This window comes from Streptomyces sp. JLBG701 (genome assembly GCF_058544905.1).
Genome location: NZ_CM178588.1, coordinates 9,182,413 through 9,296,848, shown reverse-complemented (window position 1 = coordinate 9,296,848; position 114,436 = coordinate 9,182,413). Strand labels below are relative to the sequence as shown.

General features: G+C 71.1%; 99 protein-coding genes (2 of these 99 running past the window's edge). 34 read left to right on the top strand and 65 right to left on the bottom strand.

Translation table 11 applies throughout. The features are described 5' to 3' along the window. Positions 1–723 carry the 3' portion of an alpha/beta hydrolase gene (locus AC5DRG_RS42605; RefSeq protein WP_491805219.1) on the top strand. Its footprint begins 861 nt before the window's first position, so 723 of the gene's 1,584 nt are visible here — the last part of the coding sequence; its start codon lies beyond the left edge, outside the window; its stop codon occupies positions 721–723. A gap of 245 nt (positions 724–968) precedes the next feature. Here the strand turns inward: AC5DRG_RS42605 and AC5DRG_RS42600 are convergent, their stop codons facing one another. Beyond that, positions 969–1,544: an adenylosuccinate lyase gene (locus AC5DRG_RS42600; RefSeq protein ID WP_491805218.1), complete on the bottom strand. Its 576-nt coding sequence runs from the start codon at positions 1,542–1,544 to the stop codon at positions 969–971. Positions 1,545–1,938: 394 nt separating this feature from the next. On the opposite strand from AC5DRG_RS42600, the gene AC5DRG_RS42595 reads away from it, so the two are divergent. The 9 genes from AC5DRG_RS42595 to pssA all read left to right on the top strand — a co-directional run bounded on the left by AC5DRG_RS42595 (position 1,939) and on the right by pssA (position 13,033). Then, a complete protein-coding gene (locus AC5DRG_RS42595; RefSeq protein ID WP_491805217.1) occupies positions 1,939–3,744 on the top strand; it encodes a 3-hydroxyacyl-CoA dehydrogenase family protein in 1,806 nt (601 codons plus the stop codon). Between the two features lie 184 nt (positions 3,745–3,928). After that, positions 3,929–4,741, top strand: a complete 813-nt coding sequence (locus tag AC5DRG_RS42590) for a TetR family transcriptional regulator (RefSeq protein ID WP_491805216.1) — start codon at positions 3,929–3,931, stop codon at positions 4,739–4,741. A 421-nt stretch (positions 4,742–5,162) separates the two neighbouring features. Then, positions 5,163–6,506 (top strand): crotonyl-CoA carboxylase/reductase, encoded by a 1,344-nt coding sequence (ccrA, locus tag AC5DRG_RS42585; RefSeq protein ID WP_491805215.1) that lies wholly within the window; start codon positions 5,163–5,165, stop codon positions 6,504–6,506. A gap of 101 nt (positions 6,507–6,607) precedes the next feature. Then, a complete protein-coding gene (locus AC5DRG_RS42580) occupies positions 6,608–8,674 on the top strand; it encodes a protein meaA (protein WP_491813306.1) in 2,067 nt (688 codons plus the stop codon). After that, the gene (locus AC5DRG_RS42575) at positions 8,671–9,642 is read left to right on the top strand and encodes an HpcH/HpaI aldolase/citrate lyase family protein (RefSeq protein WP_491805214.1); all 972 of its coding nucleotides are present in this window, start codon (positions 8,671–8,673) and stop codon (positions 9,640–9,642) included. The genes AC5DRG_RS42580 and AC5DRG_RS42575 overlap by 4 nt, the downstream gene beginning before the upstream one ends. 2 nt (positions 9,643–9,644) lie before the next feature. Beyond that, the gene (locus tag AC5DRG_RS42570) at positions 9,645–10,157 is read left to right on the top strand and encodes a MaoC family dehydratase (RefSeq protein WP_491813305.1); all 513 of its coding nucleotides are present in this window, start codon (positions 9,645–9,647) and stop codon (positions 10,155–10,157) included. Positions 10,158–10,159: 2 nt separating this feature from the next. Next, the gene (locus AC5DRG_RS42565) at positions 10,160–11,365 is read left to right on the top strand and encodes an acyl-CoA dehydrogenase family protein (protein ID WP_491805213.1); all 1,206 of its coding nucleotides are present in this window, start codon (positions 10,160–10,162) and stop codon (positions 11,363–11,365) included. Between the two features lie 170 nt (positions 11,366–11,535). Further along, positions 11,536–12,192: a phosphatidylserine decarboxylase gene (locus AC5DRG_RS42560; RefSeq protein ID WP_491805212.1), complete on the top strand. Its 657-nt coding sequence runs from the start codon at positions 11,536–11,538 to the stop codon at positions 12,190–12,192. A 22-nt stretch (positions 12,193–12,214) separates the two neighbouring features. Continuing rightward, entirely contained in the window at positions 12,215–13,033 is an 819-nt protein-coding gene (gene pssA, locus AC5DRG_RS42555) for a CDP-diacylglycerol--serine O-phosphatidyltransferase (RefSeq protein ID WP_491813304.1), read from the top strand. Positions 13,034–13,096: 63 nt separating this feature from the next. Here pssA and AC5DRG_RS42550 read toward each other — a convergent pair whose 3' ends face one another. Genes AC5DRG_RS42550 through AC5DRG_RS42530 form a run of 5 tightly spaced genes read right to left on the bottom strand, consistent with a single transcriptional unit; the run spans position 13,097 to position 17,933 of the window. Next, entirely contained in the window at positions 13,097–14,359 is a 1,263-nt protein-coding gene (locus AC5DRG_RS42550) for an ABC transporter substrate-binding protein (RefSeq protein ID WP_491805211.1), read from the bottom strand. Continuing rightward, positions 14,356–15,447 carry a branched-chain amino acid ABC transporter permease gene (locus tag AC5DRG_RS42545; RefSeq protein WP_491805210.1) on the bottom strand — a complete coding sequence of 364 codons (1,092 nt, stop codon included), beginning with the start codon at positions 15,445–15,447 and terminating at the stop codon, positions 14,356–14,358. The genes AC5DRG_RS42550 and AC5DRG_RS42545 overlap by 4 nt, the downstream gene beginning before the upstream one ends. Then, positions 15,440–16,330, bottom strand: coding sequence for a branched-chain amino acid ABC transporter permease (locus AC5DRG_RS42540; protein WP_491805209.1), 891 nt, complete (start codon positions 16,328–16,330; stop codon positions 15,440–15,442). The genes AC5DRG_RS42545 and AC5DRG_RS42540 overlap by 8 nt, the downstream gene beginning before the upstream one ends. After that, a complete protein-coding gene (locus AC5DRG_RS42535; protein WP_491805208.1) occupies positions 16,327–17,139 on the bottom strand; it encodes an ABC transporter ATP-binding protein in 813 nt (270 codons plus the stop codon). Before AC5DRG_RS42535 ends, AC5DRG_RS42540 begins: the two co-directional genes overlap by 4 nt. Beyond that, positions 17,127–17,933, bottom strand: a complete 807-nt coding sequence (locus tag AC5DRG_RS42530) for an ABC transporter ATP-binding protein (RefSeq protein WP_491805207.1) — start codon at positions 17,931–17,933, stop codon at positions 17,127–17,129. The genes AC5DRG_RS42535 and AC5DRG_RS42530 overlap by 13 nt, the downstream gene beginning before the upstream one ends. 187 nt (positions 17,934–18,120) lie before the next feature. Between AC5DRG_RS42530 and AC5DRG_RS42525 the strand changes: the two genes are divergently transcribed. Further along, the gene (locus AC5DRG_RS42525) at positions 18,121–19,368 is read left to right on the top strand and encodes a PucR family transcriptional regulator (RefSeq protein ID WP_491805206.1); all 1,248 of its coding nucleotides are present in this window, start codon (positions 18,121–18,123) and stop codon (positions 19,366–19,368) included. 29 nt (positions 19,369–19,397) lie between these two features. On the opposite strand, the gene AC5DRG_RS42520 is transcribed toward AC5DRG_RS42525, so the two are convergent. Further along, complete coding sequence (locus AC5DRG_RS42520; protein ID WP_491813303.1) at positions 19,398–20,516, bottom strand: glycerate kinase; 1,119 nt, start codon at positions 20,514–20,516, stop codon at positions 19,398–19,400. 149 nt (positions 20,517–20,665) lie between these two features. On the opposite strand from AC5DRG_RS42520, the gene AC5DRG_RS42515 reads away from it, so the two are divergent. Together AC5DRG_RS42515 and AC5DRG_RS42510 are read left to right on the top strand one after the other, a co-directional pair. Beyond that, positions 20,666–21,736, top strand: coding sequence for an ADP-ribosylglycohydrolase family protein (locus AC5DRG_RS42515; RefSeq protein WP_491805205.1), 1,071 nt, complete (start codon positions 20,666–20,668; stop codon positions 21,734–21,736). 76 nt (positions 21,737–21,812) lie between these two features. Further along, positions 21,813–22,304 carry an NUDIX domain-containing protein gene (locus tag AC5DRG_RS42510; RefSeq protein WP_491805204.1) on the top strand — a complete coding sequence of 164 codons (492 nt, stop codon included), beginning with the start codon at positions 21,813–21,815 and terminating at the stop codon, positions 22,302–22,304. 12 nt (positions 22,305–22,316) lie between these two features. Here the strand turns inward: AC5DRG_RS42510 and AC5DRG_RS42505 are convergent, their stop codons facing one another. Continuing rightward, positions 22,317–22,517: a type II toxin-antitoxin system VapB family antitoxin gene (locus AC5DRG_RS42505; RefSeq protein ID WP_491805203.1), complete on the bottom strand. Its 201-nt coding sequence runs from the start codon at positions 22,515–22,517 to the stop codon at positions 22,317–22,319. Positions 22,518–22,526: 9 nt separating this feature from the next. After that, entirely contained in the window at positions 22,527–23,300 is a 774-nt protein-coding gene (locus tag AC5DRG_RS42500) for a DeoR/GlpR family DNA-binding transcription regulator (RefSeq protein ID WP_491805202.1), read from the bottom strand. Between the two features lie 133 nt (positions 23,301–23,433). On the opposite strand from AC5DRG_RS42500, the gene AC5DRG_RS42495 reads away from it, so the two are divergent. Further along, the gene (locus AC5DRG_RS42495; RefSeq protein WP_491805201.1) at positions 23,434–24,168 is read left to right on the top strand and encodes an SIR2 family NAD-dependent protein deacylase; all 735 of its coding nucleotides are present in this window, start codon (positions 23,434–23,436) and stop codon (positions 24,166–24,168) included. Here AC5DRG_RS42495 and AC5DRG_RS42490 read toward each other — a convergent pair. The 4 genes from AC5DRG_RS42490 to AC5DRG_RS42475 all read right to left on the bottom strand — a co-directional run bounded on the left by AC5DRG_RS42490 (position 24,165) and on the right by AC5DRG_RS42475 (position 27,780). Continuing rightward, positions 24,165–25,400, bottom strand: a complete 1,236-nt coding sequence (locus AC5DRG_RS42490; protein ID WP_491805200.1) for a cytochrome P450 — start codon at positions 25,398–25,400, stop codon at positions 24,165–24,167. The two genes, AC5DRG_RS42495 and AC5DRG_RS42490, sit on opposite strands and share 4 nt — an antisense overlap. A gap of 24 nt (positions 25,401–25,424) precedes the next feature. Continuing rightward, positions 25,425–26,849, bottom strand: coding sequence for an NAD(P)/FAD-dependent oxidoreductase (locus AC5DRG_RS42485; protein ID WP_491805199.1), 1,425 nt, complete (start codon positions 26,847–26,849; stop codon positions 25,425–25,427). Beyond that, complete coding sequence (locus AC5DRG_RS42480; RefSeq protein WP_491805198.1) at positions 26,806–27,033, bottom strand: ferredoxin; 228 nt, start codon at positions 27,031–27,033, stop codon at positions 26,806–26,808. Before AC5DRG_RS42480 ends, AC5DRG_RS42485 begins: the two co-directional genes overlap by 44 nt. Positions 27,034–27,141: 108 nt before the next feature. Beyond that, positions 27,142–27,780: a hypothetical protein gene (locus AC5DRG_RS42475; protein WP_491805197.1), complete on the bottom strand. Its 639-nt coding sequence runs from the start codon at positions 27,778–27,780 to the stop codon at positions 27,142–27,144. A 140-nt stretch (positions 27,781–27,920) separates the two neighbouring features. Between AC5DRG_RS42475 and AC5DRG_RS42470 the strand changes: the two genes are divergently transcribed. After that, on the top strand, positions 27,921–28,619 hold the full coding sequence (locus AC5DRG_RS42470; RefSeq protein WP_491805196.1) for a Sir2 family NAD-dependent protein deacetylase: 699 nt from the start codon (positions 27,921–27,923) through the stop codon (positions 28,617–28,619). Here the strand turns inward: AC5DRG_RS42470 and AC5DRG_RS42465 are convergent. From AC5DRG_RS42465 to AC5DRG_RS42445, 5 genes are all read right to left on the bottom strand, one after another. Then, complete coding sequence (locus tag AC5DRG_RS42465) at positions 28,616–29,836, bottom strand: 4-hydroxybenzoate 3-monooxygenase (protein ID WP_491805195.1); 1,221 nt, start codon at positions 29,834–29,836, stop codon at positions 28,616–28,618. The genes AC5DRG_RS42470 and AC5DRG_RS42465 overlap by 4 nt on opposite strands. A 49-nt stretch (positions 29,837–29,885) precedes the next feature. Beyond that, a complete protein-coding gene (locus AC5DRG_RS42460; protein WP_491805194.1) occupies positions 29,886–30,371 on the bottom strand; it encodes a methylated-DNA--[protein]-cysteine S-methyltransferase in 486 nt (161 codons plus the stop codon). A 19-nt stretch (positions 30,372–30,390) separates the two neighbouring features. After that, the gene (locus AC5DRG_RS42455; protein ID WP_491805193.1) at positions 30,391–31,872 is read right to left on the bottom strand and encodes an AlkA N-terminal domain-containing protein; all 1,482 of its coding nucleotides are present in this window, start codon (positions 31,870–31,872) and stop codon (positions 30,391–30,393) included. 134 nt (positions 31,873–32,006) lie between these two features. Beyond that, a complete protein-coding gene (locus AC5DRG_RS42450) occupies positions 32,007–33,482 on the bottom strand; it encodes a sensor histidine kinase (RefSeq protein WP_491805192.1) in 1,476 nt (491 codons plus the stop codon). Further along, a complete protein-coding gene (locus AC5DRG_RS42445) occupies positions 33,479–34,189 on the bottom strand; it encodes a response regulator transcription factor (protein ID WP_491805191.1) in 711 nt (236 codons plus the stop codon). The genes AC5DRG_RS42450 and AC5DRG_RS42445 overlap by 4 nt, the downstream gene beginning before the upstream one ends. Positions 34,190–34,367: 178 nt before the next feature. On the opposite strand from AC5DRG_RS42445, the gene AC5DRG_RS42440 reads away from it, so the two are divergent. The 3 genes from AC5DRG_RS42440 to AC5DRG_RS42430 are packed head-to-tail and all read left to right on the top strand — an operon-like array spanning position 34,368 to position 37,582. After that, a complete protein-coding gene (locus AC5DRG_RS42440) occupies positions 34,368–35,564 on the top strand; it encodes a DUF3500 domain-containing protein (RefSeq protein ID WP_491805190.1) in 1,197 nt (398 codons plus the stop codon). 16 nt (positions 35,565–35,580) lie between these two features. Continuing rightward, a complete protein-coding gene (locus tag AC5DRG_RS42435) occupies positions 35,581–36,876 on the top strand; it encodes a HupE/UreJ family protein (protein WP_491805189.1) in 1,296 nt (431 codons plus the stop codon). Positions 36,877–36,916: 40 nt separating this feature from the next. Next, positions 36,917–37,582: a Rossmann-fold NAD(P)-binding domain-containing protein gene (locus AC5DRG_RS42430; protein WP_491805188.1), complete on the top strand. Its 666-nt coding sequence runs from the start codon at positions 36,917–36,919 to the stop codon at positions 37,580–37,582. A 50-nt stretch (positions 37,583–37,632) separates the two neighbouring features. On the opposite strand, the gene AC5DRG_RS42425 is transcribed toward AC5DRG_RS42430, so the two are convergent. From AC5DRG_RS42425 to AC5DRG_RS42390, 8 genes are all read right to left on the bottom strand, one after another. After that, entirely contained in the window at positions 37,633–38,523 is an 891-nt protein-coding gene (locus tag AC5DRG_RS42425; RefSeq protein ID WP_491805187.1) for an NAD(P)-dependent oxidoreductase, read from the bottom strand. Positions 38,524–38,631: 108 nt separating this feature from the next. Continuing rightward, entirely contained in the window at positions 38,632–39,141 is a 510-nt protein-coding gene (locus AC5DRG_RS42420) for an O-acetyl-ADP-ribose deacetylase (RefSeq protein ID WP_491805186.1), read from the bottom strand. After that, positions 39,138–40,547: a phytoene desaturase family protein gene (locus AC5DRG_RS42415; RefSeq protein ID WP_491813302.1), complete on the bottom strand. Its 1,410-nt coding sequence runs from the start codon at positions 40,545–40,547 to the stop codon at positions 39,138–39,140. Before AC5DRG_RS42415 ends, AC5DRG_RS42420 begins: the two co-directional genes overlap by 4 nt. A gap of 86 nt (positions 40,548–40,633) precedes the next feature. Beyond that, the gene (locus tag AC5DRG_RS42410; protein WP_491805185.1) at positions 40,634–41,491 is read right to left on the bottom strand and encodes an inositol monophosphatase family protein; all 858 of its coding nucleotides are present in this window, start codon (positions 41,489–41,491) and stop codon (positions 40,634–40,636) included. Positions 41,492–41,593: 102 nt separating this feature from the next. Further along, positions 41,594–43,378, bottom strand: a complete 1,785-nt coding sequence (locus tag AC5DRG_RS42405; RefSeq protein ID WP_491805184.1) for a gamma-glutamyltransferase family protein — start codon at positions 43,376–43,378, stop codon at positions 41,594–41,596. A 74-nt stretch (positions 43,379–43,452) separates the two neighbouring features. Further along, positions 43,453–44,271 carry a class I SAM-dependent methyltransferase gene (locus AC5DRG_RS42400; protein ID WP_491805183.1) on the bottom strand — a complete coding sequence of 273 codons (819 nt, stop codon included), beginning with the start codon at positions 44,269–44,271 and terminating at the stop codon, positions 43,453–43,455. Positions 44,272–44,318: 47 nt separating this feature from the next. Further along, positions 44,319–44,981 carry a response regulator gene (locus tag AC5DRG_RS42395; RefSeq protein WP_491805182.1) on the bottom strand — a complete coding sequence of 221 codons (663 nt, stop codon included), beginning with the start codon at positions 44,979–44,981 and terminating at the stop codon, positions 44,319–44,321. Continuing rightward, a complete protein-coding gene (locus tag AC5DRG_RS42390; protein ID WP_491805181.1) occupies positions 44,978–46,081 on the bottom strand; it encodes a sensor histidine kinase in 1,104 nt (367 codons plus the stop codon). Before AC5DRG_RS42390 ends, AC5DRG_RS42395 begins: the two co-directional genes overlap by 4 nt. Before the next feature lie 166 nt (positions 46,082–46,247). Between AC5DRG_RS42390 and AC5DRG_RS42385 the strand changes: the two genes are divergently transcribed. Together AC5DRG_RS42385 and AC5DRG_RS42380 are read left to right on the top strand one after the other, a co-directional pair. Continuing rightward, positions 46,248–47,252, top strand: a complete 1,005-nt coding sequence (locus tag AC5DRG_RS42385) for a carboxymuconolactone decarboxylase family protein (protein ID WP_491805180.1) — start codon at positions 46,248–46,250, stop codon at positions 47,250–47,252. 151 nt (positions 47,253–47,403) lie between these two features. Next, entirely contained in the window at positions 47,404–48,075 is a 672-nt protein-coding gene (locus AC5DRG_RS42380; RefSeq protein WP_491805179.1) for a hypothetical protein, read from the top strand. Positions 48,076–48,117: 42 nt separating this feature from the next. Here the strand turns inward: AC5DRG_RS42380 and AC5DRG_RS42375 are convergent, their stop codons facing one another. From AC5DRG_RS42375 to AC5DRG_RS42325, 11 genes are all read right to left on the bottom strand, one after another. Then, positions 48,118–49,644 carry an NCS1 family nucleobase:cation symporter-1 gene (locus AC5DRG_RS42375; RefSeq protein WP_491805178.1) on the bottom strand — a complete coding sequence of 509 codons (1,527 nt, stop codon included), beginning with the start codon at positions 49,642–49,644 and terminating at the stop codon, positions 48,118–48,120. Between the two features lie 144 nt (positions 49,645–49,788). Then, positions 49,789–50,808: a TIGR03842 family LLM class F420-dependent oxidoreductase gene (locus tag AC5DRG_RS42370; protein WP_491805177.1), complete on the bottom strand. Its 1,020-nt coding sequence runs from the start codon at positions 50,806–50,808 to the stop codon at positions 49,789–49,791. An 11-nt stretch (positions 50,809–50,819) separates the two neighbouring features. Next, positions 50,820–52,223, bottom strand: coding sequence for a dihydropyrimidinase (gene hydA / locus AC5DRG_RS42365; protein WP_491805176.1), 1,404 nt, complete (start codon positions 52,221–52,223; stop codon positions 50,820–50,822). A 97-nt stretch (positions 52,224–52,320) separates the two neighbouring features. Beyond that, positions 52,321–53,163 (bottom strand): nitrilase-related carbon-nitrogen hydrolase, encoded by an 843-nt coding sequence (locus AC5DRG_RS42360; RefSeq protein WP_491805175.1) that lies wholly within the window; start codon positions 53,161–53,163, stop codon positions 52,321–52,323. A 155-nt stretch (positions 53,164–53,318) separates the two neighbouring features. Further along, complete coding sequence (locus tag AC5DRG_RS42355; protein WP_491805174.1) at positions 53,319–54,890, bottom strand: PucR family transcriptional regulator; 1,572 nt, start codon at positions 54,888–54,890, stop codon at positions 53,319–53,321. Positions 54,891–54,918: 28 nt separating this feature from the next. After that, positions 54,919–56,202 (bottom strand): aspartate aminotransferase family protein, encoded by a 1,284-nt coding sequence (locus AC5DRG_RS42350; protein WP_491805173.1) that lies wholly within the window; start codon positions 56,200–56,202, stop codon positions 54,919–54,921. After that, on the bottom strand, positions 56,199–57,041 hold the full coding sequence (locus tag AC5DRG_RS42345; RefSeq protein WP_491805172.1) for a nitrilase-related carbon-nitrogen hydrolase: 843 nt from the start codon (positions 57,039–57,041) through the stop codon (positions 56,199–56,201). Before AC5DRG_RS42345 ends, AC5DRG_RS42350 begins: the two co-directional genes overlap by 4 nt. Before the next feature lie 161 nt (positions 57,042–57,202). Then, positions 57,203–58,957 carry a hypothetical protein gene (locus tag AC5DRG_RS42340; RefSeq protein WP_491805171.1) on the bottom strand — a complete coding sequence of 585 codons (1,755 nt, stop codon included), beginning with the start codon at positions 58,955–58,957 and terminating at the stop codon, positions 57,203–57,205. Between the two features lie 137 nt (positions 58,958–59,094). Then, entirely contained in the window at positions 59,095–59,628 is a 534-nt protein-coding gene (locus AC5DRG_RS42335) for a hypothetical protein (RefSeq protein WP_491805170.1), read from the bottom strand. A gap of 443 nt (positions 59,629–60,071) precedes the next feature. After that, positions 60,072–60,944, bottom strand: coding sequence for an HAD family hydrolase (locus AC5DRG_RS42330; protein ID WP_491805169.1), 873 nt, complete (start codon positions 60,942–60,944; stop codon positions 60,072–60,074). 92 nt (positions 60,945–61,036) lie between these two features. Next, positions 61,037–61,288: a helix-turn-helix domain-containing protein gene (locus AC5DRG_RS42325; RefSeq protein WP_491805168.1), complete on the bottom strand. Its 252-nt coding sequence runs from the start codon at positions 61,286–61,288 to the stop codon at positions 61,037–61,039. A gap of 32 nt (positions 61,289–61,320) precedes the next feature. Here AC5DRG_RS42325 and map point away from each other — a divergent pair, with 32 nt between their 5' ends. Both map and AC5DRG_RS42315 read left to right on the top strand, forming a co-directional pair. Next, positions 61,321–62,088 carry a type I methionyl aminopeptidase gene (map, locus tag AC5DRG_RS42320; RefSeq protein WP_491805167.1) on the top strand — a complete coding sequence of 256 codons (768 nt, stop codon included), beginning with the start codon at positions 61,321–61,323 and terminating at the stop codon, positions 62,086–62,088. Between the two features lie 170 nt (positions 62,089–62,258). Next, a complete protein-coding gene (locus AC5DRG_RS42315) occupies positions 62,259–64,805 on the top strand; it encodes an ATP-dependent Clp protease ATP-binding subunit (protein ID WP_491805166.1) in 2,547 nt (848 codons plus the stop codon). A 6-nt stretch (positions 64,806–64,811) separates the two neighbouring features. Here the strand turns inward: AC5DRG_RS42315 and ggt are convergent, their stop codons facing one another. Next, positions 64,812–66,611: a gamma-glutamyltransferase gene (ggt, locus tag AC5DRG_RS42310; protein WP_491805165.1), complete on the bottom strand. Its 1,800-nt coding sequence runs from the start codon at positions 66,609–66,611 to the stop codon at positions 64,812–64,814. A 127-nt stretch (positions 66,612–66,738) separates the two neighbouring features. Here ggt and AC5DRG_RS42305 point away from each other — a divergent pair, with 127 nt between their 5' ends. Beyond that, positions 66,739–67,497 (top strand): hypothetical protein, encoded by a 759-nt coding sequence (locus AC5DRG_RS42305; RefSeq protein WP_491805164.1) that lies wholly within the window; start codon positions 66,739–66,741, stop codon positions 67,495–67,497. Positions 67,498–67,653: 156 nt separating this feature from the next. Further along, positions 67,654–69,222, top strand: coding sequence for a CocE/NonD family hydrolase (locus AC5DRG_RS42300; RefSeq protein WP_491805163.1), 1,569 nt, complete (start codon positions 67,654–67,656; stop codon positions 69,220–69,222). A 59-nt stretch (positions 69,223–69,281) separates the two neighbouring features. Here AC5DRG_RS42300 and AC5DRG_RS42295 read toward each other — a convergent pair whose 3' ends face one another. The 6 genes from AC5DRG_RS42295 to AC5DRG_RS42270 all read right to left on the bottom strand — a co-directional run bounded on the left by AC5DRG_RS42295 (position 69,282) and on the right by AC5DRG_RS42270 (position 75,222). After that, positions 69,282–70,025, bottom strand: a complete 744-nt coding sequence (locus tag AC5DRG_RS42295; protein WP_491805162.1) for an amino acid ABC transporter ATP-binding protein — start codon at positions 70,023–70,025, stop codon at positions 69,282–69,284. A 135-nt stretch (positions 70,026–70,160) separates the two neighbouring features. Continuing rightward, positions 70,161–70,601 (bottom strand): DUF6278 family protein, encoded by a 441-nt coding sequence (locus AC5DRG_RS42290; protein ID WP_491805161.1) that lies wholly within the window; start codon positions 70,599–70,601, stop codon positions 70,161–70,163. 94 nt (positions 70,602–70,695) lie between these two features. Further along, positions 70,696–71,475 carry an exodeoxyribonuclease III gene (locus AC5DRG_RS42285; protein ID WP_491805160.1) on the bottom strand — a complete coding sequence of 260 codons (780 nt, stop codon included), beginning with the start codon at positions 71,473–71,475 and terminating at the stop codon, positions 70,696–70,698. Positions 71,476–71,505: 30 nt separating this feature from the next. Then, positions 71,506–72,141, bottom strand: coding sequence for an MBL fold metallo-hydrolase (locus AC5DRG_RS42280; protein WP_491805159.1), 636 nt, complete (start codon positions 72,139–72,141; stop codon positions 71,506–71,508). A 70-nt stretch (positions 72,142–72,211) separates the two neighbouring features. Continuing rightward, positions 72,212–73,510, bottom strand: a complete 1,299-nt coding sequence (pcaDC, locus tag AC5DRG_RS42275) for a bifunctional 3-oxoadipate enol-lactonase/4-carboxymuconolactone decarboxylase PcaDC (RefSeq protein ID WP_491805158.1) — start codon at positions 73,508–73,510, stop codon at positions 72,212–72,214. 158 nt (positions 73,511–73,668) lie between these two features. Continuing rightward, positions 73,669–75,222: a hypothetical protein gene (locus tag AC5DRG_RS42270; protein WP_491805157.1), complete on the bottom strand. Its 1,554-nt coding sequence runs from the start codon at positions 75,220–75,222 to the stop codon at positions 73,669–73,671. Between the two features lie 154 nt (positions 75,223–75,376). Here AC5DRG_RS42270 and AC5DRG_RS42265 point away from each other — a divergent pair, with 154 nt between their 5' ends. The 3 genes from AC5DRG_RS42265 to AC5DRG_RS42255 all read left to right on the top strand — a co-directional run bounded on the left by AC5DRG_RS42265 (position 75,377) and on the right by AC5DRG_RS42255 (position 85,430). After that, entirely contained in the window at positions 75,377–80,524 is a 5,148-nt protein-coding gene (locus AC5DRG_RS42265; protein ID WP_491805156.1) for a hypothetical protein, read from the top strand. Positions 80,525–80,569: 45 nt separating this feature from the next. Next, a complete protein-coding gene (locus AC5DRG_RS42260) occupies positions 80,570–80,866 on the top strand; it encodes a WXG100 family type VII secretion target (RefSeq protein WP_491805155.1) in 297 nt (98 codons plus the stop codon). 91 nt (positions 80,867–80,957) lie between these two features. After that, positions 80,958–85,430, top strand: a complete 4,473-nt coding sequence (locus AC5DRG_RS42255; protein WP_491805154.1) for an FtsK/SpoIIIE domain-containing protein — start codon at positions 80,958–80,960, stop codon at positions 85,428–85,430. A 66-nt stretch (positions 85,431–85,496) separates the two neighbouring features. Here the strand turns inward: AC5DRG_RS42255 and AC5DRG_RS42250 are convergent, their stop codons facing one another. The 7 genes from AC5DRG_RS42250 to AC5DRG_RS42220 form a co-directional block, all read right to left on the bottom strand. After that, complete coding sequence (locus tag AC5DRG_RS42250; RefSeq protein ID WP_491805153.1) at positions 85,497–86,108, bottom strand: hypothetical protein; 612 nt, start codon at positions 86,106–86,108, stop codon at positions 85,497–85,499. A gap of 25 nt (positions 86,109–86,133) precedes the next feature. Continuing rightward, positions 86,134–86,412, bottom strand: coding sequence for a hypothetical protein (locus tag AC5DRG_RS42245; RefSeq protein WP_491805152.1), 279 nt, complete (start codon positions 86,410–86,412; stop codon positions 86,134–86,136). 154 nt (positions 86,413–86,566) lie between these two features. After that, positions 86,567–88,489 (bottom strand): SWIM zinc finger family protein, encoded by a 1,923-nt coding sequence (locus AC5DRG_RS42240; RefSeq protein WP_491813301.1) that lies wholly within the window; start codon positions 88,487–88,489, stop codon positions 86,567–86,569. 5 nt (positions 88,490–88,494) lie between these two features. Further along, on the bottom strand, positions 88,495–91,335 hold the full coding sequence (locus AC5DRG_RS42235) for an SCO1167/SCO6262 family helicase (protein ID WP_491805151.1): 2,841 nt from the start codon (positions 91,333–91,335) through the stop codon (positions 88,495–88,497). A gap of 106 nt (positions 91,336–91,441) precedes the next feature. Further along, the gene (locus AC5DRG_RS42230; protein WP_491805150.1) at positions 91,442–92,023 is read right to left on the bottom strand and encodes a sugar kinase; all 582 of its coding nucleotides are present in this window, start codon (positions 92,021–92,023) and stop codon (positions 91,442–91,444) included. Then, positions 92,020–93,204, bottom strand: a complete 1,185-nt coding sequence (locus AC5DRG_RS42225) for an ROK family glucokinase (RefSeq protein ID WP_491805149.1) — start codon at positions 93,202–93,204, stop codon at positions 92,020–92,022. Before AC5DRG_RS42225 ends, AC5DRG_RS42230 begins: the two co-directional genes overlap by 4 nt. Before the next feature lie 157 nt (positions 93,205–93,361). Beyond that, entirely contained in the window at positions 93,362–94,099 is a 738-nt protein-coding gene (locus AC5DRG_RS42220; RefSeq protein WP_491805148.1) for a GntR family transcriptional regulator, read from the bottom strand. A 130-nt stretch (positions 94,100–94,229) separates the two neighbouring features. On the opposite strand from AC5DRG_RS42220, the gene AC5DRG_RS42215 reads away from it, so the two are divergent. Next, complete coding sequence (locus tag AC5DRG_RS42215) at positions 94,230–95,249, top strand: Gfo/Idh/MocA family protein (protein ID WP_491805147.1); 1,020 nt, start codon at positions 94,230–94,232, stop codon at positions 95,247–95,249. 4 nt (positions 95,250–95,253) lie between these two features. Here the strand turns inward: AC5DRG_RS42215 and AC5DRG_RS42210 are convergent, their stop codons facing one another. Genes AC5DRG_RS42210 through AC5DRG_RS42200 form a run of 3 tightly spaced genes read right to left on the bottom strand, consistent with a single transcriptional unit; the run spans position 95,254 to position 98,508 of the window. Continuing rightward, a complete protein-coding gene (locus AC5DRG_RS42210) occupies positions 95,254–96,462 on the bottom strand; it encodes a cytochrome P450 family protein (protein WP_491805146.1) in 1,209 nt (402 codons plus the stop codon). A gap of 52 nt (positions 96,463–96,514) precedes the next feature. Continuing rightward, on the bottom strand, positions 96,515–97,195 hold the full coding sequence (locus AC5DRG_RS42205; RefSeq protein ID WP_491805145.1) for a response regulator transcription factor: 681 nt from the start codon (positions 97,193–97,195) through the stop codon (positions 96,515–96,517). 47 nt (positions 97,196–97,242) lie between these two features. Then, positions 97,243–98,508, bottom strand: coding sequence for a sensor histidine kinase (locus AC5DRG_RS42200; RefSeq protein ID WP_491805144.1), 1,266 nt, complete (start codon positions 98,506–98,508; stop codon positions 97,243–97,245). A gap of 170 nt (positions 98,509–98,678) precedes the next feature. On the opposite strand from AC5DRG_RS42200, the gene AC5DRG_RS42195 reads away from it, so the two are divergent. Next, positions 98,679–98,879, top strand: a complete 201-nt coding sequence (locus tag AC5DRG_RS42195) for a hypothetical protein (protein WP_491805143.1) — start codon at positions 98,679–98,681, stop codon at positions 98,877–98,879. Between the two features lie 78 nt (positions 98,880–98,957). Here the strand turns inward: AC5DRG_RS42195 and AC5DRG_RS42190 are convergent, their stop codons facing one another. From AC5DRG_RS42190 to allB, 7 genes are all read right to left on the bottom strand, one after another. Beyond that, a complete protein-coding gene (locus AC5DRG_RS42190; RefSeq protein WP_491805142.1) occupies positions 98,958–99,347 on the bottom strand; it encodes a guanyl-specific ribonuclease in 390 nt (129 codons plus the stop codon). 198 nt (positions 99,348–99,545) lie between these two features. Then, positions 99,546–100,172: a dihydrofolate reductase family protein gene (locus tag AC5DRG_RS42185; RefSeq protein ID WP_491805141.1), complete on the bottom strand. Its 627-nt coding sequence runs from the start codon at positions 100,170–100,172 to the stop codon at positions 99,546–99,548. Between the two features lie 89 nt (positions 100,173–100,261). After that, positions 100,262–101,086: an AIM24 family protein gene (locus AC5DRG_RS42180; RefSeq protein ID WP_491805140.1), complete on the bottom strand. Its 825-nt coding sequence runs from the start codon at positions 101,084–101,086 to the stop codon at positions 100,262–100,264. Between the two features lie 57 nt (positions 101,087–101,143). Further along, entirely contained in the window at positions 101,144–101,938 is a 795-nt protein-coding gene (locus AC5DRG_RS42175) for a hypothetical protein (protein ID WP_491805139.1), read from the bottom strand. Between the two features lie 14 nt (positions 101,939–101,952). Continuing rightward, complete coding sequence (locus tag AC5DRG_RS42170; RefSeq protein WP_491805138.1) at positions 101,953–102,978, bottom strand: DUF6236 family protein; 1,026 nt, start codon at positions 102,976–102,978, stop codon at positions 101,953–101,955. An 82-nt stretch (positions 102,979–103,060) separates the two neighbouring features. After that, positions 103,061–104,176, bottom strand: coding sequence for an allantoicase (gene alc, locus AC5DRG_RS42165; protein WP_491805137.1), 1,116 nt, complete (start codon positions 104,174–104,176; stop codon positions 103,061–103,063). A gap of 71 nt (positions 104,177–104,247) precedes the next feature. Continuing rightward, entirely contained in the window at positions 104,248–105,585 is a 1,338-nt protein-coding gene (gene allB / locus AC5DRG_RS42160; protein ID WP_491805136.1) for an allantoinase AllB, read from the bottom strand. A gap of 269 nt (positions 105,586–105,854) precedes the next feature. Between allB and AC5DRG_RS42155 the strand changes: the two genes are divergently transcribed. Beyond that, on the top strand, positions 105,855–106,655 hold the full coding sequence (locus AC5DRG_RS42155; protein WP_491805135.1) for an IclR family transcriptional regulator: 801 nt from the start codon (positions 105,855–105,857) through the stop codon (positions 106,653–106,655). A gap of 13 nt (positions 106,656–106,668) precedes the next feature. Here AC5DRG_RS42155 and AC5DRG_RS42150 read toward each other — a convergent pair whose 3' ends face one another. Then, positions 106,669–106,983 carry a DUF5955 family protein gene (locus tag AC5DRG_RS42150; RefSeq protein ID WP_491805134.1) on the bottom strand — a complete coding sequence of 105 codons (315 nt, stop codon included), beginning with the start codon at positions 106,981–106,983 and terminating at the stop codon, positions 106,669–106,671. A 212-nt stretch (positions 106,984–107,195) separates the two neighbouring features. Here AC5DRG_RS42150 and AC5DRG_RS42145 point away from each other — a divergent pair, with 212 nt between their 5' ends. Together AC5DRG_RS42145 and aceB are read left to right on the top strand one after the other, a co-directional pair. Then, a complete protein-coding gene (locus AC5DRG_RS42145; protein WP_491805133.1) occupies positions 107,196–107,804 on the top strand; it encodes a nucleotidyltransferase family protein in 609 nt (202 codons plus the stop codon). Positions 107,805–107,991: 187 nt separating this feature from the next. Next, positions 107,992–109,614 (top strand): malate synthase A, encoded by a 1,623-nt coding sequence (aceB, locus tag AC5DRG_RS42140; protein ID WP_491805132.1) that lies wholly within the window; start codon positions 107,992–107,994, stop codon positions 109,612–109,614. A 13-nt stretch (positions 109,615–109,627) separates the two neighbouring features. Here the strand turns inward: aceB and AC5DRG_RS42135 are convergent, their stop codons facing one another. Genes AC5DRG_RS42135 through AC5DRG_RS42125 form a run of 3 tightly spaced genes read right to left on the bottom strand, consistent with a single transcriptional unit; the run spans position 109,628 to position 112,337 of the window. Beyond that, positions 109,628–109,903, bottom strand: coding sequence for an Rdx family protein (locus AC5DRG_RS42135; protein ID WP_491805131.1), 276 nt, complete (start codon positions 109,901–109,903; stop codon positions 109,628–109,630). Further along, the gene (locus AC5DRG_RS42130; RefSeq protein WP_491805130.1) at positions 109,900–110,814 is read right to left on the bottom strand and encodes a HipA family kinase; all 915 of its coding nucleotides are present in this window, start codon (positions 110,812–110,814) and stop codon (positions 109,900–109,902) included. Before AC5DRG_RS42130 ends, AC5DRG_RS42135 begins: the two co-directional genes overlap by 4 nt. Positions 110,815–110,834: 20 nt before the next feature. Continuing rightward, complete coding sequence (locus AC5DRG_RS42125; protein WP_491805129.1) at positions 110,835–112,337, bottom strand: IucA/IucC family protein; 1,503 nt, start codon at positions 112,335–112,337, stop codon at positions 110,835–110,837. An 83-nt stretch (positions 112,338–112,420) separates the two neighbouring features. Between AC5DRG_RS42125 and AC5DRG_RS42120 the strand changes: the two genes are divergently transcribed. Further along, entirely contained in the window at positions 112,421–113,914 is a 1,494-nt protein-coding gene (locus AC5DRG_RS42120) for an IucA/IucC family protein (RefSeq protein WP_491805128.1), read from the top strand. Between the two features lie 55 nt (positions 113,915–113,969). Continuing rightward, positions 113,970–114,436: the 5' end (the start) of a VWA domain-containing protein gene (locus AC5DRG_RS42115; protein WP_491805127.1), read on the top strand. 796 nt of this gene lie beyond the right edge of the window; the window shows 467 of its 1,263 coding nt (coding positions 1–467); its start codon is at positions 113,970–113,972; its stop codon lies off the right edge, out of view.

Sequence of the window (114,436 nt, the reverse complement as noted above, 5' to 3'; positions counted from 1 at the left end):
ATGCGCGCGGCCCTCGCCGCGAAGCCGGCCGGGGGCAAGGTGGGCGCCTCGGAGCTGGAGGACACCTTCATGCCCGGCGGCTACTACAACGGCTACTGGCCCTACCTCGCGGGGGCGTTCGCGGCCTACGTGAACGACAAGGACGCCGACCCCCTGGTCGAGGCGTACGAGAACTTCGCCGCGGTCGACGCCTCCGGCGACAACAGCTACAGCATCTATACGTCGGTGCAGTGCCGTGACACCTCATGGCCGCGCGACTGGGACCAGTGGCGCGACGACAACTGGGCGGTGTACGAAAAGGCACCGTTCATGACCTGGAACAACGCCTGGTACAACGCGCCGTGCGCGTTCTGGCCGACGGAGTCCCAGGAACCGGTGGACATCACCAACACCGAGCTGCCTCCGGCCCTGCTGTTCCAGGCCACGAACGACGCCGCCACCCCGTACGAGGGCGGCGTGACAGTCCACCGCCTCCTGCACGACTCCAGCCTGGTGGTCGAACAGGGCGGCGGAAACCACGGCATCACCCTGAGCGGAAACACCTGCCTGGACAAACACCTGGCGAAGTACCTGACCGACGGCACGGTCCCACGCAATAGCGCCGGCGGCGAGGTGGACGCGGCGTGCGACGCCCTGCCCGCCCCGAAGCCCCTGAGCAAGAAGTCAACACCGTCCACATCCCGCGGCTCGACCCTGCACGGCCTGCTCGGCTTCCACAGCTGAGCCCGGCCTGATAACCCGTCGGGGGTGGGGTTCGCGCCACCCCCGACAAGACCGCGCACCGAGGCCTCATCCCGCAGTCGTTCCTCGACACGACGCCGCGCTCGCTTCGAGCAGGGTGACGGCAGCAGCATGACGGGCTGGTGAACGCCGGTGTTGTGCAGCGCCCCGTAAGGGGCGCGGGGAACTGCGCGACCAGCCCCCACCGGACCCGCGGCAAGCGAACCGCCTATCCAGCAGCGCGCTCGTTACCGTTGCTTCGCGATGTCCGCAAGCGCGCGTACCGCCGCCTCCGCAAGTGCCGGGTGGGCGAGCGCCTCGTTCAGTACGGGGCTGGCCCGGTTGTCGCCCAGGGCTCCGAGGCCCTCCACGCAGGCGAGGGCGACCCGGCGGTACGGGTCGTGCGGGCGTAGGCGGCGCTCCAGGGTGGTGATCAGGGCCGGTACCGACTCGGGGGCGCGCAACTCCGTCAGGAGGCGGATCGGGTGCAGGGCGTAGGCGACGCGGAGTTCGTTGGTGGCGAGGGCGGCGGCCGCTCGGGCGGTGCGGGGGTCGCCGAGACGGGCCAGGGCGTACGCCGCTGAAGCGCAGCGTTGCGGTTCGCGGTGGTTGAGGAAGAGGACGAGGGCCTCGAAGGCACGGGGGTCGCCTGCCAGCCCCAGCCGGAACGCGGCCAACTCCCTGGCCCACAGCGGCTGTCCGGGCGCGGTGAGCACACCCGCCAGTTCGTCGTGGTCCCCGGTCGCCGCCAGCCGCTCGTAGGCCGCGGAGGCCGCCGACTCCTGCCGTAAGCGCTCCGTGACTGATCGCAACTCTTCGTCCATGAAGGCGAGAGTAGACGCGCCGCCCGCAACCCGGGACGTACATCACAAACTCGGGGACTAGCGCGCTCGTTACCCGCGGGTTAAGCTCAGACGAGCGAGTTACCCACTCGCTCTCCTCCTCGCGGTGGCCTGGTGACGCAGCCACTGCGAGTGCAGTCGGTTCGGTACCTCGCGTACCGCAGTACGGCACGGCTTGGGACAGAGCCGGTCGGACCTCACCGTTCTCCGGGCGTGTGCACGCCCGCGACTACGACACCGGGCGTGTGCGCTCGCAGCCCGAAACCACCCGCACTCCTTTCAACTCGCCGCATCCGGTGCGCCATTCACGGGGGCTTCCCCTCGGCGCACCGGGCGCGTTCCCAGTCGTCACCACCCTCATTCCTGGAGTCCCGCGATGGCCACTCCCCTGTCCGACACCCCTCTGTCCCCGCTCAAGACCATTGCCGTCGTCGGCCTCGGCACGATGGGCACCGGCATCGCCGAGGTCCTCGCCAAGGCCGGCCGCGAGGTCGTCGGCATCGACATCAGCGAGGCCGCGACCGCCAAGGCCGTCGCCGCCCTGGAGTCCTCGACCGCCCGTGCCGTGCAGCGCGGGCGCCTCACCGAGCAGGAGCGCGCGGACGTCCTCGCCCGGGTCCGCACCTCCACCGACCTCCGGGCCGCGGCCGACGCCGACCTCGTCATCGAGGTGGCCCCGGAGTCGTACGAGATCAAGCACCAGATCTTCCGCGAGCTCGACGGGATCGTGCGCCCCGAGACGATCCTCGCGACCGGCACCAACGCCCTGTCCGTGACGCGCCTGGCCGCCGACTCGGCGCGCCCCGAGCGGGTGCTGGGCCTGCACTTCTTCAACCCGGCACCGGCGATGCGGCTGGTCGAGGTCGTCTCGTCCGTGCTGACCGCGCCCACGGCCGTCACCGCGGTCACCAACCTCGCCCTGGACCTCGGCAAGGAGCCCGTCGCGGTCGGCGACCGCCCCGGATTCGTCGCGGACGGCCTGCTGTTCGGCTACCTCAACCAGGCCGCCGCGATGTACGAGGCCAGGTACGCCTCCCGCGAGGACATCGACGCGGCGATGCGGCTCGGCTGCGGACTGCCCATGGGCCCCCTCGCCCTGTTGGACCTGATCGGCGTCGACACGGCCCGTACGGTCCTGGAGGCCATGTACTCCGAGTCCCACGACCGGCTGCACGCCCCCGCGCCCATCCTCAAGCAGCTCAGCCAGGCGGGCCTGACCGGCCGCAAGTCGGGGCGCGGCTTCTACACCTACGAGGCGCCCGGCAGCGCGACGGTCGTGCCGGACGCGCTGACCCCGTCGGCCGGCGCTCTGGAGACCCCTGGCCGCCCCGTGCGCTCCGTCGGTGTCGCGGGCTCCGGCACCATGGCGTCCGGCATCGCGGAGGTCTTCGCCAAGGCCGGGTACGAGGTCGTCCTCGCCGCCCGCAGCGAGGAGAAGGCGCAGACCGCCAAGGCCCGCATCGGCAAGTCGCTCTCACGCTCCGTCGACAAGGGGCGCCTGACCGCCGAGGCCGCCGCGCAGACCCTCGACCGCATCACCGCGGCCGGCTCCTACGACGCCTTCGCCGACGTCGATCTGGCCGTGGAGGCCGTCGCCGAGGACCTGGAGGTCAAGCAGCAGCTGTTCGCGACGCTGGACAAGGTCTGCAAGCCGGGCGCGGTCCTGGCGACCACCACCTCGTCGCTGCCCGTCGTCGCCTGTGCCCGTGCCACCTCGCGTCCGCAGGACGTGATCGGGATGCACTTCTTCAACCCGGCACCGGCGATGAAGCTGGTCGAGGTCGTCCGTACGGTGTTGACGACCGACGACGTCCACTCAACGGTTCGCGAGGTCTGCGTCAAGATCAAGAAGCATGCCGTTGACTGTGGCGATCGAGCTGGATTCATCGTCAACGCATTGCTTTTCCCGTACCTCAACAACGCGATCAAGATGGTGCAGGAACACTATGCATCTCTTGACGACATTGACGCGGCGATGAAGCTGGGCGGCGGCTACCCGATGGGCCCCTTCGAGCTGCTGGACGTCGTCGGGCTCGACGTCTCGCTGGCCATCGAGAAGGTCCTGCACCGCGAGTTCCGGGACCCCGGCCTCGCCCCGGCCCCGCTCCTGGAGCACCTGGTGGCCGCGGGCTGCCTCGGCCGCAAGACGGGTCGCGGCTTCCGCGAATATGCCCGGCGCTGATCGTCCCGGCGACTGGTTCAGAGCCGGCGAGGACTGGGGCGGGCTGCTGGACCCCGGCAGCTCTCCCCCGCTCTCCCGGCCCAGCTCTCCCCCGCCCTCCCAGCCCTGCGTTCCCCCGCCCGTCGAGGGCGGGGGAAGCCCCCGACATGCGCACCAAGCTGCGCACATGCAGTACGTTCGGGTCATGTCCCAGCCCGCCAAGTCCTCACGTACACCTGCCACGCCCGACGCGCCGGAGAGTGCCGCCGGAAGTCGCGCGGCCGCCCAGCGGCTCAAGATGCGCCGCGAGCTGGCGGCCGCGGCGATGGAGCTGTTCGCGACCAAGGGCTACGAGGCGACCACCGTCGACGAGATCGCGGCCCAGGCCGGGGTGGCCCGCCGTACGTTCTTCCGCCACTTCCGTTCCAAGGAAGAGGCGATCTTCCCCGACCACGACGACACGTTGATCCGTGCCGAGGCGGTACTCAACGCCGCTCCGGCGCACGAGCACCCGCTCGACACGGTGTGCCGTGGCATCAAGGAAGTCATGAAGATGTACGCGGCCCGGCCGGAGATCTCGGTCGCCCGCTACAAGCTCACGCGCGAGGTGCCCACCCTGCGCGAGGCGGAGATCGCGTCGGTCGCCCGCTACGAGCGGCTCTTCACGCGCTATCTCCTGGGTCACTTCGACGAGCACGCGCACGACGACGACGCCAACGACGACCCGCTGCTGGCCGAGGTCGCCGCGTCCGCCGTGGTGACCGCCCACAACCACGTGCTGCGGCGCTGGCTGCGGGCGGGCGGACAGGGCGACGTCGAGACCCAGCTGGACCATGCCTTCGCGATCGTGCGGAAGACGTTCGGTACGGGCATCGGCGCGGGACGGGAGACCGCACCGCGCCCCACGGCCCCGGCCTCCGTCTCCACGCAGGGTGAGGTCCTGGTCACCGTGGCCCGCACGGACGCCCCGCTGGACGAGGTCATGCGCACCATCGAGCAGGCGCTCAAAGAACGCTGAACGCTGAGATCGCTTCACCCATGTGATGACGGCCACCCCACGGGGTGGCCGTTTTGGCATGTCAGAGCCCCTTTTCGCGCAGATCTCAGAGCCCGTTCGATCGATCATCGCTCATTTGTTACGTAAAGATTTCATCTGAGGGAACGTTCTGGCACTCAGTGCCTTGCGAGGTGACACGCGGTGTCATACCTTGAAGGAGTCCGGGCGGCCGGCGTGCAGAGACCTTTCGTACGCCGGCTGTCCCCGCAGCCACCACTGGCCGCGCGCCCGGACGCCTGCGTCACAGGCAACCTCCCGCGCCACAAAGCGCTGCCGAACAGCACCGCCCGCCGAACCGACGGCAACCCTCACCCACCCTCAGCAGCACCGACGTAACCGTCAGCGCCCCTCCCTCAGGGCGCTCACCGCCGGAGGCAACACCGTGACCGTGAAGGACATCCTCGACGCGATCCAGTCGCCGGACTCGACTCCGGCCGACTTCGCCGCCCTGCCGCTCCCCGAGTCGTACCGCGCGATCACCGTGCACAAGGACGAGACCGAGCTGTTCGCGGGTCTCGAGACCCGCGACAAGGACCCGCGCAAGTCGCTCCACCTCGACGATGTCGCCCTGCCCGAACTGGGCCCGGGCGAGGCCCTGGTGGCCGTGATGGCCTCCTCGGTCAACTACAACTCCGTGTGGACGTCGATCTTCGAGCCGATGGCGACCTTCGGCTTCCTGGAGCGGTACGGCAAGCTCTCCGAGCTCACCAAGCGCCACGACCTGCCGTACCACATCATCGGCTCCGACCTCGCGGGCGTCGTCCTGCGCACCGGCCCCGGCGTCAACGCCTGGAAGCCCGGAGACGAGGTCGTCGCGCACTGCCTGAGCGTGGAGCTGGAGTCGAGCGACGGCCACAACGACACCATGCTCGACCCCGAGCAGCGCATCTGGGGCTTCGAGACCAACTTCGGCGGTCTCGCGGAGATCGCGCTCGTCAAGTCCAACCAGCTGATGCCCAAGCCGGACCACCTGAGCTGGGAGGAGGCCGCCGCACCGGGACTGGTCAACTCCACCGCGTACCGGCAGCTGGTCTCCCGCAACGGCGCCGGCATGAAGCAGGGCGACAACGTCCTCATCTGGGGCGCGAGCGGTGGACTCGGCTCCTACGCCACGCAGTTCGCGCTCGCGGGCGGCGCCAACCCGATCTGTGTCGTGTCCTCACCGCAGAAGGCCGACATCTGCCGGGCCATGGGCGCCGAGGCGATCATCGACCGCAACGCCGAGGGCTACAAGTTCTGGAAGGACGAGCACAACCAGGACCCGAAGGAGTGGAAGCGCTTCGGCAAGCGCATCCGTGAGCTGACCGGCGGCGAGGACGTCGACATCGTCTTCGAGCACCCAGGCCGCGAGACCTTCGGCGCCTCCGTCTACGTCACGCGCAAGGGCGGCACGATCGTCACGTGCGCCTCGACCTCCGGCTACAACCACGAGTACGACAACCGCTACCTGTGGATGTCCCTGAAGAAGATCGTCGGCTCGCACTTCGCCAACTACCGCGAGGCCTGGGAGGCCAACCGGCTCGTCGCCAAGGGCAAGATCCACCCGACGCTCTCCCGGGTGTACTCCCTGGAGGAGACCGGACAGGCCGCCTACGACGTGCACCGCAACCTCCACCAGGGCAAGGTCGGCGTCCTGTGCCTGGCCCCCGAGGAGGGCCTCGGCGTGCGCGACGAGGAACTGCGCGCCAAGCACATCGACGCCATCAACCGCTTCCGGAACATCTGAGGGCCGAGGTCCCGTACATGACTGAGCGTCAGACAGAGCCTGCGGCTGAGGGCGCGCCGGTGTCGAAAGAGACGAAGACAAGGGAGCGCAGCGACCGCGGGCTGAGGAACGTCGACACCGGCACAGAGCGCCCTCAGCCGCAGGCGCAAAAGGAAAGGGACCGGCCGTGGCTCATGCGCACGTACGCCGGTCACTCCACGGCCGAGGCGTCCAACGAGCTGTACCGGCGCAACCTCGCCAAGGGCCAGACGGGCCTGTCGGTGGCGTTCGACCTGCCGACGCAGACCGGCTACGACCCCGACCACATCCTCGCCCGCGGCGAGGTCGGCCGGGTCGGGGTCCCCGTCTCGCACCTCGGTGACATGCGCCGGCTGTTCCAGGACATCCCCCTGGAACAGATGAACACCTCGATGACCATCAACGCCACCGCCATGTGGCTGCTGGCGCTCTATCAGGTCGTCGCCGAGGAGCAGGGCGCCGACATCACCCAGCTCCAGGGGACGACCCAGAACGACATCGTCAAGGAGTACCTGTCGCGGGGCACGCACGTGTTCCCGCCGGGTCCCTCGCTCCGGCTGACGACGGACATGATCGCGTACACGGTCTCCCACATCCCCAAGTGGAACCCGATCAACATCTGCAGCTACCACCTCCAGGAGGCCGGCGCCACGCCGGTCCAGGAGATCGCGTACGCGATGTCGACGGCCATCGCCGTGCTGGACGCCGTCCGTGACTCGGGGCAGGTGCCCGCGGAGCGCATGGGCGATGTGGTCGCCCGTATCTCCTTCTTCGTGAACGCGGGCGTCCGCTTCGTCGAGGAGATGTGCAAGATGCGGGCCTTCGGGCGGATCTGGGACAAGGTCACGCGCGAGCGGTACGGCATCGAGAACCCCAAGCAGCGCCGCTTCCGCTACGGCGTCCAGGTCAACTCGCTCGGTCTGACCGAGGCTCAGCCGGAGAACAACGTCCAGCGGATCGTCCTTGAGATGCTGGCCGTGACCCTCTCCAAGGACGCACGCGCGCGTGCCGTCCAGCTCCCCGCCTGGAACGAGGCGCTGGGTCTGCCCCGGCCCTGGGACCAGCAGTGGTCGCTGCGGATGCAGCAGGTGCTCGCCTACGAGAGCGACCTGCTGGAGTACGCGGACATCTTCGAGGGCTCGCACGTCGTCGAAGCGAAGGTCGCCGCGCTCGTCGAGGACTCCCTCGCGGAGATCGACCGCATCCAGGAGATGGGCGGCGCGATGGCCGCCGTCGAGTCGGGTTACCTCAAGTCGCAGCTCGTCTCGTCCCACGCCGAGCGCCGCGCTCGTATCGAGTCCGGTCAGGAGAAGATCGTCGGCGTCAACATCTTCGAGACGACCGAGCCCAACCCGCTGACCGCCGACCTGGACACCGCGATCCAGACGGTCGACCCCGCCGTCGAGGCCCGGGTCGTGTCGGCGCTGACCCACTGGCGCGACACGCGCTACCAGCCGCCCTTCAACCACCCCCGCCCGTGCAAGGCGCTGGAGAGGCTGAAGGAGGCCGCCAAGGGCACGGACAACCTCATGGAGGCCACCCTGGAGTGCGCCCGCGCCGGGGTCACGACCGGCGAGTGGTCGGGGGCGCTGCGCGAGGTGTTCGGCGAGTTCCGCGCGCCGACCGGGGTGTCGTCCGCGCCGGTGGCCGTCCCCGCCGAGGAGGGCACGGCCATGGCCGCCGTGCGGCGCAAGGTGGAGACCACCGCGAGCGACATGGGCGTCGGCAAGCTCCGCTTCCTGGTGGGCAAGCCGGGCCTGGACGGGCACTCCAACGGCGCCGAGCAGATCGCCGTACGCGCGCGTGACGCCGGCTTCGAGGTCGTCTACCAGGGCATCCGGCTCACCCCGGAGCAGATCGTGGACGCGGCCGTCGCCGAGGACGTGCACGCGGTCGGGTTGTCGATCCTGTCCGGCTCGCACGCCCAGCTGGTGCCGGACGTGCTGGAGCGACTGCGTGTGGCCGGTGCCACAGACATACCTGTCATCGCCGGTGGGATCATCCCCAATGGAGATGCCGAGCAGCTCAGGGCCGCCGGAGTGGCCGCGGTCTTCACCCCGAAGGACTTCGACATCACCGGAATCATCGGCCGCATCGTCGACGAGATCCGGAAAGCGAACAAGCTCGACCCCCTGGAGGTCCCCGCATGACCACGCCCGCCCCCGTGAACCGGCTTCGTCCGCGACGCTCCTGTCTCGCGGTCCCGGGAAGCAACCCCCGTTTCCTGGAGAAGGCGCAGGGCCTCCCGGCCGACCAGGTCTTCCTGGACCTGGAGGACGCGTGCGCGCCGCTCGCCAAGCCCGAGGCGCGGCACACCATCGTCAAGTTCCTCAACGAGGGTGACTGGACGGGCAAGACGCGGGTCGTGCGCGTCAACGACTGGACGACGGAGTGGACGTACCGCGATGTCGTCACGGTCGTCGAGGGTGCGGGCCAGAACCTCGACTGCATCATGCTGCCGAAGGTGCAGACCGCTCAGCAGGTCGTCGCCCTCGACCTCCTGCTGACGCAGATCGAGAAGACGATGGGCTTCGAGGTCGGCAAGATCGGCATCGAGGCGCAGATCGAGAACGCCCAGGGTCTGAACAACGTCAACGAGATCGCGACGGCCTCCCAGCGCGTCGAGACGATCATCTTCGGCCCGGCCGACTTCATGGCGTCGATCAACATGAAGTCGCTGGTCGTGGGCGAGCAGCCGCCCGGTTACCCGGCGGACGCCTACCACTACATCCTGATGAAGATCCTGATGGCCGCCCGCGCCAACAACCTCCAGGCGATCGACGGCCCCTACCTCCAGATCCGCAACGTGGACGGCTACCGCGAGGTCGCCCAGCGCGCCGCGGCCCTCGGTTTCGACGGCAAGTGGGTGCTGCACCCGGGCCAGGTCGAGGCGGCCAACGAGATCTTCTCGCCCTCGCAGGAGGACTTCGACCACGCCGAGCTGATCCTGGACGCGTACGACTACTGCACGTCCGAGGCGGGTGGCAAGAAGGGCTCCGCGATGCTCGGCGACGAGATGATCGACGAGGCCAGCCGCAAGATGGCGCTGGTCATCTCCGGCAAGGGGCGTGCGGCCGGCATGCAGCGCACCAGCAAGTTCGAGATTCCGGAGGCGTGACCATGCAGTTCGGGCGCACCTACGAGGAGTTCGAGGTCGGGGCGGTCTACAAGCACTGGCCCGGAAAGACGGTCACCGAGTACGACGACCACCTCTTCTGCCTCCTCACCATGAACCACCACCCGCTCCACATGGACGTCAACTACGCGGAGAACACGACGGACTTCGGCAAGAACGTCGTGGTCGGGAACTACATCTACTCGCTCCTGCTGGGCATGTCCGTGCCGGACGTGTCGGGCAAGGCGATCGCCAACCTGGAGATCGAGTCGCTGAAGCACGTGGCGCCGACCTTCCACGGCGACACGATCTACGGCGAGACGACGGTCCTCGACAAGACACCGTCGAAGTCGAAGACCGACCGCGGGATCGTCTACGTGGAGACCAAGGGCTACAAGCAGGACGGCACGCTGGTCTGTGTGTTCCGCCGCAAGGTCATGGTGCCGACCGAGGCGTACATCAAGGAGCGCGGCGGCGAGCAGCCGGGCCGCCCCCAGCTCAAGGAACAGGGGAAGTAGTCATGGCGCGACTCGCCCAGACCGCCGGTCTGACCGACGTCCAGCAGGAGATCCTGTCCACCGTCCGCGACTTCGTGGACAAGGAGATCATCCCGGTCGCGACCGAGCTGGAGCACCGCGACGAGTACCCGCAGCAAATCGTCGACGGGCTCAAGGAGTTGGGCCTGTTCGGCCTGATGATCCCGGAGGAGTACGGGGGTCTGGGCGAGTCGCTCCTCACCTACGCGCTCTGCGTCGAGGAGATCGCGCGCGGCTGGATGTCGGTGTCCGGCATCATCAACACGCACTTCATCGTGGCGTACATGCTCAAGCAGCACGGCACGCAGGAGCAGAAGGACCACTTCCTGCCGCGCATGGCGCTGGGAGACATCCGCGGCGCGTTCTCCATGTCGGAGCCGGCGCTCGGCTCGGACGTGTCGGCGATCACGTCGAAGGCGGTGAAGGACGGCGACGAGTACGTCCTGAACGGCCAGAAGATGTGGCTGACGAACGGCGGTACGTCGTCGCTCGTCGCCGTACTCGTGCGAAGTGACGAAGGACACCCGGAGGGCACCGCCCCCCACAAGTCGATGACGACCTTCCTGGTCGAGAAGGAGCCCGGCTTCGGAGAGGTCCGCCCCGGCCTCACCATCCCCGGGAAGATCGACAAGATGGGCTACAAGGGCGTCGACACGACCGAACTCATCATGGACGGACTGCGCGTTCCGGCCAATCGGGTCCTGGGCGGCAGCACCGGCCGAGGTTTTTACCAAATGATGGACGGAGTGGAGGTCGGGCGCGTCAACGTGGCGGCGCGTGGCTGCGGCGTCGCTCAGCGTGCTTTCGAACTGGGCGTCTCGTACGCGCAGCAGCGTCACACTTTCGGGAAGCAGATCGCCCAGCACCAGGCCATTCAGTTCAAGCTGGCGGAGATGGCTACCAAGGTCGAGGCCGCCCATGCGATGATGGTGAACGCGGCACGCAAAAAGGACTCCGGCGAACGAAACGACCTCGAAGCAGGGATGGCGAAGTACCTCGCCTCCGAGTACTGCAAGGAAGTCGTCGAGGACGCTTTCCGGATCCACGGCGGCTACGGCTTCTCCAAGGAGTACGAGATCGAGCGCCTCTACCGTGAGGCCCCGATGCTGCTGATCGGTGAAGGTACCGCCGAGATCCAGAAAATGATCATCGGTCGCAGGCTGCTCGAAGAGTATCGGCTGCAGGGCTAGATGTCCGGGTTCGGGGTGCTTTCTTCGAGAAGAAGATCACACCCCGTCAACACCCCTCGGCCGTCGACTCGGCTTCCTGGCTTGCCCAGTTGTAGTCCGCGACCGGTACGATCCCGGGAAAGCCGCCGTCCCCCGTTACAGCGCGGCATCATCCGCTACGAAGGTCATCCATGCCCCACAGCCAAACCTCTGCACCTCGCGACAGCCTGGCAGGCGTACGCCTCGCGCGCGGAGCATCGCCGTGGCTTCTCCCGACCGTCGCCACCGCAGCCCTCAGCCTGGTACGCGCGCGCAAGTCCGGCGCCGCCAAGGCCGTGGCCGTACCCGCCACCGCGCTCGCGGCGGGCATGCTGTGGTTCTTCCGCGACCCCGAGCGCGAGATCGCCCAGGGCCGGGTCATCTCGCCCGCCGACGGTGTGGTGCAGAGCATCATGCCGTGGAAGGACGGCCGTACCCGCGTCGCGATCTTCATGAGCCCGCTCAATGTCCACGTCAACCGGGCGCCCCTCTCCGGCATGGTGACGTCGGTCGAGCACATCGCGGGTGGGTTCGTTCCGGCGTTCAATAAGGAGAGCGAGAACAACGAGCGCGTAGTCTGGCATTTCGACACCGAACTCGGTGACATCGAGATGATCCAGATCGCCGGCGCGGTCGCTCGCCGCATCGTCCCCTACGTGCCGCAGGGCACGAAGGTCGAGCAGGGTGACCGCATCGGGCTGATCCGCTTCGGCTCGCGCGTCGACATCTACCTGCCCGAGGGCGTGGAGGTCGCGGTCGAGGTCGGTCAGAAGACCGTGGCTGGGGTGACTCGCATTGACCGTGATTGATCCGGAGACCCAGGCGGGCTGGGTGCCCGAGGCCGACGAGGTGGACGACGAGGAGGAGATGCCCCTCTCTCTCCGCCTCTCAATAGCGGACACCCTCACCCTCGGCAACGCGACGTGCGGCTTCATGGCGGTGTACTTCACCACCACCGGCATCCTCATCCCGCACCTCACCGACAGCCAGGAATCCGGCATGGCCCGCAACAGCGCGGCCACCGCGGTCATCCTGATGCTGTGCGCGGCGGTCTTCGACCTGTTCGACGGCCTGGTCGCGCGCAAGCTGCGCTCGTCGCCCATGGGCGCGGAGCTGGACAACCTCTCCGACCTGATCAGCTTCGGCCTCGCGCCGGCGTACTTCGTCCTCGTCTACGGCATGGTCGCCGACGACGCGTACCAGCGGGTGGCCGCGGTCGGGGCGATCGTGGTGCTGCTGGCGGTGGTGCTGCGGCTTGCGCGGTTCTCGTGCGTGACGGTGCCGAACGGGATGTTCCAGGGCATGCCCTCGCCGTTCGGCGCACTGACGGTGGTCTCGATCGTGCTGCTTGAGCTGCCCTTCGTGGCGACGCTCCTCGCGATCCTCGGCACCGCGTGGCTGATGGTCAGCCGGGTCGAGTACCCCAAGCCGCGGGGGCGGCTCGCGGTGGCGATGCTGACCTGGATCGTCGTCTCGATGGGCCTGCTGGCGGCCTGGGCCTTCGACGCGCCCAGCGGCCAGCTCCTCCTCCAGACCGGCTGTGCGCTGCAGCTGGTCACGGGCGCGGTGATCCCCTTGTTCGCCACGGCTCGCCGGGTGAACAACTTCCGCGACAACAGGCGTGAGGCACGGGCGGCACAGCTGCCGTAGCCGTATCGGTGACAGCGAGGAGGGCCCGGACCATTTCTGGTCCGGGCCCTCCTCGTGTCGCCCTCACGTACCCGGTGTGTAGGCCTCCGCGACCGACGAGGCCGCCGCCTCCCGTACGACCTTCATGCCTCCCGTGACGGTCTTGTCCGGCTGGAGGATCACGCTCTGCCTGGACGACGGGCTCTTGGGTTCGGTGAAGTCCTGTGTGATGCCGAAGCCGACGTCGAAGGCGTCGATCGTCAGCAGGGCCTTGTCCACGCCCTCGCGGGTGAGGTCCTTGCTCGTACAGGCCTTCTTCAGGACCTCGCCGAAGACGGAGGCCGCGGTCCAGCCGGCCACCACGCCGTTGTCCAGCGCGTCGTTCGGATACTCCGCCTGGTAGTCCGCCACGAGCTGCTTCGCCTCCGGGGTGTCCGCCCCGACGGGCAGCGACGGGGAAGCCACCCAGTAGTTCTTCATCAGGGCCGGGCCCGCCTCCGTGGCGAGCAGTTGCGGGGCGAAGGCCGAGTTGTTGCCGATGATCGGGACGCCGAAGCCGCTCGCGGCCGCGACGCCGACGAGCGAGGCCGCCTGGCGCGGTCCCGCACTGATCACGATCGCCTTGACGCCCGCCTTCTTCAGCGCGGCGACCTGGGCGGTCATGTCGTTGTCCGTCGGCTTGATCTTCTGCTCGACGACCGTAAGGCCGGACTCCTTCGCCATGTGCTTCGAGCCGGTCAGGGCGCTCTCGCCGTAGTCGCCCTCGAAGTAGACGTGCCCGATCCTGTCGCCCTTCTTGATCCCCTTCTCCCGCATCAGGAAGTCGATGGCGTTGATCGTCTCGATGTCGTACGTCGCACCGATAACCCGGATGTACGGGCTGCCGAGCAGCGTGTGCGCCCACGCCTGCGGCAGCACCAGCCCCTTGTCCTGGCCGTCCACGCGCTGCTTGACCGCGGCGACGAACGGCGAGCCGATGAACTGGGTGAAGCCCAGCACCTTCGGCGCCAGCTCCGTGTATCCGGAGACGGCCTTCTGGGGGTCGTAGCCGTGGTCGCGGATGGAGAGAGCGACCTTGTAGCCGCAGACGCCGCCGTCGGCGTTCAGCTGCTCGACGTACAGCTGCTGGGCCTGGGTGACGCTCTTGCCGAGGGTCGCGTAGACGCCGGTCATGTCGGTGAGCACACCGAGCGTGATCGTCTTGCCGGAGATCCCTTCACCGGTTTTGACGCCGCCCGCTGTGCTCTTGCCGTCGCCGTCGTCCTTGGCCTTGGAGCTACAGCCGGCCAGCACGAGCAGCGCGGCGAGCGCGCCCGCGGCGGCCCTGGCCGCATACGTCGTGGTCATCGTTCCTCCCCTGGATTGCGTCCGACGCGGCGCCGGACGGCCACCCTGACCAGGCCGCCCGGCAGGAAGAGCACCACCGCCACGACGGCGGCGCCGTACAGGTACCGGGACGCCTCGCCCGGTGCGATCCCGCCCGTCCCCGGGTCGGAGACCAGAGGCAGCGCGTCGCTGTAGCGGGTCAGCAGCTGCGGCAGCAGCGAGACGAACGCCGCCCCGAGCACCGCTCCGGCGACCGAGCCGAGCCCGCCGATGACGATCATGGCGAGGTACTCCAGCGAGAGGGCGATGCCGAAGTAGTCGGGCACGGTCCGCTGGAAGACGAGCGCGAGCAGCACCCCGGCGAGGCCCGCGTACATCGAGGACAGGACGAAGACGGCGGCGCGGTAGCGGGCGACGGGCACGCCGATCACCCCGGCCGCGATGCGGTGGTCGCGGATCGCGTTCATGGCCCGCCCCGGACGGCCGCGCAGCACGCCGCGGGCGAACAGTGCGCAGCCGAGAAGGACGACGAGTCCGGCGTACCAGAGTTTCTCGGCGGACCCGAACGGCACGTCGGCGACGAGGAGTTCGCGGTCGTCGAAGGTGAGGCCGAAGAGGTTCAGGGCCGGTACGTCCCGGCCGTTGAAGCCGCCGGTGAGGTCGCGGGCGTTGAACAGTACGTGCTGGCCGATGAAGATCAGCGCGAGAGTCGCGATACCGAGGTAGGCGCCGCGCAGGCGGCCCGCGATGGGGCTGAACAGGCCGCCCGCGACTCCGGCGACCAGCGTGGCGAGCACGGCGGCGAACCAGGTCGGCAGGCCGATTCCGGTCAGGCCGTCGCGTCCGTCCCCGGCGAAGGCGCAGTAGCCGTAGGCGCCGACGGCGAGGAAGAAGGCGTGGCCCATGGAGAGCTGGCCGGTGGCGCCGGTGAGGAGGTTGATGCCGATGGCGCCGATCGCGGCGGCCATGGCGAACAGGCCCGCCTGGAGCCAGAAGCGGTCCAGGTAGAAGGGCAGCGCGAGGAGCAGGACGGTGCCGCCGCCCCAGACGTACGTACGGGTGCGGGTGAGCCACAGCGGCCGGGTGCCGCCCGCGAGAGCCTCAGACACGGGCGAGCTCCTTCGTGCCGAACAGGCCGGCGGGCCGGATGAGGAGGATCGCGACCATGACCAGATAGGGCGCCAGATCGCCCAATCCCCGGCCCAGGAAGGTCAGTTCGCTCTGGTAGCCGGTGGCAAGGGACTCGGTCACACCGACGAGAAGGCCGCCCACCAGGGCTCCCGTCGTCGAGTCGAGACCGCCGAGGATCGCCGCCGGGAACGCCTTGAGGGCGGCGAGGGAGGTGGCCCGCTCCAGGCCCGGGGTCGGGAAGACGGTGAGGAACAGGGCGGCCACGGCCGCGAGTCCCCCGGCGACGGCCCAGGCCCCCAGCGAGACCCGGCCGAGCCGGACGCCCATGAGGGCGGCGGTCTCCGGGCTCTCGGCGGCCGCGCGCATCGCCACGCCCCAGGTGGTGTAGCGGAAGGCGAGCAGGAACGCCGTGATGAGCAGCGCGGCGGCGACGAAGGCGGCGATCCGGGTGTGGGCGATCGAGACCTGCCCGACGGAGAGAACGGCGTCGCCCCACGGGTCGCCCATCGTCAGGACGTCCGTGCCGATGCGCCGGGTCAGTTCGGTGGTGAGCAGGATGTCGACGCCGATGGTCACGATGGCCAGCACGCTCTGGTCGCTGCCCCGGTAGCGACGCATCACCAGGAACTCGACGGCCGCTCCGACCAGTGCGGCGCCCGCGATGCCGGCCAGCAGCGCGGGCCAGAACCCGATGTCGTCGTGGAGGGTGGCGGTGACGTATCCGCCGGCCAGCAGGAGTGAGGCGTGCGCGAAGTTGACGACCTCCGTGGCCCGGAAGATCACGACGAATCCGAGGGCGATGAGGGCGTAGACGGAGCCGAGCGAGACCCCGTTGAGGAGGAATTCGGCGAAGGCGCTCACGACGCGGCCTCCTCGCCGAGGTAGGCACGGACCACTGCCGGGTCGTTCTGTACGTCGGCCGGAGCTCCGTCCGCGATCAGCCTGCCGAAGTCGAGGACGGTCACCGTGTCCGCGAGCCTCATCACCACTCCCATGTCGTGCTCCACCAGGACGATGGAGATGCCGAGGCTGTCGCGGACACCGGCGATCACGCCCGCGACTCCGCGCCGCTCGTCGGCCGTCATGCCGGCCACCGGTTCGTCGAGCAGCAGCAGCCGGGGTTCCATGCACAGCGCGCGGGCGAGTTCCGCGAGCTTCTGCTGCCCGTAGGGCAGGGAGCCCGCGGGCCGCTCCAGGTGGTCCTCAAGGCCGACGAACGCGGCGATCTCCCGGACGCGTTCACGGTGCCGGCGCTCCTCGCGCGCCGCCGACGGCAGCCGCAGCCCGGCAGCGACGAAGCCGGTCCTGGTCAGCCGGTGCCGGCCAAGGAGCAGGCTGTCCTCGACGGTGGCGTGCGGCGGCAGGGCGAGGTTCTGGAAGATGCGGGCGACGCCCAGGGCTGCGATGCGGTGCGGGGGCATCCCGGTCAGCTCGTGGCCGCCGAAGCGGACGGTGCCCGAGGTGGCCCGGTAGACCCCGGACAGGACGTTGAAGCAGGTCGACTTGCCCGCTCCGTTCGGGCCGATCAGGGCGTGCACGGTGCCGGGGCGCACGGTGAAGGTGACGTCGTCCAGGGCGAGGAGTCCGGCGAAGCGCACGGTGAGCCGGTCGACGTGAAGAGGGGGGACGGTGTCCCTGACCTGTTCCTCCACCTTGCTCAACCCTCCCATCTGGACAGCGCCGGGTGGGACCGTGCGGCGCCCGCCGCATCGGCGGCGGCATCCTCGTCGACCACACCCAGGTAGCGGCGGCGCACCTCGTCGGAGGCGGCCAGTTCGGCGGCCGGGCCGGAGAGAGTGACCTCGCCGACCTCCAGGACGTCGGCGTGGCCGGCGAGGCGCAGGGCGAGTGCCGCGTTCTGCTCGACGAGCAGTACGGAGGTGCCCTGTTCGTTGATCTCACGGACGGTGTCGGCGATGCGCTCGGCCATCAGCGGGGCCAGGCCCAGCGACGGCTCGTCGAGAAGCAGCACTTTCGGTACGGCCATCAGCGCGCGGGCGACGGCGAGCATCTGCTGCTCACCTCCCGACAGCAGCCCGGCGCGCTGCCGGCCCCGTTCCGCGAGGACGGGGAACAGTTCATGGACGCGGCTCAGGGCGGCGGCCCGGTCCGCACGGCTGCCACCGGCCCCGAGCGCCCCGGCCCGGAGGTTGTCCGCGACGGTCATCCGGGCGAACACCCGCCGCCCTTCCGGCACTTGGGACACCCCGGCGGCCACCACCCGGTCGGGAGCGAGCCCGTCGATACGACGTCCGCCGAGCGTCACGGTGCCCTCGGTCCTCGCCCCGCCGTGGAAGGAGAGGGTGCGGCTCACCGCCCGCAGCAGCGTCGACTTGCCGGCGCCGTTGGCGCCCAGGACGGCCACCACGGCCGCCTCCGGCACCTCCAGCGACACCCGGCGCAGGGCGCGCACGGGCCCGTACCCGACCGACAGGTCCCGTACGACCAGATCGGAGCCTCCCATGGCGTCGCCCCCTTCCTCCGCCGTCGCGCTGTGTGGCGCTCACCCCAGCACCGGGCCGGACGTCCGTCCACGGGTCGCGGCCGAATCGCTGCCGGTGACCAGCGGGTACGGCCGCCCGTTGTGCACGCGCACAACACCGCGTGCAAGAGGCCTGCCCAAGCCGGGCGGCCGGTGACATGCTCCGGCCATGGGAGCCCGCAGAAGGCGTACCGGTCATGACTGGAAGGTGCTCGCGGAGTCCTGCACGGCCCTCCTTGAGCGGGTGCCGGAGTTGGTCGACGAGCACCTGCGGCGGCTGGCGGAGCACTCCCCCGTCTACGACCAGGTCCTGCCGCACGACCAGCATTGGCGAGAGGCGGAGGAGGCGATGCGGATCGGCATCGAGACCCTCTCCGCGCCCCGGGACGCGCCTCGCCGCGATCTGGATTACGCGGAGGACGCGGGCCGGCGCCGCGCCCAGCAGGGGCTGCCGCTGGAGCTGCTGGTGCACGCGTACCGGAGCGCGGGGTATCTCGTGTGGGACGCGCTGCTGGAGGGGGCCGGTGGCCAGGAACCGGAGCGGCTGGGTGTGCTGATGCGTTCGGCGACGATCGTGTGGGCGGCGGTCGACGCCCAGGCGGCGGCCGCGTCGGAGGCCTATCGGACGACCGAGTTGGAGCTGCGCCGACGTACGGACGAGCAGTTGCAGGCGCTGCTTGACGCGCTCCTGGACGGGCAGGGGACACCGGGGCTCGCGGCGCGGGCCGCGGACGGGCTCGATCTGCCGGAGCGGGGCGCGTACGCGGTGGTGGTGCTGCGGGCGGAGCGCCGGGACGCGCGGGAGGCCTTCCACCGGCCGCTGCTGGCCGCCGGGTACCGGTTCGTCTGGCGGATGCGGGCGGACCGCGAGGTGGGGGTGGTTCTCCTGGGCCCCGGCCAGGATCTGGACGCGGTGGCACGGCTGCTGAGCGGGCGGTGCTCGGGGGCGGGCGGGATCAGTCCCGTCGTGCCGGGTCTGGCCGAACTGGGCCGGGCGCGACGGCTGGCCGAGCTGGCGCTGCGCACCTGTCCGCCGGACGCGCACGAGGTCGTACGCCTGGACCAGCGCATGCCCACGGCTCTGGTGGTGAGCCAGCCGGAGCTCGCCGGGCGGCTGGTCTCGGACGTGTTCGGCGAACTCATCGGTCTGGAGCCCGCCGACCGCGCGGTGCTGCTGGAGACGCTGGACATGTGGCTGGTCTGCGAGGGTTCGGCGGGCCGGGCCGCGGGCAGGCTGTACTGCCACCGCAACACGGTCTTCAACCGGCTGCGCAGGCTGGAACAGCTGACGTCCAGATCCCTGGCGCGGCCGCGGGACCTGATCGAGATGACGCTGGCCCTGGACGCCTACCGGCTGTCCGGTCCGGCTCCCGCGCCGGGCGGCCCCGAGGACGCCCGGCTCGCCGGGGGTGCCTGAGGGGCACCCCGCAGACAGGCCCCAGGGACTCAGGTCAGGAAGTCCCGCGCGATCTGCTCCGCCACCCGTTCCAGGATCGGGCCCGCGTCCGCGATGCAGCGGGCCACGTCCGGCTCGACCTCCGTCAGCGGGTACGCCCGTCGGATGCCGGCCCGGCCCAGCGCCTCCGGGGGCAGGGCCAGGCGGCCGCACACCGCGACGACCTCCTTGCCCTTCGCTCGGGCCGCCGCGGCGACGCCGGCCGGGGCTTTGCCGTGGAGGGTCTGTTCGTCCAGCGAACCCTCGCCTGTGATCACCAGGTCGGCCCGCTCCAGGGCGGGTGCGAAGCCGAGGACGTCGAGCATGACGTCGATGCCGGGGCGGAAGCGGGCGCCGAGGATCAGGGCGCCGTATCCGATGCCGCCCGCCGCGCCGGCGCCCGGCGACGCGGCGTATTCGGCCGCCTTGTCGCCGATCTCCGACTCCAGCACCTTCGCGTAGTGGGCGAGTGCCTCGTCCAGTTGCTGTACGTCGTCCGGTGAGGCGCCCTTCTGGGGCCCGTAGACGGCCGGTGCGCCCTTGGGGCCGGTGAGCGGGTTGTCGACGTCGCTGGCGAGCACGAACTCGATGTCGGCGAGCCGTGGGTCGAGACCGGACAGGTCGGCCGACGCCAGGTCGGCCAGGCCCTCGCCCCCCGGCGCGACGGGCTCGCCGTCCGCGTCCAGGAAGCGCGCCCCCAGCGCGGACAGCATCCCGGCGCCGCCGTCGGTGGTCGCGCTGCCGCCGACGCCGAACACGATCGTCCGGGCGCCCGCGTCCAGCGCGGCCGCCAGCAGCTCTCCGGAGCCGTACGTGGAGGCCGTGAGCGGCGCGAAGACGCCCTTGGCGAGCCGCTGGAGTCCGCTGGCCTCCGCCATCTCCACGACCGCCGTGTCGCCGCGCAGCGCGAACGCCGCCGCCACCTCGTGCCCAAGGGGCCCAGCGACCCGAATCTCGCGGCGCTCGAACCCGGCCGCGACCGCCGCGTCCACGGTTCCGTCGCCGCCGTCGGCCACCGGCATGGCCTCGACCCGGACGTCCGGGACCACTCTGCGCAGCCCGGCGGTCACCCGCTCGGCGACCTGCACGGCCGTCAACGACCCCTTGAACTTGTCCGCGGCGATGAGCACCCTGGTCCCGTTCACAGCGTCCGCCACCTTGCGTTCCCCTTGCTCTTGAGCCTTGCGCATGTCAAGGCAGTCGCGCCGCTGCGACCTTAGCCGGAGGACACCCCCGCCGTCATGCCCCGCCCGGCTCCGGAATCGGGTACACCGGAGCTATGACCCCTGTGGGCACTGAGCCAGAGCTCGCGGACCGCATCCTCGGGGGCTGGCTGGGCCGGATCGCGGGCAACATGCTCGGCAAGCCGGTCGAGCAGGGCGACCTGTGGACGCGGGACCGTATCGACCGCTATCTGCGGCAGGCCGCCGCGCTGCCGCTCACCGACTACCTGCCCGAGCCTGCCAGCGAGGACGACGGCTTCGAGCTGCGCCCGGAGTGGCGTCAGTGCGTACGCGGCCGTATCCACGGCAGCTGCCGTGACGACGACGTCGACTACGCGATCCTCGGCCTTGACCTCCTGGAGACCCACGGCTTCGCCTTCAGCACGGAGCAGGTGGGCGACCTGTGGCTGCTGCGGCTGCCGTATCTGCAGACGTTCACCGCCGAGCGGGCCGCCTACCGCAACCTCGCCAACGGACTCAAACCGCCGCTGACGGCGACGTACGACAATCCGTACCAGGAGTGGATCGGCGCCCTGATCCGTGCCGACATCTACGGCTGGACCTGCCCGGGCAGCCCGCGCCGGGCCGCCTCCCTGGCCCGCCGGGACGCGGTGCTGTCCCACACCGGCAACGGCGTGTACGGCGCGATGTGGGCGGCGGCGCTGATCTCCGCGGCGTTCACGGCACCGACCGTGCGGCACGCGCTGGACACGGCGCTGACCGTCGTCCCGGCCGGCAGCCGCCTCGCGCGCACGGTACGCCGGGTGCTGACCCTCCACGAGACGCGGATGACCTGGGAGGACACGCTCGCCACGGTGTCCGAGGAAACGGCGGGGCTGGGCTGGATCCACACCATCCCGAACGCCGCCGTACTCACCGCGGGCCTCCTGTACGGCGACGGTGACTTCACCCGCACCATCACCCTCACCGTCCGCGGCGGCCTGGACACCGACTCCAACGGCGCGACCGCGGGCTCGGTGGCGGGCGTACTGACCGGCGCGGACGCGATCCCCGCCCAGTGGCAGGACCCGCTGGAGGACACGGTGCGCAGCGCGGTGTTCGGCTTCGACGGGGTACGGATCAGCGAACTGGCGGAGCGGACGGCGCGGCTGGTGGAGACCCCGTAGGTTTCATGGGTCTCAACAGCGCGTGGATGGGCAGCGAGTCCGCGGCGCGGCTGCGCGCGCTGGTTACGCTTCCTCAATGACCACTCAGGACTTCGCCACGTACATCGCGGGACTGCCCCGCGTCCTCGCCGGTGCCGCCGCACTCTTCCGCGACGCCGAGGGGCGCGTGCTGCTCGTCGAGCCCAACTACCGTGAGGGCTGGGCGCTTCCGGGCGGGACGATCGAGTCGGACGACGGCGAGACCCCGCGCCAGGGCGCGCGCCGCGAGACCGCGGAGGAGATCGGCCTCGACATCGCCCTCGGCCGCCTCCTCGCGGTGGACTGGGTCCACGGAACTGCCCGCCCGCCGCTGGTGGCGTACCTCTACGACGGCGGTGTCCTCGCCGAGGACGACCTCAAGGCGATCCAGCTCCAGGAGGAGGAACTGCTGTCCTGGCGCCTCGTCCCGCGCGAGGAACTCACCGAGTACCTGCCGGGCTCCCTGGGCCTCCGCGTACTGGCCGCCCTCGACGTCCTGATCGAGGGCTCGGGCACGGCGGAACTGGAGAACGGGCAGCGGGTGGACTGACGGGCCGGCGGCTCAGCCCTCGGCGTCCCGGGGTTTCGCGTCCACCTCACGCAATGCCTCGTCACGCGCGGCGATCCTGGCCTCCGTGCGGTGGCCGCGCTCGATGTAGTCGCGGACGACGAGCTCGACGGCGTCCTGTGGATTGCCCACGCCCGCCAACACCATCGCTTCCACGACGAGTTCGGCGTCCAGCGACACTGTGACCTTGGCCATGCGCGGACCCTAACAGTCGACGACGGCGGGTGCGGCGGCCTCGACCACCCGCACGCCCGCCTCCCTCAGCGCCGCGCAAGTCGCGGCGTCCGACGATGAGTTGGTCACGAGTACGTCCAGGTCCTCGGGGTCGCAGATCTTCACCATGCCCATCCCGGGGAACTTGCTGCTGTCCGCGAGCAGCGCCACCTTGTCGCCCGCGGCGATCATCGCGCGTCTGGCGGGGACTTCGACGACCGTGGTGTCCATGACCTGGCCGCCGGGACGAATGCCGCACGCGCCCATGAAGAGCCAGTCGGCGTGCACCTGGCGGAGGTTGTCCTCGGCCATGAAGCCGTCGAGCATGCGTGACTCGCGTATCACCATGCCTCCGAGCAGCATCAGTTGAACGCTCTCGTCCTCCACGAGTTCGTCGTACACCACGAGGTTGTTGGTGATCACGGTGAGCCGACGCCCGTGCAGCAGGCGCGCCAGCCGGTGGACTGTCGTACCTGAGTCGAGGATGACCGACTGGCCGTCCTCGATCATCAGGGCGGCCTCGGCGGCGATCGCGTCCTTCTCGGACACCCGGATCGTGGCGGCCTCCGTGAACGGCGGAGCGTCCACCTCGATCACCGCTCCCCCGTGAACTCGGGTGAGCAGCCCGTCCTCCTCCAGCTTGAGGAGATCCCGGCGGACGGTCGCCGCACTGACCTCCAGCTGGTCGGAAAGGCCGGCCACGGTGGCGGTGCCGCCGGAACGCAGGGCCTGGAGGATGAGTCGGTGTCGTCGTTCAGCCAGCACCCAACGGACACTACACGTGACCACCAAACCCAACAGCCTTACTTTTCAGTGACTTTGAGCCGTGGTGCGGAGCCTGGTTCGCACCCCCAAAACCCGGTCGCTCCGCGCCGGACGGACGACTTACTCTCGGCCCATGAACAAGCCCCTCGTCGCGATCCTCAGTGGCGCCGGTATCTCCACCGATTCCGGGATTCCCGACTATCGCGGCCCCAATGGTCTGTGGCGTAAGGATCCCGAGGCCGAGAAGCTCGTGACGTACGAGTACTACATGGGCGATCCGGAGATCCGGCGGCGGTCGTGGCAGATGCGGCGGAAGAACCGGACGCTGAAGGCCGAGCCGAACGCCGCGCACCTGGCCGTGGCCGAGTTGGAGCGGGCCGGGGTGCCGGTGCGGGTGATCACGCAGAACGTGGACGGGCTGCACCAGCTCGGCGGGATGCCCGCCCGCAAGGTGCTCGAACTGCATGGCAGCGCACGGAGTTTCGTGTGTACGAAGTGTCATGCGCGGGGGCTGATGGAGGATGCGATCGCCCGGGTTGAGGCCGGCGAGGAGGATCCGCCGTGTCTGCAATGCGGCGGCATTCTCAAGTCGGCGACCGTGTTCTTCGGCGAGCGTCTCGACCCGGTGGTCCTCGGCGAGGCCGTCGCCATCACCAAGGCCTGCCAGGTCTTCATCGCCGTCGGCACCAGCCTCCAGGTGCAGCCCGCCGCCGGGCTCGCCGGTGTCGCCGCCGACCACGGCGCACGGCTGGTCATCGTCAACGGCGAGCCGACACCGTACGACGAGCGAGCCGACGAGGTCGTACGCGAACCCATCGGCACCGCCCTGCCGGAGCTGCTGCGCCAACTCAGCATGGAGCACTCCTAGGGGCGGATCCCGTCGCAGGAGATGTGCAGATGCCGCGGCCCGCGCAGCACGGCGTTCTGCCGATACGGCGGCGGGTCCTCCAGCAGACGTGGGTTTCCCAGCCTCCGGGCCAGTTCCGACAGGGCGAGCTGGGCCTCCAGCCGGGCGAGTGGTGCGCCGAAGCAGCTGTGGATGCCGCTGCCCAGGCCGAGGTGCTGGATGTCCCGACGGTCCGGGTCGAAGCGGTCCGGGTCCTCGAAGCGCTGGGGGTCGCGGTTGCCGGACGCCAGAACCAGCCAGAGGGAGGCGCCCTTGGGGATGGTGACGCCGTGGACCTCGATGTCGGCGAGGGTGGTGCGCTGTGGCACCAGTTGCACCGGCGGCTCGAAGCGCAGCAGCTCCTCGACGATGGGCACGGCCAGCTGCGGATCCGAGCGCAGCCGCTGCAGGACGTCGGGATGGCGCAGCAGGGTCAGCATTCCGTTGGTGATGAGATTGACGGTGGTCTCGTGGCCCGCGATCAGGAGCAGTGCCGCGGTGCTGAGCAGTTCCATCGTCGTCATCGCGCCGTCCTCGCCCTTGGCCGTCGCCAGCTGGGAGAGCATGTCCTCGCCGGGCTTCTTGCGGCGCTCCTCGATCAGGCCGGCCAGGTACATGCCCAACTGCATACGGGCGTCGTGCGCGCCCTTGCCCCGCTCGGTGGGATCCGCGTCCGGGTCGGGGTCCAGGCTCGCTGCGAGCGTGTCCGCCCAGGTGTGGAAGCGCGCCTCGTCCTCGCGCGGCACCCCGAGCAGCCGGCAGATCACGGTCACCGGGAAGGGGTACGAGAACTGCTCCACCAGGTCGATCCGGCCCGGGTCGCCCATGCCGTCGATGAGGCCCGAGACGATGTCGTGGAGCTCTCCGCGCATACCGTCGACACGGTACGGGGAGTGCGGCGGGCCGAAGGGCCGGTTCGTCATGCGTCGCAGCCGGTCGTGTTCCGGCGGGTCGAGCTTCAGGAAGCCCGGCGGCAGCGCGCTCTCCTCCTGGGCCGGCTCGACCAGCCCGTCGCCGGTGTTCGAGGCCAGATTGCGGGCGTCGGAGCTGATCCGAGGATCGTGCAGGAGGCTGCGGATCTCGTAGTAGGTGCTGATGACGTACGGCCCGCCGGCTTCGTGGTGTACCGGCGTCTTCCGCAGCTGTTCGTAGATCGGGTATGGGTTGGCGCGGTTGGCGTAGTCCAGGATCTGGTGCAGCAAGGATTGCGTCATGGCGAGTCCTCGTGGCCGTACGGGTCAGTGCGCGGGGGTGAACGTCATCCGGCGGTCGGCCGGCGAGTATCCGCCGAGAGTCACGGTGGGGCCGTGGGTGGGGACCGAAGGGTCGGGGAAGTCGGCGTCGAGCGGCCGCTGTCCGTCCGAGCCCCGGTCGACCGTGGGGAACGGCGGCGGGAACGGCACGGTGGTCTCGATCAGCTCCTGGTAGAACGGCAGCCACCGGGCGTGGTCGAAAGCGACCGCGCCGACGACGCGCCCCTGATACCCGTAGACGCCGAGGAACCGGTGATCCTTGAGCGATCCCTGCGAGATGAGGATCTCCGTCCCCAGTGACGGCACCCCGACCGACTTGATGTTGACTCCGAACTGCGAGGACCAGAAGGCCGGCACCTCCATGTGGGGGATGCGGTCGGTGCTCTCGCTGATCATGTTGTGCGCCGCGATCCGGGCCTGGGTGACGGCGTTGCCCCAGTGCTCCAGGGACAGGAACTGGTAGCCGAACAGGGGGTGCGGGCAGCGTGCGACGTCGCCCGCCGCATAGATGTCGTCGGTGACGATTCCGCGGATGTCGAAGGCGCGGCAGCCGGCGTCGCAGGCGATGCCGCGGGGGCCGGCCCCCAGTCCGGATCCGGCGAGCCATTCGGTGTTGCGGGTGGCGCCGAGCGAGACGATCACCACGTCGGTCTCCACGGTGGAGCCGTCGGACAGCTGCGCGGCGCGCACCCGTCCCGAGGCGTCGCCCTCCAGAGCGGTCACCATGACCCCGCACCGCAGGTCCACACCGTGCTCGCGCTGCATCTCGGCGGCGACCGCACCGACCACCCCGCCGAGCGCGCCGACCAGGGGTGCCGCGCCGCGCTCGGCGACGGTGACGGCAAGGCCGCGTTCGCGGCAGGCGGAGGCGATCTCCGAGCCGGTGAACCCGGCCCCGATGACGAGGACCCGCTTGGGTCCCGCGTCGAGCCGCCGCGCGAGCGCGGCGCTGTCGTCGCGGGTCCGCAGGACGAAGACGCCGTCGAGTTCCGCCTCGGCCTCGCGCGGCCAGGGTCGCGCCCGGACCCCGGTGGCGATCAGCAGCCGGTCGTACGGCACCTCGTCGCCGTCGGCCAGCCGCACCCGCCTTGCGGCCATGTCCAGCCCGGTGGCCGGAACGCCGAGCCGCCAGGTCGCGTCGACGGATCGGAGCCTGGGCAGGGCTGTGCGGTCGGCGCTCGCCCTGCCCAGCAGCACCTGCTTGGACAGCGGGGGCCGGTCGTACGGCTCGTGGGGCTCGTCGCCGATCAGGGTCAGAGAGCCCGCGAAGCCCTCGGCCCGCAGGGTTTCGGCAGCGCGCAGGCCCGCCAGCGAGGCGCCTACGACGACGATGCGGCCCTCGCGTTTGAGCCGTTCCAGGGATCCGTCACCGAGCACCGGACACCACCTCGGCCGGTACCTCCACCGCATCGACGAGGATGGCCTGAACCGGGCAGGCCGCGGCGGCCTGGGCCAGCTTCGCACGCTGCGCCTCGTCGGCCTCCGGGTCGTACAGCAGCGCCTCCTCGCCGTGCATGGTGAAGATCTCGGGGGCGAGGAACGCGCACTGCGCATACCCCTGACAGCGGTTCAGGTCGACGGCAATCCTTACCACGGGATCGGTCCTCTCCAACGGCCCGCTCAGCCCCCTGCGACCACCCTCGGTGGCCGGACGGGATGCCGCGACGAGAGGAAGACCGTTCGAGTGAGCGGTGCGGTCGGCTCAGGTCGAGGTGGCCGGCCGGGGCCGGGCGGGACGCCGGCCCCACAGGATGTTCAGGCTGAGGAGCAGCGCCCAGGCCGGGAAGACCAGTTCGGACCAGGGCACGCTCGCTCCCACCACGAGCAGCGTAAGGCCCGCCAGGTAGCCGAAAACGACGAGCTGGCGAGGGAGGACGCCGTGTCGGCGGCCGATGGTAGAGGTCGTGATGATGAACACGGCCGCCATCCGCATGGCGTAGGTGGTCAGCAGGGCGTAGGCGAAGTGCCGGCCGAAAGGAGGGTGCTGCTGACTCTGGTCGAGAACGGTTCCGGCCGCCGCGGCAGCGCCGAACAGGGTGGCGACGAAGACCAGGCCGCTGCCCAGGAACACGGTGGAGAAGAACCGGTCCTCGCCCTCGCCGGCCTGCTCGCGCAGGGCGCCCATGAACCACAGGAAGGCGATCCCGGCGAATGGGACCAGCGCCAGCGCCGTCCGCACGGTGCTCCGTTGTCCGGCATCGGCGGTTACGTCGTCCCCGCCGACGCCGCCGGGCAGAGCGATGCGCATCAGGACGATCGCCACGGCCATCAGGATCGCGAACACCACCCCGGCTACCCCGGCGGCCCAGGGTGTCGCCAGGCGCTCGTGCTTTGGCTCCATGGTCTCTCGCTTTCTGTCTAGTCCTCCTTCGTACAGACACCAGCGATCCACGGACTCGCGCCACCGGGGTCACTCGGGAGGAAGACCGCGGTGCGCCATACAGGCCATGGCTACTGGTCCGATTCGGGCTGCCGCTGACGATGCCTTGCGATTTCGGGATCCCTGATTATCGCGGCCCGAGCGGCCTGTGGCGGCGTGACCCCGAGGCCGAGAAGCTCGTGACGTACGAGTACTACATGGGCGATCCCGAGATCCGGCGGCGGTCGTGGCAGATGCGGCGCGCGAACCGGACTCTTCAGGCCGAGCCCAATGCCGCGCACCTGGCCGCGGCCGAGCTGGAGCGGGCCGGGGTGCCCGTGCGGGTGATCACGCAGAATGTGGACGGGCTGCACCAGCTCGCCGGGATGCCCGCCCGTAAGGTGCTCGAACTACACGGCACCGCACGGGAGTTCGTGTGCACCGAGTGTCATGCGCGCGGGCCCATGGCGGACGCCCTTGCCAGGGTCGAGGCAGGTGAGGACGATCCGCCGTGTCTGAAGTGCGGCGGGATTCTCAAGTCGGCGACCGTCATGTTCGGTCAGCGCCTCGACCCCGTCGTCCTCGGCGAGGCTCTCGCCATCACCAAGGCCTGCCAGGTGTTCATCGCCGTCGGGACCAGCCTCCAGGTCCAGCCCGCCGCCGGGCTGGCCGGCGTCGCCGCCAACCACGGCGCACGGCTGGTCATCGTCAACGGCGAGCCGACGCCGTACGACGAGCGAGCCGACCAGGTCGTACGGGAACCCATCGGCACCGCCCTGCCGGAGCTGCTGCGTCGGCTGAGCGCCGGGAGCGACTCCTAGGTTCTGCCCGCCGGGTCCAGGCCCACCATGAGTTCCGCGAAGGTGAGGGCGGCGCTGGAGGAGGTGAAGAGGCGGTCCAGGCGGGCGCGGGCCAGGGCGCGGTGGAAGGGGCCGGAGTGGGTGTCGTCGCCTGCGTCGTGAAGGGTACGGGTCAGCCAGTGGGAGAACTCCTGGTCGTTCCAGACGCGGCGGAGACAGCGCTCCGAGTAGGTGCGCAGGGCTGTGTCGTCGTGGTTGTGGACGGAGTCCCGTACCGCGCGGGCGAAGAGGTCCGCCTCGTACAGGGCGAGGTTCATGCCCTTGCCGCCCATGGGGGCGATGATGTGGGCGGCGTCGCCGACGAGGTGGAGGCGGCCGTACTGCATGGGGTCGTGGACGAGGCTGCGGAGACGGAAGATCTCGCGGTCGGTGATCGGGCCGGGGACGAGGGCCGAGTCGCCGAGCCGGATCTTCAGTGCGTCCCAGACGCGGGTGTCGGGCCAGGCCTCGGGGTGGTCGTCGGGCGGGCACTGGAGGTAGTAGCGGCTGGCGTGCGGGCCGCGGGGGAAGTGGGCCGCGAAGCCGTCCGGGCTGACCGCGAGGAGGGGGTGGGCCGGGGGCGGGGCGTCGGCGAGGACGGTGAGCCAGCCGATGCCGTGGTCGAAGGCGTGGGCGGTGAGGACACCGTCGGGGACGGCGGTGCGGCTGACGCCGTGGTCACCGTCGCAGCCGGCGACGAAGGCGCAGGTGATGGTGCGGAGGGTGCCGTCGGGGGTGCGGTAGCGGACGGTCGGGCGGTCGCCGGTCAGATCGTGCAGGGAGACGTCGAGGGCCTCGAAGCGCAGGTCGCCGCCGTCGGCGAGGTAGTTGGCCATGAGTTTCTGGACCAGTACCTGCTGGGGGCAGAGGACGGCCGTGGGGCCTTCGGAGCCGTCGACGTCGGAGACCAGGTGGCTCTCGCCGTCCACCCGGATCTCCAGGATGCCGTCGTGCGGGACACCGCCGAGGACGCGGTCGGCCAGCCCCCACGAGTCGAACATCCGGACAGCGCGGGTTTCCACGATGCCGGCCCGCTGGCGCTGGGCCACATGCTCGCGGGTCCGGCTTTCGAGGACGACACAGTCGATGCCGCTGCGCCGCAACAGGTTGGCGACGGTGAGACCGGCCGGGCCCGCGCCGATCACCACCACGGTCGTGGATTCCACTGCCCCACCCAACTCCGGTGCCTGCTCTGCCACTTGGCCACCTCCGGCGGTCAGCCTAGACGCCCCACCGACCTCGCGGACACTAGAAGAGTGCGCCTCCGCTCTCGAAGTCCAGCAGTCGCTTCTTGCGGTCCAGGCCGCCGCCGTATCCCGTGAGGCTGCCGTCCGTGCCGACGACGCGGTGGCAGGGGACGATGATGCCGATGGGGTTCTTGCCGTTGGCGAGGCCCACGGCGCGGGAGGCGCCCGGGTTGCCGAGGGCGTCGGCCAGTTCGCCGTAGGTGCGGGTCTCGCCGTAGGGGATGCGGGTCAGATGGTGCCAGACGCTGCGCTGGAAGTCCGTGCCGGACAGGTGGAGTTCGAGGGTGAACTCCTTCAACTCGCCTGCGAAGTAGGCGTGTAGTTGGTCGGCGGCTTCCTCGAATGCACGCGCCTCGCCTCGTTCACCGAAGGTCTCCTCCGGGGGTCGGTGGCGCTGGCCGACCATGTAGAGGCCGCTCAGGGCGCCCTCCTCGGCGACGAGGGTCAGAGGGCCGTACGGGCTGTCGATCACCGTGTGTTGCTTCATTGGGATTCCTTGACATTCCTTAGACCGGCAGGAAGTTGATGGGGTGGTTGTCCGTCGCCCACAGGTACTGGACCGCGTACGCCCGCCAGGGGCGCCAGGCCGCCGCGCGTGCCGTCAGTGCGGCCGGGGTGGAGGGGAGGCCCAACTCCCCTGCCGCGCGGCGGATTCCGAGGTCGGTGGGGAGGAAGGCGTCCGGGTCGCCGAGGGCGCGCATGGCGATCACGTCCGCTGTCCAGGGGCCGAAGCCGGGGAGGGCGAGGAGGCGGGCGCGGGTTTCCGTCCAGTCGCACTCCACTCCCAAGTGGAGGGTTTTGTCTGAGAGTTGGGTGACGAGCGTGGTGAATGTGCTGCGTCGCGTGTGCGGCATCGCCAGGGTTTCCGGGTCCAGGGACGCGAGCGCCTCCGGCGACGGGAAGAGGTGCGTGAGACCGCCCTCGGGGTCGTCGACCGGCTCGCCGTGTGCCGTGACCAGGCGGGCCGCGTGGGTGCGGGCGGCGGCCGTGGAGACCTGCTGGCCGAGTACCGCGCGGATCGCGAACTCGGCCTCGTCGACCGTGCGCGGGACTCGTCGGCCGGGGGCCTTGTCGACGAGAGGGGCAAGGAGCGGATCCGCGCGCAGCTGGTCGTCGATCGCTGTCGGGTCCGCGTCCAGGTCCAGCATGCGGCGGCAGCGGCTGATGGCGACGGTCAGGTCGCGCAGGTCGCTGAGGGTGAGGCGGCAGGCGATGTGGTCGGACGTGGGGGTGAGGGAGACGATGCCGTGGCCGTAGGGGAGGCGGAGGGTGCGGCGGTACGACCCCTCGCGCCACTCCTCGACACCGGGTACGGCGGTCGCCGCGAGGTGGCCGAAGAGGTTGTCGGGGTTGAGCGGGGCGCGGAACGGGAGGCGCAGGGCGAGGGTGCCCGGGGTGACGGCCGCGTTCCTCTTGGGGAGGCGGGCGCGCAGGTCGGTGGGTGAGAGGGCGAAGACCTCCCGCACGGTGTCGTTGAAGGTACGGATCGAGGAGAAGCCGGCGGCGAAGGCGATCTCCGCCATCGGGAGCGGTGTCGTCTCGATCAACAGCCTTGCGGTCTGGGCGCGTTGGGCGCGAGCGAGGGCCAGCGGGCCCGCGCCCAGTTCGGCCAGCAGCTGGCGTTCGATCTGGCGGGTGCTGTAGCCGAGGCGGGCGGCGAGGCCGGGTACGCCCTCGCGGTCCACGATCCCGTCGGCGATCAGCCGCATCGCGCGAGCCACCAGGTCGGCCCGCTGGTTCCACTCGGGCGAGCCCGGGCTGGTGTCCGGGCGGCACCGCTTGCAGGCGCGGAACCCGGCCTGCTGGCAGGCGGCCGCGCTCGCGTAGAACACCATGTTCCGCGGCTTGGGCGGTACGACCGGGCAGCTGGGCCGGCAGTAGATACGGGTGGTCAGGACGGCGGTGAAGAACCATCCGTCGAAGCGTGCGTCCTTGGCCTGGACCGCGCGCAGACAGCGCTCCCGGTCGGTGTGCATCCCGTTCTGCATACGTCCAGCATCGGCCACCGGTCGGGCCGGGGCTGGCGAGAATCCGACATCAACCTCGTCTGTCCTGGGCTCGGCCGGATCACCGAAGCTTCGCGAAGCAGGTCGCCGCGCGCGATTGCGTTCCGCGCCCGCTGTCAGGAACGGGGGGACAGCGGGTCCGGCTCGGCTGCTGCCCCGTTCGCGTCGCCCACGGGTGTGCCTCGCCGCCGCCCGTTTCCCGGCAGGAGGCGGGCGTCGTCCACGGTGAACCCGACCGCCGCCCCGCCGCCGGGGCGTGTACCCGCGAACACGGTGCCGCCGTGCGTCTCGGCGACATCGCGGACGATGGCGAGACCGAGGCCGGAACCGGGCAGGGCGCGGGCGGTGTCGGTGCGGTGGAAGCGGTCGAAGACGCGGATCGTGTCGTCGGGGTCGATGCCCGGGCCGCGGTCGGAGACGGTGACCCTGCCGCGGCGGATGCGCACCTCGATGGGTTCGCGGCCGTCGGGGTCGAACTTGGCGGCGTTCTCCAGCAGGTTGCCCACCGCGCGTTCCAGCCCGTGGGGGCGACCCCGGACTGCTGACTCATCGGCGTCGATGTGGACCAGGCGGCCGGTACGCCGGTACACGCGTCGGGCGGCTCGGCGGGTCAACTCGGTTAGTTCCACGGGCTCTTCGGCCTCCTCACGGTTGCGGGCGAGGGCCAGTTCCACGAGCTCGTCGACCAGGTGACCCAGTTCGCGGGTCTCCCCTTCGACGTCTTCGACGAGCCGCTCGCGGGCATCCGGGGACAGCTCGTCGACGCGGCGCAGGACGGTGGCATTGGTGCGCAGGCTGGTCAGCGGGGTCCGCAACTCGTGGGCGGCATCCTGCACCAGCCTCTCCTGAGCCTCGCGGGCGGCGGCAAGCCGGGCGAGCATCCTGCCGAACGACGCGGACAGCCGCCCGACTTCGTCCCGCCCGCCGACGAGGCCCGGAACACCGGTCGTCCATCCCCCGGCGCTGACGTCCTCGGCGACCCCGGCCAGCCGTTCAAGGCGCCGGGTGATGCGCCGGGCGAGCAGCCACCCCGCCCCCGCCGCGCCCACCATGACCAAGAAGCTGGCCCCCGCGATCTCCCTGGCCATGCCGCCCAGCATGAAGTGCGTCTGGTCGATCTCCACGGCCACCTGGAGGGCCCCCCGGTCTCCGCCGAGCGCGGTGGTCAGCCGCCGGTAGGTGTGGGCGCCCACGACGACCTCGGTGGTCTCGGACTGACCGGCCGTACCGGAGGCGGCCAGCGAGAGAGCGGTGGCGGATACCGGTAGGGCCACGGGCGGGCCGCCGAGGCCGGAAGGTGTGCCGTCGCGGGCCACGGCCTGCACGATCACCCGCCGCTCCTCCTCGTCCCCCGGGCCCGGCAGGTCCGGCCGGGGAAAGAGGTCCGGTCCCCCGGCCAGCGCGGCTGGGAGGTCCGGTGCGCGGTCGTCGTCGGCGGCCCCGGCCACGGCCACCGTGACGGTGCGCAGCGTCCGGTCGATCTCCGCGAGGACCCGGTCGGAGGCGGCACGGTAGCTCAGCATCCCGACCAGGGTCGCCACCAGGGCGCCGACGGCGGCGAAGGAGAGCGCGAAGCGTGAGCGCAGGCTCATGGCCGCCGTGCCGCGTAGCCCACGCCGCGGATCGTGTGGATCACTTCGGGCGCGCCGGCGTCGGCGAGCTTGCGCCGCAGATAACCGACGTACCCCGCCAGGTTCTTGACGTCCACGCCGACGTCCTGACCCCAGACCCGCCGGTACAGGGCCTCATGGTCCAGCACGAGCCCTTCGTTGCGCACCAGCAGCTCCAGCAGGTCGAACTCGGTCTTCGTCAGGCGCAGTTCCGTCTCGCCCCACCATGCGCGCCGGGCGGCCGGGAGGACCCGCAGGGCCGCGATGCGCAGGGCGGTACCGGCACCGACCACCCCGTGCGATTCCCCGGCCCCCGGTTCCGACGCGACGCGGCGCAGCAACGCCCGTAGCCGAGCCAGCAGTTCGGGTACCTCGAAGGGCTTGGGCAGATAGTCGTCCGCTCCCGCGTCCAGGCCGGCGATCCGGTCCGGGGTTTCGGCTCGCGCGGTGAGCATCAGTACCGGTGTGCGGTCGCCGTCGGCGCGCAGCACCCGGCACACGGCCACGCCCTCGACGTGGGGCATCATCACGTCGACCACCAGCGCGCTGAAGGAGCCCTGGCGGACGCGGGTCAGGGCCTCCACTCCGTCGGCGGCGGTGACGACGCCGTACCCCTCCAACTCCAGTGCGCGCGCGAGGGATTCACGGACCGCGCGGTCGTCGTCGGCGATGAGGACACAATTGGGCACGTCCCCATGATGGCCCACCGCCTCGGAAGACCTCGGAAAGCCTCACGCGCAACCGTCGTATCTCGGCCGCACTCACGCCCCGACTCTTACCTTGCTCCGGACTCCCTCCCCCCGAACTCTGAGATCCCTCACCCAGCATGGGTTCCGCAGACCGATCACCCCCCCCACGGAGTCCCCCATGTCAAGCGCCATGTCACCCATCGGACCAGTGCGCCGCGCCCTGGCCGTCGCCGCGTGCGTCACCCTCGCCGTCACCGGCTGCTCCACCCTCGGATCCGCGTCCTCCACCTCGGAGTTGACCGCCAAGGCGCCGATCCCGGCCTCCGCGACCCGTGCCGGCGCGGGCGGGGCGAACACCGCCCAGGTCGTGGCCGCCGCCGACGCCTTCCTCGCGACACTCTCCGACGAGCAGAAGGACACCGTCCTCTACGACTTCGACGACGCCGCCAAGAAGACCGGCTGGTCGAACTTCCCGACGCCCGTCGTCGAACGCAACGGCCTCAAGCTGGGCGATCTCACCGACGACCAGGAGGCGGCGGCCCTCAAGGTCATGGAGGCCGCACTCAGCAAGAAGGGCTACGAGGAACTCGTGGAGATCCGCAAGGCCGACGACTACCTCGCCGCGCTGCCGGACGACGGGGGTTCCGGCGGCGGCACCCCGACCGCCTCCGCGACGGCCTCTCCCACCGCCTCGCCGACCGGAGGCGGCGGCCGGCCCCCGGGCGGTGGCGGAGGCGCCAACTTCGGCTCGGAGTGGTACTACATCTCCTTCTTCGGACTGCCCAGCAGGACCGGGGAGTTCACGCTCCAGTACGGCGGCCACCATGCGGCGTACAACCTCACCTACGCCGGAAAGAGCGTCTCCATCTCCCCCACCCTGACGGCTGTCGAGCCGATGGAGTTCAACTGGGAGGACCTCTACTACGCCCCGCTGGAGGACAAACGGACCGCGACCGTCGGGGCCGTCCAGTCGCTCACCGCCGACGAGTTGGCCGCGGCCGAGATCGACGGCAGCTTCGACGACCTGTACCTGGGCCCCGGCCACGACGGCCCCTTCCCCACCGCGCCCGAGGGCGTCCTGGTGAGCAGTCTGACCAAGAAGCAGCAGGCGAAGGTCACCGCGATGCTGAAGGCGTGGGTCGACGACCTGGACGAGCGGGCGGCCGCGCGGCTGCTCGCCAAGTACGTCTCCGAGTACGACGAGACGTACATCGGCTGGAGCGGCGGCACGACCCTCGACAACAGCCAGACGTACGTCCGTCTCGACGGCCCGTCCGCCTGGATCGAGTTCTCCAACCAGCCCGGCGCCTCGACCGACGGCATCCACCAGCACACGATCTTCCGGGACGAGACAGCCGACTACGGCTGGGAATGACGGAGCGTCATAAACCATGCGCCGTCTGCTGCTTGCTCTCCTGCTCTCGGCGTTGACGCTGGTCGGTGGCCTCGCGTCGCCGGCCGGCGCCCATCCGATGAGCACCTCGGCCGTCCTCCTCGACATCCGCGACGACCGCGTCGAGGGCGAGGTGCAACTGCCCGTCGACCGCCTCGCCGTCGCCGTGCACCGCGACCTCACCACCGACGGCGTCCTAGGCGCCGACCGGGAGTTCCTCAGGCGCTACACCGGCGCGCACATCACCGCCGTAGGAGATGACGGCGAGGCGTGGGCGGTCGTACTCGGCACCGGATCGGTCCGGACGATCGACGGATCGGCGCACCTCGTCTATCCGCTGGAGATCCGTCCGCCCGACGGGCGGGTCACCGACTTCGACCTGCGCTACGACGTCATCGTCGAGGAGCTCCTCACCCACAAGGTGATCGCGACCGTCCGGTACGACTTCGACCGCGGCATCCTGAAGACCGACGACGCAGAGACCCTCGGGGTGTTCGACTTCACGACCAAGAGCCTGAAGGTGCCCGCGGGCGAGGGATCGTGGGTGCGGGGTTTCGCGACCACCGCCGGCCTCGGCATCGAGCATGTCGGTGAGGGCGCCGACCATCTGCTGTTTCTTCTGATGCTGCTCATTCCGGCCCCGCTGGTGGCCGTCGGGGGCCGGTGGCGCGCCGGTACGTCGGCGCGCCGCAGCGCCGTCCGTGTCGTGCACGTGGTGTCCGCGTTCGCCGTGGGTCATTCGCTCACGCTGGCGTTGGCGGCGGCGGGAGTGGTCGATGTGCCGAGCCGGCCGGTCGAGACGCTGATCGCGTTCTCTATCGGGGTGTCGGCGGTCCATGCGATCCGGCCGTTGGTGGCCGGCGGCGAGGTGCTCATCGCGAGCGGGTTCGGGCTGGTCCACGGGCTGGCGTTCGCCTCGCTCATCGGCGACCTCGGGCTCGACCGCGGCTCGCTCGTGACGACCCTGCTCGGCTTCAACCTGGGCATCGAACTGACACAACTGCTCGTCGTGGCACTCCTGATGCCGTCGCTGCTCGTCCTGGCCCGTACGGCCGTATACCCCGCGTTCCGTGTCGGGGTCGCGCTCGTCGGTGTGCTCTTCTCGGTGTCCTGGATGCTGGAACGCGCGACGCTGACGTCCGCCGACCCGTTCGAGGGCGTTCAGACCTGGCTGGTGGGGCATCCGCTGCTCGTCGCGGCGACGGTCGCGGCCCTCGCCGCCGTCGCCCATCGAGCGAAGGCTTCGGCGAGACGCCCCGGAAAGGCCTTCGGCGACCTTGAGCCGCTACCGTGACTCGAGCCTCGCCGTCCCCTTCCCCTCCCCTGGAGCCCCCGTGAACGTCGTCGTCTTCGGAGCGTCCGGCATGGTCGGCCAGGGAGTCCTGCGCGCCTGTCTCCTGGACGACACGGTCACCGGTGTCCTGGTGATCGGCCGGAGCCCGCTCGGTGTCTCCCACCCCAAGCTGCGCGAGATCGTGCACGAAGACTTCACCGACTTCTCCGCCCTCGCCGGGCAGTTGACCGGCCTGGACGGCTGCTTCTTCTGCCTCGGTGTCTCCTCCGCCGGGCTCAGCGAGGCCGACTACACGCGCATCACGTACGACTACACGCTCGCGGCGGCCGAAGCCGTGGCCGCCGACAGTCCCGGGCTGACCTTCACCTACGTCTCGGGCGAGGGCACCGACAGCAGCGAGGCCGGCCGCACGATGTGGGCCCGCGTCAAGGGCCGTACCGAGAACGCCCTGTTGGCCCTCCCGATCAATGCCTACCTCTTCCGCCCCGCCTACATCCAGCCCCGCCACGGGGCGGTCTCCAGGACCCGGGTGTACCGGCTGACGTACGCGCTGACGGGCTGGCTGTATCCCGTGCTGCACCGCGTCTTGCCCCGTCACACCACGACGACCGAGCACCTCGGCCGGGCAATGCTCGCCCTCACCCGGCCCGGCGCCGAGGCCCCGCGCATCCTGTACAGCCCGGACATCAACCGCCTGGGCGCCTGAGGGCGGACGGCAGGCGGGCGAGGTCTCGCGGGCAGACGGCTTCTCGCCTGTCAGGCGGTCGGCTTCTTGTCGAAACTGGCGAAGTAGGCGGCCGCCATGTCCTCGTCGGCGTGGCCCTGTGCGGCGGCGCGGGCGAAGCGTTCGGCGCTCGCCTCGGCCACGTCCAGGCGTACGCCGTGCCGCTTGCCGGCCTCGACGATCAGCCGGGCGTCCTTGGCGGCTGTGCCCACGGCGAACTGGGCCGGGGACAGCTGGTCGTTGAGGATCAGCCCGGCCTTGGCGTGCAGGTAGCCCATGTCGAGCGGGCCGCCCGCGATCAGGTCGAAGAAGTTCTGCGGGTCGACGTCGAGGGCCTGGGACAGGGCCAGGACCTCGCCGGCGGCGTTGGTCGCGGCGAGGACCCAGCTGTTGGCCACCAGCTTGAGGCGGGTGGCGGTGCCCGCGGCGCCGTCCTCGCCGGTCCACACCGTGCGGGCCCCGACAGCATCGAGTACCGGGGTCACCGCGGCGCGTCCCTCGGTGGGCCCTGCGGCCAGCACGGTCAGATGACCGGCTTCCGCGGGCTGGCGGGTGCCGAGCACGGGCGCGTCGAAGAAGACCAGGTCGTGAGCGCGGGCGAAGTCGGCCAGCTCGCCGATGGCCTCGATGCCGACGGTGGTCGACTGGACCCAGGCGGCGCCGGGGCGCAGGGCGGGAGCGGCCTCGCGCATCACGTCCAGGGCGGCGGGGCCGTCGTAGAGCATGGTGAGGACGACGTCGGCGCCCCGTACGGCCTCGGCGGGGGTGTCGGCGATGTGCGCGCCCTCGGTGGCCAGCGGCTCGGCCTTGGCGCGGGAGCGGTTCCAGGCCTGGACGGTGTGTCCGGCGCGGGCGATGTTACGGGCCATCGCGGCGCCCATGATGCCGGTGCCCAGGACACTCACGGTGAGCTTGTCGGTCATGACGTCATCAACTTCCTGATCTGATGGATGGTCAGGCGCCAGTCTCCCGGAGGCCGCGCCGATGAGGCCGTCGAGGCACGCCTGATGGCCGTTGAGCACACTCGTAAGTCAGCGGATCTGCCCGGCGAACGCCTTGTACGCCCGCTCGTCGAAGAGCACGAACCTGACCTCCTCGACCGAGGTCTCCGCGCCCCGTACCGTCTCCACCGCGATCCGGGCCGCGTCCTCCATCGGCCAGTGGTAGACGCCGGTGGAGATGGCCGGGAACGCGACGGTTCGGGCGCCCAACTCGTCGGCCACGCGCAGCGATTCGCGGTAACAGGAGGCCAGTAGCTCCGAGCGGTCCTCGCTGCGGCTGTGCACCGGGCCGACCGTGTGGATCACCCAGCGCGCGTCCAGTTTGCCCGCGGTCGTCGCGACCGCCTTGCCCGTCGGGAGGCCTTTGCCGAGGTGGGCGGCGCGGAGTTCGCGGCAGTCCTCCAGGATCGCGGGGCCGCCGCGGCGGTGGATCGCGCCGTCCACGCCTCCGCCGCCGAGGAGTGAGGAGTTGGCCGCGTTGACGATCGCGTCGGCGGTCTGCCGGGTGATGTCGCCCTGGACGAAGGTGATGGTGGTCATGTCTGCCTCAGCCTCCTCCAGACCGCCTTCGCCGCGTTGTGTCCCGACATGCCGTGCACGCCGGGTCCCGGCGGGGTGGCCGAGGAGCAGATGAACACCGCAGGGTGCGGTGTGCTGTAGGGGAACAGGGAGAGTTTGGGGCGCAGCAGGAGCTGGAGTCCCGAAGCGGCGCCCGTGGCGATGTCGCCGCCGACGTAGTTGGCGTTGCGGGCGGCGAGTTCGGGTGGGCCGGCGGTCGCGCGGGCGAGGACGCGGTCGCGGAAGCCGGGGGCGAAACGCTCCAGTTGGCGCTCGATCGCGTCGGTGAGGTCTCCGGTCCAGCCGTTCGGCACATGGCCGTACGCCCAGAAGACGTGCTTGCCCGCCGGGGCCCGGGTGGGGTCGGCGACGCTGGGCTGCACCGTGATGAGGAAGGGCGCGTCGGGTGCGCGGCCCTCCCTGGACGCCGCGCGCAGAGCGGTGTCGATCTCCGCGCTGCTCGCGCCGACCTGCACGGTGCCCGCGCCGCGCGCCTCCTTCGCGGTCCAGGGCACCGGGCCGTCCAGCGCGTAGTCGATCTTGAAGACGCTCGCGCCGTACCGGTACCGCTCGTAGTACCGCCCGAAGCCCGCGATCCGGGCCAGCGCGGTGGGCGAGGTGTCGAAGACGTACGCGCGCGCGGGCGGCAGGTCGTCGAGGCGCTTGACCTCGTAGTCGGTGTGGACGGTGCCGCCGAGGTCCTTCAGATACGCGGTGAGCGCGTCGGAGATCGACTGGGAGCCGCCTCGCGCCACCGGCCAGCCGCGGGCGTGCGCGGCCAGGGCGAAGACCAGGCCGACGGCGCCGGTGGCAAGGCCGTCGAGCGGGGCGATGACGTGCGCCACGAGGCCGGCGAACAGGGCCTTGGCGCGCTCGTCGTGGAAGCGCCGGGTCAGCCAGGTCGACGGGGGCAGGCCGACGAGGCCGAAGCGGGCGAGGGTGACCGGGTCGCGGGGCAGCGCGGTGAGCGGCAGGGACATGAAGTCCCGGACCAGGGTGTCCCACTTGGGCAGGAACGGCTCGACCAGCCTGCGGTACGCGCCCGCGTCACGCGGCCCGAAGGAGGCGGCCGTCTCCGCCACGGACCGGGACAGCACGGCGGCCGTGCCGTCGGGGAACGGGTGCGCCATGGGCAGCTCGGCGTGTACCCACTCCAGGCCGTAGCGCTCCAGGGGCAGCGCCCTGAACGCCGGTGAGTTGATGCCGAGCGGGTGCGCGGCGGAGCACGGGTCGTGGCGGAAGCCGGGCAGGGTGAGTTCCTCGGTGCGCGCTCCCCCGCCCACGGTGTCGCGGGCCTCGAAGACGGCCACCGAGAAGCCGCGCCGGGCGAGCTCCACGGCAGCGGTCAGTCCGTTCGGCCCCGCACCCACCACGACCACATCGAGCATCGACGGCACCTTCGGACTCCTTCGTCAGCCGATGGCCACTGAGATCAGGATACGGCTGGGTCCGGAGCCCGGAGGGCACGGTCTGGTCAGGCGCTCCACGGGTACGGCTCGCTCAGCAGCTCCACCACTCGACGGGCCGTGGCCGCGTCCCGCGCCGCCGTGAACGGCAGGGTGTTGCCGCCCGTGATCCGGAAAGGCTCGCCGGTGAGCGTCAGGTGCGCGCCACCGGCCTCCTCGACGAGGAGCAGGCCCGCCGCGTGATCCCAGGCAGCCTCCCAGCTGAAGGCCGTGGCATCCAACTCGCCCCGGGCGACGGCGAGATACTCCAGGCCTGCCGAACCACAGGCGCGGGGCGCGACACCGTCCGTCCAGAGGCTGAGGAGCGCGCGCTTCTGGGCGTCGGTCGTGTAGTCCGGGTGGGAGGTGGCTATGCGCAGGTCCCGGTCGGCGGGCGGCGGACCGGCGTGCAGCCGCTCGCCGTCGAGGAAGGCACCGCCGCCCCTTACCGCGGTGGCCAGTTGGTCACGTGCGGGCGCGAACGTCCACGAGGCGTGCACGACTCCGCCCAGCGCGAGCGCGACCAGCGTGCAGAAGCCGGGGTCGCCGTGCACGAACTGCCGTGTCCCGTCCACGGGGTCGACGATCCAGACCGGGGCGTCGCCCTGTATCGCCTCATAGGTGGCCGGGTTGGCGTGCACCGCTTCCTCGCCGACCACGACCGAGCCGGGCAGCAGCTTGCCGAGCACCTCGGTGAGATACAGCTCGGCGTTGCGGTCGGCGTCCGTCACCAGGTCGTGCGGGCCGCTCTTCTGGTCGACCTCGTGCGCGGCCAGCTGGCGGAAGCGCGGCATGATCTCTGCCGCGGCGGCCTTGCGGATCTCTTCTTGCACGTCGGAGGCGTGCCGGGCGAGAAACTCGTCGATGGTTTCGTTTGCTTCGATCATGCCTCCATGAGAGCACGCGCCACTGACAATCCACTCCCGCCCCCTGTACACCGGGTGGAATCGGCATGAACACCCACCTTCGGCGCCAACCGTCGTGGAGCCTCAGCGTCCGACCGCGTACCCCTGCATGCCCCGCGGGTTCGCCGCCGCCGACAGGATCCCCGTCTCCGGGTCCCGCGCGACCGCGCACAGCCGCCCCTCGGACCAGGGGTCGCCGACGGTCACGTCATGCCCGCGCCGCCGCAGCTCCTCGACGACACCCGCGTCCATACGGGACTCCACCGTCACGCTTCCGGGCCGCATGCCGCGCGGATAGAAAGAACTGGGAAAGCCGTCGTTGTGCCAGTTCGGGGCGTCGATCGCGCCCTGAAGGTCGAGACCGCCGCGCACACGGCCGCGCAGGGCGACGGCCAGGAAGAAATGCACCTGCCACTGGTCCTGCTGGTCCCCGCCGGGCGTGCCGAAGGCCATGACCGGCACCCCGTCGCGCAGGGCGATCGAGGGGGTGAGGGTGGTGCGGGGGCGGCGGCCCGGGGTGAGGGAGTTCGGCAGGCCCTCCTCCAGCCAGGTCATCTGGAGCCGGGTGCCGAGCGGGAAGCCCAGCTCGGGCACGACCGGGTTGGACTGGAGCCAGCCCCCGCTGGGCGTGGCCGCGACCATGTTCCCCCAGCGGTCGACGACGTCCAGGTGGCAGGTGTCGCCCCGGGTCCCACCGTCGGCGCCGACGGTCGGCTCGCCCGCCCCCATCGGGCTGAAACCGGGATCGTCGTCGGCGATCACGCGCGCGTGCGCGCACAGCCGCGGCGTACGCCCTGCCGGACTGCCGGGCCGCAGCTCGTACGAGGCCTTCTCGCCGACGAGTGCACGCCGCCCCGCGTTGTACCCGTCCGACAGCAGCTCGCCGAGCGGCACCTCGGCCGCGTCCCCGTACCAGGCCTCCCGGTCGGCCATGGCGAGCTTGCAGCCCTCGATCAGCAGGTGGACGTAGTCCGCGGAGCCGTATCGCGGCAGCTCGGGCGGGAGCAGGGCGAGCTGCTGGAGGAAGGCGGGGCCCTGGCTCCAGGGGCCGGCCTTGCACAGGGTCCAGCCGTTCCAGTCGTACGTCGTCGGCGCCTCGTAGGTCGCGGACCAATCGGCGAGGTCGGCGGCCGTCAGCGTGCCGGTGTGGCGGGCGCCGCTGGTGTCCAGGGTGGGGCGCTCGGACTGTCGTACCAGGGCCTCGGCGATGAAGCCGGAGCGCCACACCTCACGGGCCGCCTCGATCTGCGCGACCCGGTCCCCCGCCCCGCCGGTCTCGGCGAGCAGCCGCTTCCAGGTGGCGGCCAGCGCGGGGTTGCGGAGCAGCTCGCCGGGGCGGGGCGCCTTGCCGCCCGGCAGGTACACGTCCGCCGAGGAGGTCCACTCCGTCTCGAAGAGTTCCCGTACCGACTCGACGGTCGCGCCGACGTTCTCCACGGGCGCGTGCCCGTCCTCGGCGTACCCGATGGCGTACTTCAGGACGTCCGCGAGGGGCTTGGTGCCGTGGTCGCGGAGCAGGAGCATCCAGGCGTCGAACGCGCCGGGGACGGCTGCGGCGAGGGGGCCCGTGCCGGGTACTAGGTCCAGCCCGAGCCCCCGGTAGTGCGCGACGCTCGCCCCGGCCGGCGCGACGCCCTGTCCGCACAGCACCCGCACCTCGCCGCCCGCCGGGGCGAGCAGGATCGGAACCTCTCCGGCGGGCCCGTTGAGATGCGGCTCGACGACGTGCAGGACGAACGCGCCCGCGACGGCGGCGTCGTACGCGTTGCCACCGTCCTCCAGGACCGCCATCGCCGACTGCGAGGCCAGCCAGTGGGTGGAGGACACCATGCCGAAGGTGCCCTGGAGTGTGGGGCGGGTGGTGAACACGGGCGGTCTCCTCACTGCGGGGCGGGCGGCCTGATGATCGTACGGATCTACGGCCCCACGGTCGTCCTACGGCTCTACGGTCGCCGTCTGCCCGCCGTGAGCACATGCCCGCTGGCGCCCAGCAACATCGGCTCGGACTCGATGCGCCGGGTCGCCGCCAGGACGGCCTCGCGGCGGTCCGGGTCGTCCAGCCAGTCCTCGATGCCGCCCATCAGCCAGGCGAGACCCTCGACGCCGTACTGGCCCTCGACAGAGAGCCCGGACTCGGTGAACTCGCCGGGGACTTCGGTCGGTTGGGCGAAGTAGGCGACCGTGAACTGCCCGGCTCCCCTGTCGTGCCGACCATCCGCGGACACGGCGTCGGTGTGGGCCCGTTGGACGGGGTCGAAGTAGCGCTCCTGCTTCAACATGTCGTGCAGTCCGGCGTACCGGTTGATGGTGGCGGCGACCACGAGCCCTCCTGGCCGCACCGCCCGCCGGGCCTCGGCCAACGCCTGTACCCGGTCGGCCCGTTCAGGCAGGTGGTAGAGCGGCCCGAGCAGCAGCACCACGTCGTACGCGGCGTCCTCGGCGGGCAGGGCGCGGGCGTCTCCCGGGCGGACGGCGACACCCGGCAGCTTGGCCGCCTGTTCCAGGTGCAGCGGTACGGGATCGACCAGTTCGACCTCGTACCCGTCCCGGGCGAGCCACTCCGCGTGGATCCCGCTGCCGCCGCCGACGTCGAGGACGCGCGCGGGGGCCGGGGGCAGCCGCCGCCGGAGCACTTCCTGGGTCCGCCAGAACTCCAGCCGTCCGGAGCCCTGTCGGAGCCGGGCGTCCTCCTTGCCCTGTGTGTAGTAGGCGAGGATCTCCTCGCGCACGGCCGGGGTCTGCTCACGCGTCGTCTCGGTCATCGCCCCAGGCTGGATGCGGGTGCGCACTGTACACAACGGGATTTCGGTCATCTCTCGCGTGCCGCCACCAGCCCCGACTCGTAGGCGAACACGACCAGTTGGGCCCGGTCGCGGGCGCCCAGCTTCGTCATCGCGCGGCTGATGTGGGTCTTCGCCGTCAGGGGGCTGATGACCATGTGGGCGGCGATCTCCTCGTTGGTCAGGCCGCGGGCGGCCAGGGCCGTGACCTCGCGTTCGCGGCGGGTGAGGCACTCCAGGCCGGGGGCCGTGGTGCGGTCCGGGGGACGGGAGACGAACTCGCCGATCAGGGTGCGGGTGACGGACGGGGACAGGAGGGCTTCGCCGCGGGCGACGACCTCGATGGCCTGGAGCAGGTCGGCCGGTTCGGTGTCCTTCAGCAGGAAACCGCTCGCGCCCGCGCGCAGCGCCTCGAAGACGTACTCGTCGAGGCCGTAGTTGGTGAGCATCACCACGCGGACTGCGGAGAGGGCCGGGTCGGCGGCGATGCGGCGGGTGGCCTCGATGCCCGTCATCACCGGCATCTGTACGTCGATCAGCGCGACGTCGGGGAGTTCGGCCCGCACCAGCTCCACGCCCCGCTCCCCGTCCGCCGCCTCGCCGACCACCTCGATGCCGTCCTCGGCGTCGAGCAGTGCACGGAAACCGGCGCGCATCAGGGCCTGGTCGTCGACGAGAGCCACCCGGATCATCCCGGCTCCCCCAGGGGCAGGGACGCCCGCACCGAGAAGCCGCCCTCCGCGCGTGGGGCGGCGTGCAGGGTGCCGCCGAGGGCAGCGACGCGTTCGCGCATGCCGGTGAGGCCGATGCCGGGTGTGGGCGGGTTGGACTGGTCGGCGACGCCGTCGTCGTCGACGTGGATCGTCAACTCGTCGTCCCCGTAGTCGAGTCGGACCGATATCTTCGCGGCTCCCGCGTGCCGGGCGGCGTTGGTCAGGGACTCCTGGACTATGCGGTAGACGGCCCGGTCGACGGTCGCCGTCAGGGGGCGTTCCGCACCGCTCACGGTCAGGTCGGCCGCCAGGCCGGCCGCGCGGGCGCGCTCCACGAGCAGCGCGGGTGTGCCGGTCGTCTCGTCGGTGCGCAGGATCTCCAGTGTGGCCCGCAGCTCGCGCATGGCCTCGCCGCCCGCCTCCTGGATGGCGAGCAGGGCGGGCGGCACCTCCTCGCCGCGCTTGCGGGCGAGGTGGACGGCGACGCCCGCCTGGAGTTTGACGATCGAGATGCTGTGGGTGAGGGAGTCGTGCAACTCCCTCGCGATGCGCAGGCGTTCCTCGCCCGCCCGGCGCAGTGCGGCCTCCTCGCGGGTGCGCTCCGCCTCCAGGGCGCGCTGTTCGGTCTGGCGCAGATACGCCTGCCAGTTGCTGTCGGCGAGGCCGGTCACGACCGCGCACAGGAACCAGCCCGCGAGCAGTGCGGTCCTCTCGACCACCTGCTGGGTCGTCGGCCCCGTCGCGAGGTACGCCGCCAGGAACACCCCGCCCGCCCCGGCCGCCCAACCGCGGTGTCGCGCGCGGGCCGCCGTATGCATGGCGGCCAGGACGGGCAGGCCCGCGATCGGCCCCGGATGGGCGTGCAGGACGTAGGCCGCGCCGCTCGCCGTGGCCACGGCGAGGACCGCTCTCGGAGCCGTCTGGTAGAAGGCCAGGGCCGCGGAACCAAGGACGATGAGCGCGTAGTCGACGCCCGTCGTGTCCGCGTCGAAGGCCGCCACGACCGCGACGAGGGCGCCGACCACGACCGCGAGGCCCGCGTCGGCCAAGCGCCTGCGTGTCACCGATTCCCCGTTCATGCCCGCACACTAGACCGCCGCACCGACAACGGCGTCAGACCTGTGGACTGCTCCCGCACTACTCCCCACGCAGTAGTGGCCGGCACCGCCGCGCCCCCTGTCGTAGCGTCAACTGCCATCGGCCGTACGACGACCCGGAGCACCCGGCGGGCGCACGCTGCTGTCCATGACCTCAGCCTTCCGCTACACCAAGCCCCTGCCGCCCAAGTCGGCCACCGGCCGCGTCGCCGAGGTGTACGAACAGCTCGCGAGGGACTTCGGCATCAACGAGCCCGTGACCTTCGTGGTCCTGTCCTCCGCGCCCGAAATCCTCGCCGCGACCTGGGCGTTGATGCGCGAGTCGCTCATCGCGGGCCCCGGTGACCGCACCGGCAAGGAACTCGCCGCGCTCGGGGTGTCGCTCGCCAACAGGTGCCCGTTCTGCGTGGACGCGCACACCGTGCTGCTGCACGCCACCGGCGACCACGCGCTCGCCGAGCGTCTCGCGCGCGGGGAGCAGCCGGAGAACGAGGAGCACGCGCGCGTGCTGGAGTGGGGCAGGCAGTCCCGCGTACCGGGTCGCCTCGGCGCCGGGCCGTACCCGTTCCCGCGCGAGCACGCCCCCGGCTACCTCGGCACCGCCCTCGCCTTCCACCTCATCAACCGGGTGGTGTCCGCCCTGCTGACCGAGAACCTGCTGCCGGGCAACGCCCAGCGGCTGCGTCCGGTACGCAGCCTGGCGGGCCGCACGCTCGCCCGGACCGTACGCCGCCCGGCCCGTCCCGGCGAGGCCCTCGCGCTGCTCGACCAGCCCGACCCCGGCGAGGCTCCCGCGTGGGCGGGCGGCACGGCCGTAGGCCTCGCGTACGCGGCGCTGCTCAGGGCGGCCCTGACGGACACCGGCTTCCTCGACGCCGACGACCTGGACCTCGTAGAGGAGACCTTGCTCGACTGGGACGGGGCGCATCCCTCGCTCGGCCTTGGCGGGTTTCCAGACCGGCGGGAGCGGCCCGGCGCGCGACTCGCGTTGCTGGCCGCCCTCGCGCCGTACCGCATCACAGATGAAGACGTGGCGGCCTGGCGGCGGCCGGAGCACAGCGACGAATCTCTTGTGCGGCTCGTGGTCTATGGGGCCTTTTTGGCCGTTGACCGGATCGAGTCGGCGGCGAACCTCCGCTCGGCGCGGGCATAACGGGACACACAGCCCGTCAACAGCGGGCCTGCGTCACCGCACAGGCACGGAGCGAGTTCATACTTCCGCCCCACAGGGAGTCATGTGACACTGGCGTCCCCTGTCCGCAGTGCGGACCCCTCCGCACCCCCACCCCCACGAGAAGTGCGCCGTGCGATCTCTTCCTCTGCCAGTCGCCCTCACCGCGCGCCTGTCGCCGGTCGTCGTGCTCGCCGCGGCGGGCTGGGCCCTGTCGTCCGGCCCGTTCGCCGCGACGCCTGCCGCCGAGGACAAGGCGGCGACGGACAAGGGGGCCGACTCGTCGCCCTCCGCGCCCTCGACGTCGGCGGTCTCGAAGTCGTACGCCTCCGCGCCCGCCCCATGCACCAGTGTGACCGTGAAGACCCTCAAGTCCCTTGTCCCGGGCGCCAAGACGGCCGGCAAGGAGATCGCGTCGACGGACACGAAGGTGCGCCGCACCTGCTCCTGGAACGCGCTCAAGGGGTTCGACTACCGCTGGCTCGATGTCTCCTTCGAGATCACGGAGTCGGACTCGGCGGCACAGAAGTCCTACAAGGAACGTGTAGCGGACAAAAGCGGCGGAGGGGCGGTCCCGGGGCTCGGCGACACGGCCTACTCCGTCGTGAACCTCACCACCGAGGACAAGCAGCAGACACGCGAGGGCGTGGTGATCGTCCAGGCGTCCAACGCGCTGGTGGTCGTCACCTACAACGGCAGTGACTTCGAGTCGAAGAAGGCACCCAGCACGGACGTGATCAACAAGGGTGCCATCAAGGCCGCCAAGGAGGCGGTGGCAGCACTGGAGGGCAGCCAGACCAGCTGACCGCCCTCCGTTTCGTGCAGTTCATGCGTTCGGGCGCGAGGGTCAGACGGCGACCTTCTTGCGCCCGCCCGCCAGCATCAGCGCCAGGTACAGCACCATCGAGGTACCGAGGCCCACCGCCCAGCCGTAGTCGGCCAGCGACGACAGGGCCGGGATGGGCCGCCCGTCGATCAGCGGGTCGAAGTTGGCGCCGCCCACGGCGAGGACACCGCCGACCACGAAGGCGACGACGGCCCGCCAGTTCCAGCCGTTCTCGTACCAGTAGCGGCCGCCCTCGCTGTACAGGTCGGTCAGGTCGAGCTTGCCGCGGCGCAGGATCCAGTAGTCGGCGATGAGGATGCCGGCGACGGTGCCGAGCAGACCACCGACCAGGCCGAGCCAGGTGAAGATGTAGCCGGCCGGGTCGGAGTACAGCTTCCACGGGAAGATCAGTACGCCGATGACACAGGTGGCCAGCGCACCGGCCCGGAAGGTGATCTTGCGGGGCGCGATGTTGGAGAAGTCGAACGCCGGGGAGACCAGGTTGGCCGCGATGTTCACGGACAGGGTCGCCACCAGCACGGTCACCAGCGCGAAGAGCAGACCCACGACGTTGTCCGTCTTGGCGGCCAGCTCGACCGGGTTCCAGATCGCCTCGCCGTACACGGCCTGCGAACCGGAGGTGACCATCACCGACAGGAGCGCGAAGAGCGTCATCGTGGTCGGCAGGCCGAGCGCCTGACCCCACATCTGCGCCTTCTGGCTCTTGCCGTACCGGGTGAAGTCGGGAATGTTCAGCGACAGCGTCGACCAGAAGCCGATCATGCCCATGAGGGAGGGCCAGAACAGCTTCCAGAAGTCCCCGCCCCAGCCGAGCTTGGAGGGCTGGTCGAACAGCGGGCCGAAGCCGCCGGCCTTCTCGCTCATCCACCACAGCATCACGCCGGCGCCGACGAGCACGAAGGGCGCGGCCCAGTTCTCGAAGCGGCGGATCGTCTCCATGCCCCGGTAGATGATGGCGACCTGGAGGGCCCAGAAGATGGCGAAGGACAGCCACATGGTCCAGGCATAGCCGCCGATCTTTCCGGCGTCGCTCCAGCCGTTCCCGATCAGCTTCCCGGCGAGGAAGTAGATCGCCTCACCGCCGATCCAGGTCTGGATCCCGAACCAGCCGCACGCCACCAACGCCCGTACGACAGCGGGGAGGTTGGCCCCGCGCACACCGAACGAGGCGCGGGCGAAGACCGGGAAGGGAATGCCGTACTTGGGTCCCGCGTGCCCGGTGAGGAGCATCGGCACCAGCACGATCACGTTGGCCAGGGCGATGGTGAGCACCGCCTGCTTCCAGTCCATGCCGACGGCGATCAGACCGGAGGCCAGGGTCCAGGAAGCCGTGTTGTGGGCCATGCCGACCCACAGCGCGGAGAAGTTGTACGTGGTCCAGGTGCGCTTCTCGACGGGGACCGGAAGCAGGTCCTCGTTGGCGTAGGGGCCGCTGGGGAGCGGCGAACCAGGGGCGATCTCCACCCGGCCGTCGGCGAGGGTGACTTGAGAGGTCGGCGGTATGGCCACGGGAGCGGTGTCGGTCATGGGCAGGCCAATCAATGAGGGGTGGGTCCGGAAAGGCCGTGCGGGGGCTCCGGTCCCCTCCCCGGGGACGGCCGGGGAGGGGAGAACTGGAGTGGGGGGATGGGGAGTTGAGCGGTTCCTACGAAGGGTTCCTACGCGGGTCGGTCAGCTGTTGACGGCCGGGATCACCTGGGATCCGTACGCGTCGATGGTGGCTTCCTGCGCGTCGTGCATGTCGTAGACGGCGAACTGGTCGACGCCCAGCGCACGCAGCGCGTTGAGCTTCTCGATGTGCTTCTCGACCGGGCCGATGACGCAGAACCGGTCGACGATCTCGTCGGGCACGAACTTGGTGTCGGGGTTGTCGCTGCGCCCGTGGTGGGAGTAGTCGTAGCCCTCGCGGGCCTTGATGTAGTCGGTGAGTTCCTCGGGTACGGCCGCGGAGTGCTCGCCGTACTTCGACACCAGGTCGGCGACGTGGTTGCCGACCATTCCGCCGAACCAACGGCACTGCTCACGCGCGTGGGCGAGCGCCTCCGGCGAGTCGTCCTCGGTGACGTAGGCCGGGGCGGCGACGCAGATCTTCACCTCGGACGGGTCGCGTCCGGCGGCGACGGCGGCGTCCTTGACGGCCTTCACCATGTACTCGGTGAGGTAGAGGTCGGCGAGCTGGAGGATGAACCCGTCGGCCTCCTCGCCGGTCATCTTCAGGGCCTTGGGGCCGTACGCGGCCATCCAGACGGGGAGTTCGGCGTCCTCCTTGATCCAGGGGAACTTGATGACCGTGCCCCCGAGGTCGGCCTCCTTGCCGGAGCCGAGCGCCCTGATGACCTTCATGGCCTCGCTGATGCGCGCCAGCGTGTTGGGCGCACGGCCCGCGACACGCATCGCGGAGTCGCCGCGGCCGATGCCGCAGACCGTGCGGTTGCCGAACATGTCGTTGAGGGTGGCGAAGGTGGAGGCGGTGACCTCCCAGGTGCGGGTGCCCGGGTTGGTGACCATCGGGCCGACCGTCAACTTCGTGGTGTTGGCCAGGATCTGACTGTAGATCACGAACGGCTCCTGCCACAGCACGGCGGAGTCGAAGGTCCAGCCGTAGGTGAAGCCGTTGCGCTCGGCCCGCTTCATCAGGCTGATGACCTTCGAGGCCGGCGGGTCCGTCTGCAGGACGAGTCCGAAGTCCATGTGCGCCACTCCTAGTTGAGGTACTGACAGGTGGAGCGCGGGGTGTACGTGCCGTGGCCGGCGCGGCCGGTGTACTCCCGCTCGTTGATGACGACTTCGCCGCGCGAGAGGACCGTCTCGACGCGGCCGGTGAGACGCTTGCCCTCGTACGCCGAGTAGTCGACGTTCATGTGGTGCGTCTCGGCGGAGATGATCTGCTCGACCTGCGGGTCGTAGATGACGACGTCGGCGTCGGCGCCGGGGGCGATGGTGCCCTTCTTCGGGTACATGCCGAACATCCGGGCCGGGGTGGCGCAGGCGATCTCGATCCAGCGGCGGCGCGTGATGTGCCCGTCGACGACGGCCTGGTGGAGCAGGTCCATGCGGTTCTCGACGCCCGGCAGACCGTTGGGGATCTTGGAGAAGTCGCCCCGGCCGAGTTCCTTCTGGCCCACGAAGCAGAAGGGGCAGTGGTCTGTGGAGACCACCTGGAGGTCGTTGGTGCGCAGGCCCTGCCACAGCTTGGCCTGGTGTTCCTTGGGCCGAAGGGGCGTGCTGCACACGTACTTCGAGCCCTCGAAGTCGGGTTCGGCGAGGTTGTCGGTCGACAGGAACAGGTACTGCGGACAGGTCTCGCCGAAGACGTTCAGCCCCTCGTCGCGTGCCCGGGCGAGCTCGGCGACTGCCTCCATCGCCGAGACGTGCACGACGTACAGGGGCGCGCCGGCGACCTGCGCGAGCTTGATGGCGCGGTGGGTGGCCTCGGCCTCCAGGAGGGCCTTGCGGACCTCGCCGTGGTAGCGCGGGTCGGTCTCACCGCGGGCGAGCGCCTGCTCGACGAGGACGTCGATCGCGATGCCGTTCTCGGCGTGCATCATGATCAGGCCGCCGTTCTCGGCGGAGCGCTGCATGGCGCGCAGGATCTGGCCGTCGTCGCTGTAGAAGACGCCGGGGTAGGCCATGAACTGCTTGAAGGAGGTGACGCCCTCCTCGACCAGCAGGTCCATCTCCTTGAGCGTGTCCTGGTTCACGTCGGACACGATCATGTGGAAGGCGTAGTCGATGGCGCAGTTGCCCTCGGCCTTGGCGTGCCAGGCGTCGAGACCTTCGCGCAGGCCGTGGCCGACGCTCTGCACGGCGAAGTCGACGATGGTCGTCGTGCCGCCCCAGGCCGCGGCCCGGGTGCCGGTCTCGAAGGTGTCGGAGGCGAAGGTGCCGCCGAACGGCAGCTCCATGTGGGTGTGGGCGTCGACCCCGCCCGGGATCACGTACTTCCCGGTGGCGTCGATGGTGCGCTCGGCCCCCCAGGCCTCGGCGGCCGGGGTACCGCTCGCGGCGAGGGCGGCGATGCGGCCGTCCTCGATCAGGACATCGGCGTGCAACTCGTCGGACGCGGTGATGACGAGACCACCGCGGATGACGGTACGACTACTCATGCTCCCTCTCCTACCGTGCTCAACACTGGTGACGTGCAGGTCGATCGGCGCCGCCGGTCCAGCCCCCGTGCACCGGACCGACGGACGTACCGGTCGGTTACGGAGCGGTCAGCGGCTCGTACGCGTCGGGACGGCGGTCCCGGTAGAACTGCCAGCGGTCACGGACTTCGCGCAGCTTGGCCATGTCCAGGTCGCGGACGACGAGTTCGGTCTCCTTGTCGCTGGCCACCTCGCCGACGAACTGGGCCTCCGGGTCGACGAAGTAGGTCGTCCCGTAGAAGTCGTTGTCGCCCAACTCCTCTACGCCCACCCGGTTGATCGCACCGACGAAGTACTCGTTGGCGACGGCGGCGGCCGGCTGCTCCAGCTGCCACAGGTAGGCCGACAGACCGCGCGAGGTCGCCGACGGGTTGAAGACGATCTCGGCACCGGCGAGGCCCAGCGCACGCCAGCCCTCGGGGAAGTGCCGGTCGTAGCAGATGTAGACGCCGATCTTGCCGACCTTGGTGTCGAAGATCGGCCAACCGCTGTTGCCGGGGCGGAAGTAGAACTTCTCCCAGAAGCCCGGCACCTGCGGGATGTGGTGCTTGCGGTACTTGCCGAGGTACGAGCCGTCCGCGTCGATCACGGCGGCCGTGTTGTAGAGGACGCCGGGCTGCTCCTCCTCGTACATCGGCAGGACCAGGACGATGCCGTGTTCCTTGGCGAGCGCCTGGAAGCGCTTGACGATCGGGCCGTCCGGGATGGACTCGGCGTACTCGTAGAACGCCTTGTCCTGGACCTGGCAGAAGTACGGTCCGTAGAACAGCTCCTGGAAGCACAGGACTTGAGCACCCTGCGCGGCCGCGTCGCGGACCGCCTGCTCGTGTACCTGGATCATGGACTCCTTGTCGCCCGTCCAGGCGGTCTGGAAGAGGGCGGCACGGATCACTGTGCTCATCGGGACCTCCGGTCGCTAGGTGTGGGGCGAGCCTAGGAAGTCCTGAAGTCCTGTTTGAGTTGCACGGTGTCACGTCTGCGGACGCGCGGCGTTCCACGGTGTCACCCTGTCGTGGGCCCATGTTTCACCGCCGTTTTCCCAGGTGGTCGCATGTTTCAAGCCTGTTGCGCGTCGTGTGCGAGGAGTGCGATGTGCACCGAGGCCGCCTGCTCGAAGTCGTCGAGGTCGACGCCGAGCCGCGCCTCTATCGCCTCCAGCCGGCGATACAGCGCGGGCCGGGAGACGTGGTGGAGCTGGGCGGTGCGGGACTTGTTGCGCCCGGTGGCGAGATACGTGCGCAGCACGGACAGCAGATCCTCGTCGGCCGCGCACAGCAGCCCGTCCAGCTCCCGCTCCGCGAACGACTGCACGTGAGGGTCGTCCCGCAGCAGCCGGATCAGGCCGCGCAGATGTACGTCCTTGAGGCGTACGACGGCCGGGAGCTCCAGGACGTCCACGGAGTCGGCCACGGCGTCGGCGACGTGCTGTGCCTCGCGCAGCCCGGCCGGCACGTCGTCCCAGACGATGCGCGGCTCGGCCGCGGCCACCACCGCCCTCAGCGCCCCGGACTCGGTCCGCAGCCGCGCCGCGAAGTGCGCCGCGAGGGCCCCGGCGTCCTGGTCCCGGGCCAGGCTCAGCAGCACGGCGGTGACTCCGTCGGCCAGTTCCGCGACGAGCCCGGGCAGCCCCAACAGCCGTAGCACCCGGTCGAGTTGAGCGGGATCGCCGTCGCGCACGACGAGCGGCACGAAGGCCCGCCGATTGACCGGCAGTCCGGCCGCGCGTGCCCGGGGCAGCAGCTGCCGCGCTGGTACGACGCCGCTGACGAGGTCGGTCAGCAGGCTCTGCGCGGACTGCTCCTCCCAGCTCTGCGTGAAGCCGCCGAGCATGCGGTGCAGGACGAGGGCCTCGGCGGCCCGATCGGCGAGCAGCCGTCCGGTGGCCGTGTCCCCGCGATACCCGCACAGCATGATCTGGCCCCACCGTTCGCCACGCCCGCCCAGCTCGGCGCGGACCCAGCCGTCGCCCTCGCTGCCGCCCGCCTGCCGGGCGATGCGCTCCCAGTCCCGCAGCACGTCGTCCACAGCCGACCGCTCCCCCGCCGTGGCGAGGACGCGGTGGGCGAGGTTGGTGACGACGACGGGACAGGCGCTGTGCGAGGCGACCTCGTCGAGCAGGCGTTGCAGCGGGGCGCCCGCGGTGATGAGCCCGGTGAGCGCGGTCCGTACGGCCTCGGACAGGCTGACGGCGGCGAACTTCCGCCGTACGAGCCGGGATTGGACCTCTTCGGTCAACTCGGCGAAGGGAAAGGGCCGGTGCAGGACGACCATCGGAAGGCCGCACCGCTCCGCCGCCCGGCGCATCACGTCCGGCGGGGCCGGGAAGGCCCGCCCGAGTCCGAGGACGACGGCGGAGGCCTCCGCGCGGTGCAGGGACTGGATGTACTCGGCCTGGGCGCTCTCGTCGCCGGCGAGCAGCACCCCGGTGGTGAGGACCATCTCGCCGCCGGTGAGCATCACGCCCACGTCGGCGGCCTCGGCCACGTGCACCCAGCGCACGGGCCGGTCGAGCTGGCTCGCGCCGGCCACCACCTCGGGCTCCCCGGCGAGCACGCGCTCCAGGGTGAGGACCTGGCGCACCGACAGGGCGGGTTCCAGGCTCCCCAGGTTCTCCAAGATGGCGGTCATGGGCGGACTTCCCTTGCTCAGGTTCTTGCTACTGCGTGCTCCTCAGAGCGTGTTCGAGGATCGCGGCGCCCTCCTCGGCCTCCGCGACGGTGAGGGACAGGGGTGGTGCGACGCGCAGGGCGCTGGTGTTGTGGCCGCCGCCCTTGCCGATGAGCAGCCCGCCCTCGCGGGCCGCTTCGAGGACGGCGGTCGCCGCGACCGGGTCGGCCTCGTCCGTACCGGGTTTGACCAGCTCGATGCCGATCATCAACCCGCGCCCCCGCACCTCCCGTACGCCCGGATGCTGGGCGACGACGGCCCGCAGCCGTTCGATGAGCAGTCCGCCGACGCGCCGGGCGTTGCCCTGGAGGTCGTGTTCCAGGAGGTACGTCAGGTTCGCGAGCCCGGCCGCCATGGTGATCTGGGTGCCGCCGAACGTCGAAATACTGTTGGAGTCAAGGCAGTTCATGATCTCGCCGCGCGCGACGACGCCGCCGATGGACATGCCGTTGCCGATGCCCTTGGCGAAGGTGAGGATGTCCGGCGGACCGGAGGCGGCGTGGGCCTGCCAGCCCCAGAAGTGGTCGCCGGTGCGGCCCCAGCCGGTCTGCACCTCGTCGGCGATCCACAGGATGCCGCGCTCGCTGAGCACCTCGCGGAAGGCCGCGTACAGCCCGTCCGGCGGGGAGGTGAAGCCGCCGACGCCCTGGATGGGTTCGGCGATCAGGGCGGCGGGCGGGCGGATGTGCCCGAGCAGGTCCTTGAGGTCGTCGACGCAGGCCGCGATGAACTCGCTGTCGCTCAACGCCGCGTACGGACCGCGCGTGCGGACGCCGCCGTGGACGTACAGCGTCTGCAGCGGTGACAGCGATGTCGGTGACCAGCCGCGGTTGCCGGTGATGCCGACCGCGCTGAAGGAGCGGCCGTGGTAGCTGTTGCGCATGGCCAGGATCTGGTTGCTCTGCCGGTATGCCGTCGCGAGCAGCAGCGCGGTGTCGTTGGCCTCCGTACCGGAGGTCGTGAAGAACACGCGGGCGTCGGGGATGCCGGACAAGTGGGCGACGCGCTCGGCGAGTTCGACCATCGGCCGGTTGAGGTAGAGGGTCGAGGAGTGGATGATCCGCCCGGCCTGCTCGCTCACCGCCTTCGTCACCTCGGGCAGCGCGTGCGCGGTCATCGTCGTCAGGATGCCGCCGAAGAAGTCGAGGTACTTGTTCCCCCGGGCGTCCCAGACGTGCCGGCCCTCGCCGTGCGTGATTTCGAGCGGGTCCTCGTAGTAGAGGGCGAGCCAGTCGGGCAGGACGGCACGGTGACGGGCGTACAGGTCGCTCACGGCTGAACCAGCCCCTCGTACGCGTCGGGGCGGCGGTCCCGGTAGAAGGCCCACTGCTGGCGGACCTCCTCGATGAGGTCGAAGTCGAGGTCGCGCACGACGAGTTCCTCCTTGGTGTCGCTGGCCACCTCGCCCACGAACTGGCCACGCGGGTCGACGAAGTACGACGTCCCGTAGAAGTCGTTGTCCCCGTACTCCTCTTGTCCCACACGGTTGATCGCGGCGATGAAGTACTCGTTGGCGACAGCGGCCGCGGGCTGCTCCAGCTGCCACAGGTAGCTGGACAGGCCCCTGGAGGTGGCCGACGGGTTGTAGACCAACTGGGCGCCGTTCAGGCCGAGTTGCCGCCAGCCCTCGGGGAAGTGACGGTCGTAGCAGATGTAGACGCCGATCTTGCCGACCGCGGTGTCGAAGACGGGCCAGCCGGCGTTGCCGGGCTTGAAGTAGTACTTCTCCCAGAAGCCCTTGACCTGCGGGATGTGGTGCTTGCGGTACTTGCCGAGGACGGTGCCGTCGGCGTCGATCACGACCGCGGTGTTGTAGTAGAAGCCCGTCTGCTCGATCTCGAAGACGGGGACGACGATCACCATGCCGGTCTCGCGGGCGAGGGCCTGCATACGACTCGTCGTCGGCCCGTCGGGCACCGGCTCGGCCCAGCGGTAGTGCTCCGGCTCCTGCACCTGACAGAAGTAGGGGGCGTTGAAGACTTCCTGGAACCCGATCACCTTGGCGCCCTGCCGGGCCGCCTCGCGGGCGTGTTCCTCGTGTTTCGCCACCATGGACTCGGTGTCGCCGGTCCAGGTGGCCTGGACCAGAGCGGCGCGTACGACGTTGGCCATGAGCTGCTCCTTCGACGGGACGCCAGATCCGTCTACGCCCGTAGAACAGGCCGTAGAGGGACGAACGTAAGCCTCTCGGACTGCCTTGCCAAGACCATTGTCGTTAACCCGCGGAGTCGATCACGTTTCACACCCCAGTGGGTGAGTGGAGGGGACCCCGGTCAGGCGCTGAAGCCGGCGACCCGGAGGGCGTGGACGAGGTCCCGGTGACGGTCGCCCGAGACGCCCCGTGCCGCCTCCAGCAGGAGGGGGACGAGGCGCTGCGGGTCGGCCTCGACGCTGTGGGCCGCCTCCTCGGGGGTGCGGACGTTGACGTAGGTGTCGAGGAGGGCGCGGGCCTCGCGGCGGCGGCCGTCCTCCACGAGCCCGAGCACTGCCTCACCGATCTCGCCGGGCGGGCGTGCCACGCCCTGGCGCAGGATCTGCTCCCCGTCGCCTGCGCGACCGGCCGCGACCAGCGCGTCCGCCGCGGCGACCAGCCGGTCGGCGGGCAGCGAGCCGGCCTCCCAGAGCAGGGTCTGCCAGTCGGCGCCGAGTCCGGCCCGCTGGAGCTCGGCGGCGAGCAGCGGGAAGCGGGCGGCGGGCCAGTACGCGGCCTCGACGAGCACCGCGTGCGCCTCACCACTGCGGCCCTCTCGGCGCAGCCGCACGAGCGACGCCACGGCCTCGGCGGTGGCCCGCCGCGCCTCCGCGTCCAGCGGATCGGTCTGCGGCTCGGCCGGCTCCGCGGTGGCGACGGCCCCGGCGAAGCGGGCTCCGCCCCGGGTACGGGCCGTGGTCGGCGCCGGGACGGGGATGTCCGGTACGGCGGCCATCGGGGCCGGGACCGCGGCGCTCTCGTCATCGACCATCCCGGCGAAACGGGCACTGCCGCGGCGACGCTTGCGCTGCTTGGCGGTGGGGGCCGGGGCGGGGACGGTGTCGACGGCGGGGGGCTCGGGGGTGGCGGGGGGCTGGGTGTCGAGGTCGGGGGTCGGGGCGTCGAGGCTGTCGTAGTCAGCGGGGGTGTCGTACGCGGGGCCCGTCCGAGCGCGGGAGGTGTCGTAGCCGCCCGGCGTGTCGTACGCCGGCCTCGTGGCGCGGGGACCGCCGTAGCCACCCCGCGTTGCGTTCGACGGCCTCGTGGCGCCGGGCCTGCTCTCGGCGGCGGCGTCCCGGCCGGGTCGGTCGTACCGGGGGTCGTGTGTGCCCTGGGGCTCGGGGTCCGGGGCCTCGTGCCAGGTTGCGGTTTCGGCTGCCGCGCGCTGTCCGAGGCGCCAGTCCGCGGTGTCGGGGGCCGTGTCACGCCGGCGGGGCATTCCTGACCGGGGGGCGGCGGGCGAGCGGCTGCCGGAGTCCTCCGAGAACACGTCGTCGGTCTGGAATACGTTCCCCTGGTGGTCGCGCCTGATGACCTGGGCGCCGGCCTGGCGCCGGTCCAGTTCGAACATGCGGGCGCGGAGTTCGGCGCAGCGGGCGGTCGCCCGTTCGTGGTCGTCGTGGGCCCAGGCGAGGTCGAGGCGGATGGCGTCGGCCGCGTCCTGGGTGGTGGCGGAGGCGAGCAACCGGCCGAGCTCGGCCTGCCGTTCGGCGGCGTACCGCTGTTCGCGGAGCATGACGTCGAGCCGGTCCCCGAGGACGTCCCGGCCGCCGGGCCGGGTGTCGTACGCGATGAGCGCGGCGGCGTGCAGGGCGTGGGCCCGGTCCGCCTCATGGGCGGCGGCGTCAGGGCCGTAGGACACGGCGAGGTCCTGGAGGAGCGCCTCCACGACGTCCCAGGGCGGCACCTCGTATCCCTGGAGGCAGGCCTGCATACCTTCCGGGTCACGTTGCCAGAAGACGGCACACCAGCCGCCACCTTGATCCAGGCGCGCCACTAGGCCGTCCAGATAGTTCGCGAACTCCCGTATTCGAGCCGGGAGTTGATCCACTGTCATCGCCCAACTCCCGCCAGACCGGAGTACTCCGGTCCGTAGAAAACACCATTCGTGTTACGGCGCGGCTACAGATCCTTTTCAGGCCGGACGCAGAGCGTTCAAGAACGAGTACAGAGCGCTGTGCGCAAACGCTCCGCTCACAGCACCCGGGCCTTCTCCCCCTGCCGCAGGGTACGCCCCAACCGTCCCCGGGACGCCGCCAGGAGGAGCGCCCCGGCCGTCACTCCGCACGCGCCGAGCACGGCGGCCGCCCTCAGCGTGGAGTCCGCGAGCAGCAGGCCCGACGCGGCGGAGCCGGCCGCCACACCTCCGCCGATGAGCGTCACCAGCCAGGCGAACGCCTCGGTCACCGTGCCCGCCGGCGCGAGTTCGCCGACGAGGCCGAAAGACACGGTGAGCAGCGGCGCGAAGAAGACGCCGGCGCCGACCGCCACCAGACAGGCGCCCGCCGGTCCCGGCACGAGCGCGACCAGCCAGTACGAGGCCGCCATCCCGGTACTGAGGAGTACGGCCTTGTGCGGCGCGGCCGCGGTCCAGCCGAGTGCCCCGTAGGTCATGGCGCCGAACAGGGCGGCGAGCAGCAGGAGCAGGGCGGGGCTGCGCAGCGGGCCGAGCCAGTGTGCGTCGCGGGCCTCGGTCCGCCAGGTGCGCGAGGGCTTCGCGGTCGCCATGAGTACGGCACCCAGCAGGCCAAGACCGGCGGCCAGCCACGGGCGAGCACGGCGTATCCAGCCCCGACACCACCGCCGAGACGGCTAAGCGCTCCGCTGGAAGTCCGGTACACCAGCTTCGGGTGCGTCGTGGCAGGTCGCGCAGTCCCCCACGCCCTTCAGGGCGCTGCCGCACCGCACGGAACTGGTGAAGCCCGGGGTGGCACAAAGCGCCCCGTAAGGGGCGCGGGGAACTGCGCGATCAACCCCCACCGGGCCCGCGGCAAACGAACCGCATATCCAGCGGAGCGCTTAGCACCCGCGGCTGGCCGGTGCGGTCGACGAGCCGGCCGAGCAGCGGCCCGCCGATCGCCCCGGCTACGGCGAAGACACCGGTCACCACGCCCACCAGGCGGTAGCCGGCGCCGGCCTCGCGCACGGAGAGGGCAACGGGTCGATCGAGCTCAGATGCAGCCCGAGTCTCGCGTGAGCATGCGGGGCAGCACGAGTTGGATCAGCGTGGCGACCCCGTCGTCGTCGTTGCCCGGGACCACGATGTCGGCGGCCCGCAGGACGTCCTCGTGGGCGCCCGCCACGGCCGCCGCGAGCCCTGCCGCGCCGAGCATGGGCAGGTCGTTGGGCATGTCGCCGACGGCGACGGTGTGCTCCAAGGGGACACCGAGGCGGCCCGCGAGCCGCAGCAGGGCGTCGCCCTTGTCGACGCCGGGGGCGGAGATCTCCAGGAAACGGCTGCTGGACCTGGTGACTTGGGCCCCCGCGCCGAGCAATGCGGCGGCCACACCGGCCAGTTCCTCCACAGGGCGCTCAGCATGGGCGGCGAGGATCTGCACCACGGGATCGCCGTCGCGCGGCCCGGTGTCCCAGGCGGCCATCGGCTCATGGGCCCACGGATGAGGCACCAGCGCGCTGAACTCCGGTTCCAGGCGCAGCCCGCCGAGGGATTCGACGCCCAGGGCGATCCCGGGCACGCCGGAGCGCAGGGCGCCGAGTATCTCGGTGACCCCGGCGGGCTCGAAGCCCCGGCAGTCGTGGATCTCGCCGGTTCGGGCGTCCACGGTCACGGCGCCGTTGCTGCACACGAGCAGCCCGGTGAGCCCGTGGCCCCGGGTGACGGGGAGCGCGTCCCGCATCGGACGGCCGGTGACGCCGGCCACGGTGATGCCGGCCCGCGATGCCTCGGCCAGCGCGCTGAGGGTTCGGTCACTGATGCCGCCCTGCGAGTCGAGCAGGGTGCCGTCGAAGTCGGTGCACAGGAGGCGTACGGTCCGCGTCCGTCGCCGCCCGCGTTCGTGTTCACGGGTGTTCGTGATCGACATGACGGGAGGCTAGCGACTACGCGCGTAGACGCCAAGACCCGTATCGCCTGCTGGAACTCCCGCCGGAAAAAGGCGAGTTCGGTGGACGGATTTCAGACAGGCACGGGCGCACAGGCGACCATGAGTTCGTCCATGGACAGCCCCAACTCCCCCGCCAGGGCCGCGACGGTGAAGAAGGCCGGAGTCGGCGCCCGCCCGGTCTCGATCTTGCGCAGGGTTTCGGCGGAGATGCCCGCACCCGTCGCGACCTCCATCATGCTGCGACCGCCGCGGGCCTCGCGGAGCAGCCTGCCGAGCCGCTCACCGCGTTCGCGCTCTTCGGGGGTCAGTGGGTTCCGTACCATGCCGTCATTCTAATACCGGTATAGTAATTGGCATGGTGGAACTCAAGACGAACACATCTCTCGACGCCATGTACGAGGCCGGCCAGGTCGTGGGGCAGGCCCTGACGGCCGCGCGAAAGGCCGCTGACGTGGGAGTATCCCTGCTGGAGCTGGACGAGGTGGCGCGCGGGGTACTGCGCGAGGCGGGCGCGACATCCCCCTTCCTCGGCTACCGCCCCTCCTTCGCCCCCACCCCGTTCCCCGCCGTCATCTGCGCCTCGGTGAACGACGCGATCGTGCACGGCATCCCGACCGGCTACCGGCTGCGCGACGGCGACCTCGTCTCCATCGACTGCGGCGCCGAACTCGGCGGCTGGGTGGGCGACTCGGCGATCAGCTTCATCGTGGGCAGGCCGCGCCCGGCGGACGTACGCCTGATCGAAACGGCCGAACGCGCCCTCGCGGCGGGCATCGAGGCGGCCGTCGTGGGCAACCGCATCGGCGACATCGCCCACGCCATCGGCACCGTGTGCCGCGCCGCCGGCTACGGCATCCCCCAAGGCTTCGGCGGCCACGGCATCGGCCGCCGCATGCACGAGGACCCCCCGGTCCCCAACGAGGGCCGCCCCGGCCGAGGCCTCCCCCTCCGCGCCGGCATGGCCCTGGCAATCGAGCCCATGCTGATCGGAGGCGGCAAGGACGGCTACCACGAAAAGCCGGACGGCTGGACCCTCAGCACAAACGACGGCTCCAGAGCAGCCCACGCAGAACACACGGTGGCAATCACGGAGACGGGCCCGCGGATCTTGACGGAGCGGTAGACCAGTTCCGCCAGGGGCGCGGGGAACTGCGCAACCAGCCACAACGGACCCGCACCTGCCAGACAACACACGCACCCCGAACCGCAGGCGTTCCTGCACATGCCCCCGGACACCACCCATGCCATGGTGGTCTACAGGCACCGGAACATCGTCAGCGGAACGGAACTGCGATGACCAGCGGCTTCACCGGCCCGGAGGGCCTCGGTCCCGACCCCTTCGGAGAATTCCTCGCCCGCTTCTTCGGCGGCCCCCGCCAAGGTCCCCGGCACATAGAGATCGGCCGCCTCCTGAGCCAACCGGCCCGAGACCTGGTCCGGGGCGCGGCCCAGTACGCCGCCGAACACGGCAGCCGCGACCTGGACACCCAGCACCTGCTGCGCGCGGCACTCTCCAGCGAGCCCACCCGGAGCCTGCTCAGCCGCTCCGGCGCGGACCCCGACTCGCTGGCGACGGAGATCGACGAGCGCTCGGGCCCGGTCCAGCACACCCCGGAGGAGGCCCCGCCGCCGACGTCGCTCGCCCTGACCCCGGCCGTCAAACGCGCCCTCCTGGACGCACACGACCTGGCACGGGCGAGCGGCGCCGGCTACATCGGCCCCGAGCACGTGCTGGGCGCCCTGGCCGCGAACCCCGACTCCGCGGCCGGCCACATCCTCAGCGCGGCCCGCTTCGCACCCGCAGGGCTGCCGCCCGAGGCGCCGGACGCCCCACAGACCCGTACCGAACGACCGCGCACGACAGCCACCCCCACCCTCGACAAGTACGGCCGCGATCTCACCGAGGACGCGCGGCAGGGCCGTATCGACCCGGTGATCGGCCGGGACGAGGAGATCGAGCAGACCATCGAGGTGCTCTCCCGCCGCGGCAAGAACAACCCGGTGCTGATCGGCGACGCGGGCGTCGGCAAGACGGCCATCGTGGAGGGCCTGGCCCAGCGCATCGCCGACAGCGATGTGCCGGACGTGCTCATCGGCCGCCGGGTCGTCGCGCTGGACATGCCGGGTGTGGTCGCGGGCACCCGTTTCCGGGGCGACTTCGAGGAGCGGATGAACAACATCGTGGGCGAGATCCGCGCCCACTCGGACGAACTCATCATCTTCATCGACGAGTTGCACACGGTCGTGGGCGCGGGCGGAGGTGGCGAGAGCGGGTCGATGGACGCCGGCAACATCCTCAAACCGGCGCTGGCGCGCGGCGAGTTGCACATCGTGGGCGCCACCACGCTGGAGGAGTACCGGCGGATCGAGAAGGACGCGGCGCTGGCCCGCCGCTTCCAGCCGATCCTGGTGCCCGAGCCGTCCGTCCCGGACACGATCGAGATCCTGCGCGGGCTGCGCGACCGCTACGAGGCCCACCACCAGGTCCGTTACACCGACGAGGCGCTGGTGGCGGCCGTGGAGCTGTCCGACCGCTATCTCACCGAGCGCCGGCTGCCCGACAAGGCCATCGACCTGATCGACCAGGCCGGTGCCCGGGTGCGGCTGCGGTCCCGGACGAAGGGCACGGACGTACGGGCCATGGAGCGCGAGGTCGAGCAGCTGACCCGGGACAAGGACCAGGCTGTCGCGGACGAACAGTACGAGCAGGCAACGCGCTTGCGTGACCGCGTCACCGAGCTGAAGGGGCGGATCGAGGAGGCGACCGGCCAACCCGAGGTCGACGAGGGGCTGCATCTGGAGGTGACCGCCGAGGCCGTCGCCGAGGTGGTGTCCCGGCTGACCGGAATCCCGGTCAGCAGCCTCACCCAGGAGGAGAAGGACCGCCTGCTGGGGCTTGAGGAGCATCTGCACGAGCGGGTGATCGGCCAGGACGAGGCGGTCGGCGCGGTCGCCGACGCGGTGCTGCGCTCCCGGGCCGGACTCGGCAGCCCGGACCGCCCGATCGGCAGCTTCCTGTTCCTCGGACCGACCGGCGTCGGCAAGACCGAACTGGCGCGGGCGCTCGCGGAGTCCCTGTTCGGCAGCGAGGAGCGCATGGTCCGACTGGACATGAGCGAGTACCAGGAACGCCACACGGTCAGCCGTCTGGTCGGCGCCCCGCCCGGCTATGTCGGCCACGAGGAGGCGGGTCAGCTCACCGAGACCGTGCGCCGGCACCCGTACTCGCTCCTCCTCCTCGACGAAGTGGAGAAGGCGCATCCGGACGTCTTCAACATCCTGCTCCAGGTCCTCGACGACGGCCGGCTCACCGACTCCCAGGGCCGCACGGTCGACTTCACCAACACGGTCATCGTGATGACCAGCAACCTCGGCTCCGAGGCGATCACCCGGCGTGGTGCGAGCGTCGGCTTCGGGGCGGGCGGCGAGGACGCCGACGAGGAGGCGCGGCGCGAGCAGATCCTGCGGCCGCTGCGCCAGCACTTCCGGCCCGAGTTCCTCAACCGCATCGACGAGATCGTCGTGTTCCGCCAGCTCACAGCCGAGCAACTGCGGCAGATCACCAACCTGTTGCTGGAGAAGACCCGCCGCCTGCTGCACGCGCAGGGCATCACCGTCGACTTCGCCGACCCGGCCGTCGACTGGCTCTCCCGGCGCGGCTACCAGCCCGAGTACGGCGCCCGCCCGCTGCGCCGGACCATCCAGCGGGAGGTCGACAACCAGCTCTCCCGGCTGCTCCTGGACGGCCGGATCAAGGAGGGCGAAGCGGTGACGGTGGATGTGGCGGACGAGCGGCTCGCGTTCCGTTCCCGTACGCCGGAGCCGCCCGTCCCGCTGTGACCCGCTCTACGACGCCGGGTACACGACCATCGCCGAGCCGCCGCCCCGCCGTACCGTCTCGGCCGCCGCGAGCCACTGTCCGTTCGGCAGCCGCTGGACACCGGTCGCGGCGCCGATCTCGGCGTTCAGCCGGAAGCCGTGCCCGATGGCCTCCAGCTGGGTCTTCAACTCGCTGTTCCACAAGCCCGGTTCGAGCTCGGTGGTGGTCTGGTTGCGCTGGCTGGCGCGCGGCGTCGCGATCGCGTCGACGAGCGGCATCCCGCGGTCCAGGAACTCCGTCAGGGTCTGCAGCACGGTGGTGATGATGGTCGCGCCACCGGGCGAACCGAGCGCGACGACCGGCTTGTTGTGCTGGTCAAGGACGATCGTCGGCGAGATCGACGAGCGCGGCCGCTTGCCCGGGCCGGGCAGGTTCGGGTCGTGCACGGCCGGGTTCGCGGCGGTGAAGGAGAAGTCGGTCAGCTCGTTGTTGAGGAGGAACCCGCGCCCGGGGACGGTGATACCGCTGCCGCCGGTCTGCTCGATGGTGAGCGTGTAGGAGACGACGTTCCCCCACTTGTCGGCCACCGTCAGATGCGTGGTGTTCTCCCCCTCGTACGTCGTCGGCGCCGCCGTGCCTCCGGTGGCGCAGGCCGCCGGGTCGCGCGGGTCGCCGGGCGCGAGCGGGCTGGTGAGCACCGCGTCGTCCTTGACGAGACACGCGCGCGAGTCGGCGTACGACTGCGAGAGCAGTTCCTTCGTCGGTACGTCCTCGAAGGCGGGGTCGCCGACCCAGCGCCCCCGGTCCGCGAACGAGATCCGGCTGGCCTCGATGAAGTGGTGCAGGTACTGCACCTCGCTCGCCTTCGAAAGGTCGGTGTTCTCAAGGATGTTGAGCGCCTCGCCGACTGTGGTGCCGCCGGAGGAGGAGGGCGCGATGGAGTAGACGCCGAGGCCGCGGTACGACGTCTTCGTGGGCGCCTGGAGCTTGGCGCGGTAGGCCGCGAGGTCCTCGGCGGACAGCTTGCCCGGGCGGGCGTTCCAGCCGGAACCGGCGTCCACGGGCGGGTTGTTGACGGTGTCGACGATGTCCTCGGCGAGGTCGCCGCGGTACAGCGCGCCGACACCCTTCTTGCCCAACTCCTCGTAGGTTTCGGCGAGATCCGGGTTGGTGAAGGTGGAGCCGACCACCGGGAGGGCGCCGCCGGGCAGGAACAGGTCGGCCGTGTCCGGGAAGTAGCGGAAGCGGGTCTCGTTCAGCGCGGTCTGCGCGCGGAAGGTGTCGTCGACGGTGAAGCCGTCCCGGGCGATCCGCTCGGCGGGCTTCAGCACCGTACCGAGCTGTCTGCTGCCCCACTTGTCGAGTGCGGTCTGCCAGGTGGCCGGCGTGCCCGGGGTGCCGACGCCGAGGCCGCTGCTGACGGCGTCGGCGAAGGCGAGCGGCTGGCCGTTCTCGACGAAGAGGTTGGCGTCGGCGGTCAGGGGCGCGGTCTCGCGGCCGTCGATCGTGTGCACGGAACGGGACTTGGCGTCGTAGTAGACGAAGTAGCCGCCTCCGCCGATGCCGGAGGAGTAGGGCTCGGTGACGCCGAGCGCGGCGGCCGTGGCGACGGCGGCGTCCACCGCGTTGCCGCCCTTGCGCAGAACCTCGATGCCGGCCGCGGACGCGTCCGCGTCGACGCTGGCGACCGCACCGCCGTAACCGACGGCGACCGGAACTTTGCTCGGGGTGCCGCTCGTTGCGGCGGGTGGGGCTGCCGCCCCGACCGACACCACGGTGGCCGAAACCGCCAGAACCGCCAGCTTCCGCGCTACAGGACGACGCATCCGCACCTCCAGTAAGGACCGTCCGCGCAGCCTATTGCATTGCCATGGCCTCGTCAGGACCCATCTCAGGCCTTCTCGAACACGCGCGCCAACACGGGTACACATGAGCCCGCTACCATGCGCGCCCATGAATGACGACCTGCGCAACATCGTTCTGGGCCTGGTGGCCGCCGGCATCAGTGCCGGGCTCGGCTGGCTGGCCCGGACCTACCTGTGGAAGCGGAAGCTCCGCCGCAAGCAGGCCTTTTTCGGGCTGCCCGACAACTCCGAGTCCCTGCTCGTGGTCAACCGCGAGGCCGGCGGTCCCGAACTCACGGTGATGCGGCACGACGTGTTCGCCCTCCTCGAACTGGCCGCGCTCATCAAGGACTGCAACGCGCACGCCCAGGTCGTCGCGCACGACGCCGCGCAGCAGGGCTTCGGTGAGCGCACGGAGTTCTGTGTGGGCGGGCCGGCCTCCAATCGCCGTATGGCGGCGCACCTCCACTCCCTGCTGCCGGGCATCCGCGTCAACGTCGACGCCGAGCCGGGACCGGATCGCGGCGCCTTCCAGATAGGCAGCGAGCGCTACCGCCTTGAGGCGGGCAAGGGCGAGTACGTGCTGCTGGCCCGGCTCACCGCGGGCCAGACCCGCGAGGCGCGGCCGGTGTTCCTCTTCTGCGGCCAGCGCGCGATCACCAACCAGGCCGCGACCCGCTATCTCGCCCGCAACCACGAGCGGTTGGCCCGCAAGCACGGCAACAGCTCCTTCGTACTGCTGCTGAAGGTCGTCAACTCCCAGGCGTACGGTCCGGATGTCGTCGAGGTCGTCGCCGATGTGACGCGGTCGGCGCAGTCGCCCCTGCCCACACCCGCACCGACCCGCGCCTCGCACAAGGCGACCTGAGGAGCGCCAACTCCCCACCGGATCCGCACCGGACGACCGGATCCATGGCCGTCACACCAATCGTTACTCGCACGTAACTTACCGACGGGTTACTTGCGGTAAGTCCTCGCGGTTACCGTCGGGTCACTTTGCAGTTGACACGAGTAGGAGTGACCCGTGGGACACCATCGCAGGGCCCTGCGTACGACCGCCGTGGGCGCCGTCTCCGCGGCGCTGGTCGCCGGTGGCGTTCTCGGGCTCGCGCCCGCCGCACAAGCCGCCTCGAACAACGTCCGGTTCGTCGACATCACCGGTGACGGCGGCACGGTCCTCAAGGCGAACGTCGTCACGCCCGCGGGCGCCGGTGCCACCCAGCGCTACCCCCTGCTGGTGCTGCCCACGAGCTGGGGGTTCCCCCAGGTCCAGTACCTCGCCCAGGCCCAGAAGCTCGCGAACTCCGGCTACATCGTGGTCAGTTACAACGTCCGCGGCTTCTGGCAGTCCGGCGGCGAGATAGAAGTGGCGGGCCCTCCTGACATAGCCGACGCGTCCAAGGTGATCGACTGGGCGCTCGCCAACACCCCTTCCGACTCCCGGCACATCGGCATGGCGGGCGTCTCCTACGGCGCCGGCATCAGCCTGCTGGCCGCCGCGCACGACAAGCGCATCAAGGCCGTGGCCTCGCTGAGCGGCTGGGCCGATCTGATCGGCTCGATCTACTCGGGCCGCACCCAGCACACCCAGGCGGCCGCTCTGCTGGACGTCGCCAGCACGGTGACCGGCCGCCAGAGCGCCGAACTCAAGCAGCTGTTCAAGGATCTCTACGGCTCCAACCTGGCGAAGGAGCAGGACATGATCGCCTGGGGGAAGAAACGCTCAGCCGCGACCTACGTCGACCAGATCAACAAGAACGGCGCGGCGATCATGCTCGCGGGCGCCTGGGGCGACACGATCTTCCCGGCCAACCAGAACGCCGACTTCTACGAGAAGTTGACCGTCCCGAAGCGCCTGGAGTTCCGCCCCGGCGACCACGCCACCGCCGAGATCACCGGACTCCTCGGCCTCCCCAACGACGTGTGGACCGACACCGAGCGCTGGTTCGACCACTACCTCAAGGGCGAGGACAACGGCATCGACCGCGAGCAGCCGGTCCAGCTCAAGTCCCGTTCCACGGGCGGCTACGAAGGCTACCCGGACTGGAAGTCGGTCGGCGCGACAAGCAGGAAGATCACCCTCGCCGGCACGACCACGATCCGCGCGAACGTCGACTCCGGGGCGGACGGCGGGATCGTCCTGCTGTCCAGCCTTCTCGACCAGGTGGCCCAGCTGCCCCCGATGGCCTCGATCCCCCTGCTCCCCCGCCGCTGGGCGGCCGTGTGGCAGTCGGAGAAGTACACGACGGCCCAACAGGTGCGCGGCACAGCCGAGTTGCATACGACGGTCACCCCGACCGAGGAGAGCGGAACCCTCGTCGCGTACCTCTACGACGTGGGCCCGCTCGGCCTCGGCAAGCTGGTCAGCAACGCGCCGTACACCTGGCACGGGCTCACGCCCGGCAAGCCGTTCGACATCGGCCTGGAGTTGTTCTCCACGGCCTACGACGTCCCGGCAGGGCACCGTCTCGCCCTGGTCGTCGACACGGTCGACCCGCTTTACATCGAGCACAACCCGTCCGGCGCACAGCTGACCTTCTCCTCACCGGCGAACGACCCGTCGTACGTGTCGGTTCCGCTGCGCGAGCAGTGATCTCCGGCTGCTGCCGGCCCGGCCCGGCTCTGTGACTGCTGCCCCCGGGCCCTGTCGGCTCAGTGCTTGAGGATCTTGGAAAGGAAGTCCTTGGCACGGTCGCTGCGCGGGTCGGTGAAGAACTCGTCAGGGGTGCGGTCCTCGATGATGCGGCCGTCGGACATGAACACGACGCGGTTGGCGGCCGAGCGGGCGAAGCCCATCTCGTGGGTGACCACGACCATGGTCATGCCCTCGTGCGCCAGCTGCCGCATGACCTCCAGGACTTCGTTGATCATCTCCGGGTCGAGGGCGGAGGTGGGCTCGTCGAACAGCAGCGCCTTGGGCTCCATGGCGAGGGCGCGGGCGATGGCCACGCGCTGCTGCTGGCCACCGGAGAGCTGCGCCGGGTATTTGGGCGCCTGGTCGGCCAGGTCGACGCGGTCCAGGAGTTCGCGTGAGTGCTTGTCGGCATCGTCCCGCTTGCGCTTACGGACCTTGATCTGGGCCAGCGAGACGTTCTGGAGCACCGTCTTGTGGGCGAAGAGGTTGAAGGACTGGAAGACCATGCCGACCTCGGCGCGGAGCTTGGCGAGATCCTTGCCCTCCTCGGGCAGCAGTCTGCCGTCGAGCTTGATCGTGCCGGACTCGATGGGTTCCAACCGGTTGATCGTCCTGCACAGTGTCGACTTGCCCGAACCCGAAGGGCCGATGACCACGACCACCTCCCCCTTGCCGACGGTGAGGTTGATGTCTTGGAGGACATGCAACTCCCCGTAGTGCTTGTTGACGTCCTGCATTTCGATCAACGGATCGACGGCCATGCCCAGCCCTACTCACTCTCAGCTGTGGTGTGGTTGCCGCAAACTATCCAGACAAGGGGGGAGTTGATACACGACACGCACTTTTCGGTCATTAGCCGTATTTACGGCGCACTTACGCCCGGTGACACCGACGGCTCAGGCCTCCGAGACCTCCGCGTACAGCTGGGAGAGCTCGGGCACCCCGCTCGCGGCCCACTCGCGCCCGGAGGCGACGACGTCGAACTCACGGCCGGACGCGAGCCGTACGACGGGCCCGCCGCTGGACCAGACCTCCCAGACCGCGCCGGGGACGGTGCGCACGATGACCGTGCCGAGATAGAGACCGGCGTCGTTGCCCAGCCAGGGCAGGACCTCTTCGTCATCCCGCCAGCGCGGCACCAGCTGGTCGAGCGCCTCCAACGAGGCCGCGGTGTCGTCGAGTTGGATGCCCTCCCGGGCGGCCTGCGAGCGCAGCAGCTCGCACTCGGAGAGCAGGCCGGCCACCCCCTCGGCATCGGAGGCGTCGTCGCCGGAGAGCGCCGCGTCGCGGGCGGCCTCACGCTTCTTGCGCCCGTTACCGAGGAAAGGGATGTTCATACACCCAGACTGGCATCCGCACGCCCTTCGCGCACGAGTGCGGACGCCGATGTCATGAGCGTGTTGACGGATCCGCCCCGCAGGGCCACCCGTCCTACACGTCCAGGTCCACCACGACGGGCGCGTGGTCCGAGGCGCCCTTGCCCTTGCGCTCCTCGCGGTCCACGTACGAATCCGTCACCGCCTTGGCGAACGGCTCGTTGCCGTACACCAGGTCGATGCGCATGCCGCGGTTCTTGGGGAAGGCGAGCTGGCGGTAGTCCCAGTACGTGTACGGGTGGTCGTACTTGAGGGGACGCGGGACGACGTCCGACAGGCCGGCCTCGCGGAGGCTTGCCAGAGCGGCGCGCTCGGCCGGGGTGACATGGGTGAGGCCCTCGAAGGCGGCCACGTCGTAGACGTCGTCGTCGGTCGGGGCGACATTGTAGTCGCCGAGGACCGCGAAGGGGCGGCTGCCCGCGGCGTCACCGGCGACGGCCGCCTTGAGGGCCTCGAACCACTGGAGTTTGTAGGCGTAGTGGGGGTGGTCCACCTCGCGGCCGTTCGGCACGTACACCGACCAGACGCGGACCGGGCCGCAGGTCGCCGAGATGGCGCGGGGCTCCTCGACTCCGTCGTAGCCGGGGTCGCCGGGCAGCCCCTTGACGACGTCTTCCAGGCCCACTCGGGAGATCACCGCGACGCCGTTCCACCGCCCCGTCGCATTGACCGCCGCCTCGTAACCCGCCTCGCGCAGCTGCTCGAACGGGAAGCTCTCCTCGGCGAGCTTGGCCTCCTGGAGGCACAGCACGTCCGTGCCGCTGCTCTCCAGCCAGGCCTGCAGCCTCGGCAGGCGGGCGGTGATCGAGTTCACGTTCCAGGTGGCGATGCGCATGCCTCACAACCTACCGGGCGGCACTGACACTCACAGAGCCGTGCTCTCCCCCGGCGCCAGCCGCAGGTGCTCCGCGCCGCCGAGGGCGCCGATCTGGTTGTCGTAGATCGGCCGGGCGAGGTCGGTGAGGAGGGCGTCGTGGATGTCGTAGGCGCGTTGCGGCTTGACCTCGCGGACGTAGTCGATGACCTCGGAGATCTTGCTCCAGGGGGCCATGACCGGGAGCATCAGCGTCTCCACGGCGTGGTCGGGGACGGTGAGGGCGTCGCCGGGGTGGAAGACGCGGCCGCCGTCGACGAGGTAGCCGACGTTGGTGATGCGCGGGATGTCGGGGTGGATCACCGCGTGGAGTTCGCCGTGGACCTGAACGTCGAAGCCCGCGGCGGTGAAGGTGTCGCCGTGGCCGACCGTGTGCACGCGGCCGGGGAACGCGGCCGCGAGCTTGTCCGCGACCGACTTGAGGGTCCAGATCGCGGCGGCCGGATTGGCCTCCATGGCCGTACGCAGCCGCTCCTCGCTGAAGTGGTCCGGGTGTTCATGAGTGATGAGGATCGCGTCGGCGCCGGCCGCGGCGTCCTCCTCGCTGAACACTCCGGGGTCGAGGACGAGCGTCTGCCCGTCCTTTTCGAGGCGGACGCAGGCGTGCGACTTCTTGGTCAGCTTCATGGGTCCATCCTGCCTCGCGGCACTGGGCCGTGGGCAGTCGAGCCGGGTGCTTTCCCTACCCGGATGACGATCACTCGGTAGGGGTCGTCTCCTCGCGGATGACCTGCTGGGCCACCTTGAACGCGCTGTTCGCCGCCGGCACCCCGCAGTAGACGGCGGCCTGCAGCAGCACCTCCTTGATCTCGACCGGGGTGAGGCCGTTACGGAGGGCGGCGCGGACGTGGAAGGCGAGCTCCTCCAGGTGACCGCCCGCGACCAGCGCGGTGAGGGTGACACAGCTGCGCGAACGCCGGTCGAGGCCGGGCCGGTCCCAGATCTCGCCCCACGCGTACCGGGTGATGAACTCCTGGAAGTCCCCGGAGAACTCGTCGGCCTGCGCCAGCGCCCGGTCGACGTGCGCGTCGCCGAGCACCTCGCGACGGACCTTGATCCCGGCGTCGTACGGGTCCGGTCTCCCCATGCCGTGCGACGGTACGGCGATGGGCGGGGCGATCTCGGCGATGGGCGCCGCCTGCGGGGGCGAGGCGGCCAGGACCGGCTTGACGGGGGCCGCCGGGATCGCCATCTGGCCGGTGGTGGAGTCGAAGGCGGGCTGCCACGCGGTGGAGAAGTGCCGGACCAGGAGGTCGGTGACGGCCGCGGGCTGCTCGACCGGGACCAGGTGAGAGGCGCCGGGTACGACCGCGAGGCGGGCGTCCGGTATGCCGGCGACCAGAGTGCGGGCCTCGGCGGGGCCGGTGACCTGGTCGTCCGAGCCGACGAGGACGAGGGTCGGCACGCCGACGCGGGCGAGTTCGGCCCGTACGTCGAAGGAGGCGAGCGCCTCGCAGGCGGCGATGTAGCAGCCCGGGTCGGTGGTGCGCACCATCTGCACGGCCCACTCGGTGATCGCCGGCTGGGCGGCGGCGAACCCACCCGTGAACCAGCGCTCTGGGGACGAACGCGCGATGGGGTCGAGCCCGTTCGTGCGCACGATCACGCCGCGCTGGCGGAACTCGTCGGCCGTGCCGAAGCGGGGCGAGGCGGCGATCAGGGCGAGCGAGGCGAGCCGCTCGGGGTGGCGCAGGGCCAGCTCGACGCCGACCGCGCCGCTCAGCGCGCAGCCCGCGTAGCCGAAGCGCTGGATGCCCAGGCCGTCGAGCGTGACGAGCAGCCGGGTGGCCAGGTCGGCGACCGCGTCGGCCGGGTGCGCGGGGGCGCCGCCGTGTCCCGGCAGATCGAACCGGAAGACACGCCACTGCTTCGCCAGCTCCGGCACCTGGCGGTCCCACATGTGCCACGTCGTCCCGAGGGACGGGCCGAGGATGAGGACCGGGGCGTCTTCCGGGCCGTCGAGGCGGTACTGAAGGGCAGGCGTCGTCTCACTCACCGCTCCACGCTAACCGCCTTTTCTGAACCTCCGGCCTCGGGACCCCCAGTCCCCACACCCGGCTCCCGCATATCACCCGCGAACGCTCACAGCGCCTTCACCGGATGCCGTACGAGGGCGTCGAACAGATGGCCCCGCCTGTCGTGGACGGCCGTACCTCACCTCGCGCCCGCGCCCGCCGGAACGGACTGGGCCGGAACGAAGACCTTGCGGCCGAGGATCCCGGTGTCGACGGTGCCGTCCTCCTCGGCGTGCCAGCGCCAGTGGGCGCCCGGGACGTCCCCCGCGGCAAGCACGATCCAGCCGCCGGCCTTGGAGGAGAGCCGGGCGAGCGCCCTGAGGTCGTCCTCGGCGAGCGGCTGGGCCAGGACGAGCACGCCGGTGACGGGCCCGGTGCGGGTGGCGCTGCGGATGAGGTCGGCACCGAGTTCCGGCGCGGGGGCGGTCAGCGGGGACGGGGTTCCGCCGCTGACGTCCTGGAGACCGGGGACCCGCAGCAGCCCGTGCTGCGCGTGCAGGTCGGGCAGCACGGTGCGGTCCGGGTCGACGGCCACCACCGTCACCGCGGCGTTGTCCTGGCGTGCGGTCTCCAGCAGGCTGCGCACGAGGGCCGCCAGGGTGTCCCGGGCGACCTGCTGGTCGCCGAGGATGCTGAGCGTCCCGTTGATGTGGCCGAGGTCGACCAGGACCTGGGCGTTGCCGGGCTCGGTCACACCGACCCGGGCCAGCAGCGGGAAGGGCAGGCCGTCGGTCGGGGCGTCCTCTTCGACGGAGGTGGGGACGCCGGTGCGCTCCCAGCGGCCGGCGTCGAGGGCGGTCCAGCGCTCCGGGGCCGGCGCGGTTCCGGAAACGGCGGCGAGCAGCTTGGTGGGGAGAGCGAGCACGCTGTAGACGCGGGTGGACGCGGTGGCCGTAGGGCTGCCGGGAGCGGGTACGGGGGCGACCAGTTCGCGCAGGGTGTGCCGTACGACGGGGAGTGTGTGGGTGTCGGCGACCAGGGAACGGCCCAGGACCGCACGGCGCCGGCGGCGCAGCCAGAGGCTCGCGGATCGTGGCAGGCGCGGACGCAGCACGCGGGCGGCGCGGAGCAGGGCGCCGCCGATCTTGCGGGCAAGCTTGAACACGCGGCGGCGGGCGACGATGAGGAGGGTCAGCAGGGCGAGACCGACGACTCCGGCGACGAGGGGGCCGAGCGGAACTCGCTTGCCGAACAGGGAGGTTCCGGTAGCGGCGGCCGCGCTCGGGGACGCCGTCGCGGTGGGGATGGCACTCGCCGCCGTGGTCTCGGGCAGCGCGCCCACCTGTACGCCGTCACCGGTCGCGTCCTCGGGCAGGCGCAGCGCGAAGCCGGGGACGAGTTGCTGGGGGGTGGTGAACGTGGAGCCGTCGGGCAGCGTGCGGCCGGTGTTGAGGCTGAGGATCTCGGCGTACCGGTTGCCCTCCCCGAGGGTGCGCTCGGCGATGGAGAGCAGCGTCTCGTACTGACCGCCGTTCTCCTCCGCGGGCTTGACGACGTAGAACCGGACGTCCCCTGTGGCGTTCGCTCCGGCCGTCGTCGAGGCGGTCGCGGCGGTCACCTGGGCCGGGAGTGCCAGCGCTGTCTGAGCAGACGTCAGAAGTATTTGCGCGAATGTGATCCCGAGGGCCAGTACGAGCACGGCAGGCCATCTGACCAGGGACGCCGCGTACGGCGCCGAATTCTTGTGACGCAATCTCCATCCTCCTGAGCAGCGTTCGCCCGACACACAACTGTCATGATCGGTTTACCGGGACGCGAGATAGTTGAGTCCTGAACTGAGGCTATCCGTACCGGAGTTACTCCAGGTGCGGATGACTGTGAACAATTCGGGGAAGGGCGACAACGCTATGGCGAGGCGACACACCAGCGGGTGGGAAGCGCTCGGTTTCGACAGCGACCCTACCCCGGGTGATCCGGAGGCCATCCGGACCCTTGCCCGGACGTACCAGGATCTGGGCGATCAGGCGGACCAGGCCTACCAGTTGCTCGGTACCGACGCGGCGGTGCGGCACGGCAAGGGTCAGGCGATGACCGCCCTGCAGGACAAGATCAAGGACATGCCGCGCTTCCTGGACCAGACACGGACGTCCTTCCATTCGGCGGCGAGCGCCTACACCACCTACGCCGGCGTGCTCGCCGAGGCGCAGACCCTGCTGGACACCGCGATCGACCAGGGCGGGCCGGTCGCGGCGACCGCCGCCGCGGTGGTCCCGGACCTGCCCACGGACGCCACGCCTGAGCAGACCACGAGCCACAACTCGAAGGTGTCGGAGGTCAGTACGGCCAAGTCGACCCTGTCGGCGGCCACGGCGTTGGCCCAACAGGCCCAGCAGATGCGCGAGACGGGGTCGGCCACCGCGTCCCGAGCCCTGGACGAGGCCGCGGACCAGGCCATTCCGGCGCGGAACATCTTCCAGAAGATCGGCGACTGGCTCGCGGACCACCCGATCTTCGAGATCATCATCGGCATCCTCGCCGGTATCGTCGCGATCTTCTTCCCGGTCCTCGGCATCGTGCTCGGCGCCATCGCCTTCGGCTTGTCGGTGGTCCGGATGGTGACCCAGGGCAAGCTGGAGATAGGTGAGTTGCTCATCGGCCTGCTGACCATCGTGCCGGGCGGGGTGCTGCTCGGTCAGCTGGGCAGGCTCGGCAACGTCGTGTCGAAGTTCGCGCCGCTGGGCAAGGCGCTGTCGGCGGCGGGCCGGGGCGCGGGCACCGTGTCGGTCGCGGTCAAGACCTGGGCGAAGGGGTCGACCTTCACCCGCAAGGTCCTCACCCCGCTGGGCCGGGGCATCAACTACAACGGGCTGAAGGTCCAGCCGGCCTTCGTGGTGACCCAGAAGGCGTTCGCCGAGGCGACCACCGAGTTCGCGCTCGGCGCGACCGCGACCGTCATCTCGGACCTCGCCGCGGGCCGGCAACTGGACGCGGCGAGAATCCTCTCCGGCGCCGCGGTGGGCGCGGCCGTCGGTGGCGGCTTCGCGGTGCTCGGCGGCACGAAGTTCGCCAACAACCTCAAGGACGCCTTCACCACTGAGGGCAAGTTCAAGAGCAACATCGACCTGGCCTTCTCCAAGGAGAGCTTCACCCCGGGCAGCCTCCTGCACGTCAACGGCCGGGAGATGCCGCAGAAAACGGGCTTCCACGGCATCACCGGCAATACCTCGGGGGACCAGACCACCGGCGCGCTGAAGACGAAGATCACCACGCCGGACGGCACGTCGACCGAGACCAAGACCGAGCCGGCGACGCCGAAGCCCACCCCGACTGCGGACGGCACCCCGCAGCCGGCGCCGGAGACCACGACGACGACCACGACCCCGGACGGCTTCACCTCCACGACCAACGGGGACACCAACACCATCGAGAGCCCGCAGGGCGACAAGGTGGCCTACGACGGCAACCAGACCAGCGTGGACACGCCGGTCGCCAAGGACACGAATCTCACGACCACGCTGACCGACAACGGGTTCACGACCTCGGACGGCCCGTTCGGCGGCGGCGTCACCCAGGGCACCGACGGCACGATCGCCTTCAACGGCACCGTGGACGCGGGCACTCAGGGCCCGAATCCGCCCGCCTTCACCGTCGGGGGCAACGGCGACATCCACACCGGCGGGCTCACCGTCGGGGACACGGGCGGCACCACCACCGTGTCCGGGGACGGAGTCTCCGTCACACACCAGGGCGACGTCACCACGGTGTCCAACGGCGGCCCGGGCAACCCCCCGCTGGCCACGCACGACGCGGGCGCCGGGCCCAACGGAACCGTCGACGTCAACCTCGGCGGGCACAACGTCACGGCGTCCGCGGACAACGTCGGCGGCGGCGTGAACCTGCCCGGCAACCAGCACGTCGACCCGCCCACGGCGAGCGGCGTCCCGGTCACCGACAACGGCGTGACCGGCACCCTGCACCCGGACGGCACCGCCACGGTGAGCTCGATCGGCGGCCCCACCACCCACCTGGGCAACGACGGCTTCACGGTCCAGCCCGACCCTCAACAGCCCAACACGACCGTCCAGTTCGACTCCGGCGGCGGCAACCCCGGTGGCAGTCCCGCGGTCAACGTGACGACGCAGGGCGGCCCGTACGTCAGCGCCGACAGCACCGGCAACGTGACCGTGCAGGGCGGGCCGGGCGCCGGCGCCGGGGCGCACTTCACGCCGAACGGCGTCACGCTGACCGGCGACAGCGGCGCCCCCTTCAACGTGGGCGGCAACGGCTCCTTCAACGTCGGCGGCATCACCCACGGCGGGAACGGCACGATCACCGCCGGGACGACCACCATCAACGCGGACGGCACCGCCGGCTTCACCCACAACGGCTTCCACTACGACGTCGGCGCGGGCGGCGCCATCACCCCCACCCCCGGCCAGAGCGGGCCTCCGGGACCGGACGGCGCCCCCACCGCGCCCCCGCAGCTGGCGCAGGCGACCCCGGGCAACCCGGTGTCACACGGCAACCTCACGGTCTCCGTGGACGCCCAGGGAACCAGCACCGTCGGCGTGACGGGCACGAACGCCGGTGGCGTTCCCCCCACGACGGCGTCGGTCTCGGGCGGCGTCACCACGCTCGACTCCGACGGGTTCCATGTGACCACCGGTGCGAACGGCACGACCGTCACCGGGCACGGATTCACCGCCCAGGGCTTCCCCGGCGGCGTCAGCGCGGGCGCCACCAACGCCCATGTGCCCGCGGTCACGGTCAACTCCGGCCAGAACGGTACGACCACGGTGACCACCGCCGGCAGCACCACGGCCTTCGGCGGCCAGACCCCGGCCCAGACGCACGTCAACAACACCGTGGTGGCCACCCACAACGGCACGAGCTCCAGTGCCCCGGTCGGGAACGGCACCACCGTCACCAGCGGCGCGGGCAACTCCAGCGCCACCGTCAACGACGGCCAGGGCGGCACGTTCACCGTCAACCAGGGCACCGACGGCGCGGGCAACCCGACCTCCGACGTCACCCACTCGGGCAACCAGGTGCAGGTGACGGGGAACGGGATCAGCTCGCAGGGCGTCACCGTCCAGGGTGGCCCGAACAACGGCGTCACCATCACCCAGCAGGGCACCACCGGGACCACGACCACCGCTTCCGGCGCCGACGGCTCCCTCAACGTCCACGGCCCCGACGGCGAGGTCAAGGTCACCGGGGGCAACGGACAGCCCGGCCAGCAGTCGGTCACCGTCACCAACTCGACCGGACAGAGCGTCAACACCTCCGGCGGCACCGTCACGGCGACCGGCAACGGCCACACCACCACGCTCACCCCGGACGGCAACGGCGGCTTCACCACCCAGACCGTCCACGACAAGTCCGGCGTCGGCCACACCGTCGACAGCAACGGGCAGCTCGGGGTGCAGAGTTCGCCCAGCGGCGCGACCATCACCGCGACGCACGACGGAGGGACGGTCCAGACCCCGGTCAACAAGGGTCCGGGCGCCATCGGCCACCCCACGCTCGTCGGCGGCGACAACACCCTGGCCAACGGGACCGGCGGCACCAGCGTCACCACCCACGGCACCGACCCGGTCCACTCCCCCGGCTCCACCGTCACCCACAACGGCGGCGGACACGTCACCGTCGAACACGGCCCGGCGACGGCGAGCTACGGCCCCGGCGGCATCACCCACCTGGGCCCGAACCCGAACGGCCCGGTCAACGCCCAGGGCAACCCGGTCGACACCAACGGCAACCCCGTCGGCAACGGCCAGAACGACACGCACGTCTCCACCGTGACCGGCGACGGCCAGGGCGGCATCACCGTGCAGACTCCCGGCAACGGGCCCACCATCCAGCACACCGGCGGCTTCGGCGGCGAGTCCAAGGTGGACACCGGCAACGTCACGGTCACCAAGTCCGACGGCGACTACCGCAACGCGACCACCCCGGCCGAGAAGTCGGGCGTCCTGCCCGGCAAGGACAGCCCGGGCGCCCCGCCGAAGCAGCCTGAGACCTTCAGCGTCGGCGCGAACAACGCCGGCGGCCCCAGCGTCCAACTCCCGGTCTGGGGCGGCGGTTCCAGCGTCAGCAACGGCGGCCTCCAGGTCGACCACACCGGCCGCGGCACCTTCCAGGTCAACGGCCCGGGCGGCGCGGGCGACTCCGTCACCGTACGGCCGGACAACAGCCTCCAGGGCCCGGGCGTCACCAACCACCCAGCCGTCACCCCGGCGCCGGGCGAGCAGGGACCGGCGTTCCCCGCCCACCAGACGGCCACCCTCAGCGACGGCACCACGGTCTCCAACCTGGGCGGCCCGGCCACCTTCACCCCGCCCGGCGGCGCCCCCGGCACCACCGTCGACCACGGCACGGCCACCACGACCGACCCCGGCAACGGCGTCACCATCACCCAGAACCCGAACGGCTCGGCCGACTTCCAGTACACGGCGAACGGCGAGAACACCAACCTGCACGTCAGCCACAGCGGAGTCACCGGCAGCGTCGACAACAACGGCACGACCCACACCTTCACCGCGGGCGACAGCGGCGCCGTCACCGTCCGGGACGCCGACGGCAACAAGGTCACCGGCATCGACGGCTCCGGCGGCTACAGCGAGCAGCACTCGCCCGTGGACGACTACAACTTCAACCTGGGCGCCACCCTCAAGCCGGACGACTACCGGGAGTTCGCCTGGGAGGCCGCCCGCAGCGCGCTCAAGGGTGTCGTCCAGAACTTCTCCAACGCCGGAGTCCAGATCGCCATGGGCGCGGACCCCACGACCGCCCTGCAGAACGCCGGGCTCGGGGTGGGCACCTCGGTCGCCAACGGCGTCACCGGCAAGCAGTTGGAGAACAGCGCCATCTTCAACACCAAGGGGCCGGAGAGCCTCTACACCGACATCCCGGTGAAGTTCCTCAACACCTCCAACGACATCCAGAACCGGGAACTGCTCAACCCGCCTGCGCCCGCGGGCCCGGTGTCCCTCACCCCGGAGGAACTCGCCTACATCGAGGCCGAGCAGAGCCGGCAGAACCAGGGCCAATAGACCGCCTGCCCCACCATCCCGCACCACAGGAAAGGAACACCATCCATGCCCCAGTTCGACGTCAAGACCGAGGTCACCGAGTCCACTTCGGCGACCGTCACCAACGAGTACGACACCGCGATCGCCCAGCTCCAGAAGATCAAGTCGGACATCGACAACCTGCTCGCCGACGGCTACCGCACGCCGGCGGCCGAGCAGAAGTTCCGGCCGTTCTTCGAGTCCTTCCACAAGGGCTACAACGACGTGATCGAGGGCCTGCCGGGCATCTCCCAGTACGTCAAGAGCGTCGGCGAGGGCTTCACCCAGACCGACGAGCAGCTGGGCAACAGCCTCCCTCACTAGTCGCCACCACCGGCGTGGGCCGGACCACCGAACCGGTCCGGCCCGTGCCGCCCCCCACGTTCGAACCTTGGAAGGACCGAGGAGCAGCCCCATGCGCCTGACCGTCACCGTCGTCGACCCTGACCCGCAGTCGGGACGGGCGGCCGACCTCGTGATCGATACCGACCCCGGTGTCCCGGTCGGCGAACTCGCCGGAGAGCTCAGTCAGGCCCTGCACGGCACAGCTCCCACCGCCGAACCACCCGCCCTCTATGTGGGCGCCGAGCGACTCCCCGCGGAGCAGGTCGTGGCCGCCGCCGGACTGCGCTCGGGCGGGCTGCTCGCCCTCGGGACACCGCTCGACGTGCCGTCTGCCGGCCAGGAGCCCGAAGGCGTCACCGAACTGCGCGCCATCGGCGGCACCGGCGCCGGATCGGTGTTCCGGCTGCCGCCCGGCAACTTCGAGATCGGCTCCGCCGCAACGGCCCGTATCCGGCTGCCCGCCGACGACCTTCCGGCCACCGCCGCGCACCTCACCGTCGCCGTGGACGGCGGCGTCCGCGTACGCGCCGCGCACGGCGAGACCCTGCGCCTGGACAACACCGAGCTGACCGGCGGCGACGACTGGACCAACTGGCCCGTCGCCGGTGTGCTGACCGCCGGGCCCGTCCTGCTGGAACGCGCCGAGCCCACCGCCCCCGACGCCGCCGTGGTCCCCTCGGCCGACGGCACCGGGCTCGACTACAACCGGCCGCCCCGGCTGCTCCCGCCGACCCCGAAGAACCGCTTCAAGCTGCCGCGCCCGCCCAGCAAGCAGCCCCGCAACAAACTCCAGCTGCCGATGATCTTCGCGCCGCTCATCATGTCCGGCGCCATGACCGCCATCACCGGCAACCCCCGCATGCTCATGTTCGGCCTGCTCTCCCCGGTCATCGCCCTGGTCCACCAGATCAGCGCCAAGCGACGCGGCAAGGAGTCCTACGAGGAGCAGCTCGCCGCGTACGAGGTGACCAAGGCCCAGCTCGACCAGGAGGTCGAGGAAGCGGTCCTCGCCGAGCAGGACGCCCGCCGTACCGCCTGCCCCGACCCGGCGACCGCCCTGCTCATCACCGCAGGGCCACGCCGCCGGCTGTGGGAACGCCGGTGGCGGGACGACGACTTCCTGATGCTGCGGCTCGGCGTGGCCGACCGGCCCGCCTGGCTCGAACTGGACGACCCCGCCGAGGCCGAGCACCGCCGCCGGGTCACCCGCACCACCCACGCCGTCCCGGTCGCCGTACCGCTCCGTGAGGCCGGCGTCATGGGCATCGCAGCCGACGTACGGGCCCCCGACGCGGCACTCCGGGTCGGCGGCGAAGGCGCCAAGGGCAGCGGGGCGGACACCGTGTCGGCGCTGGTGCGCTGGCTCGTCGCCCAGGCCGCCATCCTGCACAGCCCCTCCGACCTGCGCATCTACGTCCTGTCCGGCTCGGCAGGCGCGGACCGCTGGTCCTGGGTCCACTGGCTGCCGCACTGCGCCCCGCAGAGCGAGGACACCGTGAGCCTCGTCGGCTCCGGCACCGAGTCGCTGGGCCGCCGGGTCGCCGAACTCAGCGCCCTGATCGCCACCCGCAAGGCCGCCGGCCGCAACGCCCCGCGCGGCGGCGCCGCCAGCGAGCCGGACGTCCTCGTCGTCCTCGACGGCGCCCGCCGCCTGCGCGCCCTGCCCGGTGTCATACAGATCCTCCGCGACGGCCCCGAGGTCGGCGTGTACGTCCTGTGCCTGGACGACGAGGAACGGCTGCTGCCCGAGGAGTGCCAGGCCGTCGCGGTTGCCGGGGTCGGCGGGCTATGGATCCGCCAGGCCGGCATGGAGCCGGTGACCGGCGTCCTCATGGACGCACCCGAGCCGGCCTGGTTCACCGGCGTCGCCCGGGCCCTGGCCCCGGTACGGGACGTCGGCGACGAGGCCGAGGAGAGCCTCCTTCCGGTGTCCGCCCGGCTGTTGGACGTCCTCGGGCTCGAACCCCCCACCGCCGAGGCCGTCGCCGCCATGTGGGCGGTGTCCGCGCGCAGCACCCGGGCCGTCCTCGGGGAGGGCGTCGACGGGCCGTTCGCCATCGACCTCAAGGCCGACGGACCGCACGGCCTGATCGCCGGCACCACCGGCTCCGGCAAGTCCGAGCTGCTGCAGTCCCTCGTGGCGTCGCTGGCCGTCGCCAACCGGCCGGACGAGCTGAACTTCGTCCTCGTCGACTACAAGGGCGGCAGCGCCTTCGCCGAGTGCGAGCAACTCCCGCACACCGTCGGCATGGTCACCGACCTCGACACCCACCTCGTCGAGCGCGCCCTGACCTCCCTCGGCGCCGAACTCCGCCGCCGCGAGCACATCCTCGCCGACGCCGGCGCCAAGGACATCGACGACTACACCGACAAGCGCATCCGCCGCCCCGAACTCGCCCCGATGCCACGACTCGTCCTGGTCATCGACGAGTTCGCCTCCATGGTCCGCGAACTGCCCGACTTCGTCACCGGCCTGGTCAACATCGCCCAGCGCGGCCGGTCGCTCGGCATCCACCTGATCCTCGCCACCCAGCGCCCCTCCGGCGCCGTCACCGCCGACATCCGCGCCAACACCAACCTGCGGATCGCGCTGCGCACCACCGACCCGTCCGAGAGCCGCGACATCATCGACGCGCCCGACGCCGGCCAGCTCTCGCCCCGCACCCCCGGCCGCGCCTACGCGCGCCTCGGCCACGCCGTCCTGCTGCCGTTCCAGACCGGCCGGATCGGCGGCCGCCGCCCCGACCTCACCGCCACCGCCGACGCCGGCGACCACCCGGCGCCCGTCCTCACCGAACTCCACTGGGAGGAACTGGGCGACCCGCCGCCCGCCCGCGCCAGGAGCGGTGAGCAGCGCGCCGTGCAGACCGTCACCGACCTGGCCGTGCTCGTCCAGGGCATCGGCTCCGCGGCGGAACAGCTGGGCATCCCCGAGTCCCGCCGCCCCTGGCTGCCGCCCCTGCCCGACTCGTACGCCCTGCCCGAGGGCAACGGTCCGTCGTACGACGCCGAAGGCCGCCTGAACCCGGTCGCCTACGGGCAGGTCGACATCCCCGCCGAACAGGCCCGCGCCGACCTGGTCTTCGACTTCGACACGATGGGCCACCTCCATCTCATCGGCGCCCCCCGCAGCGGCCGTTCCCAGGCGCTGCGTACCCTGGCCGCCGCCGTCGCCCGCGACCACAGCACCGCCGACGTCCACCTCTACGGCCTGGACTGCGGCAACGGCGCCCTGCAGGCGATGGCCAAGCTGCCGCACTGCGGTGCCGTCGTCGACCGGGGCCAGGTCGAGCGGGTCGTACGACTGCTCACCCGGCTGGTCGCCGAACTGAACAGCCGCCGGGCCGCCCTCGGCCGTCGCGGGCTCGCCGACCTCACCGAGCTGCGCCGCCGCCGCACCCCCATCAGGCGCCCTCCGCACCTGCTCGTCATGGTGGACCGCTTCGAGGCGTTCGAACGCGACTTCGGCTCCTACGACCAGGGCAGCGTCATGGAGAAGATGCTCCTGCTGCTGCGCGAGGGCGCCGCCGTAGGCATCCACATGGTGCTCACCGGTGACCGGATCCTGACCTCGGCCCGGTTCGTCTCCACCACCGAGGACAAGCTGGTGCTGCGGCTCAACGACCGCAACGACTACTCCGCCACCGGCATCTCCTACCGGGACGTGCCCGCCGAGCTGCCCGCCGGCCGCGCCATCCGGCTCAAGGACACCTGCAGCGCCCAGATCGCCCTCATCGACCCCGATCCCAGCGGTGCCGCCCAGGCCGCCGCCCTGGAGCGGATCGCGACGCAGACCGCCGAGCGGGACAAGGCCGTACCGGACCAGCTGCGTCCCTTCCGGGTGGACGTGCTCCCCGACCGGTTCTCCTTCGAGGACGCCCTGGCCCGCGTCCCCGAGAACGCCTCCCCGCTGTGGGCGATGGTCGGCGTCGGCGGCGACGAACTGTCCGCCATGGGCACGGACCTGGCGGCCGTCCCGACCTTCGTCATCGCCGGTCCGCCCCGCTCCGGGCGCAGCACGGTGCTGCTGGCGATGGCCCGGTCGCTGCTCGCCCGCGGCAACAAGCTGGTCATCGTCGCGCCCCGGCCGTCGCCGCTGCGCTCGCTGGCCGGCCAGGAGGGCGTCGTCGAGGTCCTCACCGATCCGGACGTGGCGCTCGCCGACTTCCGCAAGGCCCTGCACGGCGTCGACTCCCCCACCGGGGCCATCCTGCTGGACGACGCCGACATGCTGGTCCACTCCGAGATCGACTCCGATCTCGCCCGGTTCGCCCGCGGCGCCGCCGGGGACGGCTGGGGCCTGATCGCGGCCGGCAACAACGAGGCGTTCCTCAGCAGCATGTCCAGCTGGCAGGTCTCGGCCCGCCGCAACCGCTGCGGCGCCATCCTCGCCCCGCGCCACCTCAGTGACGGCGAACCGGTCGGCGCCCGTATCCCGCACGGCCTGCTCGGCGCCGACCCGGAACCCGGCAAGGCCCATCTCCATCTCGGGGACGGCAAGTACGTCACCGTACGCGTCCCCGCGCCGGGCAGGACGAGCTGAAGCCGAATATGACGACGGGCCCGGCTCCTCCCCGAAGGAGGGCCGGGCCCGTCGTCATGTCCGCGCTCAGGCCGGTGTGATCACGCCGAAGCTGAACGTCGAGGTGATCGCGTCGAACACGTCGTACAGGGGCTCCGCGAGCGGCAGGTTCGGGCTGGAGCAGGTGATGACCAGCACCTGCCCGCTCTCGTCCGGGAACGGCACCACCGTGTGCATGATCGCCAGCTTGGTCCTGACCCCCTGCGCGATCTCGGCCTCCTCGACGCCGCGCACCCGCCCCACCGGCCCGATGCCGGGGAGCTCCACGGTGCTGAACGTCCGGGTCGTGCTCGCGCCCTGGGTGCCGCCGGTCGCCGAGAACTCCTTGCTCAGGTCCTGCAGCGAGAAGCTCCGCCCGGGCGGTGGCGTGACCTTGAAGATCATCACGTTCGCCATCAGCAGACCGTCCTCGTACATGCTGAACGTGCCCGCCGCGTACACCGCCCCGCGCCGCTTCGCACCCTGCGCGATCCGTCGCACGTTGCGGAACGTCTCGTTGATCTGGTCCCGCTCCGCCTTGTTCGGCGTCTCCTTCAGCAACGCGGCCCGGACTTCGGCCAGGGACTCGCCGGAGAGGTCGTACTCCACCCAGCCGTCCGGTATCCGAAGGCCGAACGCCAGGGTTCCTTCCACGGTCATCGCCGCGTGCTCCTCTGCTGTTGCTCTACTTCTTCGCGGTCAGGGAGTCCGCGCTCTGGTTGTCGTAGTCGGTGAAGGCCTTGACGATCTGGTCGCAGGCCTCCTTCAGCTGGTTGCCCTGCCGCTTGAGCTGCTTACGGCCGTCGCTCCACGAGCTCTCGAAGTTGCCGCCCGAGGACGCCAGCGGCGCGCCTACGGCGGTCTCGTCGAAGTTCGTGGGCTTGGTGTCGATGAGTTCCATGACGCGGGCCAGAAGCGAGCTGAGAGACTCCAGCTCGTCCCCCGGAATCTGGATCTCTGCCATGAGGGCCCCTCTCTCGGCCGACTGCGACGACCTGTCTCATCATCAGAACTTAGTGCCTGTGGACGTGTTCACCTCAGGGGCGCCATTGAACGCCACCTGAACCGTTCTTTACCCCTTGTCCCAAGCCATGATCCATGACGGATGTTTCAGGCTGTCACCGGTCGTCGGCGCCGCCCAGTCCCGTCAGGGCACCGACCGGGTCGAGGTCGGGGGTGCCGCGGGGCCACCAGTCGTCGTGGCCCGGCTCGGACTCGTAGGCGTACCACAAGCCGTCGCGGCCGAGGCGGAGTTGGACGTGGCCGTGGGGGTGGGTGAGGTGGTTGTGCCAGGGGCGGAAGGCCGGGAGGTCGGCGGCGAGGAGGAGCGGGCGGGCCCGGTCGAAGCGGCCCGCGGGCGGGTCCCACGGCTCTTCGAGGACGGCGAGCCCTTCGAACCCGCCCTGCCGCCAGGCGGCGACCGCGCGCGCCAGGTCGGACGGGGTACGGCCGGTGGCGTCGGCGAGGGACGCGTAGAGCGAGCGGGTGGCGGCGGTGAGCCCGGAACCGGGGCGGGCCGCGGCGAGGCGCACCGCGTCCTGCCACAGCGTGAGTTCGGCGACCGGGTCGCGGCCGGTGTGCAGCAGCGCGTGGGCGCGGACGGCGGCGTCGGTGGCCAGCTGGTCCAGCGCGAAGGGGTCCGGGCCGCCGGGTGCCGCCGGGTACACCGGGGGCTGCTCCGGGTGCGGAGGCGCGGGCAAGGGGAGCGGGAGCGGCGGGAGTTGGCGCGGCCCGAGGGCCTCGGTGGCCCGTACGCCGGGCAGCGGGGCCGGTTCCTGTTCCTGGGCGGCGCGGGCCGCGCGGGCGGCGTTGCGGCGGGACAGGGCGTCGAGCAGCGTGCGTTCGCCTCGGCCGCGCAGCAGGAGCAGTACGAAGGGGTCGGCGTCGAGGAGGCGTGCGGTCTGGTAGCAGAGGGCGGCGGCGTGCTTGCAGGGGTGGCCGGAGTCGGGGCAGCTGCACCGGGGTTCGAGGTCTCCAGCGCCGGGGAGGAGAGCGACTCCGCAGTCGGCGAGCGAGTGGGGCATCTCCTTGTCGAGCAGCGCGGCGATGTCCCCGGGCCGCTCGGCGGCGGCGTCCAGGAACCGCTCCCAGTCGGCGTCGTCGAGCGTGCGCAGCCGCACCTGTACGCGATACGGCCGCGGGCGACTCCCCTGCACATAGGCGAGGACCAGCCCGGGCGTCACGGTGATGGCGTCCACATGCCCCTGCTGCGCGTAACTCCGGCCACGCGCCAGCCGCTTGGCGTCCAGCGCACCCTCCTCCAGCGCGCTCACCCAGGCGTTCCCCCACCAGGTCTCGGCGAAGCCGTCACCGCGCGAGGTGCGGGGCGGGAAGGCGGGGAAGGTGCGGCGCAGGTCGCCGTCGCGGCCGGGGGCGGCCATGGAGGGGGGCGTCTGTGGGGGTGAGGGCACGGGTGGAGAAGCGCTTGCGGAGGCGGGTGGGGCGAGGGGCGGAAGGGGCCTGGAACTCACCGTGCCGGAGGCTTCTTGGGTATCCGAACTCCCGTGCCCCGCAGCCTCGTTGTCGTCAGTCGTGTCGTCGGCCGTGTCGCTGGTCGTGTCGCTGGGCGAAGCTGCCTCGGGGGGCAGCTTGAAGGCGTCGCCGATCAACCCCCGTACATCACGCGCCCGGAGCACCCCGCTGCGTCCACGGGCCCTCTCGACTCCCGCAGCCGCGGCATCCTCCCTGGCCTGCCGCGCCTCACCACGAGCGGCGCGCAACGCCTCACGCGCGACATCAGCGGGACGGGCGGCTCGCGGTCCCCCCTGACCGCCCCGCATGGACGCATTTTCAGGGCTCGGTTCACCGCTGTGCTCGGCCCTGGCCGCCCGCCGCAGTGCCGCACGCGCGGCATCACCCGGCCGGGTCTCGGGGCCCGCGGACTCCTCCGCCACGGAGTCGTGGGCCGACGCCTCCCCGGTCACCGGCTGCCGCTCCCGTGCGGCGCGCAGTGCCCGGCGTGCCGCGTCGGCCGGTCGCGGTTCCCCGGAGTCGCTCGACGTGTCCGGTGTGGGGGCGTCCTCGCCGATCTCCTTCGTCACGTCGGTCACTGCTCCCTCCGCAGTGACACCAGGTCGGCCAGGTCGCGGTCCGTCAGCTCGGTGAGGGCCGACTCGCCGGAGCCGAGGATGGCGTCGGCCAGGGCTCGCTTGGCCTCCAGCATCTCCGCGATGCGGTCCTCGACCGTGCCCTCGGTGATGAGGCGGTGGACCTGGACGGGCTGGGTCTGGCCGATGCGGTAGGCCCGGTCGGTGGCCTGTTCCTCGACGGCGGGGTTCCACCAGCGGTCGAAGTGGACGACATGGCCCGCGCGGGTGAGGTTGAGGCCCGTGCCGGCCGCCTTCAGGGACAGCACCAGGACCGGAGTCGCCCCGCTCTGGAAGCGGTCCACCATGCGCTCCCGCTCCGGTACCGGCGTACCTCCGTGGAGGAGGTCCACGGGGACCGCGCGGGAGGCCAGATGGGAGGTGATCAGGCGGGCCATGCCGACGTACTGCGTGAAGACGATGGCCGACCCGTCCTCGGCGAGCAGGGTGTCCAACAGCTCGTCCAGCAGGGCCAGTTTCCCCGAGCGGGCCACCTGCCGGTCTCCCCCTCCCGGCCCGGTCTCCTCCTTCAGGTACAGCGCGGGGTGGTCGCAGATCTGCTTGAGCGAGGTCAGCAGCTTCAGGACCAGGCCGCGGCGCGCAATGCCCTCCGCGGTCTCGATGGCGAGCATCGACTCGCGCACCACCGCTTCGTAGAGCGAGGCCTGTTCGCGGGTGAGGGGGACCGGGTGGTCCGTCTCCGTCTTGGGCGGCAGCTCGGGGACGATCCCGGGGTCGGACTTCTTGCGGCGGAGCAGGAAGGGGCGGACCAGTCCGGCCAGCCGGGCCACCGCCTCCTCGTCCTCGCCGTTCTCCACCGCGCGCGCGTGCCGGGCGCGGAAGGACTTCAGGGGGCCCAACAGGCCCGGGGTCGTCCAGTCCAGCAGCGCCCACAGCTCGGAGAGGTTGTTCTCGACCGGGGTGCCGGTCAGGGCCACGCGCGCGGGCGAGGGAATGGTGCGCAGTGCCTTCGCGGTCGCCGAGTACGGGTTCTTGACGTGCTGTGCCTCGTCGGCGACGACCATGCCCCACTGCTGTTCGGCCAGCCGGGGCGCCACCGACCGCATGGTGCCGTACGTCGTCAGGACGAAGCCGCCGTCCAGATCGTCCAGGGTACGGTCCGGGCCGTGGAAGCGGCGGACCGGGACGCCGGGGGCGAACCGCGTGATCTCGCGCTGCCAGTTGCCCAGGAGCGAGGCCGGGCAGACCACCAGGGTCGGCGCACTGCGGGCCCGGCGCAGGTGCAGTGCGATGAGGGTGATCGTCTTGCCGAGGCCCATGTCGTCGGCGAGACAGCCGCCGAGGCCGAGGGAGGTCATGAGGTCGAGCCAGGCCAGGCCCCGGAGTTGGTAGTCGCGGAGTGTCGCCCGCAGGCCGGCGGGCGGCTCGGCGGGCTGGATTCCGGCCGTCAGCCGGTCGCGCAGGGCGGCCAAGGCGCCGACGGGCACCGCCTCCACGGTCTCGCCGTCGACCTCCGCGCTGCCGGTGAGCGCGACGGACAGCGCGTCGACCGGGTCGAGCAGGCCCAGTTCGCGTTTGCGGGCCTTTCGGACGAGCGCCGGGTCGACGAGCACCCACTGGTCCCGCAGGCGTACGACGGGACGGTGGGCCTCGGCGAGCATGTCCATCTCGGCCTCGGTGAGCGGGTCGCCGCCGAGCGCCAACTGCCAGCGGAACTGGAGCAGTTCCTCGCTCTCGAAGAAACCGGTCCCGTCGGTCGCCGAGCCCGGCGCGGAGCGCACGATCGCGGCCGCGGTGAGGTCCTGCGCCAGGTCCCGGGGCCAGTGCACGGCAACCCCGGCCGCCGCGAGCCGGGTGGCCGCCACGCCGAGCAGCTCGCCCAACTCGTCCTCGGACAGGGCCAGTACGTCGGGCACGTCCTGTTCGGTGAGCCGGTCAAGGGGTGGCCAGACCCGGGCAGCCCGGCGCACGGCCAGGGCCGCGTCCACGCGTGCGCGTGGCCCGAACACCGCGTCCGCCTCGCCCGCCCACAGGGCCGCCAGGTCGGCGACGAGGGTGGGGTCGGCGAGGCTGTGCACCTGGACGATCGCCGCGCCCGCGGTGCGGACCCGCCCTGCGCCGTCGAACAGGTCGTACGCCGACAGGTCAAGCCGCAGCGAGATCCGCACGCCCGCGTCCATGCCGGCGGCGACCTCCGCGGCCCAGTCGTGGGCGTCGGGCAGGCGCTGGGGCCGGCGGTCGGCGAAGGGCCTCCCGGAGGCGAAGGGGGCGGCCGGGGTGCGCGGCAGGGTGTCCGCGACCGCGTCCAGGAAGGAGCGCATCAGCGCTTCCGGTTCGGGCAGCCGCAGCGGGCCCGGGCCGGGCAGCGGGACCGCGTGTCCCTCGTAGGGCAGCGCCGCGGCCACCGCCCTCAGGTGCGCGATGTCGGCCGGGTCCAGGGGGCCCGCGCGCCAGGCGTCGTGGCCTGTGGCGGTCAGGCCGGGCAGCAGCCGGCCCCGTGCGGTGAGCCGCAGCGCGTGCAGTGCGGCCGCGCCCCAGCAGGCGGTGGCGGGGTGGGCGGCGGGGTCGCGCCGGGCGCGCACGAGCAGCGGCAGCGCCTCGGCGAGCGGCAGGGACAGCGCGGGGGCGGGCCGGCGGCGGACTCCGGCGCCGTGCCGTCGTACGACGGTCAGTTCCGTGCGCTCGATGCCCTCGTGGTCCTCGTCGGGCAGCGGGTCGTCTTCGGGGTCCCAGAAGGCGACCCGGCCCTCGCGCGGGAGCGGGGCGGGCAGGAAGACGGCCGCGAGCCACACGGGGACGGACTCCCCTGTGCGCTCGGCCACCGTAGCCGCGTTTCCCATACGTCCTGTCACCTCCCGCCGCTCAGAGTCGTTCAGCTGTCTTCGACTCTACGGGCGGGGTCTGACAACCGGTCCCGGCGACCGGCCGGCACCGGGACGGGGCGGCTCAAGGAATCGTGCGCGAGACGACGTAGACCATGGGGTAGGCGGGATCCGCCGTGTTCACGACGATGTCCTGCGTGGGCGCAGGGTCCTTCTGCGTGTGGACGACGCCCGCCCACGGGCCGGGGCCCGTGAAGTTCCAGCCGGTGACCTTCTGGTCGCGCTCGCCGATGGTGATGTCGTCCGTCTTCAGCGCGCTCCGCTTGACGCCGACGCTGTCCAGGAAGACGTCCAGGCCCGCGTCGGTCGTGCGGAACTGGACGTAGAGACGGCTGGTCTTCCAGTTGTTCGTCTCGTAGTACGCGACCCGGTCGGCCGGGTGCGGAACCGGCACCTCGTAGAGGCGGCGCTGGACCTTCGACGGGTAGCCCGCGGTGAGGCCGGTCGCCGAGTACTTCTCCTCCTTGTCCTTGCCGCTGTTGCGGCTCTGGTTGGCGGAGATCACGAGATAGCCGGCCGGAACACCGATGAGCAGCCCGATGATGAGCAGGGTGAGCGCCCGGCGACGGTTGCGGTGGCGGCGGTCCTCGGGCGGCTTGGGCGACTCGTCCGGGGACATGGCCTGGCGTGGCAGCGAAGCCGTCATGGGGTGTCCTGGGGGGTGCGGCGGGCCTCCGCGTACCGCTCGTAGCGCTCGTACCGCTCCACCCGGCGCCGCTTGGCGCGCCGGAAGCGGCGGGCGACCAGCCGGGCGAGGTCGGCGGCGCCGACCATGCCGGCCTCGGGGCCGAGCTGGGCGCGGGCGATACGGGCCTCGGGGCGGTAGCCGCGGCCGGTCAGCTGACGACGGAACGCGTCCCGCGCGGGGCCGATCAGCAGGTCGTCGGCGGCCGAGACACCGCCGCCGATCACGAAGCAGGAGGGGTCGAGCGCGGCCGCCAGGTTGGCGATGCCGACGCCGAGCCACTGGCCGATGTCCTGGAGCAGCTCGATGCACATGGCGTCGCCCTCGCGGGCCAGCTCGGTGATCATCGGGCCGGTGATGTCCTCGATGCTGCCCTTGACGTGCTCGATGATCCCGTACGCCACCGGGGAGTCGGCCGCCGCGAGTTCGCGCGCCTCTCTGACCAGCGCGTTGCCGGAGCTGTACTGCTCCCAGCAGCCGCGGTTGCCGCACGGGCAGCGGTGGCCGCCGGGCACCACCTGCATGTGCCCGAACTCGCCCGCGACGCCGAACTTGCCGCGCTTGACCTGGCCGTCCTCCAGGATCGCGCCGCCGATGCCGGTCCCGAGGGTGATCATGACGAGGTGGTCCTCGCCGCGGCCGGCACCGAAGCGCCACTCCGCCCAGGCGGCGGCGTTGGCGTCGTTGTCGACCAGGACGGGCACGGCGAGCCGGCCGGCGAGGCGGTCGCGCAGGGGCTCGTTGCGCCAGGAGAGGTGGGGCGCGAACAGGATGCGGTTGCGCTCGGCGTCGACCCAGCCGGCCGCGCCGATGCCTACGGCGTGGACGTCGTGGCGGTCGGAGAGGTCCAGGACCAGTTCGACGATCGTGTCCTCGACGACCCTGGGGCTCTTGGACTTGTCCGGCGTCTCCGCGCGGACCTTCTCCAGGATGTTGCCGTCGGCGTCTACGACGCCCGCCATCACCTTGGTGCCGCCGATGTCGATGCCGACGGTGGGCACGCGGGGGGCGGTCAGGTGAGAGCGGCGCTCCCGGGTGCCGACCGTACGGAGTACGGGGGCGCGGCGGGAGCCTATGGGGGCGCCGGCCGTCCGGGCGTTGCTCAGTGCCCTGGGGAGTGCGAGGTCGCGGTAGGTGCTCATCGGGCTTGATTCTGCCTCACCGTCACGCTGTGTGCCGTGCGGGGGAACAACAAGGGGTCCTGAGGTCCTCGGCTCGCTGGTCTGTGGCCTTGCCCTGACATTCGGTCGCTTTGTCCGGACATTGCGACGATCTCGGGCCCGAGGGCGCGCCGGGGAATCAGGGCCGTACGAGGAGCTGGAACTCGAAGGAGTAGCGGGTGGGGCGGTAGGTGTGGCTACCGAACTCGACCGCGCGGCCCGTGTCGTCGAAGGTCGTGCGCTGCATGGTGAGCAGCGGCGCGCCAACCGACTCGCCGAGCCGCTCCGCCTCGGCGGCAGTCGCGCCGCGGGCGCCGATGGACTGGCGGGCGCTGTGCAGGGTGATCCCCGCGGCCCGCATCAGCCGGTACAGGCCGGTGGCCTCCAGCTGTGCGGTGTCCAGTTCGAGCAGGTCCGGTGGGAGGTAGTTGCCGAGGTACGCCATCGGCTCGCCGTGCGCCAGCCGCAGCCGCTCGACCCGGTGCACTTCGCTCCCCTCGGGCACCGCGAGGGCGGCGGCGACCTCGGCGGACGCCGGGACGAGGGTGTTGACCAGGACCTTTGTCGCGGGGCGCTGCCCGGCCGACTCAAGGTCGTCGAAGAGGCTGCTCAGCTCCAGCGGGCGCTTGACCTGGCTGTGCACGACCTGGGTGCCGACCCCACGGCGGCGCACGAGCAGGCCCTTGTCGACGAGCGACTGGATGGCCTGGCGGACGGTGGGCCGGGACAGACCGAGCCGCGCGGCGAGCTCGATCTCGTTGCCGAGCAGACTGCCGGGAGTGAGCGCGCCGTGCTCTATCGCGGCCTCCAGCTGCTGGGACAGCTGGAAGTACAACGGCACCGGGCTGCTCCGGTCCACGCTGAGCTCAAGTGGCACTCTCGGGTCCCCATCTGGTTTCGGCACGGCCCCGAGCGTAGCTCCGTGGATGGTTGACGGGAAGTTGTCTAGTTCGATTGTCCGGACATGCGCATTGACAGCGTGCACAGTTCGACCCCAATTTGTTCACATGCGCATCGGAGTCATCGGTACGGGCCGCATCGGCAGAATCCATGCGGCCACCCTCAGCCGCCATCGTGAGGTCGGCTCCCTGATTCTCACGGACGCGGACCCCTCAAGGGCCCAGGAACTGGCAAACCGGCTGGGCGAGACGGCCGCACCGAGTATGGAGGAGATATTCAAGTGGGGGGTGGATGCCGTGGTGATCGCCACGTCCACCTGGGCCCACGCCGAACTGATCGGTCGGGCGGCACGCTCCGGCCTCCCGGTCTTCTGCGAGAAGCCGGTCGCACTGGACCTGCCGGGCACGCTGCACGCGATCGCCGAGGTCGAGACAGCCGGAACGATCCTCCAGATGGGATTCCAGCGCCGCTTCGACACGGGCTACGGCGGTGCCCGTGAGGCGGTGAGCTCGGGGAAACTCGGGCGGTTGCACACCGTACGGGCGCTGACCTCCGACCAGTCGCCGCCGGTGCCGGAGTGGCTGCCGCACAGCGGCGGGATCTATCGGGACACCCTGATCCACGACTTCGACATCCTGCGCTGGGTGACCGGGCACGAGATCGTCGACGTGTACGCCGCCGGGTCCGACGCCGGGCCCGCGATGTTCCGTGAGGCGGGTGACGTCGACACGGCCGCGGTCGTCCTCACCCTCGACGACGGCACGCTGGCCACGGCGACGGCCACGCGGATGAACGGCGCCGGCTACGACGTCCGTATGGAGCTTGCCGGGGAGCTGGACCAGGTCGTCGTCGGCCTGGACGACCGCACGCCCATCGCTTCCACGGAGCCGACCGGGCCGCCGGCCGCGGACAAGCCGTGGACCGGGTTCCTGGAGCGGTTCGAGCCCGCGTACGAGGCCGAACTGTCTGCCTTCGTCGACGTGGTGCGCGGCGAGCTGGCCAACCCGTGCGACGGACGCGAGGCCCTGCAGGCGCTGCGGATCGCGGAGGCCTGTGAGGTGTCCCGACGGGACCGCAGGGCGGTGTATCTCGCGGAGCTGCCGGGCGGGACGACTACGTCCTTATGAGCCGCTACGTCCTTATGAGCGACCCTTCCGACCAGCGCACCGGCAGGCTGCGGACGCCCCGCATCAGCATGCCCGGCAGCCAGTCGCCGGGCGGGCCGTCGGGGGCCAGGTCCGGGGCACGCTCAAGCAGCGAACGTATCGCCGTGCGTGCTTCGAGGCGGGCCAGCGGGGCGCCCAGGCAGTAGTGGATGCCGTGGCCGAAGGCGAGGTGGCCGCGGGTGTCGCGACGGATGTCGAAGCGGTCCGGGGCGGGGTAGCGGACCCCGTCCCGGTCCGACGCGGTGAGGCCGATCATCACCGCGTCGCCCTCCTCCACGCGGGTGCCGGCGATCTCCAGGGGCTGCGCCGCGTACCTGAACGTCGCGTTCTCCACCGGGCCCTCGTAGCGCAGGGTCTCCTCGACCGCGCTGTCGATGAGGCTCATGTCGGCGCGCAGGGCGGCGAGTTGGTCGGGGTGGGTGAGCAGGGCGTGGACGCCGCTGGTGATGAGGTTGACCGACGTCTCGTGGCCGGCGATCAGCAGGATGAAAGCCATGCCGCGCAGTTCCTGCGGGGACAGGCGGTCTCCGTCCTCGGCGGTGGTGCGGATCAGGTCACTCAGCAGGTCGTCGCTCGGGCCGGCGCACCGCTTGTCCTCGATCAGCTCGGCGAGATACTCGGCAAGTCGCACGTACGCGTCGTACACACTGTCCGGGCTGGTGGGTGCGACGACTTCCGTCGACAGCTTGCGGAACTCCGCGCGATCCATCTCGGGCACACCGAGGAGTTCGCAGATCACGGTGATCGGCAGCGGGTAGGACAGCGACTCCACCAGGTCGGCCCGACCCAGCGGCAGCATCGCGTCGAGCAGGTCGTCGGTGATCTGCTGGATCCTCGGCCGTAGTGCCTCCACCCGCCGCAGGGTGAAGGCGCGCGAGACCAGCCCCCGCAGGCGGGTGTGCTCGGGCGGGTCGGCGCTCAGCAGGTGCCTGCCGATCAGGTCGTCGTCGAGGAACCTCTCCCCGATCTTGCTGCCGTCCTTGGACAGGCGCGAGTCGGCGAGCGCCGCGCGCGCCTCCTCGTGGCCGACGACGAGCCAGGTCCAGTAGTCGGCGCGGGAACCGGGCGGCCGCACGCGGTGCACCGGGCCGTGCTCACGCAGGCGCGCGTACACGGGATGCGGATCCGTGCGGAACGCGTCGCCGTACTCCCCCAGGTCGATCACTTCTGTCATCGTCGTCCCCTCCCCGCGTCCCCCTCGCACTGACAACGCCCGGCACCCACCCCTAGTGCCCGTCCTCCCCCGTTTCCTCCAGCAGCCCCGCGTCGTACGCCAACAGCGCGATCTGCACCCGGTTGTTGAGGTCGAGTTTGGCGAGGACGCGGGAGACGTGGGTCTTGACGGTGGCGACGCTCATGAAGAGGGTGGCGGCGATCTCGGCGTTGGCGAGTCCCCGGCCGACGCCGACGGCGACCTCGGTCTCACGGTCGTTGAGGGCGGCGATCCGGACACGCGCGCGTGCGCGCCGGGTGTCGGCGCCGGAACCGGCCGCGTGTGCCATCAACTGCCGAGTGACGGTGGGCGACAGGACCGGGTCGCCGGCCGCGACGCGGCGTACCGCCGCGAGGATCTCCGCGGGCGGGGTGTCCTTGAGGACGAATCCGGCGGCGCCCGCGCGGAGGGCTCTGAGCACCTGTTCGTCGGCGTGGAAGGTGGTGAGGACGACGACCTGCGGGGCTTCATTGCGGCCGCGCAGCCGCTCCGTGGCCGTCAGGCCGTCCACCGCCGGCATGCGGATGTCCATGAGGACGACGTCGGGGTGGGTGCGGTCGACGAGCTCCTCGACCTCGCTGCCGTCGGCGGCCTCGCCCACGATCTCGATGTCGTCGGCGCCACCCATCATGAGCGTCAGTCCGGCCCGTACGAGCGGATCGTCGTCGACGAGGAGCAGTCTGATCGCAGTCATGGGCCTACGAAATCACGGGAGATGGGGCATGGGGCACGGGCTTTTCATCACCAGGGCAGCCCGGCCTGCACCCTGAACCCTCCGCCCTCCAGCGGCCCGTGCTGCAGCTCTCCCCCGGCCAGCGTGGCCCGTTCCGTCAGGCCGATCAGGCCCTGTCCCGAGCCGGGGACGGGAGGGACGTCACCCACAGGTGCGGGGTTCTCCACACACACCTGCAGACCGTTGCCCCGGGCGCCATAAACGGTCACCGTGACCTCCGCCCCGGGGGCGTGTTTGCGGGCGTTCGTCAGGCCCTCCTGGGCGATCCGGTAGGCGGTGCGGCCGACGGAGGCCGGGACGCCGGAGGGGTCGGTGACGCGGTTGTCGAGGATGACCTTCATGCCCGCGTCCCGGGACTCGGCGACCAGGGTGTCCAGCGCGGCGAGCGTCGGCTGGGGGCGGCCCGCGTCCTCGGGCTCGCCCGCCCGCAGGACGCCGATGATCTCCCGTAGATCCTGGAGGGCCTCGTGCGCGCTCTCCCGGATGACGCCCGCCGCGCGCTGGACCTCCTCCTGGGGTGCGTCCGGGCGGAACTCCAGCGCACCCGCGTGCACGCTCAGCAGGGTCAGACGGTGGGCCAGTACGTCGTGCATCTCCCGGGCGATGGCCTCGCGGGCGAGCCGCTGCGCCTGTTCGGCCCGCAGCTGTGCCTCCGTCTCGGCCCGCCGGGCCCGGTCCCGCAGGCTGAGCATGAGCTGCCGCTTGGACCGGGCGAGCATGCCCCAACCCAGGACCGTGAGGGTGAACAGCGCGGTGATGGCGACCGCGGCCGGGTACGGCAGGTCGGGGTCGGGGCGCAGCCAGTAGAAGAGCGGGATGCCCGCGAGGGAGATGCCGCCCACCCAGGCCACGTACTTGAAGGGCCGGTGCACGGCGAGGGTGAAGAAGGCGACCATGCCGGCGCCGGCCGACGTGGTCGAGACGAAGCCGACGGGGAGCATGGCGATGGCGAGTTCGACCGGCCAGCGGCGGCGGAGCCAGACCGCGGCGCAGGCCAGGGCGCCGACGCACTGGTCGACGACGACGAGCGTGTGCGGGGTGTCCGGGTCGCCGGTCAGGCTGTCCGCGGCGAGCAGCCCGATGAGGACGGCCAGGAAGAAGCAGAAGAAGTCGACGACCCAGTCACGCGCGGTCCGCCGGGGTCGTCCGGAGCGGCCGGGGCGTCCGGCCTCGGGGTCGAGTTCGTGGGCCACGGCGGACGGCAGCAGCCACCTCCGCGCGGGAAACGCCGAGATGGGCCGGGGCACCGACTTGTCACCAGTCACAGTCGACAAATCTACGCAGCGCGGGCTCCCGAAACCCCCTCGCGCACATGATCGAAGACCAAAGTCGCACAGCCGCAGACTTTCGGCTCGGCGGCCCGGACGGATCAGGAACTTCCGTCGGAAAGGCCTCGCCCCGCGGCCGATGAAAGTGGGGGGTCCGCGGGGCGAGGGTCTATCCCATGAGGCACTTGTTGGAGCTACTCGGATTCCTAGCCTTGCTGCAGGGCGTGCTGGGCCTGCTGCACGAGTTCACCGACTGGCACGTGGGGTTCGTACAGAAGGTCGGCTTCCTCGACGGCTACGAGGTCTACGCGAGCGTCGTGCTGATCGTGCTGGCGTTCGCGCTGTTCGCCGCCGCGGAGAGCCGGAAGCCCGGGTGAGCGCGGGAAGGCCGGGCTTCCGGCCGGTCGCACCGTTCCCTCGGTTCCCTCACCGGTCCGGCGTCATCGACGGGCGACTCAGCAGTCGTAGTCGATCAGGTCGAACGAGGCGTAGTGGTCGGCGGTGTAGTAGTCCTCGTCAGTCGCCTGACCAGTGACGATACGGCGAGCTCCGCGCGTAGACGAACCAGGCGTGATCACCGTGTACTCGTGGTAGTAACCGGTCGAGTGCGAGGGCAGGATGCCCTCCCGGTTCTGGAACACGGACCCGTCCTGCGAGTACGGGAAGGGTCCACCGGCGTCGATCAGCTCCAGCGTGTCGTACGCCTGCGACGGCAGGTCGCTGTAGCAGATGCTGCCGACCGCTGCGGCCGCGGGGGTGGCCGTCGCGACGGTGCCGCCTACCAGGAGGGCCGACAGGACGGCGGCTGCGGCGCCGATGCGAGTGATTCGTGGGGGGAATCTCATGCCCTTATGATGACGCGCGTAGACAGTGGCATGTCAATGACAACTCCGGAGATTTTCCCGTCAAGTCCGATGAGTTTTCGTGGAGTTAACCTGCCGCTCCGCGCCCCCACGCCGTCCCCACCAGGACCAATACGAACGCCGCGGGCAGCATCAGCAGGTCGCCGAGTGAGGGACGGGTGAGGCGTGGCCTGTTTTCGCCTAGGCGTTCTCGGGGAGCTCGTACGACCCGTATTCCGGCCGTCCGGCCAGGTCGTACGTCTGGATGGAGACGCCCGTCGAGGTGATGAGACCGCCGGTGCGCTTGAAGGCGGTCGGCAGGCCGCCCTCGGTGAAGAGGCGGCGGCCGGCGCCCAGCACGACCGGGAAGGTCAACAGGTGGATCGTGTCGACGAGGTCCAGGGCGAGCAGGGACTGTACGAGGGCGCCGCTGCCGTGGATCTGGAGCTCGCCGTCGGTGCGCTCCTTGATGGCGGTGACCTCCTTGGCGAGGTCGCCGCTGATCACGGTGGTGCCGGCCCACTGGGGGTCGGTGAGGGTCGACGAGGCGACGTACTTCGGCAGGGCGTTGAGCTTCGAGGCGACGGGATCGGCGGGGTCGGTCACCTTCGGCCAGAACGAGGCGAAGATGTCGTACGTACGGCGGCCGAGCAGGAACGCGCTGACGTTGCCGAAGACCTCGGTGACGAACCGGCCGAAGTCCTCGTCGTTGTACGGGACGGTCCAGCCGCCCTGCTCGAAGCCGCCCCTGGTGTCCTCCTGGGGACCGCCGGGTGCCTGGTAGACGCCGTCGAGGCTGACGAAGATCTGGGAGACGAGCTTGCCCATGACGGGTGCCTTCTTTCTCGGGTGGGGTCTGTTTTCATCAGCTCAGACCCCACCGGCACCCGCAACTCATCGGTCGTCCGTACGCTCCCTCATCCGACGTTCGTCGAGAACAGGCCGCCCGTCGGGCCCTGCTTGTCGCCGCCCTGAGCCTTCTTCAGGGCGTTCGCGAGGCTCTCGATGGTGAGGGACTGGAGGATGACGCGGCCGTTGCCCTCCAGGGTGGCCAGGGAAAGGCCCTCGCCGCCGAAGACGGCGTTCATCAGGCCCTGGCGGTTGAGGCCGCCGACGCGCTTGACGCCGTACCGGATGCCCTCCTCGAAGGCGACGACACAGCCCGTGTCGACCTCGATGGCGCCGCCGAAGTCGGCCGGGTTGAGGTCGATGAAGTTGCCGGCCCCGGCGATGATCACCGTGCCGTGGCCGGTGAACTTCTCCAGGATGAAGCCCTCACCGCCCTTCATGCCGGTCTTGCCGCCCTGGAAGGCGATGCCGAAGTCGACGGTGGACTCGGCGGCGACGAAGGCGTCCTTCTCGGCGAACCACGCGCGCGTGCCGTCGAGCTCCAGGGCGCGCATCTCGCCCGGGAGGACTCCGGCGAAGCCGACGGTGCCCTCGCCGCCGGTCGAGGTGAAGTACTGGAACGCCAGCGACTCGCCCGCGAGGGCGCGCTGGCCGACCTGCATGGCGGTGCCCATGGCCTGCCGCAGCACGCCGCCCATGCCCCCGGCTCCGCCCCCGCCGCCGCCCTGCGGCTGGCCGCCGCTGTTCGACGGCCCGGAGAGGCGGGTCTCCATGCTGACGTTCGTGGTCTTGAAGAGGAACTTGCCCGCCTCGCAGTACACGGTCTGACCGGGGCGCAGGCTGACGACCGCCATCTGCATGGCGTTGCCGACGATTTCTTGCTGAAGAGTCACGACAGGAGAACGCGGGAGGTGGAGGAAAGAGTTCCGGGGAGCTGGGCGGGCGTGAATTCACGGCGCGGCGGTGTCCCGCTCGGCCTGGAGGTGCCCCTGTTCCGCGTCGTCGGCCGCCGTGGCCGTCCGGTGCGCGTCGGTGAATCTACGGACGACGTCGAGCAGCTCGTCACGCGCGGCGAGCCCTTCCGCGCCGGGGCGGGCCAGTGCCTCGCGCAGGGCGCTCTGCAAGGTGTCGCGGACGTGGGGCCAGGGGCCGGTCACCGGGCGGCTCTGTTCCAGGCGGCGATGGAGGTCTTCAAGGGCGCTCACCGAGCCTTCGTCGAGTTCGGTGGCCCTCTCCAGTGAGTTGCCGAGAGCGAGCGACAGCGAGCCCGCCACGTCGGCGGGCAGCAGCACGGTGACGGTGTCGGCCTTGTCCAGCCGCTCTCTCAGTGAGGTGACCGCTTCCTCGTACCAGGGGGTGAGGTCCGCCAGGCCGTCGAGGGCTCGCCGGATCTCCGCCATCCGCGTCGGTGGCAGCGAGACGGCGACGGTGGCGACCCCCTCACCACGGGGCACGCGCGCGTAGGGCTCGTGCCGCCTGCCGTGGTCCCAGGCCACCACATCGAACTCCACCCCGTCTGCCGGGTCCTCACGGGAAGCCGACCCCCTGCGCGCGTAGCCGTCCAGGCGCAGACTTCGGTCGACTTCGGCCCAGGTGGGTCCGAGTCCGTCCAAGTCCGGGGACCACGTGCTGCCGCTGAGAATCACCCGGACCTCGGATGTCCAGCCGTCCTCCATGTGGATCCGGACGGTCCAGGGGCCATCGGCCAGCCGTGCCCTGCCGAACTGTCGCATCGTCAGTGTCATGGCGCCTCCCGTCCTCAGATCAGTCCGCTGTTCACCCGGTGCAGATAGCTGAAGTCGTGTGTCTCGCGGGCCCGGACAAGCGGCCGGATCTCACGTGTGGCCACGTTCAGGGCGTAGCCGCCGATCGTGCCGAGCAGCCAGCCGAGGTCGGGCAGCAGCAGTGCTCCGCCCGCCGCGGCGGCGAGCGCGACCGACACCGTGACCGAGCGGTGCACCCAGGCCATACGGCTGCTGCGGCTCGCGGCGTGGTAGTCCTCCAGCGCCCCGGACAGCTCAAGCCGCAGCTGGGCGAAGACATCCGCGGGATGCTCGTAGTCCCGGCGCAGATCGCCGAGCATGCGGTGCAGGGCGCGCATCAGGCGCAGCCGTTCGTCGGTGTACCTGTCGCGGAAGGCGAGGACGTCGGCGGTCGGTGTGCCGGGCGCGGGCACCGGCAGCAGCCGGCCCAGCTCCATCTCCCAGGCCAGAGTGCCGGTCGGGGCCGCGGGCCGCAGACCGTTGCGGTACGCCGCCTCGCTGTCCGTGTACGGGAAGAACGCGACGTCGGGGTGTACGGCGAGCTCACGGGCCAGCACTCCGACGACGAGTGTCTGGACCTCCATGGAGACGGCGAGCGATCTCAGCCCCCATTGCCCCTCCCTGTGGCGCTCCGCGAGCCCGAGTTCCAGCAGCAGCGTCTCCAGCGGGTAGCTGAGCTTGGAGGTGTAGATGACGGCCTCGGGAGGCGAGGCGGGCCGGGGCGGGTTCGGGCGCGCCGCGATGCGCCGGAGCTCCTCGACGAGGACGGACGTGGCCTGTCCCCTGAGCCAGGACGAGCCCGGGTCGCCGTACAGGTCCAGCGTGTCCAGGCTCTCCTCGTTGAAGGCGAGCGGCCGGTAGAGCTGCCGCTCCTCCAGCCGCTTCAACTCCTCGCCCACCACGGCCTCGTAGACCTGCTGGTCGCGTGGCACGACGGAGGCGACACCGTCCCAGTAGAGCAGTGCCTGATGGACGATCTCCGTGGGCGGGTTCACCCTCGGGTAGTACAGCAACACGCCCATCTGCTCCCCCGGCCCCTCGTGTTCAGCCGGGTCAACGATAGCGAGGCGCACCGGTGTTGGCGGGCCGGTGCGCCTCGGGGGTTCAGCCGCCCAGCTCCTGGTGGCGCGCCGCCAGGCGGGTCGTGCCGTCCTCGGTCAGGGAGCCGTGCAGCCGCAGCCGCGAGATGCCGCCGTCGGGATAGATGTCCACGCGCGCGTGCGTGCCGACGGCCGGGGTGGGGAGGACGAAGCGGTGGTTGGTGTCGGGCTGGAGGCGGGTGCGGGGCAGGATTTCCCGCCAGTCGCCGTCCTCTCCGTCCTTCACGGAGACGGTTGCCCAGCCGGCGCTGTTGCCCTTCAGATACGCCGTGTCGATCTCGATCGCGCGGATCTGGGACTGGGCGACCAGCTGGTAGCGGATCCAGTCGTTGCCCTGGTCCCGGCGGCGGCGGGTCTCCCAGCCGTCGTCCATCTTGCGGGAGCGGCCGGGCTGGATGGTGTTGGTGGCGGGTGAGTAGAAGAGGTTCGAGGCGTCCTCGACCTGGCCGCCGTTCTCCAGGGCGACGACGTCGAAGGTGCCCAGCACCGCCAGCCACTTCGGGTCCGGGACGACCTCGCCGTACACGCGCAGGCGGGCGATGCCGCCGTCAGGGTGCTGGTTGACGCGCAGGTGCGTGAAGCGCTGCTCGACCGCTACGGAGAAACCATTCTCCGCGTGGCCGCCCACCGGAGTGCGCGGGACCAGCGTCGTCCACTTCACGTCGTCCGCGAGGAGTTCCTCCGGGGACGGGGAGCCGGACACCGACGCGCCCTCGACCGACACCGCCTGCGGGTAGTTGCCGCGGAAGTGGGCCGTGTCGATCACGATGCCGCGGATGACGCCGGGGGCGCCGAGGCGTACCAGGGCCCAGTCGTGGTCCTCGGCGGTCGGCCAGGGGTGCTCGGCACAGGCGCCGCGGCGTCGGCGGGTCTCCCAGCCGTCCATGATCTTGCCCTTGTGCCCGAAGTGCTCGGGGTCGAACTCGGCGGGCCCGGGCAACAGCAGGTTCTCGCGCTGGGCGAAGAACTCGTCGTTGGCGGCGACGACCGAGGCGCCGAGCTGGCGGTCGGCGAGGTTGGCGTACTGGGTGAAGGGGAAGTCGGCGGTGCGGTGGTCGGCGTACGGGTCACCGCCTCCGTAGGGGTTCGCGTCGCCGGTGAAGCTCGGTATCGCCGTCACGGTGATCAGGTCTGCCTTTCGGGAGTCGGCCGCTGCGGGTGCGGGGTGGATCGGGTCCTCCTGGGCTGGAATCAGGGGGTGCGGGTGAGCAGTTGGCCCTTGGGCTCGGTGAACTCGCCGTCCGCCACGATGCGTTCGCCGCGCAGCCAGGTCGACTTCACGACGCCGCTGAGGGTCTTGCCCGCGTACGCCGTCACGCGGTTGCGGTGCTGGAGGGCGGCCGGGTCCACGGTGAAGGTCTCGTCGGGGGCGAGGACGGCGAAGTCGGCGTCGCGGCCCGCCTCGATGGCACCCTTCCGGTCAAGGCCGACGAGTTGTGCGGTGCGGGTGGACATCCAGCGGACGACGTCCTCCAGGCCGTAGCCGCGCGCCCGCGCCTCCGTCCACACCGCCGCCAGGCTGAGCTGGAGGCCGGAGATGCCGCCCCACGCCGTCGCGAAGTCGTCGGTCTTCAGGTCGGCCGTCGACGGTGAGTGGTCGGTGACGACGCAGTCGATCGTGCCGTCGGCGAGCGCCTGCCACAGCAGGTCCTGGTTGGCGGCCTCGCGGATGGGCGGGCAGCACTTGAACTCGCTGGCCCCGTCCGGGACTTCCTCGGCGGTGAGGGTCAGGTAGTGCGGGCAGGTCTCGACGGTGAGCCGCACCCCCTCCGCCTTGGCGGCCGCGATCAGCGGCAGCGCGTCGCTCGACGAGAGATGCAGGACGTGCACGCGCGCGTTGAGGCGCTTGGCCTGGGCGATGAGACCCGCGATCGCCGTGTCCTCGGCGTCGCGCGGGCGGCTGGCGAGGAAGTGGGCGTACCGGGGGCCGCCCTGCTGCGGGGCGGCGTCGAGGTGGTGCGGGTCCTCCGCGTGCACGATGAGCAGGCCGCCGAAGCCGGCGATCTCGGCCAGGGACTGGGCGAGTTGGTCCTGGTCGAGGTGCGGGAACTCGTCCACGCCGGACGGGGAGAGGAACGCCTTGAAGCCGAAGACACCGGAGTCGTGCAGCGGGCGCAGGTCCTTGACGTTGTCGGGCAGCGCGCCGCCCCAGAAACCGACGTCGATGTGCGCCTTGGCGGCGGCCACGTCCTTCTTCGTACGGAGGTTGTCGACCGTGGTGGTCGGCGGGAGGGAGTTGAGAGGCATGTCGACGAGGGTGGTGATGCCGCCTGCCGCCGCCGCGCGCGTGGCGGTCCAGAAGCCCTCCCACTCGGTGCGGCCGGGGTCGTTGACGTGCACATGGGTGTCGACCAGGCCGGGCAGCAGGACGTCGTCGCCGAAGTCCTCCAGACGGGCGCCGGCCGGTATGTCGGCATCGTGCGCGAGTACGGCCGTGATCTTGCCGGCGGAGACCGTGACCGAGGCGGCACGCGTCCCTTCCGGGGTGATGACGCGCGTGGAGCGCAACACCAGTTCGACGTCGGACACCCGGACCCCTCTCTGTCGCCGTTTACTTCCGAGAAACGGGATTTACATCCACGTAACGGAATTCAACGTTCTGTTGAAGGAGTCTTCACCGCCACTCCCGTACCGTCAAGGGCACACTCCTCCACAGTGCACCCGATGCGAACACTCTGGACGTTTCCACAAAGCGGAATTAGACTTCCGCCAGGCAGAACGTAGCTACGCACCGCCGGGGAGTCAACCGACTGCCCGGTAGGCTTCTGCCCTTCCTGCCAGCCCGAAAGGACCGCGCCGTGCCGACGTCCAGCGCCAGCACCACCGACTCCGCCAAGTCCACCAGTGGTGGCGTGCAGTCCCTTGAGCGCGCCTTCGATCTGCTGGAGCGGATGGCCGACGCGGGCGGCGAGGTGGGTCTGAGCGAGCTCTCCGCGAGCAGTGGGCTGCCGCTGCCCACCATCCACCGTCTCATGCGCACCCTCGTGGCCTGCGGATACGTACGCCAGCAGCCCAACCGCCGCTATGCGCTCGGCCCGCGCCTGATCCGCCTCGGCGAGTCCGCGTCCCGACTGCTCGGCACCTGGGCGCGTCCCTACCTCGCCCGCCTGGTCGAGGAGACCGGCGAGACGGCGAACATGGCCCTGCTCGACGGCGACGAGATCGTTTACGTCGCCCAGGTGCCGTCCAAGCACTCGATGCGCATGTTCACCGAGGTCGGCCGGCGCGTCCTGCCGCACTCCACGGGCGTCGGCAAGGCCCTGCTCGCGGCCACGCCTGACGCGGAGGTGCGGGCCCTGCTCGCCCGCACCGGCATGCCCGCCGCGACGGAGAAGACGATCACCACACCGGACGGCTTCCTCACGGCGTTGGAGGACGTGCGGCGCCTCGGGTACGCGGTCGACGACAACGAGCAGGAGATCGGGGTCCGCTGCCTCGCGGTCTCGGTCCCCGACTCCCCCACGGCCGCCGCGATCTCGATCTCGGGCCCCGCGGGCCGGGTCACGGAGGCGGCGACGGAGAAGATCGTGCCGGTGCTCCAGCAGGTGGCGGCGGAACTGTCGGTGGCACTGGCGACCTCGGGCGGCCCGGCCGCCTGAGACGCGTCCCCACTCAGCGGCGCGGCGGCTCGCCGAACAGATCCACCGCCTGACGCACGTCCGACAGCCCCCGCGCGAGCGCGCTCACCGACCCGATCGCGCCGGCGATCAGCAGCAACGAGCGCCGCAGGCGCGGGATTTCGGGGATGCCGCTGATAGCCATCGCGGCGAGCGCGGCCAGTTCGTCCTCGGCGATGCCCCGGTCGGGGAACTCGGCCGGGTGCGCGGCGAGTTCGCGGCGCAGCCGGGACACCGCGGTCCGCAGTTCCGCCACCCTCGGGTCCTCGTCGCTGCCGGTCACTGGCCTCTGCCCCAAGCTCCGCAACACAGCTCTCCCCCTCGCACGTCGTTGTGCGCAACTACCGCGATTACCGCTACCGCAACTACCGCGTTCTCCCGCCCAGCACCCCCGTGGCGTTGGTCGGACGCCTGGGGACGCGGGCAAGTAAACGCCAACCGGTGCGGGGTGCGCCACCGCGCGGACCGAAATTCAGCCCACGGAAACCGCGCGGGCCGGGCGGTGTCAGGTATGCAGGGGGTATGACGCACAACGAAGGGCAGGTCGTCGGGCTGATCCTCGCCGCGGGCGGTGGCCGGCGCCTTGGCGGGCGCCCCAAGGCGCTGCTCATCCACCGGGGACGGCCGCTCGTGGAGTACGCGGCCGGGGTCCTGCGCGCGGCCGGCTGCACGCGCGTGCACGTCGTCCTGGGGGCCGCCGCCGATGTCGTACGAGAGCGGGCGGAGTTGGCGGAGTTGCCTGGGTGTGTGCTCGTGGACAATCCGCGGTGGGCGGAGGGGATGGGGTCCTCGCTGCGTGCGGGGCTCGACTCGCTCGCCGGTACGGGAGCGGCGGCGGCGCTCGTCTCCCTCGTCGACCAGCCCGGCATCGGTCCGGAGGCGGTCACTCGGGTGCTCGCCGCGTTCAAGGACGAGGAGTCGCTCGTATCGGCGGCGTACGACGGTGTGCGGGGGCACCCGGTGCTCTTCGGGGCCGCCCACTGGGCCGGTATCGCGGCCACCGCGACCGGTGATCAGGGCGCGCGCGCCTATCTCAAGGCCCATCGGGAGGCGATCACGCTGGTCGAGTGCGGGGACGTGGCCGAGGCGTACGACATCGACACGGAAGGCGACCTGGGCCACCTTGAGTGAGCATGGTGGCACTGAGCGCCGTCATGCCTCGATCCGGAGAATCTCGACGTCAACAAAACATTGAACTTCCACCATGAGGAAACTAGTATCCACTGTTCAGAAGGGTCCGACCGGTCTGCGGGCCCTCTCCGCCGTACCCGGGTCGACTGGCACCCGGTGCCACGCTCGCTGAAGGAAGTGACAGCTCATGTCCGCACCAGCGCCGTCCCCGCTGGCCATCGTCGACGCCGAGCCCCTGCCCCGGCAGGACGAGGTCCTCACCGAAGCGGCCCTCGCCTTCGTGGCCGAGCTGCACCGCCGGTTCACGCCCAGGCGGGCCGAGCTCCTCGCCCACCGCGCCGAGCGCCGCGCCGAGATCGCCCGCACCTCGACCCTGGACTTCCTGCCCGAGACCGCGGCGATCCGGGCCGACGACTCCTGGAAGGTCGCCCCTTCGCCCGCGGCCCTCAACGACCGGCGCGTGGAGATCACCGGACCCACCGACCGCAAGATGACGATCAACGCCCTCAACTCGGGCGCCAAGGTCTGGCTCGCGGACTTCGAGGACGCCTCCGCGCCGACCTGGGAGAACGTGGTCACCGGTCAGCTCAACCTGATCGACGCCTACACCCGGAACATCGACTTCACCGACCCGAAGAGCGGGAAGTCGTACGCCCTCAAGGACGAAGGCGAACTGGCCACCGTCGTCATGCGGCCCCGTGGCTGGCACCTCAACGAGCGGCACCTCCAGGTCGACGGCGAGCAAGTCCCGGGCGCCTTCGTCGACTTCGGGCTCTACTTCTTCCACAACGCCCAGCGTCTGCTCGACCTCGGCAAGGGCCCCTACTTCTACCTCCCCAAGACGGAGTCGCACCTGGAGGCCCGCCTCTGGAACGACGTCTTCGTCTTCGCGCAGGACTACGTCGGCGTCCCCCAGGGCAGCGTCCGCGCGACCGTCCTCATCGAGACGATCACGGCCGCGTACGAGATGGAGGAGATCCTCTACGAACTCCGCGACCACGCCTCGGGGTTGAACGCCGGCCGCTGGGACTACCTGTTCTCCATCGTGAAGAACTTCCGTGACGGCGGCGCCAAGTTCGTCCTCCCGGACCGCAACGCGGTGACCATGACGGCCCCGTTCATGCGGGCGTACACCGAACTCCTCGTCCGCACCTGCCACAAGCGTGGCGCGCACGCGATCGGCGGCATGGCGGCGTTCATCCCGTCCCGGCGCGACGAAGAGGTCAACAAGGTCGCCTTCGAGAAGGTGAAGGCGGACAAGGACCGTGAGGCCGGGGACGGTTTCGACGGCTCGTGGGTCGCCCACCCCGACCTCGTGCCGATCGCGATGGCCTCCTTCGACGCCGTCCTCGGCGACAAGCCGAACCAGAAGGACCGGCTGCGCGAGGACGTCCACGTCGAGGCCGCCGACCTGATCGCCGTCGACTCGCTCAAGGCGAAGCCGACGTACGACGGACTGGTCAACGCCGTGCAGGTCGGCATCCGTTACATCGAGGCCTGGCTGCGCGGGCTCGGTGCGGTCGCCATCTTCAACCTCATGGAGGACGCGGCCACCGCCGAGATCTCCCGCTCGCAGATCTGGCAGTGGATCAACGCCGGCGTCGAGTTCGAGAACGGCGAGAAGGCGACCCCCGAGCTGGCCCGCAAGGTCGCCGCCGAGGAACTGGCCGACATCCGCGCCGAGATCGGCGAGGAGGCCTTCGCGGCCGGCCACTGGCAGCAGGCCCACGACCTGCTCCTGACCGTCGCGCTCGACGAGGACTACGCGGACTTCCTCACGCTGCCGGCCTACGAGCAGCTCAAGGGCTGACCTGCCGCACAGCTCACTTGTCCGAGTGGCCCAGGGACTTGCCCGGGGCCACTCGGTCGCGTACGAGCTGCTTCACGGCCGTCGGCTCCGGGAAGCCCTGCTCACGGCGGTCCCAGACCACCTCGTCGTTCACGCGGACCACGAAGACGCCGCCCGTGCCCGGCTTGAGGGACAGCTCGGTCAGCTCCGCCTCGAAGGTCGTCAGCAGTTCCTGGGCCAGCCAGGCCGCGCGCGGCAGCCAGCGGCACTGGGTGCAGTACTCGATCTCGACCCGCTGTGTGTCCGTCATCCGAGGTGTACCGACCAATCCTGTTCCGCCGCCGGTTTGCCGTGCAGGTCGGGGACCCGCTTGAGCCAGTTCGGGCGGCCCTGCTGTGTCTTCGCCGCGCGGAGGGCCTCCTCGGCGGCGAGCTCCTCCCGGGTGGGGAAGTCGGTGGGGAGCCAGGCCGCCGATGCCCGCACGCGCGCGTGGAGGTAGGCGACGTACGCGTCCCTGACCTCGTCGGGCGTGGCGAAGCCCGGTTCGCCGGCCAGCCAGGCGTCCGGCACCTCCGCCGCGATGCCGCGCAGCAGTTCCTCGGTCACCTGGCGGGCCAGTTCCGCATCGGCGGCCCGGGTGTCCGGGGTGTAGTGGCCGAGGGCGTGGTGGCGGAAGTCGTAGGCCTTCGCGGGGTCGGAGCCGTCCCAACGGTGGTGGAAGACGAGGGCGGCGCCGTGGTCGATGAGCCACAGGCGCGGGGGCGCGATGCCGAGCGTCGGCCAGATCATCAGGTTGGAGCTGTGGATCGTACGGTCGACGTTGACGGTCAGGGCGTCGAGCCAGATGATCTTCCCGGCCTCCAGCGGGTCGACCGTGCACCGCGCGGCGATCTCCGGGGTGAAGTCCTGGGCGCCCGGCAGGTAGTCCATGCCGAGGTTCAGGCCCCCGCTCGCGCGATGCAGCTCGCGCACCTCCTGGTGCGGCTCCTGGTCGGCGATCGCCGGGTCGAAGTGCACGAACACCAGCTCGGGGAAGCGCAGCCCGAGAGCGCGGGCCAGCTCCCCGACGATCACTTCGGCGACCAGCGCCTTGCGGCCCTGCGCGGAGCCGGTGAACTTCACGACGTACGTCCCCAGGTCGTCGGCCTCGACGACTCCGGGTACGGAGCCGCCGGACCTCAGCGGGGTCACGTATCGAACGGCAGTCACTTCGCGCAGCACACCGGCCAGGGTAATTCAGATCATGTACCGGCCAGCGGGTTCGGCAGCGGCAGATAGCGGGCGTCGGCCCCGTCCGCGCCCGTCCAGCGCAGCAGCAGGTTGGTCTTGCCGGGGAGGGTGGGGGCGGTGAGCAGGTCCTTGATCTCGGGGAGGTCGTGGCGGGCCAGTTCACGGCGGACGGCGGGCCAGGGGTCGAGGATCGGGTGGCGTTCGGCCAGGGCCCCGGCGAGCTCGGCGAGGTGGTTGACGACCAGGCAGTACACGAGCCGCTCCCAGCCGGCGGCCCGGGAGACGTCCGGCAGCACCTTCACGCCCTCGGCGTCCCGGAAGAGCGCCTGCACGGGCGTGCCGTCGGCGTCGATGGCGACCAGCGTGTTCTGGAGGTGCGCTTCGAGTACGACGCCGTGGTCGGCGAAGGCCGTGAGCGCGGGTGGGACCACCTGGCGCAGGTAGACCTCCCACCAGGCCGCCGGATCGGCGGCGGCCTCCCGCGGGCTGCCGTCGAAGCCCTCGACGAAGCCCGCGGCGAGGAGGGGGGTCGCGCCGGGCAGGAGGTGGTCGCGCAGTCCGTCACGGACGAGGACGGCGAGTTCCTCGAAGGCGAAGTCGGCGGTGCGGTAGCCCCGGTCGGAGAGCCAGGCCGCCGGGCCGCCCATCGCCGCGAAGGCGTCGGTCGCCGCCGCGTCGGTCCGGCGGAGTTTCAGCAGGTCGTGGCGCCACAGTCGGCGTATGTCGTTGGTGATGCGCACATCGAGGCTGAACTTCAGGAAGAGGTCGTCCTCGGGGGCGTACAGCGTGCGGATGGCGGCCGTCGGCCAGTACGGGGACGCCGTGGTGCCGAGGTGGATCAGGCGGCCGTCCGCGAAGGCCTCGGTGAGGCTGTGGCCGACCAGGTCGAGCTGCCAGGGGTGGGCGGGCAGCAGCCGGTAGCCGGGCGGGGCCTCGCCGAGGGTGTCGAGGGCCGCGGTGTCGCCCTCCTCGACGACCGCGTCCTCGCGCACCCCGAGCAGCGTCAGCGGGAAGCGGGCGTACGCCTCGGGCGCGTAGGGCAGCCAGCCGGAGACGGGGCCGCCGCCGCGTGCCTTGGGCGCGGGGTGGTGGGGGTGGCCGGTGATGAGGGACTGCTCGGAGCGCAGATACGGGTCGTCGGGCGCGGTGGCCAGGGCGCGTGCGGTGAGCAGCGCGGCCACGGCGGCCCGGCTGTCGGCCATCTCGGCGGGCAGGTCATGGTTCGACTGGCCCGTGTGGCTGCTCAGCTCCTCGGCGACGAGCTTCACGAGGTCGGTGTGGCCGAGGCGTTGCCAGGCACCCGCGACGTACAACTCCGGTTCGGTGGGGCGGCGTTCGCCGCGTACCCGCAGCAGGCGGCCCTCGCCGTGCAGTCGGTACACCAGTCGCTCACCGCATTTCGGGAGCGGCCTGGCCACCTCACGCAGCAGGCAGTTGAGCAGGGGCGCGGCAGCGTACGCGTCGGCGAGCTGTCCGACGTCGTCGCTGGGGGGCATGTGGTCCACGCGATCCATTCGTTCCGTACGGTGCGGTCGCGATCAGTATGTCTGTCGTCGTCCGTGACCCTGACTGCCTACCCGTACCCGAGGAGCCGACCGTGCACCGTCCCCCCACCGCCGAGGCCGAGGTCGCCGAGGAGCTGGCCGTCCTGCGCCCCGACCTCGTGTCGCGGTACGCGGCCGCACTGCCCGGAGCGCGGGCGGCCGTGCTGTCCCGGCTGTGGCGGGCGTTCGCTCATGAGCCGCTGGCGTGGATCGAGGCCCGCGAGCCGGACCGGGACGGGCTCACCCTGCGGCTTTCCGACGGGCGCCGGCTGCGCGGCCCGTACGCCGATCCGTACGCGACCGGCGACCACGTCACCGTCGTACGGCTTGACGACGTGTCGTACGACCGTCCCGCGCGGCTGATGACGGCGCTCGCGGTGCCGCACGCCGCCGGGTTCGCGGCCGAACTGGACCACAGTGTGGCGTCGTTGGCGCTTTCACGAGCCGGGCAGAAGCAGCACCCGAATGAGTGGCCGGAGACCGACTGGGAGTGGGAGCAGCGGGTGGTGGACGGCCACCCGTATCACCCCAACTGCCGTTCCCGGCCCGGCTTCTCGGTGACCGAGCAGCTCGCCTACGGGCCCGAGCACGGGCCGGTCGTGGGGCTGGGGCTGGTGCCGGCCAGGGTGGACGAGTGTCTGGTGACGGGGGTGTGGCCGGATCATCTGCGGGACGGGGACGAGGTGTTGATCCCGGTGCATCCCTGGCAGGCGGCGCATGTGCTCAAGCGCCCGTGCGAGGAGGGGATCGCCGCGCATCCGCTGATGTCGCTGCGGACCCTCGCGCTGCCCGCCGGGCCGCACGTCAAGACCGCGCTGAGCACTCGGCTGACGTCGTCGGTGCGGGACATCTCGGTGTACTCGATCGGGGTGTCCGCGACCCTGTCGCGGTTCGCGGAGGCGCTGGCGGCCCGCATGGACGGCCTGCTGCACGTCACACGCACGCTGGGCGCGGTCACGGCCGGTACGCCCGACCTGGCGGCGGTGCTGCGGGAGTCGCCGCAGGTCTACGCGGCGGCCGGAGAGCATGTCGTGCCGGTGGCCGCGCTCGCCACCACCGAGCTGCCCGACTCCCCCGCTTGGCTGGCGGAGTTCACGCGGCTCGCCCTCACGGTCGGACTGCGACTGCTGGAGCTGGGCGTGGCCTTGGAGGCACACGGCCAGAACCTCCTCGTCGTGCTGGACCCGACGGGGGCACCCCTGCGCCTGGTCTATCGCGACCTCGCCGACATCCGCATCAGCCCGGCCCGGCTGACCCGACACGGCGTCCCGCTCCCGGAGTTGACCGGCCGGATCGTCACGGACGACGAAACGACCCTACGGCGCAAGCTGTTCGGCTCTCTCGTGGCGGGCGCGCTGGCGGGCACGGCGGGTTCGGGCACGGCGTTGGGCGCGGCGCTGGAGACGGTCGTACGGGATCTGCCGCGCACCCCCGATCTCGCCGCACTGTGCGAACAGCCGCTGCCCACAAAGGCGTTGACGCTGATGCGGCTGTCGCCCGAGACGCCCGGGGACCAGTGGACGGGGCTGCCCAACCCGCTCACATGAGCCTCGTCGGTGGACCGTTTTGAAGCAGGGCATGATTGATCAATAGGATCCGCCGATGATCAGAAGACAACGGCTGGCGGCGGGCATCTGTGCCCTGCTCGCCGCGCTGACGGCCGGGTTCGCGTTCCCGGCCTCGGCGGTCGCCGACGAGACCACAGCCACGGCGCCCAAGGTCGACCTCGTCCTCGACGTGAGCGGCTCCATGCGGGCCACCGACATCGACGGCGGCACCCGGATGGCCGCCGCGAAGCAGGCGTTCAACGAAGTGCTCGACGCGACGCCCGAGGAGGTCCTGCTCGGCATCCGCACGCTGGGCGCCAACTACCCGGGCGACGACCAGAAGACAGGCTGCAAGGACACCGCGCAGCTCTATCCGGTCGGCCCCCTGGACCGCACGGAGGCCAAGACGGCGGTCGCGACCCTCAGCCCGACCGGCTGGACCCCGATCGGCCCGGCGCTGCTCAAGGCGGCCGACGACCTCGACGGCGGCACCGGCACCAAGCGCATCGTGCTGATCAGCGA

Coding starts and splice junctions, on each gene's coding strand:
- AC5DRG_RS42245 (WP_491805152.1), bottom strand. CDS start 86,412: ATGGCAGAGATCCAGATTCCGGGGGACGAGCTGGAGTCTCTCAGCTCG.
- AC5DRG_RS42600 (WP_491805218.1), bottom strand. CDS start 1,544: ATGGACGAAGAGTTGCGATCAGTCACGGAGCGCTTACGGCAGGAGTCG.
- AC5DRG_RS42410 (WP_491805185.1), bottom strand. CDS start 41,491: ATGATCGAAGCAAACGAAACCATCGACGAGTTTCTCGCCCGGCACGCC.
- AC5DRG_RS42295 (WP_491805162.1), bottom strand. CDS start 70,025: ATGGCCGTCGATCCGTTGATCGAAATGCAGGACGTCAACAAGCACTAC.
- AC5DRG_RS42355 (WP_491805174.1), bottom strand. CDS start 54,890: ATGACCGCCATCTTGGAGAACCTGGGGAGCCTGGAACCCGCCCTGTCG.
- hydA (WP_491805176.1), bottom strand. CDS start 52,223: ATGAGTAGTCGTACCGTCATCCGCGGTGGTCTCGTCATCACCGCGTCC.
- AC5DRG_RS42515 (WP_491805205.1), top strand. CDS start 20,666: ATGACCCCTGTGGGCACTGAGCCAGAGCTCGCGGACCGCATCCTCGGG.
- AC5DRG_RS42440 (WP_491805190.1), top strand. CDS start 34,368: ATGTCAAGCGCCATGTCACCCATCGGACCAGTGCGCCGCGCCCTGGCC.
- AC5DRG_RS42210 (WP_491805146.1), bottom strand. CDS start 96,462: ATGACAGAAGTGATCGACCTGGGGGAGTACGGCGACGCGTTCCGCACG.
- AC5DRG_RS42525 (WP_491805206.1), top strand. CDS start 18,121: ATGGGAGCCCGCAGAAGGCGTACCGGTCATGACTGGAAGGTGCTCGCG.
- AC5DRG_RS42535 (WP_491805208.1), bottom strand. CDS start 17,139: ATGGGAGGGTTGAGCAAGGTGGAGGAACAGGTCAGGGACACCGTCCCC.
- AC5DRG_RS42565 (WP_491805213.1), top strand. CDS start 10,160: ATGGCGCGACTCGCCCAGACCGCCGGTCTGACCGACGTCCAGCAGGAG.
- AC5DRG_RS42260 (WP_491805155.1), top strand. CDS start 80,570: ATGCCCCAGTTCGACGTCAAGACCGAGGTCACCGAGTCCACTTCGGCG.
- AC5DRG_RS42305 (WP_491805164.1), top strand. CDS start 66,739: ATGAATGACGACCTGCGCAACATCGTTCTGGGCCTGGTGGCCGCCGGC.
- AC5DRG_RS42340 (WP_491805171.1), bottom strand. CDS start 58,957: ATGACAGTGGATCAACTCCCGGCTCGAATACGGGAGTTCGCGAACTAT.
- AC5DRG_RS42510 (WP_491805204.1), top strand. CDS start 21,813: ATGACCACTCAGGACTTCGCCACGTACATCGCGGGACTGCCCCGCGTC.
- AC5DRG_RS42495 (WP_491805201.1), top strand. CDS start 23,434: ATGAACAAGCCCCTCGTCGCGATCCTCAGTGGCGCCGGTATCTCCACC.
- AC5DRG_RS42235 (WP_491805151.1), bottom strand. CDS start 91,335: ATGGGAAACGCGGCTACGGTGGCCGAGCGCACAGGGGAGTCCGTCCCC.
- AC5DRG_RS42125 (WP_491805129.1), bottom strand. CDS start 112,337: ATGGATCGCGTGGACCACATGCCCCCCAGCGACGACGTCGGACAGCTC.
- AC5DRG_RS42505 (WP_491805203.1), bottom strand. CDS start 22,517: ATGGCCAAGGTCACAGTGTCGCTGGACGCCGAACTCGTCGTGGAAGCG.
- AC5DRG_RS42395 (WP_491805182.1), bottom strand. CDS start 44,981: ATGATCCGGGTGGCTCTCGTCGACGACCAGGCCCTGATGCGCGCCGGT.
- AC5DRG_RS42475 (WP_491805197.1), bottom strand. CDS start 27,780: ATGGAGCCAAAGCACGAGCGCCTGGCGACACCCTGGGCCGCCGGGGTA.
- AC5DRG_RS42360 (WP_491805175.1), bottom strand. CDS start 53,163: ATGAGCACAGTGATCCGTGCCGCCCTCTTCCAGACCGCCTGGACGGGC.
- AC5DRG_RS42250 (WP_491805153.1), bottom strand. CDS start 86,108: ATGACCGTGGAAGGAACCCTGGCGTTCGGCCTTCGGATACCGGACGGC.
- AC5DRG_RS42330 (WP_491805169.1), bottom strand. CDS start 60,944: ATGTCGATCACGAACACCCGTGAACACGAACGCGGGCGGCGACGGACG.
- AC5DRG_RS42280 (WP_491805159.1), bottom strand. CDS start 72,141: ATGAAGCTGACCAAGAAGTCGCACGCCTGCGTCCGCCTCGAAAAGGAC.
- AC5DRG_RS42530 (WP_491805207.1), bottom strand. CDS start 17,933: ATGGGAGGCTCCGATCTGGTCGTACGGGACCTGTCGGTCGGGTACGGG.
- AC5DRG_RS42575 (WP_491805214.1), top strand. CDS start 8,671: ATGACCACGCCCGCCCCCGTGAACCGGCTTCGTCCGCGACGCTCCTGT.
- AC5DRG_RS42450 (WP_491805192.1), bottom strand. CDS start 33,482: ATGAGCCTGCGCTCACGCTTCGCGCTCTCCTTCGCCGCCGTCGGCGCC.
- ggt (WP_491805165.1), bottom strand. CDS start 66,611: ATGCGTCGTCCTGTAGCGCGGAAGCTGGCGGTTCTGGCGGTTTCGGCC.
- AC5DRG_RS42550 (WP_491805211.1), bottom strand. CDS start 14,359: ATGACCACGACGTATGCGGCCAGGGCCGCCGCGGGCGCGCTCGCCGCG.
- AC5DRG_RS42385 (WP_491805180.1), top strand. CDS start 46,248: ATGACCTCAGCCTTCCGCTACACCAAGCCCCTGCCGCCCAAGTCGGCC.
- AC5DRG_RS42215 (WP_491805147.1), top strand. CDS start 94,230: ATGCGCATCGGAGTCATCGGTACGGGCCGCATCGGCAGAATCCATGCG.
- AC5DRG_RS42390 (WP_491805181.1), bottom strand. CDS start 46,081: ATGAACGGGGAATCGGTGACACGCAGGCGCTTGGCCGACGCGGGCCTC.
- AC5DRG_RS42335 (WP_491805170.1), bottom strand. CDS start 59,628: ATGGCGACCGCGAAGCCCTCGCGCACCTGGCGGACCGAGGCCCGCGAC.
- AC5DRG_RS42255 (WP_491805154.1), top strand. CDS start 80,958: ATGCGCCTGACCGTCACCGTCGTCGACCCTGACCCGCAGTCGGGACGG.
- AC5DRG_RS42135 (WP_491805131.1), bottom strand. CDS start 109,903: ATGACGGACACACAGCGGGTCGAGATCGAGTACTGCACCCAGTGCCGC.
- AC5DRG_RS42455 (WP_491805193.1), bottom strand. CDS start 31,872: ATGCAGAACGGGATGCACACCGACCGGGAGCGCTGTCTGCGCGCGGTC.
- AC5DRG_RS42345 (WP_491805172.1), bottom strand. CDS start 57,041: ATGGCCAACGTCGTACGCGCCGCTCTGGTCCAGGCCACCTGGACCGGC.
- AC5DRG_RS42460 (WP_491805194.1), bottom strand. CDS start 30,371: ATGAAGCAACACACGGTGATCGACAGCCCGTACGGCCCTCTGACCCTC.
- AC5DRG_RS42470 (WP_491805196.1), top strand. CDS start 27,921: ATGCCTTGCGATTTCGGGATCCCTGATTATCGCGGCCCGAGCGGCCTG.
- AC5DRG_RS42170 (WP_491805138.1), bottom strand. CDS start 102,978: ATGGGCGTGTTGCTGTACTACCCGAGGGTGAACCCGCCCACGGAGATC.
- aceB (WP_491805132.1), top strand. CDS start 107,992: ATGTCCGCACCAGCGCCGTCCCCGCTGGCCATCGTCGACGCCGAGCCC.
- AC5DRG_RS42325 (WP_491805168.1), bottom strand. CDS start 61,288: ATGGTACGGAACCCACTGACCCCCGAAGAGCGCGAACGCGGTGAGCGG.
- AC5DRG_RS42285 (WP_491805160.1), bottom strand. CDS start 71,475: ATGCGCATCGCCACCTGGAACGTGAACTCGATCACCGCCCGCCTGCCG.
- AC5DRG_RS42560 (WP_491805212.1), top strand. CDS start 11,536: ATGCCCCACAGCCAAACCTCTGCACCTCGCGACAGCCTGGCAGGCGTA.
- AC5DRG_RS42185 (WP_491805141.1), bottom strand. CDS start 100,172: ATGGGCAAGCTCGTCTCCCAGATCTTCGTCAGCCTCGACGGCGTCTAC.
- AC5DRG_RS42425 (WP_491805187.1), bottom strand. CDS start 38,523: ATGACCGACAAGCTCACCGTGAGTGTCCTGGGCACCGGCATCATGGGC.
- AC5DRG_RS42175 (WP_491805139.1), bottom strand. CDS start 101,938: ATGACACTGACGATGCGACAGTTCGGCAGGGCACGGCTGGCCGATGGC.
- AC5DRG_RS42370 (WP_491805177.1), bottom strand. CDS start 50,808: ATGGACTTCGGACTCGTCCTGCAGACGGACCCGCCGGCCTCGAAGGTC.
- AC5DRG_RS42490 (WP_491805200.1), bottom strand. CDS start 25,400: ATGACGCAATCCTTGCTGCACCAGATCCTGGACTACGCCAACCGCGCC.
- AC5DRG_RS42225 (WP_491805149.1), bottom strand. CDS start 93,204: ATGAGCACCTACCGCGACCTCGCACTCCCCAGGGCACTGAGCAACGCC.
- AC5DRG_RS42415 (WP_491813302.1), bottom strand. CDS start 40,547: ATGCTCGATGTGGTCGTGGTGGGTGCGGGGCCGAACGGACTGACCGCT.
- AC5DRG_RS42375 (WP_491805178.1), bottom strand. CDS start 49,644: ATGACCGACACCGCTCCCGTGGCCATACCGCCGACCTCTCAAGTCACC.
- AC5DRG_RS42190 (WP_491805142.1), bottom strand. CDS start 99,347: ATGAGATTCCCCCCACGAATCACTCGCATCGGCGCCGCAGCCGCCGTC.
- AC5DRG_RS42195 (WP_491805143.1), top strand. CDS start 98,679: ATGAGGCACTTGTTGGAGCTACTCGGATTCCTAGCCTTGCTGCAGGGC.
- map (WP_491805167.1), top strand. CDS start 61,321: ATGGTGGAACTCAAGACGAACACATCTCTCGACGCCATGTACGAGGCC.
- AC5DRG_RS42400 (WP_491805183.1), bottom strand. CDS start 44,271: ATGACCGAGACGACGCGTGAGCAGACCCCGGCCGTGCGCGAGGAGATC.
- AC5DRG_RS42230 (WP_491805150.1), bottom strand. CDS start 92,023: ATGACGGCTTCGCTGCCACGCCAGGCCATGTCCCCGGACGAGTCGCCC.
- AC5DRG_RS42485 (WP_491805199.1), bottom strand. CDS start 26,849: ATGCGGTGGAGGTACCGGCCGAGGTGGTGTCCGGTGCTCGGTGACGGA.
- AC5DRG_RS42420 (WP_491805186.1), bottom strand. CDS start 39,141: ATGACCACCATCACCTTCGTCCAGGGCGACATCACCCGGCAGACCGCC.
- AC5DRG_RS42205 (WP_491805145.1), bottom strand. CDS start 97,195: ATGACTGCGATCAGACTGCTCCTCGTCGACGACGATCCGCTCGTACGG.
- AC5DRG_RS42570 (WP_491813305.1), top strand. CDS start 9,645: ATGCAGTTCGGGCGCACCTACGAGGAGTTCGAGGTCGGGGCGGTCTAC.
- AC5DRG_RS42290 (WP_491805161.1), bottom strand. CDS start 70,601: ATGAACATCCCTTTCCTCGGTAACGGGCGCAAGAAGCGTGAGGCCGCC.
- AC5DRG_RS42265 (WP_491805156.1), top strand. CDS start 75,377: ATGGCGAGGCGACACACCAGCGGGTGGGAAGCGCTCGGTTTCGACAGC.
- AC5DRG_RS42315 (WP_491805166.1), top strand. CDS start 62,259: ATGACCAGCGGCTTCACCGGCCCGGAGGGCCTCGGTCCCGACCCCTTC.
- AC5DRG_RS42435 (WP_491805189.1), top strand. CDS start 35,581: ATGCGCCGTCTGCTGCTTGCTCTCCTGCTCTCGGCGTTGACGCTGGTC.
- AC5DRG_RS42145 (WP_491805133.1), top strand. CDS start 107,196: ATGACGCACAACGAAGGGCAGGTCGTCGGGCTGATCCTCGCCGCGGGC.
- AC5DRG_RS42595 (WP_491805217.1), top strand. CDS start 1,939: ATGGCCACTCCCCTGTCCGACACCCCTCTGTCCCCGCTCAAGACCATT.
- AC5DRG_RS42590 (WP_491805216.1), top strand. CDS start 3,929: ATGTCCCAGCCCGCCAAGTCCTCACGTACACCTGCCACGCCCGACGCG.